This is a genomic window from Paraburkholderia sp. EG304 (assembly GCF_046543485.1).
Taxonomy (GTDB): domain Bacteria; phylum Pseudomonadota; class Gammaproteobacteria; order Burkholderiales; family Burkholderiaceae; genus Paraburkholderia; species Paraburkholderia youngii.
The window spans coordinates 1-110,243 of sequence record NZ_JBKGUA010000024.1 but is presented as its reverse complement, the minus strand read 5'-3'; the positions used below and the strand labels follow the sequence as shown (position 1 = coordinate 110,243).

The 110,243-nt window shown below is 62.3% G+C and carries 88 protein-coding genes and 2 pseudogenes; 47 read left to right on the top strand and 43 right to left on the bottom strand.

The window, feature by feature from the left end:
* The 5 genes from ACLFKU_RS25985 to ACLFKU_RS25965 all read right to left on the bottom strand — a co-directional run.
* Nucleotides 1-268: Wzz/FepE/Etk N-terminal domain-containing protein (locus ACLFKU_RS25985; protein ID WP_410850985.1), on the bottom strand; the 268-nt coding region annotated here is incomplete at its 3' end.
* A 323-nt stretch (nt 269-591) separates the two neighbouring features.
* The gene (locus ACLFKU_RS25980; protein ID WP_410850984.1) at nt 592-1,029 is read right to left on the bottom strand and encodes a hypothetical protein; all 438 of its coding nucleotides are present in this window, start codon (nt 1,027-1,029) and stop codon (nt 592-594) included.
* The gene (locus tag ACLFKU_RS25975; RefSeq protein WP_410850983.1) at nt 1,029-2,987 is read right to left on the bottom strand and encodes an RICIN domain-containing protein; all 1,959 of its coding nucleotides are present in this window, start codon (nt 2,985-2,987) and stop codon (nt 1,029-1,031) included. Before ACLFKU_RS25975 ends, ACLFKU_RS25980 begins: the two co-directional genes overlap by 1 nt.
* A 17-nt stretch (nt 2,988-3,004) precedes the next feature.
* Complete coding sequence (locus tag ACLFKU_RS25970) at nt 3,005-3,649, bottom strand: SCO family protein (RefSeq protein WP_368587903.1); 645 nt, start codon at nt 3,647-3,649, stop codon at nt 3,005-3,007.
* Between the two features lie 1,549 nt (nt 3,650-5,198).
* Nucleotides 5,199-5,435: a hypothetical protein gene (locus tag ACLFKU_RS25965; RefSeq protein ID WP_410850982.1), complete on the bottom strand. Its 237-nt coding sequence runs from the start codon at nt 5,433-5,435 to the stop codon at nt 5,199-5,201.
* 43 nt (nt 5,436-5,478) lie between these two features.
* On the opposite strand from ACLFKU_RS25965, the gene ACLFKU_RS25960 reads away from it, so the two are divergent.
* Nucleotides 5,479-6,564 (top strand): glycosyl hydrolase, encoded by a 1,086-nt coding sequence (locus ACLFKU_RS25960; protein WP_410850981.1) that lies wholly within the window; start codon nt 5,479-5,481, stop codon nt 6,562-6,564.
* 338 nt (nt 6,565-6,902) lie between these two features.
* Here the strand turns inward: ACLFKU_RS25960 and ACLFKU_RS25955 are convergent, their stop codons facing one another.
* Complete coding sequence (locus ACLFKU_RS25955) at nt 6,903-7,688, bottom strand: hypothetical protein (RefSeq protein WP_410850980.1); 786 nt, start codon at nt 7,686-7,688, stop codon at nt 6,903-6,905.
* A gap of 89 nt (nt 7,689-7,777) precedes the next feature.
* Nucleotides 7,778-8,650, bottom strand: coding sequence for an endonuclease/exonuclease/phosphatase family protein (locus ACLFKU_RS25950; RefSeq protein WP_410850979.1), 873 nt, complete (start codon nt 8,648-8,650; stop codon nt 7,778-7,780).
* A gap of 194 nt (nt 8,651-8,844) precedes the next feature.
* Here ACLFKU_RS25950 and ACLFKU_RS25945 point away from each other — a divergent pair, with 194 nt between their 5' ends.
* Entirely contained in the window at nt 8,845-9,537 is a 693-nt protein-coding gene (locus ACLFKU_RS25945; RefSeq protein ID WP_368584191.1) for a phosphatase PAP2 family protein, read from the top strand.
* Here the strand turns inward: ACLFKU_RS25945 and ACLFKU_RS25940 are convergent.
* Nucleotides 9,532-10,425 carry an SDR family oxidoreductase gene (locus tag ACLFKU_RS25940; protein ID WP_410850978.1) on the bottom strand — a complete coding sequence of 298 codons (894 nt, stop codon included), beginning with the start codon at nt 10,423-10,425 and terminating at the stop codon, nt 9,532-9,534. The genes ACLFKU_RS25945 and ACLFKU_RS25940 overlap by 6 nt on opposite strands.
* Before the next feature lie 103 nt (nt 10,426-10,528).
* Here ACLFKU_RS25940 and ACLFKU_RS25935 point away from each other — a divergent pair, with 103 nt between their 5' ends.
* Both ACLFKU_RS25935 and ACLFKU_RS25930 read left to right on the top strand, forming a co-directional pair.
* A complete protein-coding gene (locus ACLFKU_RS25935) occupies nt 10,529-11,386 on the top strand; it encodes a helix-turn-helix transcriptional regulator (protein ID WP_368584193.1) in 858 nt (285 codons plus the stop codon).
* Nucleotides 11,387-11,473: 87 nt separating this feature from the next.
* Complete coding sequence (locus tag ACLFKU_RS25930; protein ID WP_410850977.1) at nt 11,474-13,390, top strand: potassium transporter Kup; 1,917 nt, start codon at nt 11,474-11,476, stop codon at nt 13,388-13,390.
* Nucleotides 13,391-13,410: 20 nt separating this feature from the next.
* On the opposite strand, the gene ACLFKU_RS25925 is transcribed toward ACLFKU_RS25930, so the two are convergent.
* Nucleotides 13,411-14,997, bottom strand: a complete 1,587-nt coding sequence (locus ACLFKU_RS25925) for an alpha-amylase family glycosyl hydrolase (RefSeq protein ID WP_410850976.1) — start codon at nt 14,995-14,997, stop codon at nt 13,411-13,413.
* A gap of 48 nt (nt 14,998-15,045) precedes the next feature.
* Here ACLFKU_RS25925 and ACLFKU_RS25920 point away from each other — a divergent pair, with 48 nt between their 5' ends.
* Entirely contained in the window at nt 15,046-16,710 is a 1,665-nt protein-coding gene (locus ACLFKU_RS25920) for an alpha-amylase family protein (protein ID WP_368584196.1), read from the top strand.
* 65 nt (nt 16,711-16,775) lie between these two features.
* A complete protein-coding gene (locus ACLFKU_RS25915; RefSeq protein ID WP_410850975.1) occupies nt 16,776-17,855 on the top strand; it encodes a Gfo/Idh/MocA family protein in 1,080 nt (359 codons plus the stop codon).
* Nucleotides 17,856-17,918: 63 nt separating this feature from the next.
* Here the strand turns inward: ACLFKU_RS25915 and ACLFKU_RS25910 are convergent, their stop codons facing one another.
* The 3 genes from ACLFKU_RS25910 to ACLFKU_RS25900 form a co-directional block, all read right to left on the bottom strand.
* Nucleotides 17,919-18,266 carry a hypothetical protein gene (locus ACLFKU_RS25910; RefSeq protein ID WP_176123610.1) on the bottom strand — a complete coding sequence of 116 codons (348 nt, stop codon included), beginning with the start codon at nt 18,264-18,266 and terminating at the stop codon, nt 17,919-17,921.
* Between the two features lie 133 nt (nt 18,267-18,399).
* Nucleotides 18,400-18,657: a hypothetical protein gene (locus ACLFKU_RS25905; RefSeq protein ID WP_176366812.1), complete on the bottom strand. Its 258-nt coding sequence runs from the start codon at nt 18,655-18,657 to the stop codon at nt 18,400-18,402.
* Nucleotides 18,658-18,782: 125 nt separating this feature from the next.
* Nucleotides 18,783-19,556: a helix-turn-helix transcriptional regulator gene (locus ACLFKU_RS25900; protein ID WP_410850974.1), complete on the bottom strand. Its 774-nt coding sequence runs from the start codon at nt 19,554-19,556 to the stop codon at nt 18,783-18,785.
* Between the two features lie 111 nt (nt 19,557-19,667).
* Here ACLFKU_RS25900 and ACLFKU_RS25895 point away from each other — a divergent pair, with 111 nt between their 5' ends.
* Nucleotides 19,668-20,747, top strand: coding sequence for an alcohol dehydrogenase catalytic domain-containing protein (locus ACLFKU_RS25895; RefSeq protein ID WP_410850973.1), 1,080 nt, complete (start codon nt 19,668-19,670; stop codon nt 20,745-20,747).
* A 19-nt stretch (nt 20,748-20,766) separates the two neighbouring features.
* On the opposite strand, the gene ACLFKU_RS25890 is transcribed toward ACLFKU_RS25895, so the two are convergent.
* Complete coding sequence (locus ACLFKU_RS25890) at nt 20,767-21,471, bottom strand: GntR family transcriptional regulator (RefSeq protein ID WP_410850972.1); 705 nt, start codon at nt 21,469-21,471, stop codon at nt 20,767-20,769.
* Nucleotides 21,472-21,674: 203 nt separating this feature from the next.
* Here ACLFKU_RS25890 and ACLFKU_RS25885 point away from each other — a divergent pair, with 203 nt between their 5' ends.
* The 3 genes from ACLFKU_RS25885 (at nt 21,675) to ACLFKU_RS25875 (ending at nt 25,691) form a co-directional block, all read left to right on the top strand.
* Nucleotides 21,675-22,949 carry a glucarate dehydratase family protein gene (locus ACLFKU_RS25885; RefSeq protein ID WP_410850971.1) on the top strand — a complete coding sequence of 425 codons (1,275 nt, stop codon included), beginning with the start codon at nt 21,675-21,677 and terminating at the stop codon, nt 22,947-22,949.
* A 71-nt stretch (nt 22,950-23,020) separates the two neighbouring features.
* Nucleotides 23,021-24,349 carry an MFS transporter gene (locus ACLFKU_RS25880; protein WP_410850970.1) on the top strand — a complete coding sequence of 443 codons (1,329 nt, stop codon included), beginning with the start codon at nt 23,021-23,023 and terminating at the stop codon, nt 24,347-24,349.
* A 52-nt stretch (nt 24,350-24,401) separates the two neighbouring features.
* Nucleotides 24,402-25,691: an MFS transporter gene (locus ACLFKU_RS25875; RefSeq protein ID WP_410850969.1), complete on the top strand. Its 1,290-nt coding sequence runs from the start codon at nt 24,402-24,404 to the stop codon at nt 25,689-25,691.
* A gap of 119 nt (nt 25,692-25,810) precedes the next feature.
* On the opposite strand, the gene ACLFKU_RS25870 is transcribed toward ACLFKU_RS25875, so the two are convergent.
* The 10 genes from ACLFKU_RS25870 to ACLFKU_RS25825 form a co-directional block, all read right to left on the bottom strand.
* On the bottom strand, nt 25,811-26,032 hold the full coding sequence (locus ACLFKU_RS25870) for a lysozyme inhibitor LprI family protein (protein WP_410850968.1): 222 nt from the start codon (nt 26,030-26,032) through the stop codon (nt 25,811-25,813).
* Between the two features lie 381 nt (nt 26,033-26,413).
* Nucleotides 26,414-27,394 (bottom strand): glycosyltransferase family 2 protein, encoded by a 981-nt coding sequence (locus ACLFKU_RS25865; RefSeq protein ID WP_410850967.1) that lies wholly within the window; start codon nt 27,392-27,394, stop codon nt 26,414-26,416.
* 462 nt (nt 27,395-27,856) lie between these two features.
* Nucleotides 27,857-28,702, bottom strand: a complete 846-nt coding sequence (locus ACLFKU_RS25860; RefSeq protein WP_410850966.1) for a hypothetical protein — start codon at nt 28,700-28,702, stop codon at nt 27,857-27,859.
* Between the two features lie 369 nt (nt 28,703-29,071).
* A complete protein-coding gene (locus ACLFKU_RS25855) occupies nt 29,072-29,968 on the bottom strand; it encodes a DUF707 domain-containing protein (RefSeq protein ID WP_410850965.1) in 897 nt (298 codons plus the stop codon).
* 135 nt (nt 29,969-30,103) lie between these two features.
* Nucleotides 30,104-31,198, bottom strand: coding sequence for a hypothetical protein (locus tag ACLFKU_RS25850; RefSeq protein WP_410850964.1), 1,095 nt, complete (start codon nt 31,196-31,198; stop codon nt 30,104-30,106).
* 370 nt (nt 31,199-31,568) lie between these two features.
* Nucleotides 31,569-32,657 carry a UDP-galactopyranose mutase gene (glf, locus tag ACLFKU_RS25845; protein WP_410850963.1) on the bottom strand — a complete coding sequence of 363 codons (1,089 nt, stop codon included), beginning with the start codon at nt 32,655-32,657 and terminating at the stop codon, nt 31,569-31,571.
* Nucleotides 32,647-33,912, bottom strand: a complete 1,266-nt coding sequence (locus tag ACLFKU_RS25840; protein WP_368584211.1) for a flippase — start codon at nt 33,910-33,912, stop codon at nt 32,647-32,649. The genes glf and ACLFKU_RS25840 overlap by 11 nt, the downstream gene beginning before the upstream one ends.
* A gap of 909 nt (nt 33,913-34,821) precedes the next feature.
* The gene (locus ACLFKU_RS25835) at nt 34,822-35,673 is read right to left on the bottom strand and encodes a hypothetical protein (protein WP_410850962.1); all 852 of its coding nucleotides are present in this window, start codon (nt 35,671-35,673) and stop codon (nt 34,822-34,824) included.
* A gap of 977 nt (nt 35,674-36,650) precedes the next feature.
* Nucleotides 36,651-38,444, bottom strand: a complete 1,794-nt coding sequence (locus ACLFKU_RS25830) for a PQQ-binding-like beta-propeller repeat protein (RefSeq protein ID WP_410850961.1) — start codon at nt 38,442-38,444, stop codon at nt 36,651-36,653.
* A 216-nt stretch (nt 38,445-38,660) separates the two neighbouring features.
* A complete protein-coding gene (locus ACLFKU_RS25825) occupies nt 38,661-38,816 on the bottom strand; it encodes a hypothetical protein (protein ID WP_368584299.1) in 156 nt (51 codons plus the stop codon).
* Between ACLFKU_RS25825 and ACLFKU_RS25820 the strand changes: the two are divergent.
* Both ACLFKU_RS25820 and ACLFKU_RS25815 read left to right on the top strand, forming a co-directional pair.
* Nucleotides 38,786-39,628 (top strand): annotated as a pseudogene (locus tag ACLFKU_RS25820) (GntR family transcriptional regulator); the annotation flags it as partial. The gene ACLFKU_RS25825 and the pseudogene ACLFKU_RS25820 sit on opposite strands and share 31 nt — an antisense overlap.
* 41 nt (nt 39,629-39,669) lie before the next feature.
* Nucleotides 39,670-40,404 carry an ABC transporter substrate-binding protein gene (locus ACLFKU_RS25815; RefSeq protein WP_410850960.1) on the top strand — a complete coding sequence of 245 codons (735 nt, stop codon included), beginning with the start codon at nt 39,670-39,672 and terminating at the stop codon, nt 40,402-40,404.
* A 75-nt stretch (nt 40,405-40,479) separates the two neighbouring features.
* Here the strand turns inward: ACLFKU_RS25815 and ACLFKU_RS25810 are convergent, their stop codons facing one another.
* From ACLFKU_RS25810 to ACLFKU_RS25795, 4 genes are all read right to left on the bottom strand, one after another.
* Nucleotides 40,480-40,896, bottom strand: coding sequence for an organic hydroperoxide resistance protein (locus ACLFKU_RS25810; RefSeq protein ID WP_368584214.1), 417 nt, complete (start codon nt 40,894-40,896; stop codon nt 40,480-40,482).
* Between the two features lie 210 nt (nt 40,897-41,106).
* Nucleotides 41,107-42,411: a cation:proton antiporter gene (locus ACLFKU_RS25805; RefSeq protein ID WP_410850959.1), complete on the bottom strand. Its 1,305-nt coding sequence runs from the start codon at nt 42,409-42,411 to the stop codon at nt 41,107-41,109.
* Nucleotides 42,412-42,462: 51 nt separating this feature from the next.
* Entirely contained in the window at nt 42,463-42,783 is a 321-nt protein-coding gene (locus tag ACLFKU_RS25800; protein ID WP_410850958.1) for a hypothetical protein, read from the bottom strand.
* A 68-nt stretch (nt 42,784-42,851) separates the two neighbouring features.
* Nucleotides 42,852-44,966 carry a protein-L-isoaspartate(D-aspartate) O-methyltransferase gene (locus ACLFKU_RS25795; protein ID WP_410850957.1) on the bottom strand — a complete coding sequence of 705 codons (2,115 nt, stop codon included), beginning with the start codon at nt 44,964-44,966 and terminating at the stop codon, nt 42,852-42,854.
* 218 nt (nt 44,967-45,184) lie between these two features.
* Here ACLFKU_RS25795 and ACLFKU_RS25790 point away from each other — a divergent pair, with 218 nt between their 5' ends.
* Nucleotides 45,185-45,709 (top strand): CinA family protein, encoded by a 525-nt coding sequence (locus ACLFKU_RS25790; protein ID WP_368584218.1) that lies wholly within the window; start codon nt 45,185-45,187, stop codon nt 45,707-45,709.
* A 14-nt stretch (nt 45,710-45,723) separates the two neighbouring features.
* Entirely contained in the window at nt 45,724-46,578 is an 855-nt protein-coding gene (gene nadE, locus ACLFKU_RS25785; protein WP_410850956.1) for an ammonia-dependent NAD(+) synthetase, read from the top strand.
* Nucleotides 46,579-46,592: 14 nt separating this feature from the next.
* Here the strand turns inward: nadE and ACLFKU_RS25780 are convergent, their stop codons facing one another.
* From ACLFKU_RS25780 to ACLFKU_RS25770, 3 genes are all read right to left on the bottom strand, one after another.
* Nucleotides 46,593-46,859: a DUF2934 domain-containing protein gene (locus ACLFKU_RS25780; protein WP_368584220.1), complete on the bottom strand. Its 267-nt coding sequence runs from the start codon at nt 46,857-46,859 to the stop codon at nt 46,593-46,595.
* Nucleotides 46,860-47,100: 241 nt separating this feature from the next.
* On the bottom strand, nt 47,101-47,373 hold the full coding sequence (locus ACLFKU_RS25775; RefSeq protein WP_368584221.1) for a DUF6723 family protein: 273 nt from the start codon (nt 47,371-47,373) through the stop codon (nt 47,101-47,103).
* A gap of 135 nt (nt 47,374-47,508) precedes the next feature.
* Nucleotides 47,509-48,072: a hemerythrin domain-containing protein gene (locus tag ACLFKU_RS25770; RefSeq protein ID WP_368584222.1), complete on the bottom strand. Its 564-nt coding sequence runs from the start codon at nt 48,070-48,072 to the stop codon at nt 47,509-47,511.
* 142 nt (nt 48,073-48,214) lie between these two features.
* On the opposite strand from ACLFKU_RS25770, the gene ACLFKU_RS25765 reads away from it, so the two are divergent.
* Complete coding sequence (locus ACLFKU_RS25765; RefSeq protein ID WP_410850955.1) at nt 48,215-49,294, top strand: glycosyltransferase family 4 protein; 1,080 nt, start codon at nt 48,215-48,217, stop codon at nt 49,292-49,294.
* 7 nt (nt 49,295-49,301) lie between these two features.
* Here the strand turns inward: ACLFKU_RS25765 and ACLFKU_RS25760 are convergent, their stop codons facing one another.
* Nucleotides 49,302-52,424: a CheR family methyltransferase gene (locus ACLFKU_RS25760; RefSeq protein ID WP_410850954.1), complete on the bottom strand. Its 3,123-nt coding sequence runs from the start codon at nt 52,422-52,424 to the stop codon at nt 49,302-49,304.
* Between the two features lie 269 nt (nt 52,425-52,693).
* Between ACLFKU_RS25760 and ACLFKU_RS25755 the strand changes: the two genes are divergently transcribed.
* Nucleotides 52,694-53,683 (top strand): chemotaxis protein CheB, encoded by a 990-nt coding sequence (locus ACLFKU_RS25755; RefSeq protein WP_410850953.1) that lies wholly within the window; start codon nt 52,694-52,696, stop codon nt 53,681-53,683.
* Nucleotides 53,684-53,789: 106 nt separating this feature from the next.
* Nucleotides 53,790-57,872 (top strand): CheR family methyltransferase, encoded by a 4,083-nt coding sequence (locus ACLFKU_RS25750; RefSeq protein ID WP_410850952.1) that lies wholly within the window; start codon nt 53,790-53,792, stop codon nt 57,870-57,872.
* A gap of 29 nt (nt 57,873-57,901) precedes the next feature.
* On the opposite strand, the gene ACLFKU_RS25745 is transcribed toward ACLFKU_RS25750, so the two are convergent.
* Together ACLFKU_RS25745 and ACLFKU_RS25740 are read right to left on the bottom strand one after the other, a co-directional pair.
* Nucleotides 57,902-59,188 carry a phosphatidylserine decarboxylase family protein gene (locus tag ACLFKU_RS25745; RefSeq protein ID WP_410850951.1) on the bottom strand — a complete coding sequence of 429 codons (1,287 nt, stop codon included), beginning with the start codon at nt 59,186-59,188 and terminating at the stop codon, nt 57,902-57,904.
* A 28-nt stretch (nt 59,189-59,216) separates the two neighbouring features.
* On the bottom strand, nt 59,217-60,248 hold the full coding sequence (locus ACLFKU_RS25740) for a flavodoxin family protein (RefSeq protein WP_368584296.1): 1,032 nt from the start codon (nt 60,246-60,248) through the stop codon (nt 59,217-59,219).
* A 176-nt stretch (nt 60,249-60,424) separates the two neighbouring features.
* Between ACLFKU_RS25740 and ACLFKU_RS25735 the strand changes: the two genes are divergently transcribed.
* Together ACLFKU_RS25735 and ACLFKU_RS25730 are read left to right on the top strand one after the other, a co-directional pair.
* Nucleotides 60,425-61,132: a PIG-L deacetylase family protein gene (locus ACLFKU_RS25735; protein WP_410850986.1), complete on the top strand. Its 708-nt coding sequence runs from the start codon at nt 60,425-60,427 to the stop codon at nt 61,130-61,132.
* A 58-nt stretch (nt 61,133-61,190) separates the two neighbouring features.
* A complete protein-coding gene (locus ACLFKU_RS25730) occupies nt 61,191-62,129 on the top strand; it encodes a glycosyltransferase family 2 protein (RefSeq protein WP_410850950.1) in 939 nt (312 codons plus the stop codon).
* 14 nt (nt 62,130-62,143) lie between these two features.
* Here ACLFKU_RS25730 and ACLFKU_RS25725 read toward each other — a convergent pair whose 3' ends face one another.
* Nucleotides 62,144-64,843 (bottom strand): ATP-binding cassette domain-containing protein, encoded by a 2,700-nt coding sequence (locus ACLFKU_RS25725; protein WP_368584229.1) that lies wholly within the window; start codon nt 64,841-64,843, stop codon nt 62,144-62,146.
* 390 nt (nt 64,844-65,233) lie between these two features.
* On the opposite strand from ACLFKU_RS25725, the gene ACLFKU_RS25720 reads away from it, so the two are divergent.
* The 8 genes from ACLFKU_RS25720 (at nt 65,234) to ACLFKU_RS25685 (ending at nt 74,487) form a co-directional block, all read left to right on the top strand.
* Nucleotides 65,234-66,541, top strand: coding sequence for a glycosyltransferase family 4 protein (locus ACLFKU_RS25720; RefSeq protein ID WP_410850949.1), 1,308 nt, complete (start codon nt 65,234-65,236; stop codon nt 66,539-66,541).
* Nucleotides 66,542-66,664: 123 nt separating this feature from the next.
* Nucleotides 66,665-67,267, top strand: coding sequence for a D-glycero-alpha-D-manno-heptose-1,7-bisphosphate 7-phosphatase (locus ACLFKU_RS25715; protein ID WP_368584231.1), 603 nt, complete (start codon nt 66,665-66,667; stop codon nt 67,265-67,267).
* Complete coding sequence (gene waaF, locus ACLFKU_RS25710) at nt 67,264-68,505, top strand: lipopolysaccharide heptosyltransferase II (RefSeq protein ID WP_410850948.1); 1,242 nt, start codon at nt 67,264-67,266, stop codon at nt 68,503-68,505. The genes ACLFKU_RS25715 and waaF overlap by 4 nt, the downstream gene beginning before the upstream one ends.
* Before the next feature lie 22 nt (nt 68,506-68,527).
* Nucleotides 68,528-70,273, top strand: a complete 1,746-nt coding sequence (locus ACLFKU_RS25705; protein WP_410850947.1) for a carbamoyltransferase — start codon at nt 68,528-68,530, stop codon at nt 70,271-70,273.
* Entirely contained in the window at nt 70,270-71,358 is a 1,089-nt protein-coding gene (locus ACLFKU_RS25700; RefSeq protein WP_368624147.1) for a glycosyltransferase family 2 protein, read from the top strand. The genes ACLFKU_RS25705 and ACLFKU_RS25700 overlap by 4 nt, the downstream gene beginning before the upstream one ends.
* Complete coding sequence (locus ACLFKU_RS25695; RefSeq protein ID WP_410850946.1) at nt 71,355-72,494, top strand: glycosyltransferase family 9 protein; 1,140 nt, start codon at nt 71,355-71,357, stop codon at nt 72,492-72,494. Before ACLFKU_RS25700 ends, ACLFKU_RS25695 begins: the two co-directional genes overlap by 4 nt.
* The gene (locus tag ACLFKU_RS25690; RefSeq protein WP_410850945.1) at nt 72,484-73,440 is read left to right on the top strand and encodes a glycosyltransferase family 4 protein; all 957 of its coding nucleotides are present in this window, start codon (nt 72,484-72,486) and stop codon (nt 73,438-73,440) included. The genes ACLFKU_RS25695 and ACLFKU_RS25690 overlap by 11 nt, the downstream gene beginning before the upstream one ends.
* A 51-nt stretch (nt 73,441-73,491) precedes the next feature.
* Entirely contained in the window at nt 73,492-74,487 is a 996-nt protein-coding gene (locus tag ACLFKU_RS25685; protein ID WP_410850944.1) for a UDP-glucuronic acid decarboxylase family protein, read from the top strand.
* 103 nt (nt 74,488-74,590) lie between these two features.
* On the opposite strand, the gene ACLFKU_RS25680 is transcribed toward ACLFKU_RS25685, so the two are convergent.
* The 6 genes from ACLFKU_RS25680 to ACLFKU_RS25655 form a co-directional block, all read right to left on the bottom strand.
* Nucleotides 74,591-74,857 carry a hypothetical protein gene (locus ACLFKU_RS25680; protein ID WP_368584238.1) on the bottom strand — a complete coding sequence of 89 codons (267 nt, stop codon included), beginning with the start codon at nt 74,855-74,857 and terminating at the stop codon, nt 74,591-74,593.
* Nucleotides 74,858-75,109: 252 nt separating this feature from the next.
* A complete protein-coding gene (locus tag ACLFKU_RS25675) occupies nt 75,110-75,721 on the bottom strand; it encodes a recombinase family protein (protein ID WP_410842502.1) in 612 nt (203 codons plus the stop codon).
* 581 nt (nt 75,722-76,302) lie between these two features.
* Nucleotides 76,303-78,597, bottom strand: a complete 2,295-nt coding sequence (gene metE / locus ACLFKU_RS25670; RefSeq protein WP_410850943.1) for a 5-methyltetrahydropteroyltriglutamate--homocysteine S-methyltransferase — start codon at nt 78,595-78,597, stop codon at nt 76,303-76,305.
* Between the two features lie 176 nt (nt 78,598-78,773).
* Nucleotides 78,774-79,127 (bottom strand): DUF1428 domain-containing protein, encoded by a 354-nt coding sequence (locus ACLFKU_RS25665; protein ID WP_008920469.1) that lies wholly within the window; start codon nt 79,125-79,127, stop codon nt 78,774-78,776.
* A 298-nt stretch (nt 79,128-79,425) separates the two neighbouring features.
* On the bottom strand, nt 79,426-81,840 hold the full coding sequence (locus ACLFKU_RS25660) for a filamentous hemagglutinin N-terminal domain-containing protein (protein WP_410850942.1): 2,415 nt from the start codon (nt 81,838-81,840) through the stop codon (nt 79,426-79,428).
* 213 nt (nt 81,841-82,053) lie between these two features.
* The gene (locus tag ACLFKU_RS25655; RefSeq protein WP_368584298.1) at nt 82,054-82,671 is read right to left on the bottom strand and encodes a LysE family translocator; all 618 of its coding nucleotides are present in this window, start codon (nt 82,669-82,671) and stop codon (nt 82,054-82,056) included.
* A gap of 442 nt (nt 82,672-83,113) precedes the next feature.
* Here ACLFKU_RS25655 and ACLFKU_RS25650 point away from each other — a divergent pair, with 442 nt between their 5' ends.
* On the top strand, nt 83,114-84,169 hold the full coding sequence (locus ACLFKU_RS25650) for a hypothetical protein (RefSeq protein ID WP_410850941.1): 1,056 nt from the start codon (nt 83,114-83,116) through the stop codon (nt 84,167-84,169).
* A gap of 284 nt (nt 84,170-84,453) precedes the next feature.
* Here the strand turns inward: ACLFKU_RS25650 and tnpB are convergent, their stop codons facing one another.
* Together tnpB and ACLFKU_RS25640 are read right to left on the bottom strand one after the other, a co-directional pair.
* Complete coding sequence (gene tnpB / locus ACLFKU_RS25645; protein WP_410850940.1) at nt 84,454-84,645, bottom strand: IS66 family insertion sequence element accessory protein TnpB; 192 nt, start codon at nt 84,643-84,645, stop codon at nt 84,454-84,456.
* Between the two features lie 644 nt (nt 84,646-85,289).
* Nucleotides 85,290-85,859 carry a hypothetical protein gene (locus ACLFKU_RS25640; protein WP_410850939.1) on the bottom strand — a complete coding sequence of 190 codons (570 nt, stop codon included), beginning with the start codon at nt 85,857-85,859 and terminating at the stop codon, nt 85,290-85,292.
* Nucleotides 85,860-86,902: 1,043 nt separating this feature from the next.
* Between ACLFKU_RS25640 and ACLFKU_RS25635 the strand changes: the two genes are divergently transcribed.
* The 18 genes and pseudogenes from ACLFKU_RS25635 (at nt 86,903) to ACLFKU_RS25550 (ending at nt 107,309) form a co-directional block, all read left to right on the top strand.
* Nucleotides 86,903-88,075 carry a tetratricopeptide repeat protein gene (locus ACLFKU_RS25635; protein ID WP_410850938.1) on the top strand — a complete coding sequence of 391 codons (1,173 nt, stop codon included), beginning with the start codon at nt 86,903-86,905 and terminating at the stop codon, nt 88,073-88,075.
* The gene (locus ACLFKU_RS25630) at nt 88,012-89,211 is read left to right on the top strand and encodes a HupE/UreJ family protein (RefSeq protein WP_368584246.1); all 1,200 of its coding nucleotides are present in this window, start codon (nt 88,012-88,014) and stop codon (nt 89,209-89,211) included. The genes ACLFKU_RS25635 and ACLFKU_RS25630 overlap by 64 nt, the downstream gene beginning before the upstream one ends.
* A gap of 17 nt (nt 89,212-89,228) precedes the next feature.
* A complete protein-coding gene (locus ACLFKU_RS25625; protein WP_410850937.1) occupies nt 89,229-90,695 on the top strand; it encodes a DUF4331 domain-containing protein in 1,467 nt (488 codons plus the stop codon).
* Between the two features lie 539 nt (nt 90,696-91,234).
* Nucleotides 91,235-92,506 carry an ABC transporter substrate-binding protein gene (locus ACLFKU_RS25620; protein WP_410850936.1) on the top strand — a complete coding sequence of 424 codons (1,272 nt, stop codon included), beginning with the start codon at nt 91,235-91,237 and terminating at the stop codon, nt 92,504-92,506.
* A gap of 95 nt (nt 92,507-92,601) precedes the next feature.
* Nucleotides 92,602-93,480, top strand: a complete 879-nt coding sequence (locus tag ACLFKU_RS25615) for a carbohydrate ABC transporter permease (protein WP_184129560.1) — start codon at nt 92,602-92,604, stop codon at nt 93,478-93,480.
* Complete coding sequence (locus ACLFKU_RS25610) at nt 93,468-94,280, top strand: carbohydrate ABC transporter permease (protein ID WP_410850935.1); 813 nt, start codon at nt 93,468-93,470, stop codon at nt 94,278-94,280. Before ACLFKU_RS25615 ends, ACLFKU_RS25610 begins: the two co-directional genes overlap by 13 nt.
* 10 nt (nt 94,281-94,290) lie before the next feature.
* Nucleotides 94,291-95,325 (top strand): NAD(P)-dependent alcohol dehydrogenase, encoded by a 1,035-nt coding sequence (locus ACLFKU_RS25605; RefSeq protein WP_410850934.1) that lies wholly within the window; start codon nt 94,291-94,293, stop codon nt 95,323-95,325.
* Between the two features lie 3 nt (nt 95,326-95,328).
* Nucleotides 95,329-96,498, top strand: a complete 1,170-nt coding sequence (locus ACLFKU_RS25600) for an ABC transporter ATP-binding protein (RefSeq protein ID WP_410850933.1) — start codon at nt 95,329-95,331, stop codon at nt 96,496-96,498.
* A gap of 54 nt (nt 96,499-96,552) precedes the next feature.
* The gene (locus tag ACLFKU_RS25595; protein WP_410850932.1) at nt 96,553-97,446 is read left to right on the top strand and encodes an AraC family transcriptional regulator; all 894 of its coding nucleotides are present in this window, start codon (nt 96,553-96,555) and stop codon (nt 97,444-97,446) included.
* A 47-nt stretch (nt 97,447-97,493) separates the two neighbouring features.
* Nucleotides 97,494-98,954, top strand: a complete 1,461-nt coding sequence (xylB, locus tag ACLFKU_RS25590) for a xylulokinase (protein WP_410850931.1) — start codon at nt 97,494-97,496, stop codon at nt 98,952-98,954.
* Between the two features lie 459 nt (nt 98,955-99,413).
* On the top strand, nt 99,414-100,448 hold the full coding sequence (locus tag ACLFKU_RS25585; protein WP_368584253.1) for an ABC transporter substrate-binding protein: 1,035 nt from the start codon (nt 99,414-99,416) through the stop codon (nt 100,446-100,448).
* Between the two features lie 70 nt (nt 100,449-100,518).
* Nucleotides 100,519-102,000 (top strand): sugar ABC transporter ATP-binding protein, encoded by a 1,482-nt coding sequence (locus ACLFKU_RS25580; protein WP_410850930.1) that lies wholly within the window; start codon nt 100,519-100,521, stop codon nt 101,998-102,000.
* Nucleotides 101,997-102,962: an ABC transporter permease gene (locus ACLFKU_RS25575; RefSeq protein WP_152853071.1), complete on the top strand. Its 966-nt coding sequence runs from the start codon at nt 101,997-101,999 to the stop codon at nt 102,960-102,962. The genes ACLFKU_RS25580 and ACLFKU_RS25575 overlap by 4 nt, the downstream gene beginning before the upstream one ends.
* Nucleotides 102,959-103,945: an ABC transporter permease gene (locus ACLFKU_RS25570; RefSeq protein WP_410850929.1), complete on the top strand. Its 987-nt coding sequence runs from the start codon at nt 102,959-102,961 to the stop codon at nt 103,943-103,945. The genes ACLFKU_RS25575 and ACLFKU_RS25570 overlap by 4 nt, the downstream gene beginning before the upstream one ends.
* Before the next feature lie 57 nt (nt 103,946-104,002).
* Nucleotides 104,003-104,911 (top strand): SMP-30/gluconolactonase/LRE family protein, encoded by a 909-nt coding sequence (locus ACLFKU_RS25565; RefSeq protein WP_410850928.1) that lies wholly within the window; start codon nt 104,003-104,005, stop codon nt 104,909-104,911.
* A gap of 33 nt (nt 104,912-104,944) precedes the next feature.
* The gene (locus ACLFKU_RS25560; protein WP_410850927.1) at nt 104,945-105,964 is read left to right on the top strand and encodes an ABC transporter substrate-binding protein; all 1,020 of its coding nucleotides are present in this window, start codon (nt 104,945-104,947) and stop codon (nt 105,962-105,964) included.
* Between the two features lie 149 nt (nt 105,965-106,113).
* Nucleotides 106,114-106,200, top strand: a pseudogene (locus ACLFKU_RS25555) (IS5/IS1182 family transposase); the annotation flags it as partial.
* Between the two features lie 116 nt (nt 106,201-106,316).
* Nucleotides 106,317-107,309, top strand: coding sequence for a TRAP transporter substrate-binding protein (locus ACLFKU_RS25550; RefSeq protein ID WP_368584257.1), 993 nt, complete (start codon nt 106,317-106,319; stop codon nt 107,307-107,309).
* 604 nt (nt 107,310-107,913) lie between these two features.
* Here the strand turns inward: ACLFKU_RS25550 and ACLFKU_RS25545 are convergent.
* Nucleotides 107,914-108,483, bottom strand: coding sequence for a hypothetical protein (locus ACLFKU_RS25545; protein ID WP_410850926.1), 570 nt, complete (start codon nt 108,481-108,483; stop codon nt 107,914-107,916).
* A gap of 1,068 nt (nt 108,484-109,551) precedes the next feature.
* On the opposite strand from ACLFKU_RS25545, the gene ACLFKU_RS25540 reads away from it, so the two are divergent.
* The gene (locus ACLFKU_RS25540; protein ID WP_410850925.1) at nt 109,552-110,175 is read left to right on the top strand and encodes a hypothetical protein; all 624 of its coding nucleotides are present in this window, start codon (nt 109,552-109,554) and stop codon (nt 110,173-110,175) included.
* The last annotated feature ends 68 nt before the right edge of the window (nt 110,176-110,243 follow it).

The window sequence follows — 110,243 nt, the reverse complement described above, 5'->3', positions numbered from 1 at the left end:
CCTCTGTCTTGACGTCGAACATGCTCGAGACGTCGCCCAGAGGACTCTTTGAATTGTTGGTCGGGATGCTGTCTTCCACCTGCACGAGAATATCGGCCTGGTACACCGATGGCGCGATAAACGCGTAGGCCACGCCCAGGGCGAGCACGCCGCCGGCGATTCCACCGACCAGCCAGCGGTTGGCCATCAGTACGTCGAAATAACGTGAAAGACTGACATCGTTATTGCGGACCACGGCAGCATTCGTAAGGAGAGAGTTCTGATTCATCGAAACCCCAGGGCGGGTGTACGAAAACGGTGGAAGCTGGATTCAAGATGCAGGCGATGCGGACCCGCCGCCTGCTCGAATCAAATCGTCTTATCGTCTACACAGCTTCCGCCGGACCTGGCGCAGACTTCTAATTTTTCGGCATCGGATAGATTGCGCCGGCAGACAGACATCGAGTTATTCATATCAGACGCAACCGCAGCCTAACTGACGACTTGCCGCACCTCCGTACGCTGCCACACGTTGTCGCTTTTCGGCCCAACGTCACACTCGATTCAACCGCGAATAGTCGGATATGAGTCGCGCGACCGCACGCAAAGGTGCTACGGCTTGGTGACGAAATGCCAGAGCGCCGCACACTCGGTATCCGATATCCGGTAGTGAGGCATGGCTTTGCGCAACAAAACGTTGGCCGGGTCGATGCCTTCCCTCAGCGCCCTGCAGAACGTTGCCTGATCGTAACTGCTCGCCGGACCGTCCCTTCGACTCTTCGCAGGAAACAGGCTGCCGGCGGTCAACGGTGGCGCGAATGCGTCGGCCGCGCCGGTTTGCGAATGACAGTTCGCGCAACGGGTGGTCGAGCCGGGCAGCAGATGATCGTCGTCGCGCAATTGCGCCGCGACGGAATGCTGCCCATTAAAGATCGCGCACCCGAGATCCTTCGGCTCGCAAAGCGGCGCGGCGTGCGCAACATGCGTGATGCCCGCCAACCCCAGTATCAGCGCCACACGCGCCGCGGTCCGCCGTGACAGTGACGCCATCACTGAATCTGCACCGTGCGCGAAACGCTCGGCACGCCCTTCGCGTTCAGGCCAAACAGCATGTAGTAGCCAGGCACGACTACACCCGGATCGGAAGGAATATTGATCAGATATTCACCCGCCGTTCCTACCGTGAAACTCACGGGTACCCGCCGCTGCTCGTTGTTGACCGCGTGGGTCGACGAAGACATGCGCATCAACGCAAAGGCCGTGATGCCACTGCTGCCCGTCACCGCGATCGATGTCCCGAGCTGTGCGGTGGTCGGCGCGGCTGTGAGGGTCGGTCGGGTTGCCGCCGAGCCGTCCGCGTTCAGCAGGTACGGCGGGGTGAGTATTTCGAGGTTCGTGTGATTTGTCGAGCAACTTCCGCACAGTCCGCCGCCGCCACTCAGTACGCGACCGTCCGGCAACAGCAGTCCGATGCTGTGATAGTTACGCGGCACGGCTTGCGGCGGGAGCAGCGAGAAAGTCTTGGTGGTGGGGTCCCACAACTCGGGCGCCAGCACGGCGGTGTCGTCCGAAAACGTTACCGGGTACGCCTCTCCACCTAAGACTACCACCTGACCGTTCGGCAAGACCACGCTGGTGTGAAAGGCGCGGCGGTAATTCATCGGCGTAAGCGTTTGCGTCACCGCGGTGCCGCTACTGATGTCGATTAGCGTGGCGTTCGCAGTCGCGTTGGCGTACTCGTAGCTCGTCGCACCGCCAACAGCCAGGATCTTGCCAATATCGTACATAACGGCGTTGCCGTTCATCGCATCGGTATCGCTGCCCCGGTTGCCGGCAGGCGTCACGTTGCCCCCGCCGGCGGTATCGAACCAGTGCATCGCAACGCTCGGACCGGCGTGGAAGACTCGCCCATTTGCCACCGCAAACAGCCATGCATGATTGTCGGAGCGGAAAATGCCAGCCGCGTCATTCGTGAGGATGTAGTCGGCGAGAATGGCGCTGTTGACCTGCCAACCCGTACTCGGTGACCAGGTTTCGCCGGTCTTGCCGCCTTCGCCTCCGTTCCACGAACCACCCACCTGGAATACGTTGCCATTGCTCAACGTTACGCTGCCCTGATAGGCGCGCGCAATTTTCATTAAAGGACCTGACGACCATTTTCCAGTCGAAGGCGTGTAAAAGCTCGTCTCGTCACTGCTCGAGCCACCGGTGACGTAAATACGACCATCCGGAAGATTGACGATGCCCGGACAGAACATATCGTGGCCGGTATTCGTCACGTACACCTGTTTGCTGGTACCGGTAGTCGGGTTGAAGATTGCGGTGTACGTGTTGCCGGGGGTGACTTCGCCAGCCGTAAAGTCCAGCTTCTTGTCAGCGGACCACACTACCACCGTTCCATCGGGAAGATTCGCCGCAGCAGCCGGCACGATCGACAGGTTATAGGGTGTAGTCCACTTCGCCGGCAATGTTTTCGCGGTCATGCCGCTGATCTGCCACGTCTGCAGCGGGGCGCCGCTGCAGGGCTGCTGCGTGATCTGCGAGCCCTGTGCCGTGAGACTCGCAACCGCCAGACACAAGTTGCTCTGCGACGCGACGATTGCAAAGCCGCCACCTTGCGGTATGAGTTGAAAGCTTTGATTCGGCTGGCCATTGCAGGTCCACTGGTCCGCTCCAGCGCCGGCGTCCGTGCTTACACCGTAGATGTCGAGGCACAGATTACTGTTGACGTTGACGAACTGATAAAGCCCGTTGTTCTGGGTCAATGTCCAAAGCTCGTTGTTCTGCCCATTGCAGGTCCACTGGATGACCGAGGCGCCAGGCGTTGTCGATTCGGCGTTCACATCGGCGCACAAGCTGGTGCCGTTAACGGTGATTGTGCTCGATGTCTGCGCGTGCGCAGTCGTGGAGAAGATTGAAAGCACCGGCAAGAATGCAATTAGCAGCAATGCTTTCACCCACCTGTCGAATAACTGCGACCTCAACCTAAGCGATTTTTTTTGTGACATGTTCTCAGTCCAATAGGTTACACACGCCCTAATGCGCCCAGTACCTCGCAAACTTGATCCGCGCGGGGCAGGTCATCGCTTCGCCAGCGCAACATTGCGTTAGCGTCGAAGCAGTAGATTTGGGTCGAGTGATCGGCAATGTTGCCGAGTGGCAAGGTGCTGCCCGAAAGCGCGGTGCGCATCCGGTCGACGTCCTGCAACGTCGGTGTGGCCGCCCACCATTCGGGTCCGGCCTGGAAGCGCTTGAGCCATGCGTGCAACGCAGGCGGCGAGTCGGAAAGCGGATCGATTCCGATCGACACCAACTGAACGGGATAGCGATGCTGCAACTGCGATATCCGTTGCTGAACGGTGCTGAACAGCGCACCCTGCAAAGGACAAACTGAACTGCATCCTGTGTAAATCGTCTGCAACGCAGTCACTTTCCGATGCAACAGGTCGGTCAGCAGCTGCTTCTGGCCGCTTTGATTGATCACCCAGTAGTCGTCGAGACGAATAGGCGGCGTGACGAGTCCCACGCTTGCGTGCTGCGCATATAGCGGAAAAGAAATGCCGGCTAACGCCGCCGCCGATACGCCACGCAGCAGCGCACGGCGACTCGGGTTTCCGAGCGGCGCGCACGCACGCAACGCCGCGCGACTCGGCGCGTGTTGATGAAACATGAATGTGATCTCCCGCAACGTGTAACTATCTTCAGTACTATTCGTCGCCATCTTTATTGCGTGTTACCCGCGCGGCAAATTCGCAGACGTCGCGCGACGGCTACGTTCGCTCTCTGGCGAATCAACGGCAATGGTGAGCGTAGCAGGGAACCTTCCGGAAAATGACAGCGTCTGGCCCGCGACTTGCCGCGTTTTGTGAGGTCGACCACATAACCATGAACCTCCAAAAAACTGGGCGCTGAGAAGGTCCAAGCAAAGCTCTTTTTTGACTTGCAAATCGCGAGTTGCGCACTGAATCATGAAGCGCGGTGGAAGTGAACAGGTGTTTCGCTGGCGATGATGTGTAAGTCTCCGCCCCTTGCTCGCGTTGATCTCTATATTTTCAAAGCTCAAAACCGAACCGTCGCGAAATCCGCATTTTGCGATTTATTTAATGCGCCCGGACAGTTCAAAAAAAATCCATCGCCCGTCACCTTCTCTTTCGAAAACCATACTAATGAATTCAGTTAGTTTTCAGTCATCGGCCAAGAACTATACGTTGGCGCAAAAGAGGTACCGGACCCCTGTCCCTAGCCGCCAAGTAACAATTTTGTAACGGTTCTTTTGTCGTTTTGTGAACTCAGCTGGAAAGCGTGGGAACGCCTCTGGATAAGCATGGGAGGGGACGCGGGGCACTTAGCGATCCGCTTCCATATCACACATCGCGTTGTTACGTTTGGTTACGACCGTCAGGGCAATTTTCGTTCCATTTCTGTATCATTCGTTTCGTCGGATCAGTCAGGGAAAACCTAGGTCGATTCTATCAGTAGAACTTCGCAATTTGCGACGAATCGCCAAATCGTCGATTTAAATGATGAAAGTGGTTTTCGGCGCATCGTATTAAATCCGAGGATTAAATTCGATTAATGCACCACGCGAGTCCGGCAACGGGCGCCCTTGACAAAAGCGGATCATTAATTAGTTGTACTCGTGTTGTTGCGTAATTATTCGTGGCGACGTCCTTATCACGCGAACGCTGTTCGTTTTAGCGGCCAAGGTTTATCGGCCTTGATAGACAGATGTCATCTTTCAGCAGACTCTCTCCAAGACTAAAACCATCATTTCGTCAAGTTCCTGAGATCGCAAAAACTGTTTCAGTGCTTGCACTTACCGCAGGAATCCTGAGCCTTGCAGGTTGCGGCGGTGAAACAAGCGATGATGGCAGCACCCAGTCCGTGACTGCCAACTCCTCCGTCTCTGCCAACGCAGTCGCGAACGCGACTACGAATGCGTACAGCAACGGCGTAGTGCCCACCGACAACGGTTCACCGCCGGTTCAGGCGAACGGTCAGCCTTATAACCGCGCCCAGGTGCAACGGGCGGGACAAGGCGATTGAGCCGTTTCGCGACGATCCATACGAAAGCCTCATATCCCGCGCAAGACCATTTGCAATCGTGACGTCAGCGACAGCTGACTCACGTATCGACGTGTTTGCGTTACGTGTGCCATCGCTTCAGGAGCTGATGGTCATCGGCAAACGTAACGCCAATGTTCTCGGTCCATTCTCCGTCAGTAGCAATCTATAGCCAATCCAATGAAATTAAGACTCTGCTCCTTATTCACCGTTTTAGCCCTGTTGTGCGGGCAATCGATGCCGGCATTCTCGAAGTCATTCTCCAGGGCACATTGGGGCAACACCAACACCACAGCGACAACCTCAACAGCCACCACATCCACGGCAGCCACCACGTCCACCACATCCACGGCAGCCACCACCGCAGCCACCACCGCAAACGCCACTGCCACGCTGCAACCGCCGCCCACCGGCAGCGGAAACGACCGCTTTGCAATGGACGTGAACTGCAATCTCTGGAGCGGAGATCAGACCGCGCTCAACGAATGCTCAAAAGACCTGGATCTGATTGCCGGATTGGGCGTCGGTACGGTTCGCCTCGGTGTTTCGTGGGACTTCATGACGCTGGCCGACGGCAGCACGCTGGACCCCAATAAGGTGGCCTTTCTGAAGGGGCTTCTGAACGCCGCACGGACGCGCGGCATGAAGATTCTTTTCGAGGTGGGCATGTACGCGCCGTCTAGCGCATACCAGTGCTCGGCCACCCAGAATCCGCCGAGCGGATCGTCGCCGCGACTCGACTTCTGCGACGCAGCGTTCACGAAGTATCTCGGCTCGCTGATGGACGTCGTTCTGCCCTTCACGGCTGACATCGAACTGTTCAATGAGACCAACTGGTCGTTCTCCGCTTCGGACCCGTCTTACGGCGATGCGAATGGTATTTCCGGCTACATTCTGAATCGCAGCAAGACGCTCTATTCGGAAGCCAAGCAGGTCCTGAACACGAAGAGCCAGTCGGGCTACAAAACGGTTCTGCACACTCAGGGCATCTCGTACTTCTACAACTCGGCGTATCCGAATAACGGCTGGCAACCGCCCGCAGGTAGCCAGCTGATCCAGGCGACCGACTACATCAATGCCATGGGCAACAACACCAAGAGTGCTTCCAGCCCGTTGAACACCACGATCGACGTCGTCGACGTTCACCCGTACTTCGGCAGCGCCGAGTACAACATGCTGGTGCAGGCATTCATGACCACCGTGTCGAACCTCGTCAGCAGCGGCGCGAAGCCGATCTGGCTGACCGAGACCAACAATGGCACCAACGGTACGGATGCTGGACAAACGGCCGCGTTTAATCAGTTGAAGACTCTGATGAACAACGGTTCGGTGGCGAAGGCGTTCTGGTATGTCGTGCGTAACGGCGATCCAAGCAATGGCGAAGGTGACGGCTATTCGATCTACGACTACAACCGCAACCTGATTCGCCCGCAGCTTGCAGCCGCGATTCAGGCCTACACGGCGACGATTCCGAGTTCGGAACGCTTCCTGTCGGGTTCATATCTGACGCCGATCCAGTAAGCCTGCACGCTGTAACCCATGAATGAAGGGAGCGCCGACTATGGCGCTCCCTTCTTTTTTGCCGGTTGGGTACACCCTGTGTGCGATCCCTCACGCCAGGCAGCAAACTCGTCCGACCGCGGACGAGTCAACTCAGCGCCGTGCCTTTCTTCTTTTCTTCGGCTTCGGTGGCGTGAGTGCGGCGCTCCAAAACGCGGAGGCCGCGCGTTTGGCCGCCGCCGTCGTTCTTACCCGCGCCGAGTTCGCGACGGTATTGGCGCCGCTTAGCCACATGCTCAGGAACGGGTTCTTCCTGGTCCAGGGATTTTTCATGTCGGCCTCAATTGAAAGGATGCCTACTACCGCGTCGCTCGCCCAGCAGGACGCTGCGGTAACAAAACCACACACAGGGCCATGAACGAAACCAGAATCACCGACGCATAGAGTCGGCTGATCTCGAGCCCACCTTGAGAAACGGGTTTGTCGAGCAGATCCCCCAAGGTCGCGCCGAGCGGACGCGTCAGGATGAACGCTGCCCAGAAGATGGCGGTCCGCGACAGCCGCGACCAGTAATACAGCGCGCCGACGATCAGCAGACCCGCACCGAAGATCAAAGCGCCGTTCTCATAGCCGAGCCCCAATCCGCCTTCGTCCGATCCCGCCACCCAATCGCCCAACGCCGTACCCAATGTCTGCGAAAAGAGGATCGTCACCCAATAGAACCACTCGGCTCTGGACGTGGTTACGCTCTGCACTGACACCGTACCTTCCGATTTGTACCAGACGCCCAGGCTCGCAAGCAGAAGCGCGAAGACGATCATGACACCGCCAGGATAGCCGACTCCCACGGATCGATCGAAGAAGTCGGCCAGCGTGGTACCGAGCGTGGTCGTTGCGACGATAGTCGCCCAATAAAGCGTGGCATTGAACCGCTCTGCCCTGATCTGCCCTGCGACCAGCGCAATAAAAATAACTGCAAAAATTGCGGTGCCGATCAGATAACCCAATTTGAGTGACATAGTCACCCAATCGCCGCCCGTTTCACCAAGTGTCGTGGCGGCGATTTTGATGATCCAGAAGCCCAGCGTGACCTGAGGGACTTTGCTGACTGCATGCGCGCGAATTTCCGCTTGGCTGCTATTCATGTGAGGTGCTCACTATTTCGTGGCTTGAACATAGGCTCAACCTTCGCAGAACAACGCTTAACAGACCCTTAAGCATTCCCGCAGAACTTTCAACGCAGTTCCAGCCACATCGGCTGATGATCGGACGAGCGGCTGTGCGGATCGACATCGCACGACGCAATGCGTGTGCCCAGGTCTTGCGTGACGAAAACGAAATCGCACGCGAAAGGTCCGTCGGGCCATTGCTCGCGATCGTACAGGCCGACCGTCGCGGCACGCGGCTCGCCAGGGTGCGCGCGGGCCCACGCATCGACGAAGCTCGGCGCGTCGGCGATCGGTTCGAGCATCCGGCAAAAGGCGCTGTCTTCGAATGCGCTGTTGAAGTCACCGCAGACAACCGCGCTGACCGGGCGCGCCGTATCGGCAAATGGGCTGTCCGGCTTTTCACCCCGCGCGGGAAAGTGCGCGTGATTGCACGCTTCCTGATGCAACTCGCGCAGTCTTGCGACTTGCGCGAGCCGCTGTTTCTCCGAATAGAACTCGAGGTGCGTGCTGATGACACGAAGCGGACCGACGTCGGCTTCGAGCACCGCTTCGAGCGCGACGCGCAGCATCGACGGCTTGGCGGGATCGGCAGGCCACGGCAGCGAATGGCGCAGCACTTGACGAACCGGTAAGCGGGTCACGATGGCATTACCGAACTGCCGCCGATGACGGCTCGCGCCCAGCGACGGAAGATCGGAGCCGATCGCATCGAGCACGGTCATCTCCGGCAGAAGAGCGGCAAGTTCGGCAAACTGATCGGACGATGGCGCGCCTTTCAGTCCACCTGCCGCCGGTGCTTCGTTGAAGCCGCGCGTGACTTCCTGCAGACACAGCACGTCGAAGTCGCATAATGCGCGTGCTTCCCGCACGATCCGGCCGAGGTCGACGCGGCCGTCGACGCCGCAACCCCACTGAATGTTCCAGTCGACCAGCTTCATGATGGCCTCCTTGAAAGCTCCGACTATAGGTCATCGCTGCGCTTGGCGCTGGCACGGGTCGCCGGGTCACTGAAAGTTAGCGATGAAATCGTGCAGTAAAAATTGTCAGTGAAAGTAAGCGCCAAAAAATGCCGTGCGCGCGATGAATTATGCTGACCTTCATCCCGCGACCGGCTCAATTTCCTTAGAAAATAATGAATAGCTTCGATTTATCCATCGAAACATATCTATCCAACATACATTTCAGTCATTTCGCGACGCTATCCATCCAAGCCATCGACAACCTGTACACCTTCAAAGGTCTCGTACTCGTTCCCGTACTGTGGTGGATGTGGTTTCAGCAAGACGAATGCCGCGAATGGCGGCGAGAAATGGTTCTCGCGACGGTTGTCAGCGGCCTCGCGGCACTCTTCGTCGGAAGAGTGCTGACTCACTGGTTGCCGTTCAGGGTGCGCCCCGTCTATAACCCCGAACTGCATCTGAGCTTTGCCAGCGGCGATATCAAGGACGCCGTGCTGACCAACTGGAGTTCCTTCCCGAGCGATCACGCGATGCTATGGATGGCGGTCGCTACCGGCATTTTCCTCGTGTGGCGGGGCATCGGCGTGCTGGCGCTTCTCTATACCGCGCTGTTCATTTGCCTTCCGCGCGCCTATCTCGGCTTTCACTACCCCACCGATTTGCTGGTGGGCGCCGCGGTGGGGATCACGATCACCTTGATCATGACGCGCGATGCGATACGCCCGCGCTACGCGACGCCGGTGCTGCGATGGATCGACCTCCACCCGGGGCCCGCGGCAGCGCTGGCCTTTGTGCTCTGCCTCCAACTCGTCACGCAGTTCGACGAACTGCGCAGGCTCGCAAGCGGCATATTGAAGCACCTATGATGGAACGTAGCGCGCTTCGTTCAGATCCGACAGCAGCGTGGGACCGGTCGGTCGCCAGCCTAAACGCGCCTGCGTCTGCGCGCTCGATGCCGGCATATCGAGCGCGGCGAACATCGCCATCCATCCGAAGTAAGCCTGCGCTTCGCCGCGTGCGATCGAGACGACCGGCAACTTCAGGCCGCGCCCCAGCGCCTCGGCGATCTCTCGTGCACTAACACCCTCTTCGCCGACCGCGTGATAGCGCGCACCGCGTTCGCCCTTCTCGATCGCAAGCCGGTACAGCCGCACGACATCCGACAGATGCCCCGCCGGCCAGCGATTACGTCCTTCCTCCACATATGCGCACACGCCTTTGTCCCGAGCGATCTGGATGAGCGGCGTGATGAGGCCCTGCCTGTATGGGTTGTGCACTTGCGGCAAGCGCATCACCGACACGTTGACGCCGTCCTCCAGCAGCGCATTGCCGGCGAGCTCGGAGCCGATGCGCGGGTTCGGGTGGCTGGTGTTGAACACGTCCTCGGCGGCCGGCTGCCCGTTATCCCGGCTGCCGACGCCCGTGCCTGATGTGATCAGAAGCGGCCGATCCGAGCCCGCCAGCGCCGCGCCAAGCGCTGCGATCGCACGCTTGTCCTTCTCGCAGTTCTCCACGAAGTGCGAGAAGTCGTGATCGAAAGCAAGGTGTATGACGGCGTCGGACTTCGCGGCGCCGCTGCGCAGGCTGTCGGTGTCTTCGAGCGTGCCGCGGTGCACCTCCGCGCCCGCTGCGACGAGCGCCTGCGCGCCCTGATCGGAGCGGGTCATGCCGATCACTTGATGCCCGGCTTCGATAAGTTCGGGCACCAAAGCCGAGCCGATAAACCCGGTTGCGCCTGTCAGAAAGATTCGCATGGTCAAGTCTCCAGAATAGCCACGGACGCACTATGCGATCATTCGCTATGCTATTGAAGTAGTGAGCTTATCCCGGTAAAGCGACTAACAGGTTAATCGTCCAGTGAACACCGCCCAATCCCTCGGAGACTTTCTGCGCAGCCGCCGCACGCGGCTCGATCCGGCCAGCTTCGGCTTCTCGGGCCGCCGGCGTACGCCCGGATTACGCCGGGAAGAAGTGGCGCAGCGCGCGAATATCAGTTCGACCTGGTACACCTGGCTCGAGCAGGGCCGCGGCGGCGCGCCGTCCGCCGCGGTGCTGGAGCGCATCTGCGCGGCGCTGATGCTGACCAACACGGAGCGCGAACATCTGTTCATGCTGGGTCTCGGGCGCCCCCCTGAAGTGCGCTACCGCTCCACCGACGCAGTGGATCCGCGCTTGCAGCGCGTGCTCGATTCGCTCGAAGCCAGCCCGTCGATCATCAAGACGGCGACGTGGGACGTGGTCGCGTGGAATCGTGCGGCGGCGGTCGTGCTGACCGACTACAGCGCGCTGCCGCCGGGCCAGCGCAACATCCTGCGCTTCCTGTTCGGCGACCCCGACGCCCGCGCAAAACAGCATGACTGGGAGAGCGTCGCCCGCTCCGTCGTGGGGACGTTCCGCGCGGACGTGGCACGCGCGGGGCTCGCCTCCGAGGTCGGCGATCTGGTCGACGATCTGTGTCGCGAGAGCCCCGACTTCGAGCGCATGTGGCGCGAAAACCAGGTATTCGGCCACAGCGAAGGCCAGCACGTTAAGCGCCTGCTGCATCCTGCGTTCGGGACCATCGAAATGGAATATTCACTGTTCGCCGTCGATGGCCGGCCAGATCTGAGCATGCTCGTCTACACCCCGCTCGACGCGCGAATCGCCAGGCGCATCCGTAGCGCCGTTTCATCGATGGACGAGACTGACAGCGCCGCGCCTCTGACCACCGCGTGATCGGCTTCGACGGTCTGGCGCGACCGACGGATCGCACTTCGGCCCACAAATTGCTTGTACGGCATCGCACAACCTTCGCGTAAAAAAATGCCTGAGCAAAACAGGGAGCAAAGCGACGATTCGTCGTCTCGCCGCCAGCGCAGCGGCGGCACGCTCGTGCTTGGCGCATTGGGTGTCGTATTCGGCGACATCGGCACGAGTCCCATCTATGCACTGCGTCAAGCCGCCATCGAAACCGGTTCGATCGACGTGCAGGTCATCATGGGTACGCTTTCGATGATCGTATGGGCCGTCGTCATCGTCGTCATGCTCAAGTACGCGTGGTACGTGATGCGCGCCGACAATGAAGGCGAAGGCGGCATCATCGCACTGACGGCGCTGGTCCGATCGGGCTATGAGGACGAAGGGCGGCGGGTGCCGCGTGCGCTTCTGCTGGCGGGACTCTTTGGCGCCGCGATGTTCTATGGCGATTCGATGGTAACGCCGGCCGTATCCGTGCTGTCGGCCGTCGAGGGACTGAGCGAGATCAGTCCCTCGTTCGATCCATGGGTCCTGCCGATCGCGGCAGCCATCCTGATCGCGCTCTTTTCGTTTCAGCGACGCGGCAGCTCGGTGGTCGGGCGCGCATTCGGTCCCGTGATGGCCGTGTGGTTTCTGTCTCTTGCCGCTGTGGGGTTGTATCGGATCGCGCAACATCCCGTCGTGTTGCATGCGCTATCGCCGCGATGGGCCATATCGCTGATGATCGGCCATCCCCGCATGGCGTTCGCGATTCTCGCCGCCGTGATTCTCGCGCTGACCGGAGCGGAAGCCTTGTATGCCGACATCGGTCACTTCGGACGCCGCGCGATCCGCATTGCGCTCTTCGCCATCGTGTTTCCGTCGATCATCATCGGCTACTTCGGGCAGGCAGCGACCTTGCTGTTCGTGCCCGGCTCTTTTCAGCAGCCGTTCTTCCACGCCGCGCCGTCGTGGGCGCTCGTGCCAAGCGTCATCATCGCGATGCTCGCGACGATCATCGCTTCGCAAGCGGTGATTTCAGGCGCATTTTCAATGACGAGTCAGGCGATCGAATTGGGCTTTCTGCCGCGCCTGCGGGTCGTCGAAACATCGACGGAGCAGCGCGGACAGGTCTATGCGCCCGCCGTCAACCTGATCCTGTTCGTGGCGGTGATGTTTCTCGTGCTGGCGTTTCGAAGCTCGTCGAACCTGACTTCGGCGTACGGCATCGCGGTCGCACTGACGATGCTGATCACCACGATCCAGATGATCAGCGTGTCGCGCAACGTCTGGCATTGGCCCGTCTACGGCGTGGCGCTCGTGAGCGCGCCGTTGCTCGTCGTCGACGTGACGCTGGTGTCCGCGAACGTGCCGAAAATCGCTTCCGGCGGCTGGTTTCCTGTCGCCGTCGGGCTGATTCTTTTCGTGCTGATGTCGACATGGAATCGCGGTCGCGAGATTGCCGCAACCCATGCGAACGAAGCCGATGCGCTCGACGCATTCCTGCGCGACGCGCTAGCCGGTCCCGTACCTCCGGCGCGCGTGCCAGGCACGGCGGTTTATCCGGGCAACGCATCGGGCAAGACACCGGCGACATTCAGGAGCAACATCCGCCACAATCGCGTGCTGCACGAGACGACGATTTTCTTCGCCAACATATCGGAGTCAGCGCCGCGTATCGATGACGAAACGCGCATCGACGTGCGAGACCTCGGCCACGGATGCTTCGAGATCATTGCGCATCATGGATTCGTCGAGCGCCCTAACCTGCCGCGGCTGCTCGAATCGCTGGCGGGCCGGTTCGATGGCTGGCACTACGATCCCAGGCACACCACGTTTTTCCTGCCGCGCGATGAAGTCATCAAGGGACGTTCGCACGGCAGCATGACGCGCTGGCGCGAGGCGCTGTTCGGACAGATGGCGTTTCATTCCACGCCCAGCGCGGAATACTATGGGCTTCGAGCGGAAGACGTCGTTGAACTGGGCATTCAGGTGGCGCTTTGAACCGGTGAGTCAGCTACCGTTCACGATGGAGAGTCGACGATCACGATGACCGCCTCGCTGGCGGCAAGCAAATTGGCGCCCTGGACGAAGGCGTCACCGATGCGCGTGGTCACCGTCGATAGCAGCACCATGCCCGCGCGCGATTGCACGGTGGCAGCTTCGGCGCCCATGTTCAGCGCGATGAACAGACATTGATTGCCGTAGCGCCGCTCATAGGTCAGCACGTCGCCGTCGGCAACGACATTCTCTATCGCGCCCCGCACGAGCGCGGCGCTGCTGCGGCGCAGGCTCAGCAAACGCCGATACAGCGACAACATGCTCGACATGTCGCCGTCCTGTTCGCGCACGCTCGTCGCGGTCGCAATCGGCAACCACGGTCTGCCGTCCGTGAAGCCCGCATTCGGCAGCGAGCCATCCCATTGCATAGGCGTGCGCTCGGGATCGCGTCCCTGGCAAATGCCCGGTTGCCGCAACTCCGCCGGGTCCTGAATCTCATCGGACGCGATATAGCCGTCCATCATGCCGATTTCATCGCCGTAGTAGAGCGTCGGCGTGCCTCGTAGCGTCAACAACAGCACAGCTGCTACCCGTGCCTGTGCCGCGCCGACGCGCGACGCAATGCGCGGATTGTCGTGGTTTCCCAGCACCCAGTTCGGCCACGCGTATTCGGGCAACGCAACGTCGTAATCGCGGATCATGCGGGCGATGTTTTCCGCATTCCATCTCGCGCTGAGCAACTGAAAATTGAACGGCATATGCGCTCCTTCGCCGTTCACGCCGTAATACTTCACCAGTTGCGGGACAGTCAGATAGATTTCGCCGATCAGCACGCGCTCGCCGTACTCGTCCAGCGTGGCTCGCATAGAGCGCACGAGTTCATGTACTTCCGGCTGATCCTCGGTGTAAGTTTGCAACAGTCGATGATGGTCCGGCTCGCCGGGCAGATAGCCTGGATTGGGGGGATTGTCGCGAAACTGCGCGTCCTTGATCAACAGCCACAGCACGTCCACGCGGAAGCCGTCCACGCCGAGATCGAGCCAGAAACGCAGCACCTGATCCATCGCGCGGCGCACTTCGGGGTTGCGCCAGTTCAGGTCAGGCTGCTCGCGCAGAAACGCGTGATAGTAGTACTGCCCCGTCAGCTCCTCCCACTCCCACGCCGAGCCGCCCATGCGGCTCAACCAGTTGTTCGGCGGCCCGCCATCGGGCGACGGATCGCGCCACAGATACCAGTCCCGTTTCGGATTGTCTCGCGACGAGCGGCTTTCTTCGAACCACGGATGCCGGTTCGACGAATGATTCGGCACGAAATCGAGCAGCACCTTGAGCCCGAGCCGATGCGCGTGGCCCATCAATTGCTTGAACCCGTCCAGAGTGCCGAACATCGGATCGATGTTGCAGTAGTCCGCGACGTCATAGCCAAAGTCGGCCATCGGCGACGGGTAGATCGGGGAGATCCACACCGCATCGACGCCTAGCGCCGCGACATATTCAAGGCGCGCGCTGAGGCCGGACAGATCGCCGATGCCATCGCCGTTGCTGTCCTGAAACGAGCGCGGATAGATCTGATAGATGACACCGCGTTGCCACCACGCCAGCTCCGACATTGCAATTCCTCTCCACGATCGATCGTTTAGGCGCCACGCGCGGAACCTATGCTAAATGACCTCTGGTACAAGAACACGATCATTTATTGCCTCTCGGTAGGCACCTTCATGGACGCGAATGGCGACGGCGTCGGCGACTTCCAAGGCCTGATGCGCAGACTCGATTACCTGCAAGGGCTCGGCATGACGACGATCTGGCTGATGCCCTTTCACCCATCGCCAGGACGCGATAACGGTTACGACATTTGCGACTATTACAACGTCGATCCGAAGTACGGCACGCTCGGCGATTTCGCCGAGTTCACGCATGCGTGCGCCCAGCGGGGCTTGCGGGTGATCATCGATCTCGTCGTCAATCACACGTCCGACCAGCATCCATGGTTCCTGGAAGCACGCAGCGATCCTGCCTCGAAATATCGCGACTGGTATGTCTGGTCGGACGACAAACCGCCCGATGCGCAACGCGGCGTGGCGTTTCCGGGCGTGCAGAAGTCGACCTGGAGTTTCGACAAGCGGGCAAGACGCTGGTACTTCCATCGCTTTTACGATTTTCAGCCGGACCTGAATACCTCGAATCCGCATGTGCAGGCGGAGTTGCTGAAGATCATGGGCTTCTGGATTCAGCTTGGCGTGTCCGGATTCCGCATGGACGCGGTGCCCTTCGTCATCGCGACGAAGGGCCCGAAGGTGCGCCGCCCTGCCGAGCAATACGACATGTTGCGGACGTTTCGCGAGTTTCTGCAGTGGCGCGAAGGCGACGCGATCATTCTGGCCGAAGCCAACGTGCTGCCCAAATCGGATCTCCAGTACTTCGGCGACGAGGGCGAGCGCTTGCCGATGATGTTCAACTTCCGCGTCAATCAAAACACCTTCTACACGCTCGCGACGGGCAACACGAAGCCGTTGAAGGACGCGCTGCTTGCGACGAAGCCACGGCCGCCGACTGCGCAATGGGGGGTGTTTCTGCGCAATCACGACGAACTCGATCTGGGCCGGCTGACGCCCGCTCAGCGCGAGGCAGTGTTCGCCGCGTTCGCCCCGGACCCCGACATGCAGCTGTATGGGCGCGGCATCCGCCGCAGACTTGCGCCGATGCTGTCGGGCGACAGACGCCGCCTTGAACTCGCCTACAGCCTGATGCTGAGTTTGCCGGGCACGCCCGTGTTCCGGTACGGCGATGAAATCGGCATGGGCGACGATCTGCGCCGGCCCGAACGCCAATGCGCGCGCACGCCGATGCAATGGTCGGGCGAGCCGCAAGGCGGCTTCACCAACCATTCGAACCCGCCTGTGCCGGCGATCTCCGGCGGGGCTTATGGCTTCGAGCGGGTCAACGTGGCGCAGCAGCGGCGCGATCCCGATTCGTTTCTCAACTGGACCGAGCGGATGATTCGCATGCGCCGCGAAGTGCCGGAAGTCAGCTGGGGGGACTTCGAAGTGCTGCCCACCTCGCGAAACGACGTGCTCGCGCTCGGTTATCAGTGGCGCAACAACTCCGTGCTGTTTCTGCATAACTTCCGCGCCGAAGCGTGTACCGTCGAATTCCGCCTGAGCTCCAACGAACCTGGCCGCGATTCGCTGATCAATCTTCTGTCCGACGACCACAGCCGCGCTGACGATGACGGCTGTCACACGGTGCTGCTCGAGCCGTTCGGATATCGATGGTATCGGGTGGGCGGCCTCGACTATCTGCTCAAGCGGAGCGAGGTCTAACAACGACGAGCCACGGCTAAACTGATACGATCGCATGCTCCTGGTCGTTCGCGGACTCACGCGACTTGCCGACTCACGCGAATGCTCAGCCTGCTCGACTCATCGGATACGCAATCGGAAAAAGGGATGTCATGGCAAAGGATCAAATAGTCTGGGGAATTTTGGGCGCCGCAAAGATCAACGACAAGGTGGTCGTGCCCATGCACAACGCGCCGAAGTGCCGGGTGAAAGGCATCGCGTCGCGCTCTCTGGAGAAGGCGCGGGAAGCCGCGGCCAAATATGGTCTGGCTGTCGCATACGACGGTTACGAGGCGCTGCTCGCGGACCCGGAAATCGACGCGGTCTATATTCCATTGCCCAATCATCTCCACGTGGAATGGACGATCAAAGCGGTCGAGGCGGGCAAGCACGTGCTGTGTGAGAAGCCGATCAGCCTGGACGCGCAACAGGTCGAACGACTGCTCGCAGCGCGCGACAAGAGCGGCCGATACATCCAGGAAGCCTTCATGGTTCGCACGCACCCGCAATGGTTGAAGGTGCGGACCTTGATCGACGAAGGCGCGATCGGCGAATTGCGGGCAGTGACCGGCGGCTTCACCTATTACAACACCAACGAAGAGAATATCCGCAACAAGAGCGAGCTAGGCGGCGGCGGGCTGCTCGATATTGGTTGCTATCCGATCACGACGTCGCGCTTCACGATCGGGCGTGAGCCACGGCGCGTAGTAGCGCTGGTCGAGCAGGATCCTGCCTTCAAGGTAGACCGGCTCGGCTCCGTGATGATGGACTTCGATGGCGTGCAGGCGAGTTTCTTTTACTCGACTCAAACCTATCCGTACCAGCGGATGCAATTTCACGGTACCAAGGGGCGAATCGAAGTCGAAATTCCATTCAATGCACCAAACGATCGACCGACGCGGCTGCTAATCAGTGAGCACAATAGCGACGGTGTCGCGACTGATCGCTGGCTGGAACTTCCGGTGTGCGATCAGTACGGCGTAGCCGCCACCACATTCGCGGAAGCGATCCTGAGCGGAGGCCCGCAAGCTATTGCGCTGGAAGATGCGCGCGCGAATATGCGGGTGATCGATGCCGTGTTCCGCTCGGCTCAGTCAGGCGCGTGGGAAAAAATCGCACAAGGTTGAAGTGCAATGCTCGGGGGCACTTGCGCGGGTCAACGCGCGGGAAGTGCCCCTGCTGTCTGATCTCTACTTGGCTGGCGCAGTCACATCGCAATCGCCGCCATGGGTGCCGCTGCCAGTGTTTTTCAGCGTCAGCACGAGTCTGCTGCCCCGGTTTGCCGTCATGATCTGACCGTAGCTAACGGTCGGAATGAACTGGATATCCGGCGCGACCGCCACTGGCGGATTTCTCGCCCCGTCGACGGTCAGGTCGAGCTCCACGGTGATCGAGTCGATTGCGGCGCCCAGGTCCTGCTTGCGGCCGGCCTGATCTTTGCGGAAATTGCACAGGCCCTGGAGAACCTGCTCGAGGGCAGTCGGGATATCGACCGGCTTGCCCGGTGCGATCGGAGGCGTGTTGCAGCCAACGATCATGAACGGCAAAGTGCAAAGCGCTACATATCGCCAGGCTCGCATCGGCTCCCCCGCTCGATCTGGTGGACGTGGTGTCTGCCTTCCCATGCTGTCGCTGGTTCAGTGCCCAGCCGGCGCACGCGAACGCAAACGCTCAATACTTGATATTCCTGGCCGCCTGACGGCCGCCCTGCTTGGTTTGCCGCTTGTCCTGCCGGCACTGCGAATTGCTCTTCTGATCCGCGGCTCTGCACTCCTGCTTCGTATGACGGGCACCCTGGCGTGTCTCCTGGCGCACGTCGCGTCCAGCACGACGTTGCTGAGCCTGTTCGGTTGCCCAGGCGCTTCCCGCGCAAGCCATCGCGGACACGGCCATGACCGCGAGCGCGAACTGCCGGCTCCATGAAAACATGGCAGCCTCCCTGTCAGGTTGACGATGATTATTCCGGCTTTGTACAAGGGTGCCACGCGTGAATGTCGCGTCAATCGGACCAAGGTCCTAGGGCCGTCGCGATGGCTTTGCCAGCTGGGCGGCGCTCAAACGGGGGTGTAGATCGAGAGTTTCAGCGACGGGTCGTCGTTCGCCTGAAACGTAGCGTATTGGTAACGTTGGTTTCCACGCTGAGGATGCGCGAGCACCTTCTCGCCAGATGCGCCGCCACGGACGTCATGCGCGATCCACCAGCCGGCGAACTCCGCACTCGACGAACGCAGGCGCTCCACTAGCTGGACGAACGATGGATCGGTGGCAAACAGATCGTGCGTTGCGCGAAAGAGCGCGATCATGCGGCGCGCTTCGTCTTCCCACGCGGGTCCGAATAGCCGCCGAGCTTCCGGTTCGATGAACATGAAAACGAGGATATTGCGGTCCGCCTCGTTCAGGCGATCGAAGCCGAGCAGATCGGCGGCCGCCCGGTTCCACGCCAGGATGTCCCACCGCCTGCCGGTCACGTATGCCGGCAGACCCAGGTCTGAAACGATGCGCGCGATTGCCGGCGGCACTTTCTCGGCAGCAAGCGTCCGCCGATCGTTGCTGCGCGCGAGCGCCCGCAGATGCGCGGCTTCCGCTTTGCCAAGCCGCAGCGCGCGAGCAAGCGCGTCGAGAGTGGCATCGGACGGGCTGACCGTTCGCCCCTGCTCCAGCCGCACATACCAGTCCACACCGATGCCCGCCAGTTCGGCAACTTCTTCGCGCCGCAACCCCGGCGTACGACGGCGCCGGCCGCTGCCGAGCCGCGCCGATGCCGGGCTCAGCTTCTCGCGGCGCGAACGCAGAAAATCGCCAAATTCACTCCGTCTCGATGCCGGCATGTTCGTCCTTGCAAGGAGGTATCGATGAATCCTGGGATAGTACCAGGCCTTGTTGCCTATTCTAGGTTCGCCAGAATGGGCTCGTCAGACCATCCTTGACGGAGAACGACGATGAAAGCTGCAATCCTGAATTCACTTGACCGGCCCCTCGCGATTACGCAGATGCCAGATCCGGAAATCGGCACGGGCGAAGTGATCGTGGATGTCGCCGCCGCGCCAGTGTTGTCGTACGCGAATGAAGTGTTCAATGGTCAGCGTCGCTATCCGCTCGAGTTGCCCATCGTGCCCGGCTGCGGCGCGATCGGTCGTGTAAGAGCGAGCGGTCCCGATGCGACTCATCTGAAGGTGGGCGACTGGGTGTTCTGCGATCCGACCGTGCGCTCGCGCGACGACGCGTTGATGCCCGATATAACGCTGCAGGGCTGGAGTTCTCGCGGAGACGGCGGCTTGCAACTGCAGCGGTACTTTCACGACGGCCCGTTCGCCGAACAGGTGCGCGTGCCGACCGAGAACGCGGTTCGTATCGCCGACATCGAGCGTGGCGAGGCGGCGCGATGGTGTGCGCTCAACGTGATGCTCGTGCCTTATGGCGGCCTGCTTGCGGCCGCGCTGCGGGCGGGCGAAACACTGCTCGTGAGCGGTGCTACGGGCAACTTCGGCAGCGCATGTGTAGCTGTCGCCCTTGCGATGGGAGCGCGCTGTGTGGTCGCGCCGGGACGCAATGCGCAAGCACTCGACGATCTGACACAGCGCTTCGGCGAGCGCGTGCGCCCAGTCAGACTTTCAGGCGATGAACAGGCGGATCGCGAACGGATGCAACAGGCGGCTCCTTGTCCGATCGATTGTGTCATCGATCTGCTGCCGCCCTCGGCGCCGGTCACGGCCGTGCGCGCCGCGATGATGGCCGTGCGGCCGTACGGCCGCGTCATCTTGATGGGTGGCGTGGGCATGCTGGGCGGCGCCGGTCTCGAGCTGCCGTATCCGTGGCTCATGCGCAACGACATCACCGTGCGCGGCAAATGGATGTATCCGACGGAAGCGGTGACGCTGATGACCGGCCTGATTCGCTCGGGATTGCTCGATCTCCGTCATTTCGACGTCAAGACATTCCCGCTCGATCATGCCAACGAAGCGGTGTCCCACGCGGCCGCGAACGGCGGTCCATTCAGAATGACCGTGATCCAGCCATAGCCAGCGATTCAGCGAGCCCTCACTCGTCCGCCAAAAAATTCGGATGACTCGTGCGAATCTGATCGATCTGGCTCAGCGTCCCCGACAGATGTTTGCGCAACGCCGCCTGCGCGGCCTCGACATCGCCCTTGTCGATCGCATCGACGATCTCCGTATGATCGCGCACGACCGCCATCGTCTTGCCCTCCACCGGCAGATTCAGGCGCCGCAGCCGGTCGATATGGCCGCTCAGCCTGCGCACCAGATCCCATAGCTGCGGCACGCCCGCCGCCTCGTACATCTGCCGATGAAACGCCTGATCGAGCAGCGAGAACTGCTCGTAGTTCTTCAGGTCGAGCAATTCCGTTTGCCGCGCGATCGTGACGCGCAGTTCCGCGATCAGCGTGGCGTTGCGCTGCTCCGCGAGCGTACGCACCACTTCGAGTTCGATCGAGCGGCGCAGGAAATGCGCCTGCAGCGCGGACGTCACCTTGATCTGGCTCACGACCGTCGCGTGCTGCGGATAGATATCGACGAGACCTTCCTCGCCGAGCTTCATCAGCGCGTCGCGCACCGGCGTCTGGCTGAGCCCGTAGCGGTTCGCGAGCTCGGTGCGCGACAGCACCGTGCCCGGCGTCAATTCGAGCGAAAGGATCATTTCGCGCAGTCGTTCGAAGACTTGCGGCGCGGCGTGGCGGGAGCGGTCGAGCCGGGTGACCGTCGCCGAGTGAGCGTGGTTTTTCATGGCAGAAATTGAAGCTTGGAAGCAGGCGGACCGACGGGGGGGTCCGCTGAGGCACTAGTACTATAGCCGACGCCTGCCGCTTCCAGCGGCCTTGCGAGCGGAATTAGCGACGAAGTCGACATGAGAGTTTACCCCACTAACGCACTAATATATTAGTGCTTTACGATTCGGCCCATCAAACTCCACTTATGCCGATTGCCATCATGACTCGCGACATCACCATCACGCAGGTGCGCATCACCCCGATCGCGTTCCGCGACGGTCCCCTGCTCAACGCCGCCGGAATCCACGAACCCTGGGCGCTGCGCGCCATCGTCGAACTGGAGACGAGCGACGGCCGCGTCGGCATCTCCGAAACTTACGGCGACGAACCGATGCTGCGTGTGCTCGAACAGGCGAAGTCACTGGTGATCGGCTTGTCGCCGTTCGACCTCAACCGCATGGAAGAACGCGTGCGGGGCACGATCAAGGCGACCCCGGGCGCGGTCGAATTCGAACTCGCGCCCGGCTCGCACGCGGCGAAGAACGCGCCCAAAGTCATCAGCACGCTCGAAGTCGCGATGCTCGACCTGCAAGGGCAAATCGTCGGCGCGCCGATCGTCGATCTGCTTGGCGGCAAGGTGCGCGACGCCGTGCCGTACAGCGCCTATCTGTTCTTCAAGTATGCCGAGCACATCGACAAGCCCTATGCGCCCGATGCCTGGGGCGAAGGCCTGAGCCCGGAGCAGATCGTCGCGCAGGCGCGCCGGATGATCGAGCTGTATGGCTTCCAGAGCATCAAGCTGAAGGGCGGCGTGTTCGAGCCGGCACACGAAATCGCGTGCATGCGCGCGCTGCATCAGGCGTTCCCCGGCGTGCCGCTGCGCCTTGACCCGAACGCGAACTGGACGCTCGAAACGAGCATCGCCGCCGCCCCTGAACTCGACGAACTGCTCGAGTACTACGAAGACCCGTGCCCGAGCCTCGAAGGCATGGCCGAACTGGCGAAGCACACGCGCCTGCCGCTCGCGACCAACATGGTCATCACGACGATGGGAGATTTCCGCCGCGGCGCCGAGATGGGTTCGGTCAAGGTCTTGCTGTCGGATCACCACTACTGGGGCGGCCTGCGCGCGACGCAGACGCTTGCACGCATGTGCAAGCTGTGGGATCTGGGCATGTCGATGCACTCGAACTCGCACCTCGGCATCAGCCTGATGGCGATGACGCACGTCGCGGCCAGCATCCCGAACCTGACCTATGCGTGCGACACGCACTACCCGTGGCAGGAGGAAGAAGTCATCAAGGGCGGCCGTGTGACGTTCGACAACGGCTCGGTGCGCGTGCCCACCACGCCGGGCCTCGGCGTCGAGCTCGACCGCGAGCGGCTCGCCGAACTGCATGCGCAGTATCGGTCGTGCGGCGTGCGCAATCGCGATGACCTCTCGCAGATGCGCAAGTACGAACCGGGCTTCACCGGCAAGAATCCGCGCTTTTAATTCTCGCTTCCAATCCGCGCCTACGAGGCTCGCGACGCGCAATGCGCGTCGCCATCGAAGGAGACAACCCCATGAGTAGCCCGATTGCCGACACGGCGCGGCCCGCGCTCGCCGGCGCGCTGGCGAGCGCGGTGCACAAGATCAAATGGCGCGTGCTGCCGCTGTTCGTCGTGATGTTCATCGTCAATTACATCGACCGCGTGAACATCGGCTTCGTGCGCCAGCATCTGAGCGCCGATCTGGGCATCGGCGCGGCGGCCTATGGGCTCGGTGCGGGGCTCTTCTTCATCAGCTACGCGATTTTCGAAGTGCCGTCGAACATCCTGCTGCAGCGCTACGGCGCGAAGCTGTGGCTCGCGCGTATCATGCTGACCTGGGGACTGGCCGCGGCCGGCATGGCATTCGTGCGCGGCGAGACGTCGTTCTACGCGATGCGGCTGCTGCTCGGCGCGGCCGAAGCGGGCTTCTTTCCCGGCGTCATCTACTACTTCACGCAATGGCTGCCGAGCAACGAGCGCGGCAAGGCAATGGCGATCTTCCTGAGCGGCTCGGCGCTCGCGTCGGTACTGTCCGGGCCGATCTCCGGCGGGCTGATGCTGATCGAAGGCGCGGGGTTGCGCGGCTGGCAGTGGATGTTCATCATCGAAGGCATGTTCTCGGTCGTGCTCGCGGGCTTCATCCTGCTGTGGCTCGACTCGAAGCCGCGCGACGCCGCGTGGCTCACCCGCGCCGAGCAGGACGCAGTGCTGGATGCGATCGACGAAGAGCAAAGCCAGCGCGCCGCCGCGCACCCGGTCAAGCCGTCGCTCGGAACCCTGCTGCGCGATCCGCAAATACTGATCTTCTGCCTGATCTACTTCGCGGTGTCGCTGACCATTTACGGCGCGACTTTCTGGCTGCCCAGCATCATCCACAAGATGGGCCATTTCAACGACTTCCAGGTCGGCCTGTTCAACTCCATCCCGTGGCTGATCTCGATCGCGGCGATGTATATGTTCGCGATGCTCGCGGCGCGCTTCAAGTTCCAGCAGGCGTGGGTGGCGTGCGTGCTGCTGATCGCCGCGCTCGGCATGTATGCGGCCGGCCAGGGCGGCCCGGTGTTCTCATTCGTCGCGATCTGCTTTGCCGCGATCGGCTTCAAGGCGGCCTCGTCGCTGTTCTGGGTGATCCCGCAGGGCTATCTCGACGCGCGGATTTCCGCCGCGGTGCTGGCGCTGATCAACTCGATCGGCAACCTCGGCGGCTTCGTCGCGCCGGCCGCCTTCGGCTTCCTCGAACAGAAAACCGGCTCGATCGAGGGCGGCCTCACTGGACTCGCGGTGATGTCGGTGATTGCCGCCGGGGTCGTGTTCTTCTCGCGCATGAGCCCGCGCGAAGGATTGCCCGCCTCAGCGCATTGACCGTATCGAACAACCGCATAGACACCATTTTCAGGAACCTTCAGGAGACACGATGAAAACACTAGAAGCAACGACGGCTGCCGCACGGACGGCCGTCGGACGATACCGATGGACCATCTGCGCGATGATCTTCGCGGCGACGACGATCAACTACATGGATCGTCAGATGCTTGGGCTGCTCGCGCCGCTGCTGCAAAAAGATATCGGTTGGAACCAGGTGCAGTATGCGCAGACCGTGATGGTGTTTACGGTCGCCTATGCGGTGGGTCTCGCGATCTTCGGCCGCATCGCCGATCGCGTCAGCACGAAGAAGGTCTACGGCAGCGCGATGGCGCTGTGGAGTCTCGCGGCGATGCTGCACGCGGTAGCATCGACCGTGCCGGGTTTCGCGGCCGTACGCGGTCTGCTCGGCTTCGGCGAAGCGGCCAATTTCCCGGTCGCGATCCGCACTACCGCCACGTGGTTTCCGAAGAAGGAACGCGCGCTTGCGACGGGCTTCTGGAACATGGGCGCGACGATCGGCGGCATCGTGGCGCCGGCCTTCGTGCCGATCGCCGCGGTGATGTGGGGTTGGCGCGCGACGTTCATCGCGGGCGGCGCGACCGGTTTCGTCTGGCTGGCGGTGTGGTGGCTGGTTTATCGGCAGCCTTCGGAGCATCCGTCGGTGTCGAAGGAAGAACTCGCCTACATCAATGCGGATCGCGAGGAAGTCGCCGAGCAGAAAGTCAGCTGGTTGTCGGTGCTCAAGTACCGCGAAACGTGGGCGTTCGTCTTCGGCAAGCTGCTGACCGATCCGGTGTGGTGGTTCTATCTGTTCTGGCTGCCCAAGTGGCTCAATGAGTCGCGCCATATCGATATCGCCCACATGGGCCTGCCGCTGATCGCAATCTATACGATGTCGTCGGTCGGCAGCGTGGCGGGTGGCTGGCTGTCGTCGCATCTGATGGCGCGCACCAACCGGCCGAATTTCGCACGCAAGCTCACGATGCTCATCTGTGCATTGTGCGTGGTGCCGATCGCAACGTTGTCTGCATTCCAGAGCCTGTGGTGGGCGGTGCTCGCCGTTGGTCTCGCGGCAGCGGCGCACCAGGGCTGGTCAGCGAATCTGGTCACGACGGTCGGCGACGTGTTTCCGAAGCGGGTGGTCGGCACGGTGGTCGGTATCGGCGGCGTGGCGGGGATGGTCGGTTCGTTCTTCTTCTCCGGCGTGATCGGCGAGACCTTGCAGCGCACCGGGAATTATTGGGCACTCTTTGCGGTCGGCGCATCGGCGTATCTGATTGCGCTGGGCATCATTCACCTGTTGATGCCGCGGATGACGGCGGTGAAGTTGCGCGATTGATGTAACGGTTGTCGGTGACATAACCGAAGGGCGGGGGACGCATCAGTGGCGTCCCCCGCCCTTTTTTGTCTGGACGGGGATGCAGCCGAGTTGATCCGGTGAGTGATTAGCACTCGCGCTTACTGATTGATTGGCTTTGTCAGTTCATCGAGCCGATGCGTGGTAATTCTCGTCATGCAGTCCCAAAACTCGACGAATCGCAACGATGCCTGTCCAGCCTCATACACTTCCGCATAACACTCGTTGTCGCGATAGAGGTTCCAGCTCTCCTGTCCTCTCCGGAAATATGGAAGTGCCTCGGGTTCGCCATTCGCTCGTAGCTCCTGGTCGCCGTCAACCATGATCCGCTCTATTGCAGATATCTTCTTCTCGAGCGTCTCCGAAATGCGTTCGAAATTGTGCTAAACGCAAGCCGAAACGTCCATTGTCGCTAAGGCGTCATTCTTGCAAAATCTGTCAATTTGCTCCTGAGTTTTCCGGTGAAATATTGGCTAGCCGGCGCAGCTTTCGTGTAGTCGAGCGCAGAGTCATAGATAGAGCTTGACGAATATGTATGTAGTCGGCGATGCATAAGCGGCAAGCGACACAATTAACTACAAGTTCCAGTACTCTCGGCGTACCTGTTGAGGGAAACAAGAGTGCGTTCGATTCGGTCACGCGATCTCGTGCACCTCCAACGCGCTCGGCGTCAAATGATGTGCCGGATGGCGCATTCTGCTGTGTCAGCGGCGGTTGAAGCGTCTTACGACGCAATAAAAGATCCACGGATGGATCTTGAGCATGGTCATAGTGATGGAAAGCTTCAGATGCCGATCGGCAAACAGGCCAAGCAGGTGCTTCACGCGCAGCTTCTCCGATACGCTTTGCAGAATAGGGCTCGCGAGGCGGTAAGTCGGCGCGGTGATTGCGGTCTGAAACGCGATCGCGCGGAATGCCCAGCTGTATTTGAGCCGGAAGAAGAGGCGCTTGTAGTCGGTAATCGGGAGGGACGCGGTATTTTTTTCCACGCGGTCCATGATGGCAAAAAGGTCGACGACCTGCGGGTTGAAGCGTCTCGAAATTCCTGATTCACGGATCATGTACGAATAGAGGTTGTCCGGGATGAGGCGCACCACTTTCGAGTTGGCGAGCGTTTGCACCGACACGCAAACGTCTTCGAAGATGAGACCGCACGGATGTTCGGCTGCAACGAAAATGGAGCGGCGCACAAGCTTGTTCCAGCAAAAGGCTTGCAGCTTGAGTTCGAGAATTTTCTGGACGGCTTCCACGCCAGTGATAATGCCGTCGCCGGAATCGATCCGAGCGTTGACGGCGCCATCGGGACTGATGCGCTCGGCGGCGAAAATGACGACATCGGCGTCGTGCTGGTCGGCTTCGCGCAGCACGGTGGAAATGAGATCGCGATGGACGTGGTCGTCGCTGTCAACGCAAAGCACATAGTCGCCCCGCGCTTCCGATGCTGCGATTTTTCGCGTTTCAGCGAGCCCTTTGTTGTCGATGTTTCTGATCAACTTCCACGAAATGCGATCCTGTTGCGCGAGAACCCGGGCGGCGATTTCACCGGAGCGATCGGGGCTGCAGTCGTCGACGGCGATGATTTCGAAATCGGTGCTGGATTGTGACAGCAGTGAGTCGAGACAGTCCTCGATATAGTCCTCGACCTTGTAGATAGGCAGCAGAACGCTGATTCTCGGTGCGGACATAGACAATGCTCCTGGAGGTAAACGAGGCGTGAACTACCCGTTCTATATCGCAAAATCCCGGCTTCGCGACGAAATCAACCAATCACGAATCATGTTGTGGGAGCAAATCGGGCCGACCTGAAGTGCCGGCAGTCTGGGTCTACCAAGATCGCCAGCAACTGAAATAAGCAGACAATAAATTGGGTAAAACGGGACTATGGTCGCGGCGCAATCACAGGACAAAGTCGACCAGCATGCGACCGGGAACGAAGTACACTACAGACTAGCTGTAAACGCATCGCTGCACCAATATCTTGTAGGAATCGGCACAAATTGGTGAGGTATTGGCGTATTCCACCACTGCGGCAGTGGATCAGGCAAGTATGTCAGATAGGAACTTTTAATGAAATCGTTTTTGCGATAATGAGACGAATATGCCAATAGTTATCAATTAAATCCGGTGTGTAAATACGTGTCGTCAAATTAGCTGGATAAACCGCGCCCCAATGCTATTCGCATGAGTTTGCGAACGCCTTCATCGCGGCCGACTCTCTCTTCGGCGTTACTGATCAACCTCTGCATCACATCCGCGGGATAGATCTCGTCGAAAAGCTGATCGGATCCAGTACTGGCAAACACGTGATGCAGGAATGACCCCTTCGGTGGACAGACCCGTTTGAACACCCCAAGCTTAACCACACGATTATTCCAAAATTTAAGCGTATATGCATTGGTGCAAAGCGCAGCGCACTCTTCGAAATAGTGGGGCAAAAAGACCTTATAATAGGAATCGGCATGCACCGGATAAAACACTTTTTCAGCCAAGCCGGCCTTTGCACCATAGACCTCCGTCAAAATATGGGAGCCAGTCGCACGCCATTTTATATCCGTGTTCTCCATCGCTTCTACCCGCTGAATTACATCATGCAGCCGTGGATTCCCCGGGTCGAGGCGCAGGAGTGCGTTGCAAAGCAGATCCGGCTCTCCCCGCCCGACCAAGTCGCCCGCAATGTTCAGGTCAAATCGTCTCAGGAGAAGAATATCTGTGTCCGCCCAGATTTCATCCGTTTTGGTAAGCATTATTAACCGGAAATAATCTGTGAAATGCGCCAATGAAGGAACGCCATTAACGGGAAAAGCGCTCAGCGAGTCGGCCGAAAGGATCGACTGGGCGTCCTTTTCGATCACGCCTTTTGGCAAGTTGCTGATGGGTTTATAACTATACACAGCGATTTCGCTGCCATTAGCAATGAACGTATTCAAACAAGCGATTTCATAAGGAGACAATTCCGGACCATTCCAGAACGTTGCAAATTTTGCATCGCTCATAATTCAGCCTCCTCGATTTGCTTCGTTGAGAGCATCGCCGCGTTGCTGCATACCATTGGAGACTCGGCAGTGCCGTACGCGAGAAGGTGGTTGCAACGGACTACACGATACGAGAGTTTATACAGAACTAAATGCGATCCATGGAGCATGTCTCTTTTCGCCCGACTAATGTCGCCAATGGTTGAGTGTGACTAATTAATCATTTATCGAAAATCTGCGCCGTCGACAAGTCGATCCTGACCTTCCTGCCGCTTTTACGACGAGTCTCGATAAGTTGACAATGCCCCCGCGACAGGTTTGCTGCTTCGAAAACGGTCTATGCCCACGGCAGCGAAACGGTATTTGCATCAATCACACGCGTTATCATTCTCAACGGCTTGAGCGCCTTTCCGGAGCCCGATGTATTGGCCACGTTGTGCGCTTGATATGATGAAGCCACGGGAGATACTCTTTCAGCAGCCTCATAAAACTGACGATATCTTTCCGTCGCACCGGATTGCTGCCCTTTACCGCATGAATGAACAACATTGGATTGCCCAGTCGTCCGCTCGCATATGATTTGCCTACATCGCTTCTTTTGCCACGAATGACCTTTATCGGAGTGCCCAGCATCCCGTATTGCGCGAGCGTCTGATTCAATTCAAAATTTGGGCTCGTAGTTGAATCGTCTCCCATGCCGCTCCCAGCCGAGCCGACCGGGCGTGTATGGAACACGGAAAAACGATCAATAATGCCAACCTTTCCAAAAGAAGCGACCCACTTGGGCCACAAGAAATCGAGGCCCCAGCCTGATTTGTTCATCCCGAAGCTGTGTTTTATCGCTTGCAAAGCATTCGAAGATAAACATGGCATCATCAACTCCACGAAATTTGTTTCGCGAAATTCAAACTCGCTGTTTTGCAACGTCGTTTGGTGACCGAAATAGCTTCTCTCGTCGAGAGACGGTTGCGCGAGTGCGAAATTCTCTCGTTCTACATACTCGAAGAAGTCGTTCAGGGTTTGAACATCCGTCAGGATGTCGTCGTCCGGGAGCCAGATGTAACGATATTGCAGAATCAATTGGGCATTTTGCAACATGAAGTCGTTAAGACCTTCCCATTTTGATCCTTTGAATCGATGTATGGCTTTGGCATAGATGTCTGCATAATCTTGGTTCTTCCCGTAGTAACTCAGGATCAAATCAAAGTTTGGGGCCTGTCCGCCGCTGAACCATTGCGGATGCAAGGAACTGTCTCCACACCTCAGAACGACCAGGTACTTGTTCATCTTTCAATTTCCCTATTCATAGAAGCAGATTGCGCGGCACGTAAAGACAGTCACTGGCGAAGAATCGCATTTGACTGACACCAACCGCGCGAAATCATGAAACGACACACTCCGCTCGGCGACGCGCGCCCTTGCTCATTTCCATAGCGTGCGCACTCGCCGATAGATCGCGCGACTGACACGCTTCGACGCTTCAAGCGTCCCCTTGGTGGCCTGCGGCGGGTGTTCTTCGAGCCAGCGCAACCGCGCTTCGATATCGCGTTCACGGTCCGCGTAGAGTGAGATCGGAAAGGGATGGCCGAGCCTCGCGTCGTATAGCGCGCGAGCGGCATCGACGATGTCGCGGTTCTCCTCACGCTGGGTAAAGTACGCGATGTGAACGAACGGCACGCTGCGCGTACAAACGATTCGCAGCTGCTGTCGCGCGCAGTACATATGCATCATGTGCTCGTCGTCCTGCCCACCGTCGTCGATCATGTCCCATAACCGCTTGCGAAAAAGAATGCAGCCGATCGAATAGCGCGATTCTGAGGGCACTTCGCAAGGTTCGAGCGCCCGAGTGGCAGCGATGAAAGCATCAGGTTGCAGCGTGGTCCGTTCATGTAGCCAGCGCGCGATGTGCGGATAGCCCCATATCGTGCCATTGGTGCCGATCTCGATCTGCTCCGCAGGGATGATTCGCATCGGACAGCGACCGTCCCCGGCGGCACCGACGAAATGCGGATGCGCCTGGTTCGTGAAGTACTCGCGTTCCAGACTCATCGCACGCATCACTTCAGGGAAGCCCCAGTTGTTGTTGTTGATGAGCGGGGTGACGTAGGCAAGCCCGTCCCCGCTTTCCTTTTCCGCCGCGTCGTACGTGGCCAGCATCTTGTCGAGCCACCCGCCGGCGATCGGAAACGCGTCGTCGTCCACCTTGCAGATCAGGTCGATTTCGGCGAACGCCGGCTGCGAGAGTAGTTTTTTGATCGTGCGATAAGGTGGACCAGGCGGAATATCGTCGACGACCCGAACGACGCCCGGAAAAAGCCTTGCATAGCGCCGCGCGACGGCAAGCGTGCGTTCCGCGTCATAGCCGCCCCTGCAGTTCTGAAGCAGGATGAACTCGACGCCTGTCGGCCGGTACGCCATGTGACTGGCAAGGGTCAGTTCAAGCGCTGCGTAGTCGCGACAGAGCAGGACCAGAATAGCGACTCGCCTCGACGCCGAGTTAGAACGGGATGCAGTCATGCTACTCCTTCGTAGGACGAGTACATTAGTACAAGCAAAGATCAAGTGTGCAGTCGTATTCCGCAGTGCGTCGCTGGTCTGATTTGCAGTGAGAAGCAGCAGCGATCACCATTGAACAATCGCCGGGGGCATCAATTGGAGCACGACAGACCATGGGTCGATAGTTGCCCCGTCTCCAATGCTGCGCCCAGCCGAACCACCAGCTCAGAACGACCAGGTACTTTTTCATCTCTCAATTTCTCTATGCGTAGAAAGCATGTTTCGGGACACGGAAAGACAGAGTTAGCGGCGAAGTACACGCTCCAAATCTTTCAGGCAATCCAGGCAAGCTCTCGGTTGCCACGAGTCACAGCTTTCTTACTACTGCTCCTTAGACGAGTCCCTCTACTGCTTTGAGCGCCGCACCAACGACCTGGTCCATGTTGTAATAGCGATACTGCGCCAGCCTGCCCACAAAAGTCACATCGGTAACTGTCTCCGCGAGCGCGTTGTAACGCATGAACAATGCCTCGTTTTCCTTGCGCGGAATCGGGTAGTACGGCTCGCCTTCGGCTCGCGGATACTCCTTTACAATCGAAGTCCCCTGATGCTGTTGCCCGGTGAGGTGCTTGAACTCAGTAATCCTCGTATATTCGTGATCGTTCGGATAGTTGATGGTACCCGTCGTCTGAAAACGCTCCACGTCGTTCAGATGCTGGTGTTGAAAGTGGAGGCTGCGGTACGGAAGCTTGCCAAACCGATACCCGAAATACGCGTCGATCGGTCCAGTGTACACAAGGTGTCCACATTCGATATTCGCTTTCACCACGTCATAGTCGGTCGACAGACGCACGTCGATATTTGGACTGTCAAGCATCTTTTCGAACATCGCGGTGTAGCCGTGCGCCGGCATAAATTGAAAAGTATCGGTGAAGTACCGGTCGTCGTCGTTCGAACGCGTTGGTATTCGCGCAGCGACACCCGCAGACAATTCAGACAGATCGAGTCCCCATTGCTTGCGCGTATAGCCACGGAAAAACTTGTCGCACAGATCCGGGCCAACGCTGCTCAGCACCACGTCCTCGCTGGTCGTATTGACCTCTCGCGCTTCACGTACCGACTCAAGGAACGCTATCGTGTCCTGCTCGCTCAGATCGAGGCCATATAGCTTGTTGATCGTCGTGCGATTGATCGGTATCGGATACAGATCCCCGTCTACATAAGCCTTTACGCGATGCTCGTAGAAGCGCCAATCGGTAAAACCCGACAGGTACTCGAATATCCGCTTACTGTTCGTATGAAAGATGTGCGGACCATACGGATGGATCAGCACACCGTTCTCATCCTCGCGGTCATATGCATTGCCGCCAATATGATTTCTCTTGTCTACGACAAGCACACGCTTGCCGCTTGCCGCCAGACGTTCGGCACAGACCGCGCCCGCAAAGCCGGCGCCTACGATAAGGAAGTCATAATTCATCTCTGCGCATCCTCGTATAAAAAGCTGGAATCTTGCATTTGATCAGGTGGAGAGCCATTAAGGCCGTAACCAGAAATTCGGTGGCAAGCACTGACATTGCCGCACCCTGAGCGCCATAAGCCGATGCAAGAGGCACGAGCAGGGCAAGGTTGATCAGGCCGCAGACGACCAGTATCTCGCTGACTCTCTTCTTCATGCCGAGCGGCAGCATCACCTGAACGCCCAGTACATTGTTTAGACAGATGAGCAGCGGCAGGAGGGCCATCCACTTAAGAACGATGACCGCTGGTTCGTACCCAGGGCCCACGGCGATGCGAATGATCAAATCGGCGCCGGCCCAGAGCGCGACCGAAGCCAGCAACATGGCCGAGCCCCCCAGGTAGAGCATCTTGCGCACCAGCCCAAACGCCTTTTCGGAGTCTTCGGAAAAGAGCGCCGTCACGCGCGGGTAAATTGCGTTGGCGAACGGTACGAGCGGCGCCTGGGCGACGTTCCGAATCTTGTCGGCTACGCCAAAGTAGCCAACAGCGACGTCTCCCGCAATAAATCCAAGCAACACGCTATTAGTGGTTGTGTACAGACTGATCGCTGCCGTGGAAATGAACATGTGCCAGCCTTCACGAAGCGCTTCGATGACGTCCGCCATGCTCGGCATCAAGGGGATGATCAGTCGGTTTTTTGCGATCAGGATCGATGCGACGACTCCGGCAGCAATCACGCTCATCGAACTGATGAGCGACGCGATCCACGTGTCGGCCGGCGAGTGCACCAGGAAGAACGTTAGCGGAAGCAGCAACACCCGCGCGCTCAACGTGGAGACCGTAGTAAACGTCATCTGCTCCAGGCCCTGGAAAAGCCACTGTGGAAACAGGACCGTTCCGATAACGACCGGATAGGTAGCCAGCAGAACAGGCAGCAGTTCGCGCAATCTTGCTACGAAGAAAGCCGCTACCAGCAGGATGGCGAGGCAGACCACAGCGATAAGCGCCTTTGCGCCTTGCGTCGCCCAAAAGATCTTCGATACCGCGTGCCGATCTTTTTGGACCCGTGCGACGTGAGCAGTCGCTGACCAGTTAAAACCGTAGTCCGTCAGCAGCACGAGATAACCAACTAAGGCTTGCGCGAAGACGTACGCACCAAAGTGTTCCGGGCGCAGAACACGCAACAGGTAGGGAAATGTTGCAAGCGGCAGCAGCATGTTGGCTGCTTGCAGAACTGACAGCGCAACGATGTTGTGTCGGAGGGGACTCGTCATGAGTTAGCCGTTGTCAATACATCGATGAAGGATCGCTTGGAGACATATCTTTATATCCCCCGGGCGGAGTGCGAGTAAGGTCTCCGCGGAAGCGAATACCTGATCAGGCCGACGCCGGTTGGGCCTTGCTACCGGCTCCCAAACTCTTCGTCCGAGGAAGCCACCGCTACCGGCAGTAAGCCGCACGACTCGTTGACGGTGCGCCACGAATTTCATCAGAGTCGTACAACAGTGACGCATCCGCGCCGGACCAGTGCTGACTTTGGCGCACCTCGAGTACCCAAAATAGATTTCAAATTCCTGGCGAGCTCCGGTATGAAGCAACCAGTTCGCCAGCCTGCTCTTGCGATCGCGCGGCTCATCAGTAAACGCCACCTTTGCTGTCGATGTTTCTGACGAGCTTCCAGGGAATGCGATTCCGTTTGCGCGAGAACCTCCGGCGGCGCTTTCACCGGAGCGATCGGGGCTGCTGTCGTCGCCCTTGTTTCGCGAAAAACCTTGTGGGAGCAAACCGGGCCCACCTGAAATGCCGGTCGTCTGGGTCCACCAGAATCGGCAGGAACTGAAATAAGCAGACAATTGATTAAGGTAGAACGGGTTTGTGCCGTTGCGGCGCAATCACAGGAAAGGCCGACCGGTGCGGCCAGGAAACGAAGTACTCTATGAATTTGTATATGCTTCGCTGCACCAATGTCAGGAACCGGCACAAATTGGTGAGGTATTGGCGCATTCCCCACTTCGATAGTGGACAGGCCAAGTATGCCAGTAGATATCTACAAACCGGTGTGAGAGCGTCGCCGCGGCGATCCTGACGTTCTCACAACAGCCGACGAGTCTGCTTTTCACGCCGCAAACGGTCTGCTCGCCGGTGTCCTGGGCGACGGCTTGGTACGGTCGCAATAGAAGACGTCATGGTGACGGAGAGCTCCGGCCGCTCGTCGCATTGCGCTTGCCAGTCACGACAGACCATGCTCGGCGACCGTTTTTCCACAGCGTGCGCACTCGCCGATAGATCGCGCGACTGACACGCTTCGACGCTTTAAGCGTCCCCTTGGTGGCCTGCGGCGGGTGGTCTTCGAGCCAGCGCAACCGCGCTTCGATATCGCGTTCACGGTCCGCGTAGAGTGAAATCGGGAAGGGATGGCCAAGCCTCCCGTCGTAAAGCGCGCGAGCGGCATCGACGATGTCGCGGTTCTCCTCACGCTGGGTAAAGTACGCGATGTGAACGAACGGCACGCTGCGCGCACAGACGATTCTCAGCCGGTGCCGCTCACAGTAGACATGCATCATGTGCTCGTCATCTTGCCCACCGTCGTCGATCATGTCCCATAACCGCTTGCGAAAAAGAATGCAGCCGATCGAATAGCGCAATGCTGCCGGCACTTCGCAAGGTTCGAGGTCCTGAGTCGCAGCGATGAAAGCATCAGGCTGAAGCGTGGTCCGTTCATGTAGCCAGCGCGCGATGTGCGGATAGCCCCATATCGTGCCATTGGTGCCGATCTCGATCTGCTCCGCAGGGATGATTCGCAGCGGAAAGCGCTTGTCCCCGTCGGCCCCGACGAAATGCGGATGCGCCTGGCTCGTAAAGTACTCGCGCTCCAGGTTCATCACGCGCATCACCTCAGGGAAGCCCCAGTTGTTGTTGTTGATGAGGGGAGTGACGTACGCAAGCTCGTTGCCGCTTTCCTTTTCCGCCGCGTCGTACGTGGCCAGCATCTTGTCGAGCCACCCGCCGGCGATCGGAAACGCGTCGTCGTCCACCTTGCAGATCAGGTCGATTTCGGCGAATGCCGGCTGCGAGAGTAGTTTCTTGATCGTGCGATAAGGTGGACCAGGCGGAATGTCGTCGACGACCCGAACGACGCCCGGAAAAAGCCTTGCGTAGCGCCGCGCGACGGCAAGCGTGCGTTCCGCGTCATAGCCGCCCCGACAGTTCTGAAGCAGGATGAACTCGACGCCTGTCGGCCGGTACGCCATGTGACTGGCGAGGGTTAGTTCGAGCGCTGCGTAGTCGCGACAGAGCAGGACCAGAATAGCGACTCGCCTCGATGCCGAGTTAGAACGGGATGCAGTCATGCTACTCCTTCGTAGGTGCCGACGAGCACATTGTCTAAGGAACATACATGCGAGTATCGGGACACACTGAATTCGGCGTCGTCTACATCACGAATTTACGAACACCAAGAGTGCCGATGCTAATAACCGCGCCTCAGGGTGCAGCACCGATCGCGGCTACTAAAGAGACAAGACGGGGACACGCCGGTTCATCATAGTACAAGCAACGATGAAATGAAGTCGCATTCCATAGCGCGTCGCCCCACTTCTCGGCGGCGAACGGTTACTTTAAGTATTGAGGCAAACAACTGCCGACCGGCCACGATCTTGCGCACACAGCGCGCAAAGCGCTCTGTTCGAGCGCCAACGCCTGTAGCGCATCAGGCTCGATCGGCAATTCCGCGACAGGGATGGCGGTGGGCGGCATGGCCATCATGATGCCCAACTCGCGCTACGTTTAGAAGCCCGGGGAGCCTTGTATTTGCGTGCGAGAGCAACGTCGACTCGCGCGCGTCACCGCGACGGCGCGATGCGGCGCGCGCGCCGGGAACGCCTCGACGTCATCGAATTGCGACGGGTCAGCAGGACGCGCGCAGCGGCGCGATACTGCGAATCACTGCGCGCAATCAGAGCAGAGTGGCTATGCTTGCGAAAAAGTTACGTTTCGCTAACGGGTTTAGCAGTCAGAGGCCATAGGCATGAACCACGTGGTCGCCACCAGCGACGAAGACTTGCCCGTTCACGACCATCGGCGACGCGAAGTTGCCCTCGCCGTTTTGAGCTGGCGTGTATTTGTCGTGGAAGAGTATGGTCCCGTCCGCGGCATCCAATGCATAAAAGTCGTTGCCCAAACCGTCTGCGTAATACACCACACCATTTGCGGCGACGGGCGGGATAGCCGGGTTGAACGCGACTTGGTTCAAGCCGACTTGCGCCGTCCACACGGGTTTGGGGTTCACAGTACAGTTGCTGTCGATCGACAGTGCAATCACCCCGTGTTGGTATAAGTTGTTGCTCCCCGAACCGCCAGGGGACACGACGTAAAGCCGATTCAGCACCGGGTCGAATGCAGGAAGGCCTATGTTGCTGCCGTCGGCTGAAGTTTGGGAAATCGTCAACTTTTCAATGGGGCCCTGCTGCTGAATAGTGGCTCGGTTATAAATGAACAGGTTGCCGGACTTGTTGTAGGCCGCGAGCATCGTCGGGCAGGTGGGACGCTGAAAGAGCAATGCTGTAGCGCCGAAGTCGACGTCCGTGAGGGGCGGAGAAAGCGGCGAGTTCGACGCCGCTACCGCCAGGGTCGGCGTGAGCTTCACGACGTGCTCCGCGAACGCGGCATTTTCCGGCTGGGCGAATGCGTTGCCCGTGAGTGCATAGACGACCGTCCCATCCGGCGGAATCGATACGCCGCCCATACCCCATACACCGCCCCCATCTGGCCCGGTTGCGCCGGTTGGATACCAGCGTTGCAGAATCGCAGCTGGGTTGGTGGTGGACGCGCGGACGACCTGTCCATGGTACGGCTCCGTATCGCAGGGGTCACCGGCTGTCGCCACGTATATCGACGAACCATCGGGACTGAGCGTCAAGCCGCCATAGACCATCGTTATTGGAGTAGCGTTGTTTGGGTCGAGAAGTAGCAGGTTGAAGCCCGGGAGATCCACGCCGGTCTGCAGGTTGTACGCATGCAGGTAGCCTCGCCCGCTCACAACGAAAATCCGGTTGTTGGCATGGTCGATGACGGGCGTGCCCTGCACCCCGATCTTGCCTTGGAACAGCCCCTGGCAGGCCGACGTCAAGATAGCTTGAGGGATTTGGGCGCTTTTCCAAATGATATTCCCTGTCGCGGCATTCAGTGCATATGTACTGTTCCCCTCTGTCGCAACATAGACGATATCGGTTGGCACCCCGTTGATCATCACCCCAGCAGCCAGTACCGGCTGAGTCAGGATGGCACCGTCCAGGACTTTTGAGTCCCAGTGCTTTACCATCGTCCTCACGTTGGTCTGGGTGAGCACCGTCTCGACTGAGTTATACCCAGTCCGCTGCCTGTTCATACCATACGTCGGCCAGTCGGTCGTCGTAAAGGTTGGCGCGGCGACGGCCCCTGGTGTCCGGCTCAATGTAGCGGCAGTCGCTGCTTCGGGAGCCTGGTACGGCGTATCCACCGCCGGCCCGCGATCGTCGCGGAAATTATTCGGATTGATCTTGTCTCCGCCGTTCTGTTTGTCTACGTCCGATCCGTCGAGGGCGGCGGCTGGCGGCACTTTCGGTCCGACGCCATGCGGGTGCGGGCCATGAGGGAATGGGTTCAGTGCGTTTGACGACGCCTGAGCGGCTACTGCAAGACCCGGGGCAGATGCCGCAGCCGGTGCCGCGTTCGAACTTTGCGCTTGTGCGCCCGAGCCCGCCGCGCAGGCGAGGATCAAAGCTGCAACGAGCCGAGAAGCGTCGATAACGTTGTGTGCGCTTTTCATGTAGCCACCTCTTGCAAATATTGCTGTTAGCAATGGGTAGACGGCGCACCGCGACTTCTCGCCTCGACCTACTAATTGATACGCGCTTTGCTAACGTGAGGTCAATCGTACGCCATCTAAAACCAACCGCAAGAGATGGCCGCGATGGACTACCGTCTGGCGGACGGGGAATTGTCCCTATTGAGTGATTCAAGGCTCACACACCGTTCGGCTGCTTCATCCGAATGGCCGCGCGCGCAGTTCGGCGAGCGTACTGTCCGGAAAGCGCGACTCGGCGGACATCTTGCCGAGCTGCATCGCGCGCGGATAGAACGAGCCGGGGAAGTGCGCGGTCTGGAACGGGACTCGACGCCGGCGCGCACCTGCCCGCACGGATGCTCGCCGACCGTCTGCGCGTCTCACGTTCCCCCGTGAACGAAGCGCTCGCGTAGCTACACGACAAAGGCATCTTGACGCGGGAAAAGAATCGCGGCTTCTTCGTCGCGAAGCCGCTCTCCGAATCTCTTGCGGACGTAGTCGACGAACTGCATCTTGCCGAGGCCGGCGTCGTCACGCGTGCTTATTTCCAGATCGCCGACGACCGCCTGAAAAGCGAACTGCCCGATGAATTCTCCGAGCAGCTGATCCGCACCCGCTACGGACTGACGAGCGCGCAACTGACCGCTGTGCTCGGCCGCATCGCGCGGGAAAGATGGGCTGAACGCAAACCGGGTTATGGCTGGCAGTTCTCGCCAAGGTTGACCACGCGCGACGGCCTGCTAAAGTCGTACCGGCTGCGGCTCGCGCTCGAACCGGCGGCATCGCTGGAGCCCGGCTGCCGGCTCGAGCGCAAGGTGCTGGAGCGGTGTCGTGAGGTCGAGATGCATCTGCTCGCGGGCGGCATCGAAACGGATACCGCCGACCAGTTGCACGATCGCGGCGTGCGCTTTCACGAGTCGCTCGCCGAGGCTTCGGCCAACAGCTTTTTCATCAACACGATCCGGCGGGTGAACCGCCTGCGCCGCTTGCTGTCGTATCGCTCGATGCAGCATCGCGAGCGCTATGTCGAACACGCGAAGCACCATTTGCATCTGCTCGAACTGTCGGAGCGGGAGCGCAACGAAGAAGCGTCGGAAGCGATGCGCGAGCATCTGCTGCAGACGCTCGACGCGCTGTCCCGCAGCAGCGAAATCCTTGAACCCTGAGACCGCCCTTCGCCCTGAACGCGGTCGCCACGAGAACCTCTATGACTATCGATCCCACCGTCGTCGCCGCCTTCTCGCCCACGGGCAAGCTGCGCGCGTCGATCAATCTCGGCAATCCGATCCTCGCCAATCGCGATGCCCAGTCCGGCGAGCCGTTCGGCGTTTCGATCGATCTCGCGCGCGCGTTCGCCGCGAAACTTGGCGTCGAACTGGAACTGGTGGTGTTCGATACGGCCGCCAAATCGGTGCAGGCCGTCAGCGAGGAACGCGCGGATTTCGGCTTCTTCGCGATCGATCCATCGCGCGGCGCAACGATTGAATTCACGGCGCCGTATGTACTGATCGAAGGCTTCTATCTGGTGCGCGACGACTCGCCGGTGCGGTCGAATCAGGATGTGGATCAGGCGCACAACCGGGTCGTCGTCGGCAAAGGCAGTGCGTACGATCTGTTCCTCACGCGCGAGTTGAAAGCCGCGCAGATCGTGCGCGCGCCGAGCTCGCCGAGTGTCGTGCCGACATTTATCGAGCAGCAACTGGAAGTGGCGGCAGGCGTGAAGCAGCAACTCGAAGCCGATGCGAAGCAAACGGCCGGGCTGCGGCTGCTCGACGAGCGCTTCATGGTGATCCGGCAGGCAATGGGTGTTCCGAAGAGCCGCGGCGAAGCGGCGGCTCAGGCGCTGCGGTCGTTTGTCGAGGAGGTGAAGGCGTCGGGCTTCGTGGCGGAATCGCTCGCGCGGCATGGAATCGCCGGGGCGTTCGTGGCGCCTGCCGCGTAGCGGTCGGTTCCGAGCCGACACCGCGTGGGGAGCGGGACGGGCGCCGCCCCGCCACGAACCACCCCGACTAACCTCTCAAACGAGCGTAGTCTGCACATCCACGTTACCGCGCAACGCCTTCGAATACGGGCAGGTCTGATGCGCGCGCTCGATCAACGCGCGCGCCACGTCACGCTCGACACCGGGAATACTGACGAACAGACGCGCCTGAAGGAAATAGGCGCCATCGGTGGTGCCGAGATCGATTTCCGCATCGACGCTCGTATCGGCAGGCAACGAAAGGTGCAGCGCGCGCGCCGCCAAACCGAGCGCGCCGATGTAACACGCCGACCAGCCGGCGGCCAGCAACTGCTCGGGGTTCGTTCCAACGCCCGCGGTGCCGGGCGACGACAGCTTGATGTCGAGGCGACCGTCCGAGCTGCGCGCGGCGCCTTCGCGGCCGCCGGTCGTGTGGGTTTTACCGGTGTACAGCACGTTTTCGATGCGGGTCATGGTCGCTTACTCCTGTTGATCCAGTATTGTTGAGATCTGCAAATCCAGGCTCGAACTTGCGTTGGACGTATTTGAACGCGCCGACGTATCGCGCGTGTGTCTGGATCAGCGGGTTTGGTATGCGCACGTATCCGTGGTCCGCGCAGATACATTGCGATACAAGGGGCGGCGCGCGGCAACTAGCGCGCGCCATCGCGCCCGTCGCTTCATTCAGCGACGCCGGTCGAAATACCGCCGCAACAGATAGTTGGCGGTCGAGCCATGCAAAAGCACCGACAACACGATCGCATCGAGCACCGCGGGCAGCAGCGGCGTCATCGCGCCGCGCGCGTATTCAAGGCCGAACATCAGGTAGTAAAACGCGCCGACTCCGCGGATGCCCATCCATGCCATCAGATACCGCTGGCTGCTGTCGATGCGCGCACCGATCATCGCGACGACGACGGACAGCGGTCGCGCGACGAAAAACAGAAACACCGCGGGCAACACGGCGCGCACGTCGAGCATCTCGCGCCAATGCGCGGACACGACGCAGCCGATGATCAGCATGAGCGACAACTCCGCGAGCCGCTCCATTTCGCGCGTGAAGCCCATCATCGATTCGGCGAGGATCGCATGCGCCTTTTCCGGATCTTTCGCGACATCGGCCTGTTCGCCGTGCTGCACCTCGTCGAGCACTTCGGACGGATTCTTGTCGCCGGTCGAGCGCAATTCCTCGTGACGCACGGCGACGCCCGCCACGAATACCGCGACGAACGCATACGCGTGCACCAGCAGCGCCGCGCCGTATGACGTCGCCATCAGCCCTAGCGCGAGAAAGCCGTCGAGACCGATCGCTTCGCCGTAGCGGGTGCGCAGAAAGAAGATCGCGCGCGCGAACACGATCGCGAATACGCAGCCGACCACGAGCGCGCTGACGATCCCCCACAGCACCGAGCCGGCGAAATGCACGCCGCTGCCGGAGCCGAACAGGCTCGCGCCGGCAAGCGTCAGACCCAGCACCGCAAACGGATAGGCGGCGCCGTCGTTGAGGCCGCCCTCACCCGACAAAGCGAAGCGCACGGGTTCGTCGTCGCCGGCCTGCGTCACGCGCAGTTCGTTGGCGAGCACCGGGTCGGTCGGTGCGAGCGCTGCCGCGAGGAACAACGCCGCGCCGTCCGCGCGTCCGGTCAGCAAAGCGGTAAAGCCGAACATCAAGGCAACGGTGACGATCATCGCGGGCCCGCCGAGCCGCAGCGGCAACCACCACAACGGATTGCGCAGCCGCACGCGCAGATGCATGCCGATCGAGAACAGCGACACGACGAGCCCGACTTCGGCGAGCGTCGCGAGCAGCACGGTATTGCGGAGTAAATCGACACCGACGAGCCCGAACACGGCCGGCCCGACCGCCGCGCCGACCAGCAGATAGATCATCGCGCCGGTCAGCGGCAAGCGGCGGATCGGCCCGCGCGCAACCGCCATGAACGTGAGCAGTGCGCCGATCAGCAGGAACCAGACCGGTTCGTCTCTCATGGCGGAATCGCGAGCACGGGCGGCGACGGCGGCAGCCGGGCCGCGTCGCCGCTAGCGCGCGCTGCTGGCACCGTGGGGCGCGCTCGCGCCCTGCTGACTGCGCTGGCCGTGCTGAGCCGCCGCCTGGCTCGCGCGCCCCGCCTGCTTGCGGTTCGTCTGGTCGCGGCTCAACTCGCCGGGTGGCGTGCCCGACTGGGCTGCCGCGCCCGCCCCGCCTTCGGTGCCCGCGTCTTTGCCGGCCTGCGCGAATAGCAACGCTCGCGCGGCGACGGCCGGCTGAGTCCCGGCCCACTCGACCGCTTGCGCGCAGACGAAGTCACTCGCAACGCTGAACATCGCGGCGACGGCAAAGCGCTGTATGACCTTCTTCATGAGCGGCTCCCCCGGTTCGGACAGGCTGGATATGCACTGTCCGTTGCGTTGCAAGCCGCGTTCCTCGCTCACACACCGAATGGAAACGTCTCCGACGCGTGGCATTTTTCATCGGCGGAAACGGGCAGCGCGGTCACCGCGCTGGTGCGATCGAACCACACGAACGCATCGAACTGCTCGGCCAGCGACGCTTCCGCGTAGTGGCTATACCGCTCGGTCTCCGGACGATAAATGACGCCGATGAAGCGCTCCAGCAGCGGCGCGCGCAGCCGTTCGCACAGCGCGTCGTGCACGCCGGGCCGCAGGTCGAGCAGAAAGCGCGCGAGGCCCATGGCGTGCATGCTGTATTCGACGCTGCCATCGAGCGATGGCCGCACGTTCTTCACTTCCATCGGCCCTCCCCAGTCGCTGGCCGCGGCGACCGTGCCGCTGTGCGTGCCGAAGCCGATCAGCGCCGCCGCGTCGCCGAACTGCGCGCGGCACAGCTGGCCCAGATTGATCTCGTCCTGCACGCGGCCCATCTGCGTGGCGCTCGCGTCGCCGATATGCGAGTTGTGCGCCCACACGACCACACGCGCCTGCGGGCCGCGACTGTCGAGCGCATGCCGCAGCGTGTCGAACATATGCGTGTCGCGCAGATTCCAGCTTTGCGGTCCGCCGTAATACATCGCGCGATAGTAGTGTTCGGCGACCGCCACGAGCCGCGCGTTCTGCGCCGCGTCGAGGAAGCGTTCGCCGTCTTCCCGTGCATAGTCGAGCCGGCTTTTCAGCAGATCGCCGAGCTGGGCGATCACGTGCTCTTCGCACTGCGCGTAGCCGCCGCTCAGCGCGGCGCGCCCATAGACGGCGGGATCTTTCTGCCACGGACTGAGGCACCCATAACGCTCGCGCGCGATGCGCGCCGCGGCCGGGTCGACGCTGTCCAGATAGCGCAGCACCGCGTCGATCGATTCCGACAGGCTGTAAATATCCAGCCCGTAAAAGCGCGTCTCGCTGTCGCGATGCAGGGCATTGTGCGAGCGCAGCCACGCGACGAAGCTCATGAAATCGGTGTTGCGCCACATCCAGGTCGGAAAGCGGCGAAACGGTCGAGACCGTTCGCCGGGCATCGGCCTGTCGCGCACATGCCGGTCGATGATCGCGGCATCGGGCCAGTCGGCCTCGACCGCGATCATCGAAAAGCCGTGCCGCTCGACGAGGTGTCGCGTGATCGCCGCCCGCGCGCGATAGAACTCCGACGTGCCGTGACTGGCCTCGCCGAGCAGCACGACGCGTCGCCCGGCGAAGCGGTCGAAAAACGCCGCGAATTCCGCGGAATCGATGTCGGGTAACGGTTCGGCCGCGTCGCGAAGCGCGAGTTCGAGCGCGGCCGGCTTAGGCGCGGCCGGCTTAGGCGCGGCCGGCTTAGGCGCGGCCGGCTTAGGCGCGACCGGCTGAGGTGCGGCCGGCTTAGGCGTGGCCCGCTCAGGCGCGACCGGCTCAGGTTCGAGCGGCGTAGGCGTGGGCCGCGAATCCGCATGCGCCACGCCGCCTGGCGCCGGCCAGCCGTCGTCGCCGACGAGCGGCACGAAGCGCACGTCCGCGAACGCATGTTCGTCGTAATCGTGTTCGTCACGCCGCACGATCTTGACGAGCCGCTGACGGCTCGGACTGCTGCCGACCGGCATCACGAGCCGTCCGCCGACCGCGAGCTGCACGCGCAGCGCCTGCGGCACACGCGGCCCGCCTGCCGCCGCGATGATCGCGTTATACGGCGCATGCGCGGCAAGACCCGCGGTGCCGTCGCCGACATGCACTTCGACGTTCTCGTAGCCGAGCCGCTGCAAGCGCTCGCGCGCGCGCTCGGCGAGGCTCGCGTCGCGCTCGATGGAATCCACCCGGCCCGCGATCTCCGCGGCGATCGCGGCCGCATAGCCGGAGCCCGTACCGATGTCGAGCACACGGTCGCCGGGCTGCAATTCGGCGGCCGCAAGCATCTTCGCGACGATGTACGGCTGCGAGATCGACTGTTCGCCGCCGATCGGCAGCGGCGTATCGTCATACGCGAATTCGCGCAGATCGGACGGCACGAACGCTTCGCGTGGCACGCGCCGCATCGCCTCGATCACGAAGTCGTCGCGCACGCCGCGTTGCACGATTTGCCGCTCGACCATCCATGCGCGCGCTTCGTCGAAATCGCCCATCGCCGCCTCCTCGCGAATGCGCAGCGCTGCGCGCCCCCCCGCATCGCGGCGGGGCCACGCGCGGGTCCGCTGCTCTTCCACGCTTCAGCAATGAGCATACCGCCGGCTTGAACCGATGGCGATGCGCGAAACGTGAAGCGCGCGCGGACCGATCCTTGCTGAGCTTTTGCACCAACGAAACGCCGGTCCGAATCCGTCGCACAACAAAGGCTCAAATTATGAACATTCCCATGCAAGTCGTGTCTTTCCTCAGCTCGCGAGGTCTGAAGCTCGCCACCGCCGAATCCTGCACCGGCGGCCAGATCGCGTCTTATCTAGCCAGCGTGCCGGGTAGCGGCGCGTGTCTCGACGTCGGCTTCGTCAGCTACTCGCCATCAGGCAAAGCAGGCTTTCTCGGCGTGCGGGAAAGCACGATGAAGCAATACGGGCTCACCAGCGAAGCGGTCGCGCGCGAAATGGCCGAAGGTGCGCTAAGTCAGGAAGGCTGCTGCGCCGACATCGCGGTATCGAACACGGGGCTTGCCGATGGCGGCGCACATGGCAGCTCCGCTGACGGCCCGCCACCAGGCACGCAATGCTTCGCATGGTCGTTCCGACGGCCCGGCGATCGGTTCGTCACGTTCGCCGAGACGCGGCGCTTTTCGGGCGACCGCAACGACGTGCGTTCGTCCGCCGCGCTGTATGCGTTGTCGCGCGTCGAGCATTACTTCGATCAACTTCCGCGCATCGAGCGGGACCACTGAAGAGAGACCGAACGATGAATCTGCACCCTTCCTTCGACACCGACGCGTGGCAGCAGGCAGTGATCGACGAACTCGGCGTCGAGCGCGATTTCGACGTGGCCCGCGAGCGCGAGCGGCGTGTTGCGTTCCTGAGTGACTACCTGGCGTCGCAAGGCTTGCACACCTATGTGCTTGGCATCAGCGGCGGCGTCGATTCGTCGACTGCCGGACGCCTCGCGCAGCTTGCCGTCGAACGTCTGCGTGCCACCGGCTATGAAGCGCATTTCGTCGCGGTGCGTCTACCGTACGGCAGCCAACGCGACGAAGAAGACGCCGCGGCCGCCCTCGCGTTCATCCGCCCCGACGAAACGCTGACGGTCAACATCAAGGAGCCCGCCGACGCGATGCTGTCTTCGCTCAAGCGCGGCAACGTGCAGTACGTCGACGACTTTCATGAAGACTTCGTGCTCGGCAACATCAAGGCGCGGCAACGTATGGTCGCGCAATACGCGATTGCGGGCGCGCGGGTCGGCGTGGTGATCGGCACCGACCACGCGGCCGAATCGCTGATGGGCTTCTTCACGAAGTTCGGCGACGGCGGCGCCGATATCCTGCCGCTGGCGGGTCTGACGAAGCGCCGCGTGCGCGCACTCGCGCATGCGCTCGGCGCATCGGAGCGGCTCGTCGACAAGGTGCCGACCGCGGACCTCGAATCGCTGACGCCGCAGAAACCGGACGAGGACAGCTACGGCATCAGCTACCAGGACATCGACGACTTCCTCGAAGGCAAGCCGGTCAGCGACGAAGTATTGACGACGATTCGCCGCTTTTACATGGCGACGCGCCACAAACGCGCGCTGCCGGTGGCGCCGGCGCGATCGTCGGCGTAGAGCGCGGCGCCCGCTTATCCGGCGCGCGGGCGTTTGGCGCGCTTCGGCGCTTCGATGTCCTCGCCCGGCGTTTCCTGCAGTTGCTCTTCGGGCGCGATGCGCGAGCCCCGATCGCGATCGGCGGACTGATCGGTCGGCTCCTGCGGCGCGCCAGCGCCTTCCGCCTCGATCTGCCGGCGCGCTTCCTCCCAATGGTCGTCGGCCCGCCCTTCCGGCGACGGATCGTTTTCCCAGATCTGGTACGCCCGCGTGCGGATGCGGGCTTCGAGTTCCTTGTCCATATGTGTCTCTCCGTGAACGTGAGCAATGCCGCGGCACGGCGCCACGCGCGCCGGGTCCGAATGACGGCGAGCGACAAGCGAGCAAGGGTTGTTCCGCGCGGCGCGTTGGATCGATGGCACCATCGCAAGCGAGCGGCGGGCGCACAACTCCACCGTGTGCCGGTCGTAAACCGGGACAAGCGTTTGATGGGGATGCCGTCGTCAGCGCGGCGGGGCGCCGCGCGCTACCCGGGCCGCGCGCTCACGCCTCGGGACAGGCAAGGTCGGCCGCGACGATCCGCGCGCCGTACTCCTCGGCGGCGAGCCGCGCTTCCTCTATGCTGTTGAACGGACCGACTTCGGGGGCGCCATCGAACGGGAAAAGACGGCGGCCATCCACTTTACGGCTCACCAGCAGATCGGCATAGAATCGTCCATCGGCGCTGCGTCGAGCGGTGACGTAGATCGAAAAGTCGTCGCGCGAGGCGACTCCTGCCGCCGGATACTGCGTGAGTTTCAGCTTTCTCCTTGACATGGCTCTCCCTGCCTGCATCAGGCGATCCAGTTATGCCCTCCTGAAATCGATGTTAATGGACATGCAAACGGGTGCGTTCGTCCGTAAGCGTCGACTTGTGAACACGACTGTCGCGGCGACGCTTAAAGGCTCCAATCAGGTCTTGTCGCCGACCGCACGACTGCCCGCCTGATCCAGCCTCGCTTGCAGCGCTTCCTTGCGCGCCGCGATCTTCTTACCGAGCGCAGCGAGATCGCAGCCGGTGCGGCGCAAGGCCGGAAAGAGCTCGCCCTCCTCTTCCTCGACGTGATGCCGCACCAGTTCGGCCATGACCTTGAACGTCGCGTCGAAGCCTTTGTCGCCGGGCTTCAGCGTCGTGAACTTCGCGATTAGCGTCTTCACCAGAAAATGCTCGACATAGGCTTCATCGACATCGAGCTTGTCGTCGTCGGGCAGTGCTTGCTGCGCGGCCGGATACAACAGCTCTTCCTCGATGATCGTATGCATCGTCAGCTCTTCGCATGCACGCTGCGCCAGCGCGGCTTTGGCTTCGAGCGCGTCGCGCTCGTCACCGCGCGATTTGCCGAACGCATCGAACAGCTTTTCGACGGCGCGGTGATCGGCTTCGAGCAGCGCGAGCGCGTCGGGGGTGCTGGCGGTTTCGCGTGCAGCGGTGGGTTTCGTGTCCTTGGAAGCGGATTGCGTTGCGCGGTCGTTCATGGCGGCTCCTTTGATCGGTCAAGTGCCCGCATCGAGCAAACGCCATACCGCATCACCAGTCGCGCGGCGGTACGGCGATTGCTGCTGGTGGTCCGGCGCGGCGTGTTGCGAGCCAACCTCCCTATCCTCTTTTCAACGCCCGATGAGAATCGCCCAGATCGCTCCGCTTTACGAAAGCGTGCCCCCGTTCGCATACGGCGCGACCGAACGCGTCGTGTCGTATCTGACCGAGGAACTGGTCGCCCGCGGCCACGAGGTGACGCTCTATGCGAGCGCCGATTCGACGAGCGCCGCGCGACTCGTGCCGATCTGCCCGCGCGGTCTTTGGCGCGACGCGAACGTGTGGGACACGCAAACGCATCACGTCAGGCAATTCGCGCGCGTGATCCGCGACGCGGATCAATTCGACGTCGTTCATTTTCACGGCGAGCCATTGCATTTCGCGTGGGCCGAGCGCTTGCCGTGCCGGACGCTGACGACGCTGCACGGCCGTCTGCTGCTGCACGATCATGGGCCGCTGTTCCGCGAATTCGGCGGCGTGCCGGTGGTGTCGATTTCCGCGAGTCAGCGCCGGCCGGTGCCGTGGGCGAACTGGCAGGGCACGGTACATCACGGCTTGCCGCTCGACGAGTTCTCGTTTCAACCGGTAGCCGGTTCATATCTGCTATTTCTCGGCCGCATGATGCCGGAGAAACGTCCCGATCTCGCGATCGAAATTGCCCGGCGCAGCGGCCTCTCGTTGAAGATCGCCGCGAAGATCCATCCCGGCGAGCGCGACTATTTCCGCGAGCGCATCGATCCGCTGTTGCGGCGCTCGACAGCGTTCACCGAATACCTCGGCGAAGTCGGCGGCCTCGCGCGCCGGCGGTTGATCGAGAACGCACGCGCGTTGCTACTGCCGATCGAATGGGACGAGCCGTTCGGCATGGTGATGATCGAGGCGATGGCGTGCGGTACGCCGGTGATCGCGTTTCGCCGCGGCGCGGTGCCGGAGCTGATCGAAGACGGCGTGAGCGGCCTGATCGTCGATAACGTGGACGCGGCGGTGCAAGCGGTTGCGCGCATCGACAGCATCGAGCGCGACGCGTGCCGCCGCTCGTTCGAGCGCCGCTTCACGGCCGCGCGCATGACCGACGACTACCTGACGATCTACGACGCGCTGCTCGCACGCGACACCCGAGACCACCCGCGCGCGACGGGCAGTCAGCCCGCGCCGGTGTAATCGCGATTCAGGTGCGTTCGGGCGCCTCGGTGCGACCGTCATGATCGTCGGACTCCGTCGCATAGCGACGCGATTGGCCGAGTTGCCGGCGCAATTCGTTAACCTCGTTCTTCAGATCGATCATGCGCAGTTCGCGGCCGATCGCCACCTTGTTGAACCGCTCGAGTTCCTCGTTGCGCGCGCGCAGGTCTTCCTCTGCGCGCGCACGTCCGACCACAGCCCAAGTACGCTCGGCCATCAGTTCGAGAAACATCAGTTCCTCGGGCGCCCACGTGTGCGCGGTGTCGAAGTGCATCGTCAGCGCGCCGAGCACGCGGCCCGACTGCACGAACGACATGTTGGCCCACGCGCCGATGCCGAGCGCGTGGCACGCGCGCCGCTCGGCCGCGCTTGCGGCGGGATCGGCCATCACGTCGTTGCTCCAGCCGCTGCGGCCGGTGAACAGCGCGGCGGTGAGCGCAGGCCCGGCGTCGTTGATCGCGCAGCGGCGGCCCAGCATATCGGCCGTGCCTGCGAGCGCGTCGGTCGCGACGATTTCGAGTTCGTCGGGGCCACGCGCTTCCGAGTAGTTGACGCGCGCGGCGCCGAACTGCTGACGCAGCATCCGGATCGCCGTCGAGCGGGTATTGCGGTATCCGGACAGCCCGCGCAGCGCGTTGGCGAAGCGCACCATGAAATCGTGCATCGCGCTTTCGCGCAGCACCCTTTCCGCGTGCTTCAGGTCCGAGATGTCGGTTACCGTGACGGCCACGCCGCTCGTGCCGGTCTGCGACAGAAACGGGCGAATGCGCCGCAGGAACCATCCGCCGCAGGCATTGCGCACCTCGGCTTCGCGCGGTGTCCCGCTCTGCATCACCGCGAGCACGTCGCGCAGGAAATTCACGTCGTCGACCTTCGGCGAAATATCGGCGATGCCGCGACCGACGTCGCCCGTTTTCAGCGGAAATATCTCGCAGATCGAAGGCGTGAACCAGCGCACGCGCAGCGTCTCGTCGAGAAACATCGCCATCACTGCGCCGGCGCTCAGCACGCCGCTTTGCATCTCCAGTTCCGCAATCTTGCCGGTGAGCCGCGCATTGGCCTGGTTCAGATCGTCGTTGACGAGATTGAGCTGCTCGTTCGCGGCTTTCAGTTCCTCGTTGAGCACCTGCAACTCTTCGCGCGACGCCTCCAGTTCCTCGCGCGAGATGCGGATCGCTTCGCTCCACTCGCTGGAAGCCGCGACATCCGCAGCGTGGCTCGGCAGCGCAACGGGTTCGGTGGCACCGGGCCGAATCTCGCGCGCGCGGGAAATGAACGCTGCGAGCAGCCGCGGCGCGGCGCCGTTTTGCGCGCCTCGAATCGGTGTGAGCCGGATTTGAAACGCGTGCGTGATGTTCCCTTCGTCACGCAGGCCGTTGACGATCGTCGGCTGACCGTCTTCGAGCGCCATCTTCGCGGCCGCCTTCAGGCTCGACGCCAGTTCGCGCTGCGTCAGTTCGAGCAGATTGTCGGTGGGCTGGCCGGCTGGGACGCGCAGGAATTTTTCCGTATCGCCATACACACGCAGCACGCGGAATTCGTCGTCGATCAGCACCGAAGGGAAATCCCGCTGCGAATGCGCGCTCGAATGACCGATGAAAGGCACGGCGCTCGCGCGCAAGCTTGTCGCGACACGCAACGGGAAGCGGACCTCGACGTCGCTCGCCGGGCCTGTCTTGCGGTAAATATGCCAGCGGCTCGACACGACGTTGAAACCGCCTTGCCGCGACAACAGCGGCTCGCCCTTGCCGAGAAACAGATAGCCGCCCACCTTCAGCGAACTGTGCAGCAGGAACACGACGCGCTTGACCGCTTCGGGGTCGAGATAAATCAGCAGGTTGCGACAAGTGACCAGATCGAGGTTCTTGAACGGCGGATCGAGCAGCAGGTCCTGCGGCGCGAATACCATCTTTTCGCGCAGGTGGCGTTTGACGCGCCAGTTGCCGTCGGTGGAATAGAAGAACTTCTGTTGACGTGCCGTGGAGACGTTCTTCAGCGCGTCGCCCGAAAACGCGCCGCGGCTCGCGCGCGCGACGATTTCCGGCGACGCATCGGTCGCGAACACCTGGAAATCGAATGGACGGCCGCTGTTTTCAGCATGCTCTTGCAGAAGCATCGCGACCGAATACGCTTCTTCGCCGGTCGCGCAGGCTGGTGTCCAGGCCCGCACGACATCGCCCGCGCGGCGCTCGCTCAGCATCGGCTCGATGACCTCATGCCGCAGCACGTCCCAGGCGGGCGCATCGCGGAAGAACTCGGTCACGTGAATCGGGATGCCGCGAATCAGCGCTTCGAGTTCCGCGGGGTCGTCGCGCAACAGCGACTCGTAGTCGCCGAACGATTCGGCGCGCCGTAGATCCATGCGCTGCTGGATGCGCCATAGCAGCGGGGTCGCCTTGTAACCACCCAGATCGAAGCCCGCCTGCTTGCGGATCATCCCGACGATCTCGTCGAGCGTTCGCGTGATCTCGCCGGTCCACGCGACTTCATTGGCCGGCCGCACATAGGCGGGTGACGCGCAGCGCAGCAGCTGTTTCGCGATCTCGCCGACCGGCAGGATATAGTCGGCGGCGCCGCGCGAAATCACCGCTCTCGGCATGCTGTCGTTCATCGTGGTGACCGGGTCCTGCACGAGCACCACGCCGCCGGCACGCTTCACGCAGATCGCGCCGGCCGCGCCATCGGTGCCGGTGCCGCACAGGATCGCGGCGAGCGCATGGGAGCCGCGATCTTGCGCGAGGCTTTCAAGGAATGCGTCGATGGTGTCGATGCCGGGGCGGCGGCTGCCGCCGTCGACCGGCCGCGTGCGAAAGAGGCCGCCTTCGAGAGTCAGCACGTCGTCGGAACCCGCGACGTACACGTGGTTCGGCTCGGGACGCTCGCCGTTGTTCGCGGCACGGACCGGCAGCAACGTCCACTTGCTGACCAGATTCACGAGCTCGTTCGATCCACCCGGCAGCTGGTGTTGCACGACGACGAGCGCAAGCGCAGGTTCGGCGGGCAAAGCCTGAAGCAGGCAATGCATCGCCTCGATGCCGCCGGCGGATGCGCCAATGCCAACGACGTGGCAGCTTTCCGCTGGCGCGGAAGCTTGAATCGGAGTCGCCATGAGTGTGAGCTTGCGCAGGAACGTCGTATCGTGCCGGCCATGTCCGGCACGCCTGTCCTAGATGTTCATCATATGCCTGTGCGTGGTTCGCGGCGCTTTCGTCCCGCGTGGCTGATTTGTGGCGGAGGCTGAAGACCGGTGTCGGCGCAAAGGACGTTTTCACCGGCGACGGCGCAATAAAAATGCCCGGACGGCATATCGCTTGCTCATTAAGTTGACTGACACGAAAGGCCCGCTTTCCCGTCCTGCTTCCACGTCCCGGAGTCCACTTGACCCACCGTGATTTCATCGTAATCGGCACGTCCTCGGGAGGGGTCGACGCGCTGCGTGCGCTTGCGTCGCAGCTTCCCGTCGATATGCCCGCCAGCATCGCCGTCGTGCTGCACATCGGCGCGCACGGCAGCATGCTGCCCACGCTTCTGAACCAGGCCGGCCCGCTACCCGCCAAGCACGCGCAGGATGGCGAACATTACGCCCCCGGCAGAATTTACGTGGCGCCGCCCGATCGGCACCTCGTGGTGGAGGACGGCCAGTTGCGGCTGCTGCATGGCGCGAAAGAAAACTTCGCGCGCCCCGCGATCGACCCGCTATTTCGCAGCGCGGCCGCGCAGATGGGACCACGCGCGATCGGCGTGATCCTGACCGGCCTGCTCGACGATGGCGCGGCGGGCCTCGAAGCGATCCAGGCGTGCGGCGGCACGACGGTCGTGCAGGACCCCGATGACGCGTTCGCGAGCGAGATGCCACGGCACGCAACGCCGTTCGCCGACCACGTGCTGCCGCTTCAGCAACTGGGCCCATGTTTGGCAAAACTGACCGGCGGCATTGCCAATCCGCCGGTAAATCTCGGCCCGGCGCAGCGCGAGGCCTCCGACCGCGTCGTCCTCGAACAGCGCGCGTGGCTGTCCGGCACCGCGCCGTTCGACGCGATCGAGGGACTGGCGGCGCCGTCGACTTTTACATGCCCCGAATGCAACGGCACGCTGTGGCGCATCACCGCTTCGCGCGTGCTGCGTTACCGCTGCCATACCGGCCATGCATACTCGGCCGCATCGCTCGACGACGGCCGCATGACCGATGCGGAGATGTCGCTGCGCAATGCGCTGCGGGCGCTGCGCGAGCGCGAAATGTTCAGCCGCGAGCTCGGCGCACACTTCGCGGCGATAGGAGACACCGCCGCACAACAACGCGAGGAGGACAACGCCCGGCGCGCGGGCCACGCGGCCGAACTCTTGCAGTCGATGCTGCTGGAAAAATGAGTGCAATGCGGGATAATAGCGATCCGGGCCGAGCAAGAAATGGGCTCGTTGCCCTATAAAAATCCACCGCTGAACACTATCCTTTTCCAAGAAGGGACACGCAGCCATGTCAAAGAAGCGAGGGCAAACTCTGCCTAGCCAGGCACTCTATCCGATCGTCGGTATCGGCGCATCGGCGGGGGGGCTTAACGCGCTGACGGAATTCTTCGAGGCGCTGCCCGCGCATACGTCGATGGCCTTCGTCGTGGTCGTTCACCTGTCGCCGGACCACGAAAGCAATCTGGCCTCGCTGCTGCAGAAGGTCACCAGCATGCCGGTGCAGCAGGTCACGGGCCCCACGCAAATCGAATCGGACCACGTTTATCTGGTCGCGCCCTCGTTCGAAATGATCATGGTGGACGGCTACCTGCGCGTCACGCAGAAGCAGTCCGAAGAAGGACGCCGCGCGAGCATCGATCTGTTCTTCCGCACGCTCGCCGAGGCGCACCGCGAACGCGCGATCGGCATCGTGATGTCGGGCGCGGGCTCGGACGGCTCGGTCGGCCTGTCGCGCATCAAGGAAATGGGCGGCATCACGCTCGTGCAGGACCCTTCCGAAGCCGAATACGACAGCATGCCGCGCAGCGCGATCGCGACCGGCATGGCCGACTTCGTGATGACCGCGGCCGAGATGCCGCAGCGCCTGCTCGATCTGTGGTCCACCGCGCGGGAAATCCACCTGCCGGCCGTGCAGCCGGACGAGCCCGAGGAAGATACGGTCAACGAGTCGGCCGAGCGCGCGCTGCGCGAGATCATGGTGATCCTGCGCACCCGCACCGCGCACGACTTCCGGCATTACAAACGGGCTACGGTTCTGCGCCGTATCGAACGCCGGCTGCAGGTCAACGGCATTACGGATTTGCAGGCGTATCGCGATTATCTGCATCTGCACCCTGAAGAAACGCAGGCGCTGCTGCAGGACATGCTGATCAGCGTCACCAATTTCTTCCGCGACAAGGAAGCGTTCGACGTGCTCGAGCGCGAGGTGTTGCCGCCGCTCTTCGAAAACCGCGGCGAACAGGACCGCATCCGCGTCTGGTCGGTGGGCTGCGCGACCGGCGAGGAAGCGTATTCGCTGGCAATGCTGCTGCAGGAGCGCTCGCTTAAGTCGCCCGAGGGCGTGTCGTTCCAGGTATTCGCAACCGACATCGACGAGCGCGCCATTTCTTTCGCGCGCACCGGTCTGTATCCGGACTCGATCTCGGCCGACCTGACGCCGGCGCGCATCCGCCAGTTTTTCACGAAAGACGCCGCGCACTTCCGGATCAAGAAGGAACTGCGCGAACACATGCTGTTCGCGCACCATAACGTGCTCAGCGACCCGCCGTTCTCGCGGCTCGACATGATCTGCTGCCGCAATCTGCTGATCTATCTGGACCGCGAAGCGCAGATCGAAATTCTGAAGATGTTCCACTTCGCGCTGCGGCCGGGCGGCGTGCTGTTCCTCGGCAGTTCGGAATCGGCCGACAGCGTGAGCTCGATGTTCACCGTGGTCGACAAGCGCAACCGCATCTATCGCGCGAACATGGCCGTGCGCGGCGACACGCCAGTGCCGATCGCGATTTCGGGCACGATGAGTTCGCGCCCCCTCGTCACCACGGTGCAGCCGCCGGGGCGCCGGCGCTTTTCGTTCGGCGATCTGCATCAGCGGCTCGTCGAGCAATATGCGCCGCCCAGCGTGCTGGTGAGCCGCGAATCCGAAATCGTTCATCTGTCCGACCGCGCCGGGCGTTTTCTGCAATATTCGGGCGGCGAGCCGTCGCATAACATCGTGGCCGTCGTGCGTCCGGAACTGCGGCTCGAACTGCGCACCGCGATCTATCAGGCCTTGCATACGAACCGCAGCGTCGAAGCGCGCCGCGTGCGCATCGAGCGCGATGGCCGTTCGTACTTCGTCAACATGACCGCGCGGCCGGTGCACGACCCGGAAGCGAACGCCGACTTCGTGCTGGTGCTGTTCGACGAGGTCGAAGACAGCATGGCCAACGCCGAAACGGCGTCGGTCGACGTGCAGAAAGACCCGATCATCAGCCAGCTCGAACGCGAGCTGCAACGCACGAAGGAGCAGCTGCAGTCCACCATCGAGCAGTCGGAGACCTCGACCGAGGAGCTGAAGGCGTCGAACGAGGAATTGCAGGCGATCAACGAGGAACTGCGCTCGGCGACCGAGGAGCTCGAAACCAGCAAGGAAGAGCTGCAATCGATCAACGAAGAGCTGACCACGGTCAACGCGGAGCTGAAGTCGAAGGTCGAGGAAACCGGCAAGATCAACGACGACCTGCACAACCTGATCGCCGCGAACGACATCGGCACGATCTTCGTCGATCGCAACATTTGCATCAAGCGCTATACGCCGCGGGCCACCGACGTGTTCAGCATCATTCCGTCGGACATCGGGCGCTCGCTGCTCGACATCACGCACCGCCTCGAATACGACAAGCTGGCCGACGACGCGGCCGAAGCATTCGACTCGCTGCGCCTGATCGAACGCGAGCTGAAGAGCAACGACGGGCGCTGGTATCTCGCGCGCTTCGTGCCCTACCGCACCACCGAGGACCGCATCGACGGCGCGGTGCTGTCGTTCATCGACATCACCGGCCGGCGTCAGGCGGAAGACCGGTTGCGCGAAGGCGAGCGGCGCATGCGCATTGTCGCCGAGGGCACCAAGGACTACGCGATCATCACGTTCGACGAAAACGGCGTGATCAATAGCTGGAACGCCGGCGCGGAACGGATTTTCGGCTATTCGGAAGCCGAGATGATCGGCCAGTCCGCCGACATCCTGTACACCGACGAAGACCGCGCCGCGAACGTCGCGCAACGCGAGTTCGCCGAAGCGCGTTTGAACGGCCGCGCCGAAGAGGAGCGCTGGCATCTGCGCAAGGACGGCACGCGCTTTTTCGCGAGCGGTGTGCTGTCCCGTCTCGACGAGCCGGGCATCAGCGGTTTTGCCAAGATCACGCGCGATCTCGGCGAGTTCGCCAGCGACCCGACCTCGGGACGCGGCACCCACGTCGAAACGCTGCGCGCGGCGAGCGAGCGCGAAGCGCAGCGGCGCCGCGACGAATTCCTGGCGGTCGTCTCGCACGAGCTCAAGCATCCGCTGAACCTGATATCAGCGAGCGCCGAACTGATCGCGCGCGCGCCGGAAACGCGCCAGAACCTGAACGTGTCGCGCGCGACCGATACGATCCGCCGCACCGTGATCGGCCAGGCGCAAATCATCGACGATCTGCTCGATATTTCGCGCGTGCGCACCGGCAAGCTTTCGGTCGTGCGCACCGTGGTCGACATGCGCGAGATCGTGCAGCGCGTGTGCAGCGCGGTGCAGGACGATGCCGCGCAGCGCGGCATCGCGTTGAGCGTCGAAGTGACCGATGCGCCCGTGATCATTCATGCGGATCTGACGCGTATCGAGCAGATCGTGTGGAATCTGATCAGTAACGCGCTGAAGTTCACGCAGCGCGGGTCGATCCAGGTGTCGTTGCAGGTCAATGACCACGCCGAGGCCGTGCTGCGCGTCAGCGATACCGGCACCGGCATCGAGGCCTCGCTGCTGCCGCATATCTTCGAGATGTTCCAGCAGAGCCGCGATCCGGCCTCGCGCCGCCGGGGCCTCGGCATCGGCCTTGCGTTGGTGCGCGATCTGGTCAACCTGCACGGCGGCGCGGTGCGCGCGGAGTCGGACGGCGTCGGCCGCGGTGCAACGTTCACGGTGACGCTGCCTACCCACCGGCTCGCCACCCGCACGAGCGCGGGGATCGAAATCACCGGCGAGCCGCTGAAAGGCACGCGCATCCTGATGGTCGACGACGACGCCGCGACCGTCGAAACCTTCAAGCTGCTGCTGGAAAGCGAGGGCGCCGAAGTGCGCACCGCGACGAGCGGCGAGGAAGCGCTGACGATCATCAACGGTAACGCGCCCGATATCATCCTGTCCGACATCGGCATGCCGGGCATGGACGGTATGGAGTTCATCGGCAAGCTGCGCGGCATGCCGGCGATGAAGTCCGTGATCTGTATCGCGGTCAGCGGCTTCGGCCAGCAGGCGGACGTCAGCGCGGCCGAAGATGCGGGCTTCGACGCGCACCTGAAAAAGCCGGTGGTGCTCGAAGACCTGCTGAGCATTTTCGCGCGGTTGCGCAGTTGAATCCGCCGCCCCGGCGGTGCGCAGCGCGTCTAGCCGTTGCTTTGCGACGGCGATGCGTTGCGTGACCCGGCCCTTGCAACGGCCGCGTTGACCTTGATCGGCGGCTGCTTGTCGCCGAACGGCGGCTCGACGACGAAGCGCTCTATCACGCCCGGCTCGAACACCAGGCAGCAAGTCGATCCGCCGTACTGGAAGAACCCCAACTCATCGCCCTTTCGGACGCGTTGCCCCGGCAACGCCTCGATGATGCACGACGACACGTCCGCCATGCCGACGAACACGCACGCCACCTGCCCCACCGCCGGATCGTCGCATTCGATCACGATCACCGCGCGCGCCGCGAGCGCCGTGATGTAGCCCTGCGAATCGTTGAGCCCGCTCGGGTCTTCGCCTTCGCTATCGGCGGTCGAATAGTAGCTGCCGTCCGCCGCATATGCGCGCGAGATCACGCCACTGACCGGCGCATGCCAGCGGTGATAGTTGAACGCGCTCAAAAACGCCTGATACACCGAGCCGCCCTCGAAGCGCCGCGCCAGTTCGCGTTCGCGCGAGCTCAGCATGTCTTCGAGCGAATACGGCTGCGACTTGATCCAGAACGTGTCGCGCAGCTGCACACCGTGCTGCACGTTGTACGGCGTCGCCTCGCACGCGCTGACGATCAGCCTGTCGTTGTCCGGCTCCTCGACCGGCCGCATGCCGGGACGAAAGCGCCGGGTGAAGAAATCGTTCCACGACGTAAAGCCCCAATACGGTTGCTCGGGATCGCAAACGAATTGGGCGAGGCCGATCCGTTGGTCGGCCTCGGAACTGAACCAGCCGTCGGGCGAGGACGGATTCAAATGTTCGCGTGAATGCGGACCGCTCAGAAAACCGCACCAGCAGTTCAGCACGTGTTTGAGTTGCGCGTTGAGCGCCGGGTCGCGAAACAGCGCATAGCCGGACGGCATGCACATCGGCCAGTCGAGCACCGCGTTCAGCGGACAATGAATCAGATTGGATTCGCTGAACGGCGGCGCGTACGTCATCAGGTAATCGACGACCGTCATCAGCTCGTCGATCGTTGCATAGCCGAGCACGTAGCCCGCTTGCTGCGCCTGCATGATGGCCCGCGTCATATCCATGCGCAGCACCGGGTCGCCTTCGATCAACGCCGCGAGTTCCGCGACGGCGCGGGTGCGTGGCGCGGTGCGCGCACGTTCGCGCGCTTTCGCAGCCAGCGCGGTCCGGTAGCGCGCGAGATGCGCTTCCTCGCTCGGCAGCCATCCTCCGAGCCGGCGCCGTTGCGTGCGCGGGCTCGCCACTTCGTCGTTCGTCATGCTTGGCCTTTCTGGTCTGAGTTGGGGGTCATTTGGCGCGCGGCGTGCCGAGGCTGTCGTCCGGTTCCTTGCGCCCGCCACGGATCTGCTCCACGCAGGTCGCGACCGCCTCGGCCACGTTGGCCACTTCCTGCTGCATGTCCTCGTCGCGATCGAGCGCTTCATGGCTGGTCGCGTAAGGCTCGTAATAGCCGATAAAGCGATCGAGCCGCGACTTCGCGCCCGCTTCGACGAAGCCCATCCAGTCGAGCCAGTCGGCGAGCGCCCTGCGCGAGTCCTCGATGCCGGCGACGTCGCCATGCACGACGACGCCATAGGCCCGGCCCGCCAGATGTTTCGGATAGTCCCAGCCGGCCAGTTCGAGACGCTTCGCTTCGTCGGGTTTCTTGCCGTGCGTCGAGGTGGGATCGGGATTGCCGCCGTCGGCGCAAACAAGGCGATCCATCATCAGCTTCAGCGGCGCGGACACCTGATACCAGTAGACCGGCGTCACTATCAGCACGCCATGGCAGGCGGCAAAGCGCTCGTAGATCTCGTTCATCCAGTCGTTGACGAGCCCGAGCGAATGGTTCGGATAACAGCTGCATGGCCAGTGACACAGCGGCATCGCGGTCGACACACAGCCTTTGCACGGGTGAATATGCAAGTCGCGATCGGAGTTCAGCTGCGACAGGTCGAGGAAATCGACGTCGAAGGTCCGGCGTTCGAGCGCCTGTTGCGCGATCTTCGCGAGCCGGAAGCTCTTCGACATCTCGCCGGGGCACGTGTAGTCGTTGCGCGAGGACGCGTTGATCACGAGCACGCGCGAGCGCGTCGCCGGATCGCGCTGTAGCGCCTGCGCCGCCTTCACGCGCTCGCTCGCCGCGCGCCATTCGACCGACAGGTCGTAGTCCGGGTCGGCGAATTCCGGGCCGGCTTTTTCGGTGACCGGCGCCTTGCGGCCGTGTGAGTAAGCATCCCACGCGATCGCTTCGAGCCGCGCGAGCGATGCGTCTTCCGCACGGAACGCCGGGTCGTAGAAGCGGGCCATGAAACGCTCGCGAAACGCTTCGCGAGACATTGCTTCGGTTACCTGACCTTTGCGGACTTCGACGGTATGGATGTGATCGGGTGGTTTTGCAGGCGGGCTCATGGCTGAATTTGTAAGCAGTAGTAGAAACGCAGGTCAGCAAGGGCTATTCCAGCGCCGCCCCGTCGCGCGCCGCGACGGCGGAACGGAGCTTGCTATCCGCCGGTATGGAATCGAACCAGCGCCTGCTCGTCATCTCACCGCATCTGGACGATGCGGTCCTCAGTTGCGGACTTCTGCTCGCCGCGCATCCCGGCACGGTCGTTTGCACGGTTTTCACCGCGCCGCCCGCCGAGAAGATCACGACCGACTGGGACCGCGCGGCCGGTTTCGCCGACGCATTCGAAGCGATGCGCACGCGTCAGGCGGAGGACCGGGAGGCGCTGGGATTGCTGTCGGCGATGCCCGTGCATTTGCTGTTCCGCGACGCGCAATACCATGCGTCGCCCGGCGCGGACGAGCTGATTACGGCGTTGAGCCAGACCGTTGCTCATGCGAAACCCACGCGTGTCCTGATGCCGTTGGGTCTGTTCCACTCGGATCACGTTATGGTGGCCGATGCCTGTCTGGCACTGATGCGGCGCCAGCCTGCGATGCGCTTCATCGCCTATGAGGACGTGCCCTATCGGCGCATACCCGGCGTCGTGCAAGCGCGCCTATGCGACCTCGCGACCCGCGGCTATGCCGCTGACGCGCCGCACGCGCTGGACGTGCCCGGCACGACGCAACACGAGCGTATGAAGCGCGCGGCACTCGACGCCTATCGCAGCCAATTGCGCGCGTTCGGTCCCGAAGGACAGGCGAGCCTCTTTTCGGCCGAACGCTATTGGCAGCTCGGGCACGGTGAATCCAGTCGACACCCGCAAAACGCGTGACGCACGGCACGGGGTTTGCTTCGCCGTCGCTGTCCAACCGTCGAAGCGATTGCACAGCATGCGAACAAAAACCGCCCACCCGCGCATTTCGATTGTCGTTCTCACGTATAACCGTGCGGGCGAATTGCTCACCACCCTGGAACGTCTGCTCGCATTACCCGAAAGCCCGCCGATCATCGTCGCCGACAACGGCTCCACCGACAACACGGTCGCACTCGTCGAAGCCCGCTATCCGAGCGTTCGCATCGTCGAATGCAACGGCAATCTCGGCGCGGCGGGCCGCAACCATGCGGTCGCGTGCGTCGAGACCGACTATGTCGCGTTCTGCGATGACGACACCTGGTGGGAGCCCGGCTCGCTCGAACGCGCGGTGCAATTGCTCGACGCCTGGCCCCGCGTCGGCGTGCTCAATGCGCGCGTGGCCGTCGGCGCTGACCACGCGACCGATCCGACCTGTGCGTTGATGCGCGCGAGCCCGCTGGGACGTGTCGGCCTGCCCGGGCCTGCTTTGATCGGCTATATGGCGGGCGCGTGCGTGTTTCGTACCGCGCTGTTTCGGGAGGTCGGCGGCTATGAGCCGCGCCTTTTCATCGGCGGCGAGGAAACGCTCGTTTCACTCGACGTGCTCGCGTCGGGACATGCGATCGCCTACTGCGAGCAGTTGACGCTCCAGCATCGTCCGTCGGCGGTGCGCGACAGCGCGTTGCGGCGACGCATGCTCCCGCGCAATGCCGCGTGGGTGGCATGGCTGCGTCTGCCGTTGGGCGAAGCGTTGAGCGCGACGTTGCGCGCCCTCGACGTATTCGCGCGAGAAGGCACGCTCGTGCGCGACGGCATCGAATTGCTGGCTGGGCTTGCGTGGACCGTGCGAGAACGCCGGGTGGTCCCGCAGTCGATCCTCGCGATGCGCGACCGCGTGCGCGCGGCCGAGCGCAATCTCGACGCGTCCGCAACGACGTCCGTGGTAGGAAGCCCGACGCGCCGACCTGAGACCTGAATCACGCGCTATCCTTATCCTGGCAACGTCGAGTCAGCGCTCGACGGCACAGGCGCGAGCCGACGGATCGCGGCGATCAGTTCTTCAGGCGGCACGGGCTTGTTCAAATGTGCGTCGAAGCCCACGCCGCGCGCGTGCTGTTCGTCGAGTGCGTCCGTGTAGCCGGTCAACGCAATCGCGGGCAGTGGCAGTGGCCTGCCCGGCAAGGACGGCCGCTCGCCTTCCAGTTCGCGCAAGCGGCGCAGCACGTCGTAGCCATCTTCGCCGGCCAGCACCAGATCGCAGAGCAGCACCTGCGGCCATTGCGTCGGGTCCGTCGCGCGCAGCCAATCCAGCGCTTCGCGGCCGGATGCGAACAGCCGCACACGTGCGCCGCTCGTGCTCAGCACCGCTTCGAGCGCGTCACGCGCTTCTTCCTGATCGTCGATCGCGAGCACGAAGAGGCCGTCGAGCGAAGCTGGCTCGGCCGAATCCGCGCCGGTGGACTCCGAAGCCAATGGCGGCTGCGCATCCGCGACCGGCCGCAGCGGCAGCATCGCCACATACGCGAGCCGCCCATTCAGCGGGGTCAGCGTGAAGCTGCCGCCCGCAGCCGCCAGCGCGCTTTCCAAATGCCGCGCCGTCGCCTGCGATAGCTCGGCCGGTTTGTCGCCCATGCCAAGCACGCTAAACCATACGTGATTGCCGTGACGCTCAGCGCGCAATGCGATGCGCTGTCCCGGCTGCGCCTGCGCGATCTCGTTGCGGCACAACTCGGCGATCAGCGGCTGCAGCACGCTCGGATCGCCGGTCACGCGCAGTTCGTTGTCGGTCGGCTCTGCGTAGACGACCACGCGCTGCGCGGCGATCTCGTCGTGCAACGCATCGATCACACCCGCCGTCAATGCGCTGACGCTGACCGACCGAGCAGTCAGCCGGCGCTGCGCGTGTTCGAGTTCGCCCTGCTGCCATTGCAGCGACCACATCTTCGCGTACACAGCCTCGCGCGCGAGCAGCTCCCGATGCGTGCCCTGCTCTACCACCTGGCCATGCTCCATCACCAGAATCCAGTCCGCGTCGACGACAGTAGAGAGCCGATGCGCGATCACGATCGACGTACGGCCTTGCGCGAGACGCGTCAGCTCGGTCTGGATAGCGCGCTCGGAGCGCGTGTCGAGCGCCGAGGTCGCTTCGTCGAACACGATGATGCGCGGGTCCTTCAGGATCGCGCGCGCAATCGCGATACGCTGCCGCTCGCCGCCCGACAGCCGCACGCCGCGCTCGCCAACGCGCGTGTCGTAGTGATCGGGCAAGCGCTCGATGAATTCGTCGAGCTGCGCGGCACGCGCGGCGCGCACCACGTCCGCACGTGTCGCCGACGGACGTCCATACGCAATGTTGTAGGCGATCGTTTCATTGAACAGCACGGTGTCCTGCGGCACGATGCCGATCGCCTCGCGCAGACTGCGCTGCGTGACCTGGCTGATGTCTTGCCCGTCGATGCGGATCATGCCGCGCTCGGGCCGATAGAGCCGGAACAACAGCTTCACGAGCGTCGATTTGCCCGAGCCGCTGCCGCCGACCACCGCGAGCGTCTTGCCCGGATACGCATGGAAGTCGACATCGCGCAGCACCTGACGCGCGGTGTCGTAGCCAAAATCGACGTGCTCGAACTCGATCAGCCCCGCGCCGACCTTCAGCGGCTGCGCGTCGCGGGCATCGATATCCTCGCCGACGCGGCCGCGCGCGGCCAGAATCACGAACATGCGCTCGACGTTGACGAGCGCGTCGTTGGTCTCACGAAACACGAAGCCGAGCGTGTTCAACGGCATGCAGACCTGAATCAGGTAGGCGTTGACCAGAATCAGATCGCCGACGCTCATGCTGCCGGCCACCACGTGCTGCGCGGCGAGCAGCATGACCCCCGCCACCCCGAGCGCGATCACCGCGCTCTGTCCCACGTGCAACGCGGTCAACGCGTTCTGGTTCGCGATGCGCGCGTGGACCCACTTTTCCAGCACGTCGCCGAGCCGCCGAGTTTCGCTGTCTTCGGTCGCGAAGTACTTGACCGTGTCGTAGTTCAGCAGACTGTCGACGAGCCGGCCGTCCGATTGCGCTTCGAGCAGATTGACCGCGCGCTGGAACGCGACGCGTCGCCGCGTGAACACGAACGTATAACCCGCATACAGCACGAAGGTCGCGACGATCACGAGCATGAATTCGCGCGCGTAGGCGTGCACCATGATCGCGACGATCACCGCGATCTCGAAGAAGGTCGGCACGATCGTAAACAGCGCGGTGCCGAGCAAAAATCCGATACCGTCGGCGCCTTTCTGCACGTCGCGCACGATCGCGCCCGTCTCGCGCCGCGCATGAAAGCGCGCGCTCAACCGATGCAGATGCGCGAAGGTCCGCTCGGTCAGCGCCGCGACCGTGCGCTGCACGACGATGCTGAACACGACGTCGCGCGCCTCGTTCAGCGCGTCGCCGAGAAAGCGCAGCAGCGCATAGGCGAGCACGAGGAACACCGGAAACGCCGCATGCGCGAGCGGATGGCCGAGCTCATCGACGATGTGCTTCAGCGTGAGCGGCATCAGCACGGTCGCGAGCCGGGCCGTGATCATCAGCGCGAGCGCCCCGCTGGTCTGCCAGCGATAACGCCATACCGCATGCGCGAGATCGCCGACGATTCGGCGCGTCAGTTCGGAGCGAGGCGGCGGGACGGAATTCGGCATGGGATCCTGGTCGGGGGGCGCGCCCGGATAAAAACGTCGCACAAATGGGGCGTCCAGCAAGTCACGCGCCCGGCGGCGAGCGAAAAATGACCGGTGTACGGCAACTCTCGCCGCGCAACTCTTACCTGTTCATTGCGCGCAATCCTCCGCCCATCCTAGTACCGCCGCGCCGTCAGCGGTGCGAAGTTACATGATCGTATGTAGAAAAAGGGAACGCCACAGCGCTTCCCTGTCTGCACGAAAAAGGGCACGCCACAGCGCTTCGTCCGTCCGCACCAACGTCTACCGTCGTTTCCCGGCACCGCAGGATCCGAATGGCACAGCGAATGCTCGGGGCCGGTGAAACGATTCCTCAATATCGAAGAACGCGCATCTCAGGAAGGAGTGCAAATGAAGATCGCCCTGATCAGTGAACATGCGTCGCCACTTGCTGTCGCCGGTGGCGTCGATAGCGGCGGCCAGAATATCTACGTCGCGAACGTCGCGCGTCAGCTGGTGGAAATGGGCCATCAGGTCGACGTGTTCACGCGTCGCGATCGCGCACTCGTGCCCGAGCGCGTCGACATGGACGGCGTACGCGTGATTCATGTGCCTGCCGGACCGCCGCGACAATTGCCGAAGGAACAATTACTGCCGTTCATGGACGAGTTCGCCGCGTTTCTGATCGGGTTCTTTCGGCGTGAACCTCAGCCGTACGACGTGATGCACGCGAACTTCTTCATGTCCGGTCTCGCCGCGCTGAAGGTCAAGGCTGCGCTCGGCGTGCCGCTGATCACGACCTTTCATGCGCTCGGCCGCGTGCGGCGCATCCATCAAGGCGCGAATGACGGCTTCCCCGACGAGCGCTTCGCGATCGAAGACGAACTGGTCGCACGCTCGGACGTCGTCGTCGCCGAATGTCCGCAGGACCAGGCCGATCTGCTCGAACACTATCGCGCCGATCCCGCGCGCATCCAGATCGTGCCGTGCGGTTTCGACGATGAGGAGTTCCGGCCCGTCGAGCGCGAAGCCGCCCGCCATGCGCTCGGCTGGAGCCCGCACGACTTCATTGTGCTGCAGCTAGGCCGGCTCGTGCAGCGCAAAGGCATCGACAACGTGGTACGCGGCGTGGGCGTGCTGAAGCACAGCTTCAACGCGGCAGCGCGGCTGTACGTGGTCGGTGGCAATTCGGACGCGCCCAACGAAATCGCGACACCGGAGATCGCGCGCCTGCGCGAGATCGCACGCGAATGCGGTGTCGCGGACGAGACGTGCTTCGTCGGCCGGCGTGGTCGCGCGCGGCTGCGCTACTTCTATAGCGCCGCCGACGTGTTCGTGACGACGCCCTGGTACGAGCCGTTCGGCATCACGCCGGTCGAGGCGATGGCCTGCGCGACGCCGGTGATCGGCGCAGATGTCGGCGGCATCCGCTATTCGGTGGTCGATGGCGTGACCGGCTTTCTGGTGCCGCCGCGCGATCCGCACGCGCTCGCGGCGCGTCTCGACCACTTGCGGCGCGACCCCGCGCTCGCGCGCCGGATGGGCGAAGCGGGCCTCGAACGGGCGCGGACCGGCTTTACCTGGCGCGGCGTCAGCGAAGCGCTCGCGCAAATCTATGCACGCGCGGCAAGGCTCGCGCCGAGCAAAACATCGCTCGACGTCGGCTCGGAGCCGGCGCAGCTACCGCTGCGAGCAGCAGCCGGAGCGTCGTTCCGTTGACGACGGCGCACGCCGCGCGAACGCGCACGGCGTGCGCATTTGGAACGCGCCGCGGCCGGTCCAGCGGCTACGGCGCGCCTTTTTCCGACTTTCGGCCCACGCTCGCAAATACCACCAACCATCATGACGGTACCCGCTGTGTTCATCGACAAGGACGGCACGCTGCTCGAAGACGTGCCCTACAACGCCGATCCCGCGCTGATGCGTTTCGCGCCCGGCGCGCGCGAGGCGCTCGCGCTGCTCGCCGCCTACCCTTATGCGTTGTTCATGATCAGCAATCAGTCCGGCATCGCGCTCGGCAAGTTCGAAGACAAAGCGCTGTTCGCGGTCGAACACCGGCTGCGGCAGATGTTCGCCGAGTGCGGCGCCACGCTCGCCGGCGCGTACTGGTGTCCGCATCATCCCGAGGGCAGCGTCGAGCGTTACGCGATCGTCTGCGACTGCCGCAAGCCCGCGCCCGGCATGCTGCTGCGCGCGGCCAAAGAGCATGAACTCGATCTCGCCCAAAGCTGGTTCGTCGGCGACATTCTCGACGACGTCGAAGCAGGCAATCGCGCCGGCTGTCGCACGATCCTGCTCGACAACGGCCACGAGACCGAATGGCGGGCCGGCCCGCAGCGCACACCGAATGCGCGCGCGGCCGATCTGCACGAGGCCGCGCAACGCGTCGTGTTGAGCGGCTTGCCGCCGGGCAGCGCGGCACGCCGCAAGGAGGCGCCGCGGTGAACGCACCTCTGCCACTTGCGCCGCCCACGCTCGCTCATGCGCGCGTGCCCGATACGTCGCAGCCGGTGTGCTGGGGCGACGAGGTCAAACGGATTCTGTGCGTGCGCCTCGACAATCTCGGCGACGTGCTGATGACGACGCCCGCGCTGCACGCGCTGCGCGAGTCCGGCCGAGATCGCCATCTCACGCTGCTCGCGTCGCGCAGCGGCGTCGCGCTCGCGCCGTTTCTCGACGACGTCGACGACGTGATCGAATACGACGCGCCGTGGGTCGCGCCCGCGTCGAACGTGACGCGCGATCTGCTCGACGATCATCGGATGCAGCGGCGGCTGAAGCGCGGCTGCTTCGACGCGGCGGTGATTTTCACCGTGTATAGCCAGAGCCCGTTGCCGGCCGCGATGCTGTGCTATCTCGCGGGGATTCCGCGCCGCCTCGCGCATTGCCGCGAGAATCCGTACTCGCTGTTGACCGACTGGCTGCACGAACCGGAGCCGCAGCAGCGCACGCGGCACGAGGTGCAACGCCAGCTCGATCTGGTGCGTCACGTCGGCGCGCAGTCGAACGACACCGCGATGCGTTTTCGCGTGCCGCCCGCCGCGCGCCGGTCGCTCGACGCGAAACTGACGACCCTCGGCATCTCCCGCCACGACGAGTGCATCGTGCTGCATCCAGGGGCGACCGCCGCATCGCGCCGCTATCCGCCCGAGCGCTTCGGTGAAGTCGCCACACGGCTCGCGCGCGAAACCGGCGTCCCCGTGCTGTTGACCGGCGGCGCGAGCGAGCGAGCGCTCGTCGAGGCCGTGATGCGCGCCGCTGCTCCAGGCGTGTGCCCGCAGCTACACGACCTGAGCGGAGCACTGACGCTCGCCGAGCTCGCCGCGCTGCTCGAACGCGCAAGCGTGCTCGTCTCCAACAACAGCGGCCCCGTGCATGTCGCGTCCGCCCTCGGCACGCCGGTCGTCGATCTTTACGCGCTGACCAACCCGCAGCACACGCCGTGGCAAACGCCGCAACGCGTGCTGTACCGCGACGTCGAATGCCGCTGGTGCTATCGCAGCGTGTGTCCGCACGGGCATCACGCTTGCCTGCTCGGTGTGCCGATCGAAGAAGTCGTGCACGCGGCACTCGAATTGCGGCGCGCGCATGCGAACGCGCCGCGTCGAGGCGCAGCCGGGCGCACCGGCCGCGCCGATGACACGAGCACGCCGTCGCTGACGGATCAGCCAACCATTCCCTGAACTCACTCCCACTGCTAACGCCATGTACACACTCGGAATCAATGCGGTCTATCACGACAGCGCGGCCGCGCTGCTGCGTGACGGCGTGGTGCTCGCCGCCGCCGAAGACGAACGTTTCACGCACGTCAAGCACGCCAAACGTCCGGTGCCGTTCTCGACCTGGCAGCTGCCATTCGACGCGATCGACTACTGCCTGAAAGCCGCCGGCATCACGCTCGCCGACATCGACCACGTCGCTTACTCGTACGACCCCGCGCTGTTCGGCGGCATGCCGAACAAGCCGGGCGCGACGATCGAGCTGCCGTTCGATCCGGCCGGCACGCGTCCGGACAATCCGTCCGCGTCGTCGTGGGATCCGCTCTTTCTCAGCTATATCGCGAACGCGAAGGGGCAGTTGCTCGACGGCGCGCCGCATCATCTGCGCAAGCGCTTCCAGGGTGTGGATCGCGAGCACGGCTTTGCGTGGCACTTCGTCGAGCACCATCTCGCGCACGAAGCGAGCGCGTTTCTCGCGGCGCCGTTCGACGACACCGCCGTGCTGACGATGGACGGCCGCGGCGAAGGCGTGACGACCAGCATGGGGCAATTCGTCGGCGGTGAGTACACGCGTCTGAAACAGGTCGAGTTGCCGCACTCGCTCGGCTTGCTGTACGAAGCGGTGACCGACTGGCTCGGCTTCCTCCACTCGTCGGACGAGTACAAGGTGATGGCGCTCGCGTCGTACGGCAAGCCGGCCTATGTCGACGTGTTTCGAGAGATCGTCAAGTACCGCCAGGACGGCAGCTATACCGTCGATGCGCCGCGTCTGACCGAGCGCTTCGGTCCCGCGCGCGAACGCGGCGGTCCTCTTGAGCAACGCCACTTCGATATCGCCAATTCGTTGCAGCGCGTGCTCGAGGAGACCGTGCTGGAACTCGCGCACTGGCTGCATCGGCAGACCGGTTTGAGCCGGCTCTCGATGGCGGGCGGCGTCGCATTGAACTGCGTGATGAACTCGAAGGTGCGCGATGCCGGGCCGTTCAGCGAAGTGTGGGTGCAGCCGGCGGCCGGCGACGCCGGCACCGCGCTCGGCGCGGCGCTGTGGACCGACTATCGCGAGCGTGCCGCGCGCGGCGAGCGCGAGCGTCGCTGGAAAATGGATCACGCGTATCTCGGGCCTGAATACAGCGAAGCGGAAATCGAGCAGTTCCTGCGCTGGTCGAAAGTGCCGTACCGGCGCCTCGACGATATCGCCGGCGAGACCGCCGATCTGCTCGCGCAAGGCAAGGTGATCGGCTGGTATCAGGGCCGCACCGAATTCGGGCCGCGCGCTCTCGGGGCGCGCTCGATCCTCGCGTCGCCGATCGATCCGCACATGCAGGCGAAACTCAACGAGATCAAGGATCGCGAAGACTTCCGCCCGGTCGCGCCGGTCGTGATCGAAGAGGAAGCAAACGACTGGTTCGTGAACGGTCAAACCGCGCCGTTCATGCTGTTCATCTTCGACGTGCGCGCCGACAAGGCCGCGCGCATTCCCGCCGTGCGGCATGTGGACGGCACCGCGCGCGTGCAGACCATCAACCGCGCGCAGCACCCGCTGTACTACGACCTGCTGGCCGCGTTCAAGCAGCGCACGGGCGTGCCGATCCTCGTCAATACGTCGTTCAACACGCGCGGCGAGCCGATGGTGAATTCGCCGCGCGACGCGGTCGAGTCGTTCTGGACTTCGCCGCTCGACGCGCTCGTGATCGGCCCGTTCCTCGTCGATAAGGCGGGGGGCCGCGTATGAACGCGTCGGTCATGTGTCCGGCGCCACTGCATGGCGGCGTGGCCGCGCGCTACAGCAGTGAGGATGCCGAGGAAACCGGCCGCACGCTGCGCACGCCGTCGTGCCCCGACGTGTCGGTGGTGGTGCCCACCTATCGCCGTCCCCAGATGCTCGCGAACTGCCTCGACGCGCTGTGCGCGCAGCAGTTCGCGCCACATCGCTACGAGATCGTGGTCTGCGACGACGGTCCCGACGACGCCACGCGCGCCTGCGTCGAACGGTTCGCGCGCGAACAGGCGCCGCGTGGATTGGAGGTGCACTACCTGCCGGTCACGCGCACCCAGGGTCCCGCCGGCGCGCGCAACGCGGGCTGGCAGTATGCGCGCGCGTCGCTGATCGCCTTCACCGACGACGACACGCTGCCCGATCCGCACTGGCTGACGGCCGGCGTCGCGGCGCTCGCGTCCGGCGCCACGGCGGCCGCCGGCAGGATCGTCGTGCCGCTGCCCGAGCTACCCGAGCTGCCGACCGATTACGAAGCGGACGCGAGCGGCCTCGCGCGCGCCGAGTTCGCGACCGCGAACGTGTTCGTCACGCGCGCGGCGCTCGTCGCGACGGGCGGCTTCGACGAACGGTTCACGTCGGCATGGCGCGAGGATTCGGATCTGCAATTCACGCTGCTTACCGCCGGCGGCCAGATCGTGCGCGCCCGCGACGCGGTGGTCGTGCATCCGGTGCGGCCCGCGCGTTGGGGCGTCAGCATCGCGCAGCAGAAAAAGAGCCAATTCGATGCGCTGCTTTACCGCAAGCATCCCGAACTGTTTCGAACGCGCATCGGCTCGCGGCCGCCGCTGCTGTATTACGCGATTCTCGCCGCCGCGTTGCTCGCGATCGGCGCTGGGTTCGCGGATCTGCCGATTCTCGCGGGCGCGGGTGTGATCGCGTGGTGCTGGTTGACCGGCTATTTCTGCGCGCGTCGGCTGCGCGGGCGCGATCACGGCTGGCGCCATGTCGCCGAAATGATCTGGACGTCCATTCTGATTCCGTTCCTGTCGATCTACTGGCGACTCTATGGCGCCATCCGTTTCAAGGTGTTCTTTCCATGACCGTACCCTCGCTGCTGGCGGCGCTCGCGCCGCGCCGTATCGTCGTGTTTCGCGCGCTGCAGCTCGGCGACATGCTGTGCGCGGTGCCCGCGCTGCGCGCGCTGCGCGCCGCCGCCCCCGATGCGCAGATCGCACTGATCGGACTGCCGTGGGCGCGCGCGTTCGTCGAGCGCTATGCGGCGCTCGTCGACGAGCTGATCGTGTTTCCGGGCGCCGTCGGTTTTCCCGAGCAGCCCGAAACGGACGATGGCTTGCCCGCGTTCTTCGCGCGAATGCGCGACCGGCATTTCGATCTGGCGATCCAATTGCACGGCAGCGGCGGCGTCGCCAACGACCTGCTGCATCGACTCGGCGCGCGTGCCGATGCCGGCTTCGTGCAGCCCGACGAGGCCACGCGCGAAGGCTGCTTCATCGATTGGCCGGATGCGCAGCCGGAGCCGGAGCGCTATCTCGCGCTGATGAGCGCACTCGGCGCGCCGGTACACGACCGGCGCCTGGCGTTCCCGCTCACCGCGCCCGACCTCGATGAGTTTGCCGCGCTGCGCGCGTATCACGGCATCGAAGACGAGCGGCTCGTGCTGATCCACCCCGGCTCGCAATTGCCGTCGCGGCGCTGGCCCGCCGAGCGCTTCGCGGCCGTCGCCGACCACCTCGCCGCCGACGGCTGGCAAATCGCGATCACCGGCACGGCCGCCGAAGCGCCGCTGACCTGCGCGGTGCTCGGCGCGATGAGCGCGCCCGCGCTGCATCTGGCCGGTGCGACGTCGCTCGGCGGGCTCGCGGCACTGACGGCGCATGCGCGGCTCGTGGTCTGTAACGACACCGGCATCTCGCACATCGCCGCGGCGATGGCGACTGCGTCGGTCGTGATCGCCTGCGGCAGCGACACGCGCCGGTGGGCGCCGCTCGATCATGCGCGGCATCGCGTGCTGGCCGACTATCCGGCGTGCCGGCCGTGCATGTTTCGCGAGTGCCCGTACGGCCATCCATGCGCGCTGAACATCGGCGTCGATGAGGTGGTCGAGACCGCCCGCGAGCAGCTTGCGCGCGCACCCGGCGCGCAGCCGGGCGCGCCCGGCAGTCTGCATGAGGGACCCGTTTCGTTGTTTTACGAGGAACTGCACCATGCTGCGTAATTGCCGCCGACTGCGCGTGCTGACCTGGCACGTGCACGGCAACTACATGTACTACTTGAGCCAGACGCCGCACGATTTCTATCTGGTGACGAAACCGGGTCATCCGCCCGGTTACGCCGGCAAGGTCGGCGTCTTGCCGTGGGGCAACAACGTGCACGAGATCGCGATCGACGACGTCGCCAATCACGAGTTCGACGTGGTGCTGTACCAGCATCGCACGCACTGGGAATACGACCGCGAGCACGTGCTGAGCGCCGCGCAGCGGGTCCTGCCGCGCGTCTACGTCGAGCACGATCCGCCGCAGGAAAACGCGTTCGCGCAATGGCATTGGGTGGACGATCCCGGCACGCTGCTCGTTCACGTCACGCACTTCAACCGGCTGATGTGGGATAGCGGCGTCACGCCGACGCGCGTGATCGAACACGGCGTCGTGGTGCCCGACGGCGTGCGTTACAGCGGCGAGCTGCAGCGCGGCATCGTGGTCGTCAATCATCTCGCGCAGCGCGGCCGGCGGCTCGGCGCGGACGTCTTCAGCGAAACCCGCACGCGCGTGCCGCTCGATCTCGTCGGCATGGACGCGCAGCGGCTCGACGGCATCGGCGAAATCGGCAATCTCGATCTGGCCGCGTTCAGCGCGCGCTACCGCTTCTTTTTCAATCCGATCCGCTGGACCAGTCTCGGTCTCGCGATCGTCGAGGCGATGACGATCGGCATGCCGATCGTCGGTCTCGCGACCACCGAGCTCGCCACCGTGATCCGCAACGGCGAAAACGGCTTCGTGCATACCGACGTCGACGCGCTCGTCGACGCGATGCTCGGGTTGCTGCGCGATCCTGGCGAAGCGCGGCGGCTCGGCGAGGGCGCACGGCGCACCGCGCTGGAGCGTTTTCACATCGACCGTTTCGCGCAGGACTGGCACGACGCGCTGCTGCACGTCACCGCGTGACGCCACGCCGCTTTTCAACGCCAATGCGCTCCAACCACAGGATCACGCACCATGAAAGAACTCACGCGCAAGCGCATTCTGGTTACCGGCGGCGCCGGCTTTCTCGGCTCGCATCTGTGCGAACGGCTCGTCGCGCAAGGGCACGACGTGCTGTGCGTCGACAACTTCTACACCGGCACGAAGGACAACATCGCGCATCTGCTCGACTGTGCGAACTTCGAGCTGATGCGTCACGACGTAACGTTCCCGCTATATGTGGAAGTCGACGAAATCTATAACCTCGCGTGCCCCGCTTCGCCGATTCACTACCAGTACGATCCGGTGCAGACCACGAAGACCAGCGTGCATGGCGCGATCAATATGCTTGGGCTCGCCAAGCGCGTGAAGGCGCGGATTTTCCAGGCCTCGACCAGCGAAGTGTATGGCGACGCGCTCGTGCATCCGCAGAAGGAAAATTACTGGGGCCACGTGAATCCGATCGGCCCGCGCTCGTGCTACGACGAAGGCAAGCGCTGCGCGGAAACGCTGTTCATGGACTATCGCCGCCAGCATGGTCTGTCAATCCGCATCGCGCGCATCTTCAACACCTACGGTCCGCGCATGCACCCGTCCGACGGCCGCGTGGTGTCGAACTTCATGATGCAGGCGCTGCGAGGCGAACCGCTGACCGTCTATGGCGACGGTACGCAGACGCGTTCGTTCTGCTACGTCGACGACATGATCGATGCCTTCATCCTGCTGATGAATAGCGCCAACGATCCGGGCGGCCCGGTCAACCTCGGCAACCCGCACGAAGTGTCGATGCACGAGATCGCGCAACGCATCGTCGCGGTGACCGGCTCCGCTTCGCCGCTGGAAACGCAGCCGCTGCCGGCAGACGATCCGTGGCATCGGCAGCCGGACATCTCGCTGGCCACCAAACTGCTCGGCTGGCAGCCGGGCATGTCGCTCGATGAAGGGCTGCTGCGCACCGCGCATTATTTCCGCGCGCGCATCGAGGCGAGTCGGCCGACCCCGCCGCAGCAGGTGGGCGAACGAATCTCGTGACGCGCAACAAAAAGAAGCGACCGCGAAGGTCGCTCGGGGAGCAGTGCCACGGAGGCCGCTCAAAAGCCATGCCGCGAAGGGCGTGCGGGCTATGGCATTGGGTTCATGAGGAACGGATGGTCGACTCGGCGTCGCTCGTCAGCACCGTCATCGGTCCCGCGCTCAACGCGGCCGAGATGATCGCGAGGCGATCGGCCGGGCAATCGACCAGATCGACGCTCAGCGACTCGCGTCCGCCCGCGGTGCTCACGTGCGCGGACCAGCCGCACACTTGCGCATGATGTTCGATCAGGCTCTTCCAGACTGCGACGACTCGTAGTGATCCCGGGCTTGCATAAACAGTCAGACGTTTCACGTTCATGGCTTTCATACGGCATCGCGCCGCGCCTCGGGTCCGGATCTCAACGTTTGATAATGCTATGTAGGTTGAGGTTAGACGTGTGAACTTTCAAAGCAAAGCACATGCCCCTGTCCGTAACCGGTCTGTTACGGACAGGGGCATGTGCGCGCACGTCAGGGCTATCTGGCGCTTTCCACACAATCGGCCGTGCGAAACGCGCCGTGCGGAATGCCCGAACGGCGATGCGGTAAGAACGGTACGAAACAGATCGGCAGGTATTTTCTACATCGCGGGCGTGTCCGCGCGAATGCGCATCACGGTCTGGCGCGAAGTGCCGAAGCGTCGCGCGACTTCGCTGACCGACTGTCCTCTGCCGAGGGATTGCAGCACGCGTTGGCGCTGTTGTTCGGACAGCGACGGCGGCCTGCCTGTGTGTTTGCCGCTAGCGCGAACGGCCGCGAGACTATCGCGGCTGCGCAGGCTGCGGCACGCGGCATCGAGCCGTACCAGCGCGCGCAGCGCCTTCACCGCGGACGGCTCGGGACGTCCGGCCAGATCGGTATGGCCGACTTCGACGCAACGCAGCGCCGCGCCGGCCTTCCGGCACTGCATCACGGTGGCGAGAATGTCGCGCGCATTGCAGCCGAGCGCAGCCAGCTCGAGCACGACGAGCGTGTCGCGCGGCGCGATGCGCCGGATCAGACTCTGCAGTTCGGGGCGTTCGCGTCCCTGCGTGTAGGTCGGCAGATCCTCGACCACGAGCCGCGCGAGCGTGACCATGTAGCCCGCCTTGTCGAGCCGGATCAGCGCCTGCTCATGGCGAAGCGCATCGTGCGCGCCGAACAGATAGATGTGTAGTTTTTCCACGTCGCCTTCGTAGTCACGATCCGCCATTCGCGGCGTTGTTTCACCAGGAATTCCGTTAGTTCGAGCGACGACGCTTGCACGCGTCGTCACTCATCGCGCTCAGGGCTGCCGCTGGCCGCCCTGATGCGTCGGAGGAGTCTGGTTCTGTTGCTGCTGTCCGCTGTCTCGGCCGGGTTGCGCCGGGTTCGACGGCTGTCGATTGGAATTCTTGTCCGAGGTCATGAGGTTCTCCTGTGTGAGATTGCGGGTGACCGTGGCTAACCACGGCCATCGTGACTAACTCGCAATCAGCGTTCCCGGTCGCTGCGCCGCCGCGTGAGACCGTTCGGCGCGGGCATGCAGGTGCCTCGCAATGAGGCTTCTGCTGTCGACGCAAGCGACCCGGAGAAGGAATTTTGGAAGTGTATCAATCGCGTTGAGCGTCCAATACGGTTGGCGTGGGTATTGGCGCGATTGAACTGTGATTGTGTGTGAGCAATGGACGCGCGGCATGTAGCGGCCGCGGAATCCGGCTGGCGGAAAGGAATGTAGCGCCTTGCTCAATGCCCGGCGCAAAGAGGCCGTCCGGAGACGAGCCGCCGCGAAGAAAGCGACGGCTCGCTCGCCCTTTACTGAACCTGGCTGCGCAGCGTCTTCGCGGCGGCAACCATGTTCGTCAGCGCAGGAATCACTTCAGCCCACTGGCGTGTCTTCAGGCCACAGTCCGGGTTCACCCATAGACGCTGGGCTGGAATGCGCTCGGCCGCCTTTTTCATCAATTGCACGATGTGCTGCTGCGTGGGGATGTTCGGCGAGTGAATGTCATAGACGCCAGGACCGATCTCGTTCGGGTAGTTGAAGTCGTCGAATGCGGCGAGCAGCTCCATGTCCGAACGCGAGGTCTCGATCGTGATGACGTCCGCATCCATACCGGCGATCGACGCGATGATGTCGTTGAACTCCGAATAGCACATATGCGTGTGGATCTGCGTTTCGTCACGCACGCCGTTCGCGGTGATCCGGAACGACTCGACCGCCCAGCGCAATAACTCACCCCATTGCGCGCGACGCAGCGGCAGGCCCTCGCGCAGCGCGGCTTCGTCGATCTGCACGACGCGTACGCCGGCCTTTTCCAGGTCGAGCACTTCTTCGCGGATCGCCAGTGCGAGCTGGTAGCACGACACCGAACGCGGCTGGTCGTCGCGCACGAACGACCAGTTGAGAATCGTCACCGGGCCGGTCAGCATCCCCTTCATCGGCTTGTTCGTCAGCGACTGCGCGTAGCTGATCCATTCGACCGTCATCGCCCGCGGTCGGCTGATGTCGCCGAACAGGATAGGCGGCTTCACGCAGCGCGAACCATACGACTGCACCCAGCCGAACTGGCTGAACGCGTAGCCGTCGAGTTGCTCGCCGAAGTATTCGACCATGTCGTTGCGTTCGGCTTCGCCATGCACGAGCACGTCGAGACCCAGCGCTTCCTGTTCACGCACGCTGCGCTCGATTTCCCGCCGCATCGCGTTCCGATAGCCTTCCCGATCGAGCGCGCCGCTCCTGAATTGGCTGCGAGCGTGGCGGATTTCCGCCGTTTGCGGAAACGAGCCGATCGTCGTGGTCGGGTATGCGGGTAGTTCGAGCAGCGCGGCCTGCTTCGCCGCGCGCTCGGCATAGGCATGCTGGCGATTGCCGAGATTCGCATCGATGCGCGCGAGCGCGGCCTTCACCGCCGGGTTGTTCACGCGCGGCGACTCGCGACGCGCGGCAATCGCGGCCGCATTGGCGGCGAGCTCATTGGCGACCATGTCGCGTCCGCCGTTCAGCGCGGTGGCGAGCACCTTCAGCTCGTCGAGTTTTTGCAGCGCGAACGCGAGCCAGGAGCGGATTTCCGCATCGAGCTTCTCTTCGCTCGCGAGATCGACCGGCACGTGCAGCAGCGAGCACGACGGCGCGAGCCACAAGCGATCGCCGAGTTGGCGCGCGAGCGGCGTGATCCAATCGAGCGCGGCGTTCAGGTCGGTCTTCCAGATGTTGCGGCCATTGATCGCGCCGACCGACAGCACACTGTCCGGGGGCAGCTTGCGCGCGGCGAGCGCGACTTCGTCGCGTGCGTTGATTGCGTCGATGTGCAAACCGTCGACGGGCAAGCCGCACGCGAGTTCGAGGTTCTCTTTCAGCTGGCCGAAATAGGTAGCGAGCAGCAGCTTGACGCCCCGTTCCTCGAAGCCTTGATACGCGGTCACGAACGCGTCGCGCCATGCCGGATCGAGTTCGGTGACGAGCACCGGCTCGTCGATCTGCACCCACTCGACATCCATCACCTTGAAATAGTCGAGCAACGCGCGATAGACGGGCATGATGCGAGCCAACAGCGCGAGTTTGTCGGAGTCGTCCTTCGCCTTGCCCAGCCATAGATAGGTGATCGGGCCAATGATCACCGGCTTCGCCTTGACGCCCTGCTCACGCGCTTCACGCAACTGTTCGAGGAAGCCGGACGTGTCGAGGTTGAACGTCGTATCGGCGGTGAATTCGGGGACGATGTAGTGGTAGTTGGTATCGAACCACTTCGTCATTTCGCCGGCCGCGACGCCGCCGCAGCAGGCGGCGTGCTCTTCGGCACCCTGCGCCGAACGGCCGCGCGCGACGCGGAAGTAGTTGTCGAGCTTGTCGCCATGAAAGCCCTGCACGCGTGCCGGCAGATTGCCGAGCGTGAAGCTCATGTCCAGCACATGGTCGTAGAACGCGAAATCGCCGACCGGTGCGAGATCGAGTTCTTTCTGGTCGTTCCAGTGACGCGCGCGCAGTTGGGCGCCTAGTGCTTTCAGTTCGTCGCGCGACGACTCGCCCTTCCAGTAGCGTTCGAGGCCGAACTTCAGTTCGCGTTTTGCGCCGATGCGCGGGAAGCCGAGATTATGTGTCGTGACCATGGAGGCTGCCTTCCGATGAAAAAATGCAAGGAACGAGGTAAGGACTGGCAGCCATGATAGGGGCATCGTTCCATGAAGAAAAATGGCATTATTTCATTTATTCATTAGTTTTGTTCATTCGAGGTGACGAGTCGCGCGTTGCATCGCGGATGTGCAATGCCATGTTTTTTCGGCCATCACGCGTCGACAATCACTTCGAAACCGCCATAGATTAGCCGCTGGCCATCAAAAGGCATCGGGTCTTTATCTGGTTGCAGCCGCGGATCGGCCATTACCGCTTTCATTCCTTCGTCTCGCGACTGATGCGACGGCCAGACGACCCAGGAGAACACCACCGTCTCATCATCCTTGCGCTTGATCGCCATTGGAAACGACGTCACCTTGCCCTCCGGCACGTCATCTCCCCAGCATTCGACCACCTTCAATGCGCCGTGCTCCTTGAAGACGGCCGCCGCTCTTTCGGCGAACTGTCTGTAAACTTCGCGGTTGGCTGTAGGCACGGGGACAACAAATCCATCGACGTAAGTCATTCGCAAACTCCTTTTTCCCATACGGACTATAGGTGCCGGTCGGCAACGCATCGCGACGTGACCGCCCATACGCACGACGAGCGGGGAGTCAAGAAATCGACAATAGATACCGATTGCCGGCAATACTGCCTACCGTGTCGAATGTCTCAAGGTGGCCGTTCCCGGCTTCCTTCCGGGTTTTTGCCCTCCTTTAACGAGATGCCGGGGTGCTGGGCGAAAAACAGACCAGGTGAATGGAGGCAATCGCTGGCTGTCCCGCCACTGGGCGGGCGGTAACTAGCAGCTAGCAGTCAATGGGTTAATGGCTCACCTGCCAGCGTAGGACCGGGTGACTCGTGCCGGCCGGAATGACCCACGCGCCGGTCGGTCCAAAGTCCCAGCCGACGAAGCTGGCCGGATCGCTCATCTGCGCGGTAGTGAGACCGTTGGATGCCGGCAGTTGCGGACCGGTGCCCGCGCTGACGCTGCGTGTCGTGGTCTGTTTGTCCCAGTAGACGTTGGACGCGAGCGGCACTCCAGCCGGTAAGCCCTGGACGGCGACGATGCCGCCATAAGTGCCATAATCTGGGCCCTGGAAGCTTGGTCCTAAGACTGCGCCCGACGCAAACGACTGCTCGATGAGGCCGTTATTTGAAAGAGCCAGTCCCCCAGCGCTGAATGGGCCGTACACTTGCCCCGTTGCATACGACTGCGAAATCGTTCCGTCGTTAGCGCCGACCAGACCGCCACCGGAGCCATGATTGCCGCCGCTCACCGGCCCTGTCGCATAAGATTGCACGATCGTACCGCCGTTGCCGCCGACGAGGCCGCCGAGGAGGCCGGCAGAACCGACGAACGCGCTGCTCCACGAGCGCTCGATCAGGCCGTCGTTGCGTCCCACCAGGCCGCCGAGCAACGCACCTTCGAACGCGCCGGAGCCGCGGCGGCCGGTAGTATAGGCGTAGGTAATCAAGCCCTGATTCTCGCCGGCCAAAATGCCAAGCGGGATCCCGCCCGGGAAATAGATATTGGTCGCGACCGTGGCGTTGGTCATCCCGACATTCCGCACGACACCGGTCGGCCCGATCGCGCCGAACAGTCCCATCGCCGGCTGCTCGGTGGAGCTCTGATCGAGCTGCATGAACCTGTCGATCACGTGGCCCATCCCGTCGAACTGGCCGGAAAACGGCGTGGTCGCATTGCCGAGCGAAGAGAAAGCGAAAGACGTATCGGTCGCACTGGCGTCGAGGTCTTTGCCGAGCGCATATGCGCCCCCGAGATCGAGCGCGATGTTCTGTAAATCGCCAACCGAATTGACCAGCCTGTAGCCGGTCACCTGGGTGATGAGACCGCTATACGGAGCTGCTGTCCATGCGCTGTTCGCCACGATCGTGCCGGGGCTGTAACTCCCGTTCATGTCATAGAGCGCGCTGACGATGCCGGTACTTTTCGACCAGTCGATGGTCCCATCGCTGGTCATGCTGCCGCCGTTGTCGATGCCTGACGCGTCGGCCCGTAAGGTCAGGTTGCCCGTACCGTTGTTCGCGATGGTCGTACCCGACGTCACCGAGACGTGGCGGTACGCCGCGAGCGCGAGCGAAGCCGGACCTGACCAGCGCAGGCTCGACGCGACGCCCAGGTCGCCCGTCGCGCCGTTGGCGCCCGTCGTGGTGATATTGACCGAGGTGCCGTCGTTCAGGCTGCGGCGCAACGCGTGCGCGGCGGCATCATCGATCGTGAAGGCGGGGATCGAGACATTCCATTGGCCTGCATCGACCACTGTGTGCTTGCCGAACGTCAGTTGTGCCGCCTGTGTATCGACCGTTCCGCCGCTGCCGTCCGCGTTGCTTGCGGCGATCCTGCCGAGTTGGTCCACGCGGCCGCTGTCGGCCACCAGCCACACATGGCCATCGCGGCTGGCCGTGCCCGTCGCGCGGATGCGCGTGCCGCTGCCTGCGAGCGCATAGACGTTGCCGTCGGCGGCCTGCAGGCTGACCTGCGCGGCGGTTATCCGCCCGTTGTTGACGACCGTGCCCTGACTGCCCGTCTGAACGAACACCTGCCGGCTGCCCGCGGAGTCCTGCAACAGCAACTGGCCCCCTGTTGCCAGCTCCGCCGTGCCGTTGGGCGCTGCCACGGTGCCGGCGTTGATGACTGCGTGTCGCGCAATCAGGAACACATCGCCGCCGCTCGAACTGATCCTCCCAAGGTTGATCACGCCTGCATCGGAGTCGCCCGCAAGTGTGAGCGTGCTGCTGGCGCTCATGAATGCACTGTTGCAGACATCGAGGGTGGACGCGACGAAGCGGCCACCCGTGCTGATCACACCCGACGGACCCACGACGATGCCTTGCGGATTGATCAGATACAGGCTGCCTGTTGCACTGAGCATGCCGAGAATGGCCGAGGGCGAGCCACCCGTCACGCGGTTCAGGGTTGCGCCCGTGCCGTTGTCGAACGTCACGCTGTTGTGCCTGCCGATCGAGAAACTGTTCCAGTCGATCACGCCGCGCGTCGAACCCGGCTGCGTGATCAAAAGACCGTTGCCCTGGCTAGCTATCGTGCCCGTACCGGCGGTATATGTGCCGCCTTGCGGAAGGCGACCCGCGCCGAACGCAACAGGTGTCAGGGACAGTCCAGTCAGCGCAATGCCGACGGCAAGCCAGATGTGTCCGCGCGAGTGCTGTCGACACAGCGCGCGTCGCGGGGGCCAAGGTAGTTTCGAATGTGACATACAGCCCCCTTTCCGCTGCGTGCGGAATGGCTGCCGACAACCCGCAGAGCCGACCGGAAACGCATGAGTCGCCGTGTCTGAAGAATAGCAATCGGCGTCGCGAATGCATGCCGATATCTCAACGTTTTGCGCCGTCCAGTGCGGACTTTTGCCATCTCCTGGTGACGCCCACACGCAAAGCGGCCGTTCAGCCAGGCTCCGCCGGGCGCTTTGTTATCGAAATGCCTGCCGGATCCCCAGCGCAATCATGAGCCCTCCACATGTGAGGTCGATCCATGCCTTCGCGCGACGATACGCCGTCGCAATCACCGTGTGCGATAGAACGAGCGCGACTGCTCCGTACCAGCATGTCGCTGATGCACCGACAGTAGCAAGCATCGCGAAGAACGTCGGCATGGAAACGTGGGTGGGCACCGCTGAGGAAAACACCGCCGCATAAAAGGCGATGGACTTCGGGTTCGCGATATTTGTCGCGATACCTTGCAGGAACGCGGCACGAAACAGAGGCGCCTTCGTTGGGTGGCGTGCTCCTGATGGGGTTGCCCGTGCCGACACAACGAGCCGCAGCCCGAACCAGATCAGATAGGCCGCGCCAGCAAGCCTAACGCCGACGGCGAGCCACGGGAAAATAGCGAACACCATTCCGATGCCAAGGATGGCGCAAGTCGCCCAGAACAGATTCACCGTCACGATTCCGGCGACAAGCGCGAGCGCATCGGAGCGTCTGCCGGCGACCGCCTTGTGAGTGACTGCGACGAAGTTCGGCCCGGGTATGACGACACCCGCCGCATACACAGAAAAGACTATCGCGATAGCAGACCAATCAACCATTGGCAGCCTCAGTGAAAAGTGGCTGTACACAACGTGGGGTTGCTTCATCGGCTAGTATTCTGAAGCAATTCACGACTGCCCGCTGCTGGCCGACTCCGGAAGCAGCAGACCAAACGCTCAATCGCTGGACGTGCGATTCGTACGCTCGCAAACATGGCGTCACTGAACTCCAACCTTGTTCGCACCCAACCCCACGCGATGCAAGGCTCCGCCCAGATCCAACATCTCAAGGCAAACACAGCCGCGGATGCAAAGTTGAGCGCTTTCTAGTCCTGGTGAGGGTGGAAGGAACCGAAGGCCGGTGAGGCCGCAATCTCTTGCTTGCGATATGCGCTTCCGAGTCCCGAGTGCAAAGTGCCGGAGTTCCTTAAATCAGCTCGCCCCCCGTTGCCAAGGGGCACGGGCTCTGCGATATTGAGCACCATTTCAATCCGAGGGAAGCATGGTCACTGTCAAGACAAAAGACTGGGGATTGCAGTTCAAGCACCTGGAGGCGCACATTGGTAACGTCGCCGCAGCCGTGAAGCAGCATGAGGCTGACCTCAAGGATGAATTGTCCAAAGTGGCGGCAGGAGGCGGGCAGCATGCCTATGCACGGCACGGCTGGCAGACGGGCTGGCAGGCGCAGATGGTGCGCGCGGTTGCGGGAAAAACACCAGATCAAGCCTTTGATCCCTATGGCTGCAATCCCGAGATTCGTACCTGGGGTCGAGTCATGATCGCAGACCCCGCTGGTCTGGTGATCGGATACTACGGACTCGGTGCCGATGGTCGTCGCGTAGTGGCACCGGTTCAACCCACCTTCACGCCCCTGCCTGATACGGCAGCTCCCCCGAAGGGAGCATCCGCAGGCCACTTCATTTCGCCCATGGCCCAGCACCTGGCGATGACCTCCAGCAAGACCAAACTGAAGGCCTGGGGAGTTTGGACACGTGCGCAGCGGAAAAAGGGTGCTTTGACAGCATTCCACGGCGTTCGGCGTGTTGCCTTGACAGTGAAAGGCCCCGGTCCCCTGCTTGGCTTGGGCTTCAATCTCCCGAAAACGGCAACGCCCCGATCCGAAGAAGAGGCCCGCTGGCTGCTGGAGGCATTCGAGCGACGCGCAACCTTCAAACAGGTGATGGATGGTTGTCCATTCAGCTCGGCGCAAGCGCGCAAATCTCTCCAGATTGCCCTGGAAACGCTGCACCACGGCTCTACGCTAGCGCTGCGATCGTTGAACCCCATCGCATTTCCCCAGCTATCCAGCTTTTTCGACGCTCTGGAACTCGAAGTCCAAGGCAGCTACGGTGTGCTCAGCGTCTGGGATCGCGTGGCACCTCCCACTGGCTGGAGCCTCGTGACAGCTTATGCCACGGGCGGCCCAACGCTTACGGAACAGATTGAACTCAGCGTGGACGGGAGCAGCAAGCCTGACGGGACCCTCACCGGCATGGTTTCCGACGGAGTGAAGACGAAAACCGGCACCGTTAAAGACGGCAAAGTTATCTTGACCTGACTGCCCCCCCGATGGTTTGAAGAGTGCCTTACCTACATGTCGGCGGATTCAGGCAAGTGCGTCCGGATCTCGCGTGACAGATGTTCAGGCAGTGGCTTGCGCGGTGCCTGTTCCGCGGCTGTGCGCGGCGTTGCGAATCGACCGTTTCCTGCAGTGTGAGCACTGCGCGTCACGCTCACGCAGCGCCCTCTCCTGGCTGAGCAGCATGGCCTTCAGCGTTTCGACATCGGCGGGAAGTGGGTTCGCGCGCGTCATGCGGGCAGTTTACGCACCGGCAACGGCGTTTACAACGCTAAGGTCGGTCGAGCCGTTCTCGTCAGTTGCCGCCAGTCGATGCCTTCCAGCAGCATTGATAGTTGCGCCGGGCTCAGGCTAATGACGCCGCCATCGGCTTGAGGCCATACGAAGCGCCCCTTCTCGAGTCGCTTCATCAGCAGGCACATCCCATCGCCGCTCCACCACAGCACTTTCAGCACATCGCCGCGTTTGCCACGAAACACGAAGACCTGCGCTCAGAATGGATCCCGTTCAAGCACCGTTTGCACCTTGGCGGCGAGACTGTTGAATCATGCCCGCATGCCTTCACGCCCGCATCAAGCCACACACGCGTGCCGACAGGAAGACCGATCACGCATCAGTCTCCGCCGCGGCGCGCAACGTACGCAACACAACACGCAGCGTGGCTGCGTCGGGTGTGCCCTCGATACGCACGCGTGTAATACAGGCCGCAGGCCCGCTACTTCGAACAACGTAGTCATTGCTCGCAGGTGAAATCGCCGAACCGGAAACCGAAACATGAGGGTCTGCTTTCGGGTCTGTTGCGGGTCTGAGCCGATCGCGTCAGGCAGTGTCGGTCAGGTAGGGTCATTCGCTCGTACCGCCGGTCGGACATTCGGACAGCGGCTCAGAATCTGCAAACGGTCACTCGTCGCACTCGGAGGCGACTGTCCGAACGACATGGAACCCGGCGCCCTAATGGGAGGCCCCCCGCTGACGCCACTACAACAGCAACGATGCTGGAGCACGTGGCCGGGAACGCCGGCACGAAGTTTTGGTGATCAATGTTGATGCAGAGGGTCTGGGCAAGAAACTACCCTACAGAATTGCCGTGCGGGTCGGGCTAGCGCCGTCGCATGCCACCGAAGCCGCGCATGCCGCTGGGCGCTTGCATGCCGCCGAAGCCACGCATGCCGCCGGACGCTTGCATGCCGCCGAAGCCGCGCATGCCACTGGACGCTCGAACGCCGCCGAAGCCACGAATGCCGCCGCTCGGGAAAGGTCCGCGGTGAAAGCCCGCGCCCACCGGGTTGCCGAAGTGGTTGTGATCCAGTTGATGGAAATGACGGAAGTGGTGTAAGTGATGGAAACGATCGACGAAGATGAAGCTCACACCCGCGCCGATGAAAATCGGCGGCCCCCACCACCACGGGTCAGGATATGGGTAGGCGGCAACCGAATACCACAACACCCCGCCATCGGGACTCTGCTCGAACTGCCATGTCCCGTCACTTTGCAGGCACGCGCGCCCGATGATCTGTTGCATCGAACCGTCGATGTTCGCCTGCCCGGCGACCGCGCGGCAATTGGTGCTGTTGGCCTGTATGGGTGAGCCGTCATATGCTTGCGCGAACGCGGGGGCGGAAAAGCTGACGTAGACGAGTAACGCCCCAAAGCCAAGTATCTTGTCCATGATGGACTCTTGCATGTATCGCCGACGTTTCGACGCGCGAAGTCGTCGGCGTCGCCCGGCACATCGGCGTGCTTCACAAATTCAAACCGCCACGAAAAAACGCGCGGCCGAGGACGTGTTGCCTCACGATTAAACGATGCAGCAAGCCGGGTTATTCCGGAACGAAAGTCTGTCCGGCAGGGTCAGTTTATCCAGGTGATTCAATAGTTGAAGCCATCAAGCGAACTTCCGCACCGACCCGCTCGGAACATTCGACCCGGAAGGCCGACTACCGCCGATGGCACGAATCAGGCGGGACATCGATCGGGCCTGCGGTCTGTGAACGTCCTTTTTTCTCGTTGGGCTAAGAGCTAAGGCCCCCCGCCGTACGCGGGTCGCCGAGCAACGACAGGGCATCGTCGGTCGGAGTGCCGCGAACTCCGGTCGTCGCTGCAAATATGATGGCGACGGTGCGAGTTAACACAGAGATGAGTCTGTACGTACTTGCCTCCAGCATGAAGCGCGTTATTAAGCTCCTTGTTCACAACGGCTGATTGAGACGTAGCAAGGTAACGCCGCCAATTTGACGGCGCTGCCCCCACGCTGTGGCTTAGGACATCGTTGTATTGACGGTTCATGACAGATCTTAAGCGTTGAATGTGATTGAGAAGTCGCCTACAAATCGAACCGGAAAGCCAAAAATGCAACTCGAACCCCGAAAAGGCTCATTCGCGCGTGCGCTATGTGCAGAGCGTTACAGACGAATCTAATTGAAGGTAGAGCGGCTGTATAGCGCAGACATCCTCACGCGATCGACATTAATTATTTCGCTCTTCACTCTCCCGCGCAGGCGGCGTAGCAGGCTGTGATTGACCCGGCGCGACCAACATCGACGTCAAGCGAAACCGGCTTTACTTCTGGCTAACCCGTCATGCTGAACCACGCTGACGTGGCGGACGCCCAAATTGCGCAGCCAAAAGCAAGACGCTGGAAGAAACAGTGACCGCAGACTGCATCCGGATCGGGACCTTTCGCGTATATCCCAATGCAGAAGGGGAAGGTCGATGTCGGGTTGGCGATTCGTACCGTTGGTAGCCGCGCTTGTCCTCCTCTCAGGCGAGAGTTGGGCGAAACCGTATGTACCCGAAAGCGACGGCGTGGTGCTCGAACACCTTCCAGAGAAAAACGATCCGGCGCTTGCGCAACTGAAGCGCATGCGCGCGACGCTGATGATGAACCCGCGCGATCTCAACCTCGCAGTGTCCGTCGTGCGTCGCGCTCTCGAAGCGGGGCGCAGGCTGGGCGATCCGCGCTTCTTCGGCCAGGCGCAGGCCGCGCTGGCGCCGTGGTGGGACGCGGAGGATGTGCCGCCGACCGCGTTATTGCTGCGCGCGACGCTCAAGCAAAGCCAGCATGATTTCGAAGGCTCGCTTGCCGATCTGGATAGGTTGCTGGCCGCGCATCCAGCGCTCGCGCAGGCGCGACTGACGCGCGCCACAGTGCTCAGCGTGCGCGGGCGCTACGCGGACGCGCGGCACGATTGCGAGCAACTGAGGGGACTCGTTGCACCCATCGTCGTCATGGGGTGCGATGCGACACCGGCGAGCCTGACCGGCAACGCAGCGAGCGCCTACGGCGCGCTCGTGCAGGTGCTTGCGCAAGGTGCCGGCAGTCTCGATCTGCGCGAGTGGGCGTTGACGCTCGCCGCGGAAATTGCCGCTCGCCGCGGCGACTTCGATGCAGCCGAGCGACATTTCCGCGACGCACTTGCGCTCGACCCGCATGACGCTTATCTGCAGGGGGCATACGCCGATTTTCTGCTAGATCGCGGTCGTCCGCGGGAGTTGTTGCCACTTTTGCGTGATGCTGCAAAAAACGACATGCTGCTGCTTCGTTTAGTGCTGGCCGAGCAACAACTGCCGGAATTGCGCGAGTCATTCGCTGCGCACCGTGAGGATCTTTCGGCGCGCCTTGACGCTGCGCGTCGCCGCGGGGATAGCGTGCATCGCAGGGAGGAGGCGCGGTTTCGTCTCACAGTGGAACATGACGCCAAAGCGGCACTCATTCTCGCGCGCGAAAACTGGTTGGTCCAACGCGAGCCGTCCGACCTGCGGATTCTGATCGAAGCCGCGCGCGCGGCCGGCGATGCTGATGCCCTAAAGAACGCATCCGATTGGGTCGCCGCAATGCATCTCGAAGATGTGGCGATCGCCACGCTGCTGCAGGTACGGCAATGAAACGGGTCCTCCTCGCCTTAATGCTCGCATTGCTGATAGCGCCCGCGTTTGCGCATAAGGCAAGCGACGCCTACCTCACGCTTGAGCGCAGCGGGCAAGCGCTGCGCGGTCAGTGGGATATCGCGCTACGCGATCTCGACAACGCGCTTGGGCTCGATGAGAACGGCGACGGGGACATCACGTGGGGAGAAGTACGTGCGCGAAAGCGCGATATCGCGGCATATGCGCTTGCACACCTCAAGGTGTCCTCTGCTGGCAAACTTTGTGCGCTCGAACCGGCTGGGCAACTGATCGACTCGCACACTGATGGCACCTACGCAGTGCTGACGTTCACAGGACAATGTCCGCGGGCGAGCCCAACGCTTTCTATTGATTACCGGCTGTTCGAAGGCCTTGATCCCCAGCATCGGGGACTTCTCAACTTCGTCGAGAATGGCCAGAGCCGAAGCGTCATATTTAGCGCTGACGCGCCGCACCGCATTGTCGGTACCGATACCGGCGGGCCGTTGACGCAGTTCGCGATATATCTGAACGAAGGCGTATGGCACATCTGGACCGGATACGACCACATCCTGTTCCTGCTCTCGCTGCTGCTGCCTGCGGTGCTGATTCGTGAGGGGCGTGCATGGCAGCCGGGCGCATCGTTTCGCCAGGCACTCGTCGATGTCACCAAGGTTGTGACCGCATTTACGGTGGCGCACTCGATCACACTCACGCTGGCGGCGCTATCGATCGTCGTGCTGCCTTCGCGGCTCGTTGAATCGGGCATCGCCTTGTCGGTAGTGCTGGCGGCGCTAAATAACCTGTTTCCGCACGTGACGAACGGACGCTGGATGGCGGCGTTCGGTTTCGGCCTGCTGCACGGATTGGGTTTTGCAGGCGCGTTGCACGACCTCGGCTTGCCGGCAGGTTCGCTTGCGTTGTCGCTCGCGGGATTCAATCTTGGCGTCGAAGCAGGACAACTCGCCATCGTATTCGCTTATCTGCCACTGGCGTTCTCGTTGCGGGCAACCTGGACATACCGGCGCGTGGTACTTGCCGGCGGCTCAGCGGTGACCGCGACCATCGCCATGATCTGGCTAGTCGAGCGCGCACTTAACGTTGCCATATTTGGCTCGTTGGCCGCCACGTTATAACCTTGAAGGAGAACACCATGAGATCTGTTGCCCGCATCATGGCAGCCGTCGCGCTTTGCGCCGCGGCGCTTTGGAGCAGTGGAACACTCGCTGCCAGTCACCGCGAGGCCCCCCTGATTGCGAACGACCCGACCGCCGACAACACCGACTTTTACATGTTCCGGAGTTGGACGAACCCTAACAACGTCGTTTTCATTTTGAACGTGATTCCCATGCAGGACCCTGACGCCGGGCCGAACTATTTCAATTTCGGCGATGACGTGATTTATCGCATCAACGTCGACACCAATGGCAACGGCAGGGCCGACGACCTCGTCTATGAAATCCGCTTCAAGACCGAATTGCGCGGGGATCTGGCGAACCAACAGCTGCCGCTGTCATATGCCGCGCTACCGCCGATCACTGCGCTCGACGGCCCGGGCTCGGACGGTCTGATCCTGCGCCAGAGCTACACGGTGACGCAAGTGCGTCACGGCGAGCGCACCAATCTGGGTACCCAGACGATGTTCGCGGTCCCGTCCAACGTGGGACCGCTAACGATGCCCAATTACGAAGCTCTGGCCGCACAGGGTATCTACTTGCTGGCGAACGGCGGCAAGGTCTTTGCCGGCCAGCGCGGTGAGACGTTCTACATCGACCTGGGGGCAGTGTTCGACACTGTCAATCTGCGCCGCACGCCACCCGTGTTGACACCGGCGGAGGATGCCAACGATCACGTGAATCCTTTTGGCAATGACACGTTCTCCGGCTTCAACATCAGCTCCATTGCGATCGAAGTGCCAATCAGCACGGTGACGTCCAAACCCAATGCCGTAATCGGCGCGTACGTGTCCACATTGCGTCGGGAAGGCCGCGGAATGGACCGCGATGACGACAGAGCCGGACGTTGGGTGCAGGTGTCCCGCATGGGCAATCCACTCGTCAACGAATTGATCATTGGGACCGACACGAAAGACAAATGGAATGCGACCGATCCGGACGACGAAGCGCACTTCCTGGGTTTCTATCTCAACTCAAGGCTGGCGACTGCACTCAACCTGCGGTTCGGCTTGACGATTCCCACGACTAACCGGACCGATTTGGTCAACGTGCTTCTCAAGTATCCGTCCCAACCGCAGACTGGGACGTGCGGCGCACGCGATTGCTCGGAACTTCTGCGGCTCAATCTGGGTGTTTCTCCGACACCACCTGCGCAGCAGCGTCGCCTCTCAGTTCTTGCTGGGGACAACGCCGGCTGGCCCAATGGGCGGCGCCCGAATGACGACGTGACCGATATCGCACTGAGGGTCGTTGCGGGCCGCCTGACAGGCGCGCCGACGGGCAATCTGTTGCTGGGTGATGGCGTGAACTTCAACATCGGTGCCGAAGGCAGCAACTTGACCGCGAACGGCATCTATACGATCTTCCCCTACCTGCCGACACCGCACGCAGGGAGAAATCGCCGCCACATCGACTGCGGTGAAGCGGCTGCCAATCCCTGCTGAATGGTGATTGAGGTCCGCCGCGATCCGGCATAAGGTGTTCGCGGCGGTCGACAATTGCACAAAACATCACCAATGCTTAAGCAGAGAGATCTGGCAGGCACTGTGATCTGGAAGATCGTGCGCGCGACGAGTTCGCGCTGGCCCACAATTGACCGCGGCCGGGCAAGGCCACACCGGCCGTTCCAACGAGCGCGGTGACGGTCGGCGAAAAGTTCCTCCAGGCTCTTCGGCTTACTCATCGCCGACTCTTTTATTCGTTCAGCTCAAAACGCTAACCGATTCGCTGGCGCGATTTGCAGCAGACGCGTCAGATCGGCCTCTCGGCAGTTCAGGACGCATACAAGCGGGTTTTCCGCTGAACGGACCGACACAAAATTTTGCGCTGCACACAAAAACTGAGCAAAAAGTACAGACAAACTGCCCCGTTTTGGTGTGGATGGCACTCCGGCCAGGTGCTAACTTGTGCTCGCTATCTGCCGGCAGGCAAAACTCGCCGCCCGATAACGCGGATTCGAACGAAAACCTACAAGGAGACAGCGGTGAAAAGGTTCCCCTATTGCACACTGTGTGCACTGCTGAGCGCGAGCGTGCCGATCGTGTCGGTCGCGCAAACGTGCGACGTCCCAGTCCTCAAAGTGCTTGCGCAGAAGAGTCTCGGCCTGACCGTGATGGAAAAGTCCTTGCCGGACTACCAGAAGAAGACCGGCACGAAGATCGAAATCAGCTATTTCGGAGAGAACGACCGCCGCGCGAAATCACGGCTCGACGCATCGACCGGCGCTGGGTCCTACCAGGTCTATTACGTGGATGAAGCAAACGTCTCCGAGTTCGCGACAGCGGGCTGGATCGTGCCCTTGCTGAAGTACTACCCCAAGGATGCCGATTACAACGATTTCCTCCCCGGACGCCGCGCCGTAGCGAGCTACAAGGGCGTCGCGTATTTCGCGCCCCTGATTGGCGGTTCCGATTTCCTCTTTTATCGCCGGGATATTCTCGACAAGGCACACATGCCCGTGCCGCGCACGCTCGACGAACTGGTTGCCGACATCAAGAAGCTGAACGCGCCGCCGAACCTCTACGGTTGGGTTGCGCGAGGCCAGCGCGGCTCTGGCATGAACGTCTGGCGCTGGGCGCCGTTCATGCTGGCTGAAGGCGGAAAATGGACCGACAAGGAGCAGCAACCCGCGTTCAATTCGCCGTCCGCCGTCAAGGCCACGCAGCTTTACACGGACCTCTTCAAGTACGCACCGCCCGGCTCGACCACCTACGACTGGAGCAACGCACTCGAGGCATTCCGCTCCGGCAAGGTGGCGTTCATGATCGAGTCAACTCCGTTCGCCGACTGGATGGAAGACCCCACCAAGTCGAGTGTCGCTGACAAGGTCGGCTACGTCCGGCCGCCGGCACCTCTGCCCTCCGCCGCTTACGGGCATGGCCTGGCCATTTCCGCGGTTGGCGCGAAGGACGAATGCAGCCGGCAGGCCGCAGGCAAGTTCATCGCGTGGGCAACGAGCAAGGAACAGGAGCAGGCGCGTTTGCGCGAGAACGTGTTCAGCGACTACAACCGCACCAGCACGATCGAAAGCGACTACTTCCAGAAGCACGTCAAGCCGCAGATCCTCGCCGGATTGAAGGATACGACGCCGGTGTCGAAGGTCACGTTCTGGCCAAGCCCGCAATGGCCGGATATCGGCGACAACCTCGGCGTGGCGCTCGAGGAGATCTTTACGGGCACCCAAAAGGACATTCAGGGTGCGCTGAACGATTCGACCCAGTACGCGCAGGATGCCATGGAGCATGCGCGCAAGTGAGCAGCAGCACGGGGATGAACGCGAGGCGCGCGAATCCCCTCTGCGAACGGGAGCGGCAGCAGACGCTCCTGAGTGGTTCGATGCTGGAGATCTGAATGTTCAATCGCGGAAAGACTAGCCTTCCGTTCGTGTTTCTTGTACCGCCTCTCGTTGCGATGGCGGTGCTGGGATTCGTCCCGACCGTCGCGGCAATCAACCTCGCGCTCAGGAATCGCGTGCTGCGCTACCCGGATAGCGAACTGGTGTGGTTTCGCAATTTCGTGCGCCTTGCCGCCGACCGGCGCTTTATCAACTCCATTGAAGTTTCAGTGATCTGGGAGATTGTCACGGTGCTCGGTGCGGTCGCGCTCGGCATCGTCGTTGCAATTTATCTGTTCGAGCACGTGCACGGCCGGTTGCGCAATGCCATCAGTGTTTTGTTGATCATTCCCGTGCTGTTGCCACGCGTTTCCGCGGCGTTTATCTGGAAGTTCATGTACTCGCCGCTCAACGGCATCCTCAGCTGGCTGGTCGGTCTGTTCGGTTTTACGAACACGGCCTTTCTCTCCGATCCGGGGCTCGCGCTCTATGCGGTCGCGCTGGTCGATGTCTGGCAATGGGGGCTGTTCTTCTCGGTGGTCGTGCTAAAGCTGCTCGAAACGCTGCCGCCCGAGCCGCTCGAAGCGGCACGGCTCGACTATGCGAGCACCTGGCAGGTCTACGCCTACATCGCGCTGCCGATGCTCAAGGCGCCGATCATGAGTCTCGTGTTCATCAAGATGGTGGAATCGCTGCGCTCGTTCGACCTGATTTACGTAATGACCAAAGGCGGCCCGGGCGTCTCCACCGAAACGCTGGACCTGTATGCGTACTCCCAGGGGATCGGTCTCGCGGGAAAGGTGTCGTACGCATCGAGCATGGCGGTGTTGATGATGGCCGCAACAACCTTGATTTTCACGCTTATCTGGAAGCGGGTGAACAAATGGGAAGACTGATCTCCCGCAGTACGATCCTGTTGTTTGGCGTGGCGCTCGCCGTGGTGGCGGTGTTTCCCGTCCTTTGGGCAGTACTCAATTCGCTGAAAAACCTGCTCGATATCGTCACACCCACGCCGCGTTTCATCTTTACGCCGACTCTGGACAATTACCGGCAGGTCATTTCAAGCCCGGAGGTGCTGATCGCGCTGGAGAACAGTTCCGTGATCGTGGGCACCGCGGTCGTGCTGGGCACGCTGCTCGGCGTGCCGGCGGCCTATGTGATCGCGCGTTTTCACGTTCCCGCAAAACGCGACATCCAGTTCTTTCTGTTGTCGCTGCGTTTCCTGCCGCCCGTGGCAATCGCGATTCCACTCATTGCGATCTGGGTAGACCTGGGTCTGTATGACACGCGTTTCTCGATGATAGTCACCTATCTGCTGACGACGTTGTCCACCATCACATGGCTGTCGATACCCGTATTCCAGCGTATGCCGCGCGAGATCGAAGAGGCCGCCACGCTCGACGGCTATGGACCTTACGCGGTGTTCTGGCGCATTGCGTTGCCGACCTGTGGCAACACGCTGCTGGGCGGCATCATATTCAGTTTCGTGCTGGTCTGGAACGAACTGATGATAGGCCTCGCATTGACGTCCTCGCGCAGCGCCACCCTGCCCGTCGTGGCGTCTGCCTTTACGTCGCTCGGACAGGAAGTGCCGTGGGGCGTGATCAATGCGTCGACGGTCCTGCTCGCGCTGCCACCGATCATCTTCGTGGGCGTGCTGATCCGCTTGCTGAACTCAATGCTCAAAGGAAAATGAGGAGAATGTCGTGAAGGCACTTGTACTGGAAGAAGCTCGACGCCTGAGCCTGCGGGACATCGATTTGCCGCTCGCCGTCGGGCCGCGCGACGTCAAGGTCCGCATTCATACCGTTGGCGTGTGCGGGAGTGACGTGCACTACTTCACGCACGGCCGGATTGGGCCGTTCAAGGTCGAGCAACCTATGGTGCTCGGTCATGAAGCATCGGGCACGATCGTAGAGGTGGGTAGCGAGGTGGGCCACCTGAAGGTAGGCGACCGGGTTTGCATGGAACCCGGCGTGCCGCAGTTCGACTCGCGTGCGACCATGCGCGGACTCTATAACCTGGACCCTGCTGTGCGATTCTGGGCCACTCCGCCGGTGCATGGCTGCCTGACACCCTACGTGGTTCACCCAGCCGCGTTCACCTACCGCCTGCCCGACAATGTTTCGTTCGCGCAAGGGGCGATCGTCGAGCCGCTGTCGATCGGACTGCAAGCGGCCACGAAGGCCGCCATGAAGCCCGGCGACGTGGCGGTCGTGATCGGCGCCGGCACCATCGGCGCAATGACGGCACTGGCGGCGCTCGCGGGCGGCGCGTCGCGCGTGATCCTGGCAGACGTCGTGAAAGAGAAATTGCGCCATTTCGCCGGCAATCCCGCGGTGACCACCGCGAATGCCGCCGAGCAATCGCTCGTCGACGTGGTGCGTCGGGTGACCGAAGACTGGGGCGCCGATGTCGTGTTCGAAGCGTCGGGCAACGCGAAGGTCTTCGAAACACTGCTGGATCTGGTGTGTCCGGGCGGTTGCGCGGTGCTGGTGGGCATGCCGCCAGGCCCGGTCGCGCTGGACGTGGTAGCCATGCAAGCGAAGGAAATCCGGCTCGAATCCGTGTTCCGCTACGCGAATATTTTCCCGCGGGCGCTGGCCCTGATCAGTTCGGGAATGATCGACGTCGATCCATTCATCTCCCGCAAATTCGCCTTTTCAGAAGGCATCAAGGCGTTCGAGGAAGCCGCAGCCGGTCGGCCCGAGGACGTGAAGATCCAGATCGAAATGGACTGAATCATGGCGAATATTGTCTGCGAAGGACTGACGAAGCAGTACGACGGGGGGCAGCCGGTGTTGCATCCTCTCGACCTGCACATCGACGAAGGCGAGTTCGTCGTGCTGCTGGGGCCGTCGGGATGCGGCAAATCGACGATGCTGCGCATGATCGCGGGGCTGGAGGAAATCTCCGGAGGCAGCCTGTCGATTGGCGGCCGGGTAGTGAACGATGTGCCTGCACGCGAGCGCAATGTTGCAATGGTGTTTCAGAACTATGCTCTGTATCCGCACATGAGCGTGTACGAGAACATTGCCTTCGGCCTGCGGCGCCTCAAAACGCCCAAGGCGGAGATCGACCGCCGCGTGCGCGAAGTGGCGGCCCTGCTGAATCTGGACGCCCTGCTCGAACGCAAGCCGCGCGCGATGTCGGGTGGCCAGCAGCAGCGCGCCGCCATCGCCCGGGCGATGATCAAGACGCCCTCTGTCTTCCTGTTCGACGAGCCGTTGTCGAACCTCGACGCCAAGCTGCGGGCACAGTTGCGCACTGACATCAAGCGCTTGCATCAGCGCCTCAAAACGACCACCGTCTACGTGACGCACGACCAACTCGAGGCGATGACGCTAGCCGACCGCGTCATTCTGATGCGAGGCGGTCACATCGAGCAGGAAGGCACGCCGACCGAGCTTTACCGGTATCCGCGCACGATTTTTGGCGCGGGTTTTATCGGCACGCCCGCGATGAACTTTCTCGATGGCTCCGTGCAATGCACAGGCGAGCGAGTGACTGTCTCGTCTGCCGCCGGTCACTGGCAGCTACGCGCGAACCGTTTTCGGCGCTTGCAGGACGGGCAGACGATCAAACTGGCAGTCCGGCCTAATTTCGTACGGATTCCAGAATCCGGGACAACGGACGGAGATCTCGTGCTCAACGGTGCGGCGGAGCTCGTTGAAGTGTTGGGCGCGGAAGCGCTCATTACCGTTGACTGCTCGGGTGAACGTGTAACCGCACTGGTTCCGGCGAGTGCCGCGCCTCATACCGGAGATCACGTCAAGCTCGCGTTCCACGAACGCGATCTGCATGTTTTCGACGTCGCGACCGGAGAAAATGTTTCGCTCGAGCCGGCAGATGAGGCGGCGGCGCCCCTACCCGCCGCGCGCCTGCACGCGGCGTCCGGCCTCGGAGTACATTAGCGTGCAAGCGCGCGCATGTCACGCGAAGTGAGAGTTGCTGTGGAGGCGAGAACAATGAATCCGGATCTCGAGTTGGTCCATACCCGTCAGGACGAGTCCTTTCGGGCTTGGGTGCACGACTATCCGCATACGGTCGCGAAATGGCACTTCCACCCGGAATACGAAGTGCACGTGATCCGTGCTTCCTCGGGGAAGTTCTTTGTGGGGGACCACATAGGCGACTTCCAACCCGGCAATATCGTGTTGACTGGCCCGAATCTGCCGCATAACTGGGTGACGGACAGCGACGGCGGTGCCAGCGTGCCGTCCCGCGACCTCGTGCTGCAGTTCTCACGCGATGCTGTCGACAGGATGGTCGCGGCGTTTGCCGAACTCAGTCCTGTGATGGCGCTGATTGACCAGGCGTCGCAAGGCATGCAGTTTCCGGACGCACTCGGCCTCGCCATCGCCCCTGTCATGCAGGAACTCTCCGGTGCGCACGGTGCGCGACGCGTCATGCTGCTGATGTCGATCTTCGATCAGTTAATCGCCTGCAGCAGCAGGAAGCTGCTCGCCGGACCGGCGTACAACGTCAGTGCGCAGCGCTATATGTCGTCGACCATCAACCAGGTACTGTCTTATATCCAGCAGAATCTCGCCGGAAACCTGCGCGAAGTCGACGTCGCAGAAATGGCGGGCATGAGCGTCAGCAGTTTTACGCGTTTCTTCAAACGTCACACCGGCTGCACGTTCATCCAGTATCAGAATCGGCTGCGCCTGAATGAAGCCTGTGAGCTGCTCATGTGTTCGGATCTCGGAGTGACCGAGATCTGCTACCGCGTTGGGTTCAATAACGTATCAAACTTCAACCGGCAGTTTCTCACGCAAAAAGGGATTCCGCCTTCGAGGTTTCGCGCGTTGCACCGACTCAACGACGCTCCGTCACGCGAACACAAGGCTGCGGCCTGAGACCATGCCAGGCGGCGCGGCCGCCTACTCACCGTTGGGAATACACCTTGAGTTATCTGGGAATCGACCTCGGTACGTCCGAGGTGAAGGTAGTGCTCACCGATGCCGACTCGAACGTCATCGCCAGCAGCCGGGCTGGACTGCGTGTCGACAATCCTCACCCCCTCTGGTCGGAGCAAAGCCCTCAGGACTGGTGGAACGCCACGCTCGACGCCATAGCGGCAATCCGCGCCGAGCACCCTCGCGTGTTCGGGGCGCTGCGCGGCATCGGCCTCTCCGGCCAGATGCACGGTGCAACGCTAGTCGATCGCAGTGGCAATGTTCTGCGTCCGGCGATCCTCTGGAATGACACACGCGCATACGCCGAGTGCGTGGAGCTCGAGGCGCTCGTGCCCGATTCCCGCAGTATCACCGGGAATCAGGCCATGCCGGGCTTCACGGCGCCCAAGCTGCTTTGGCTCTCGAAGTACGAGCCCGCTGTCTTTCGTGCCGTGCACAAGGTGCTGCTTCCGAAGGACTACATTGCATGGCGCCTGACTGGCGAGTTTACCTCCGACATGTCCGACGCCTCGGGAACCCTCTGGCTCGACGTCGCGAAACGGGACTGGTCGGACCGCATGCTCTCCGCGATCGGTATGTCGAGAGAGAACATGCCTCGGCTGGTTGAAGGCAGCGAGCCTGCAGCCCAACTGCGGGGAGAACTTCAGCGCGAGTGGGGCCTCGACGGCAGCGTGACGGTTTGTGGCGGCGCAGGTGACAACGCCGCGAGCGCAATTGGCATTGGTGTTGCCCGGCCGGGCGATGCGTTTCTGTCGCTGGGGACATCAGGCGTGCTTTTCGCCGCGACCGACGGCTATGCACCGAACCCGGGGCAGGCGGTCCATGCGTTTTGCCATTGCGTGCCGCAGCAATGGCATCAGATGAGCGTGATCCTCAGCGCAGCGGCGAGCCTGCACTGGCTGTCCGGTTTGCTTAAGAGCAGCGTTGCCGAACTGATCGAGATCGCACCTTCGGGACAAAGCGCCACAGCGCCTATTTTTCTGCCCTATTTGAACGGAGAACGCACGCCGCACAACGATGCCACTGCAAAGGGCATCTTCTATGGCATGACGTCAGCGCACGGTGCTCAGCATCTCGCCTACAGCGTGATGGAAGGTGTCGCGTTCGCGATGGCGGATGGATACGCCGCGTTGCAGGCTGCGGGAACGACGCTGAGCGCCGCCTCGTTTGTGGGCGGTGGCTCGCGCAGCGCGTTCTGGGGGAAACTCTGTGCTTCCGCACTCGGCTTCGAACTCAATCGGAATGAAGGCAGCGAACTCGGCGCGGCACTTGGAGCAGGTCGCCTCGCTCGTCTTGCATGTGAACGGGAAACGCTTGCTGCCGTGGTCAAAGCGCCGGCCGTCGTTGAAAGATATGAACCCGACCCGGCGCTTCGGAGCGTGCTGGGAGACCGGTTCGCACGGTATCGGCGGCTTTATCAGGCATTGAAATCCGAGTTTCGTACCTGACCGGCTCGAGGACATCAGGCGCGAAGCATGCGCCTGGCCATCCGCTGCCGCTTCACGAAACGCTTGCTGACCACCTGGTTGACAGCCGACTCGACGTAGCTCGAGAGGATCGGCTGGCCATGGACCGGTGTCTTGTCCTTCCAAGCCCAGCAGCGCGGGACTCCGACAGCAATTCGGCTATGTCGACGACGTTCGCGGTTTGCCTTTCATGGTGCAATTTCTCTTTTCCGCTTCAAAGCGATGGCTCTTTATCGTCTCCGCGCTGATTCGGTCCTAAATTCGTTACCGGTAACCAACCGCATTGCACGCGCCAAAACCAGTCGCTATACTGGCTCCGCGATCAATTGGCCTGACCAGAATAATTGGCCTGACCGCGGCAGCGATCAATACAGACCGATAGCGGCGCACTGCCAGTGAAGCCGCGTCATGTCGCGAAGAAAAACCATAGGAGACGACAGAATGTTCCGTAGAGGAATCGATGTCAGGGCCGCGCTAGTGCTCGCAGCGTGCATGGTCGGCAGCGCGGCGCACGCACAGGTCGCCCCCGGCGATACGTCGCAAAAGAAAATCGCGCTATCCAACAGCTTCGCGGGCAACGCGTGGCGCCAGTCGATGCTCAAGAGCTGGAACACGGTCGCGCAACAGGCGGTGAGCGACAAGAAGATCGCCGCCGCGCCCGCGTTCACGACCGCTGAAAACCAGGTGACCGAGCAGGCGCAGCAGGTGCAAAACCTGGTCCTGCAAGGCTACAACGCGATCGTGATCGACGCCGTGTCGCCCACCGCACTCAACGGTACGATCAAGAAGGCATGCGCGGCGGGCATCGTCGTCGTGTCGTTCGACGGTGTGGTCGACGAGCCGTGCGCGTATCGCGTCAATTTTGATTTCAAGGGCTGGGCCGAACAGGGCGTCGACTACCTGGCGACCCGCTTGAACGGCAAAGGCAACGTCCTGGAAGTGCGGGGCGTGGCCGGCATCTCCGTCGACAACCTGATGCATGAAGGCGTGCTCGAAGGGCTGAAGAAGCATCCGGGCCTGAAGCTCGTCGGCTCGGTGAACGGCGACTGGACGCAGTCGGTCGCGCAGAAGGCCGTCGCGGGCATTCTTCCGACGCTGCCGCAAGTCGATGGTGTTGCGACCGAAGGCGAGATGTCGTTCGGCATCGCGCAGGCGTTCAAGGCAGCCAATCGACCCACGCCGCCGATGATCATCGGCAGCACCTACCCGGAACTCCAGTGGTGGAACGAGCAGGCGAAGACCGGTTACCAGTCGCGCTCGCTGTCGAACCCGCCGGGCGCTGTGTCGTTCGCGTTCTGGGTCGCGCAGCAGGTGCTCGCCGGCAAGCACATTCCGAAGGACGTAACGATCAACGTGCCGCTGCTCGCAATCTCCGAACAGGAATTGCCGGCGAAGCTCGCAGCGACGCCGCCCGGCGGCCTCGCCGACGTGACCTACACATTACCGCAGACCGTGGCCTTGCTCGACAAGAAGTAAGCGCGTCCGGTCACATCCCAGCAAGCAATTCGAGCAGGCAGTTCGCGTCGCCAGGCATGGAGGCATGTGAATGGGAGCAACATCAAGCATCGAGCAGCAGCGCGCGCTGATTCGCTTCGAAGGCATCGGCAAGGTCTTCGGCCGGGTACGCGCGCTCGCCGACATCGACTTCGCGTTCCAGCGCGGAGAATGCGTCGGGATCGCGGGACACAACGGCGCCGGCAAGTCCACGCTGATGGCGGTGCTGGCCGGCGTCTATCCGCCGACGCAGGGGCGCATCGTCGTCGACGGCCAGCCCGCGCCGCATTACGACGCGAACGCCGCGCGCGATGCGGGCGTGCGCTGCGTGTTCCAGGAGTTGTCGCTGTGCGCGAACCTGACGGTCGCCGAGAACATGACGATCGTGCATCCGCAATTGCGCGGGCGCGGCTGGCGCCGCGAGGCGACCGCGCTGATGCGCGAGAAACTCGATGAAATCTTCCCCGGCAATGGGCTCAAGGGCAACGAGCTGGTTTCCGACCTGACGCTCACGCAACAGCAGATGGTGGAGATCGCGCGCGGCTTCACGGTGACAGACACACCGGTGCGGCTCGTGATTCTCGACGAGCCGACCTCATCGCTCGACGCGCATACCGCCGATCAATTGCTCGCGTTCGTGCGACGCGCCGCGCAACGCGGTATCACGTGCGTACTGATCACGCACATGCTCGGCGAGATCGAGCGTGTCGCGGATCGCGTGGCCGTGATGCGCGACGGCGGCATCGTCGGCGTGTTGCCGCGCGAGGCGTCGAGCCGTGCGGCGATCATCCAGGCGATGGGCCAGCAGCTCGAAGCGGACAAGACCCCCACGGCCGCGCGCTCGAGCAACGCGCGCGGCGGCGAACGCGCGTTCCGCTGGAACGTCGGCGCACATAAGCGCACGTCGATAGAGGCATCGCGCGGCGAGATCGTCGGCTTTGCGGGACTCGCCGGACAAGGGCAGACGGAGGCGCTGCTCGCGATCTACGAGGCCGCGACGCGTCACGGCGCCGCCCGCGTGAAGGCCGCGTTCGTCGCGGGCGACCGCGGCCGCGACGGCGTGTTTCCGGTCTGGTCGATTGCGCAGAATCTGGATCTGCGGTGGCTACTCGGCGGCGCGAAAGCGCGGCGAGGTCTGGTTGATCGCACCGCGGCGCGCGCGCTCGTCGAAGCGTGGCGCACGAAGATCGGCATACGCGGCGCGCCGATGAACGCGGGCATTCTGTCGCTGTCCGGCGGCAATCAGCAGAAGGTGCTGTTCGCGCGCGCGCTCGCGTCGGACGCGGAGTTGATCCTGATGGACGATCCCACGCGCGGCGTCGACGTCGGCACGAAGCGCGATATCTATCAGCTCGTGCACGACGAAGCGCACAAGGGCCGCACCTTCATCTGGTACACGACCGAAAACGAAGAGCTGTCGCATTGCGACCGCACGTATGTCTTCCGCTCCGCCGCGGTCACGCGTGTGCTCTCTGCCGACCAATGCACGGAAGAAGCGCTGCTTGCGGCGAGCTTCGAGGAGCAGGCCGCATGACGCCCGCGCGCTTTACAGTCGAACGCTTCACTGTCCAAAACACTCAGGCGCGCCTGCGCGCACTGCTTCCGGCGATCTCGCTGATCGCGGTGCTGGTGCCGATCGTGATCATGCAGCCTGCGGTGATGAGCTACTTCGGCAGCAGCCTGCTGCTCAATCTCGCGGTGCCGATCGTGCTCGCGACGCTCGCGCAGCTCGCGATCATCACCGTCAACGATCTCGACCTGTCGATCGGTTCGTTCGTGAGCCTGGTCGCGTGCATCGGCGCGACGCTGCTCGCGAAAGAGCCCTGGCTCGGCGTGCTCGCGCTGGTCGGCTGCGTGCTGGCGTATGCGGCCGTCGGCGCGCTGATCGAGCTGCGGCAAATCCCGTCGATCGTCGTGACGCTCGGGCTTTCGTTCGTGTGGAGCGGCCTCGCGATCGTGCTGCTGCCTTCGCCTGGCGGCACGAGCCCCGGCTGGCTCGGCACCGCGATGAACTACCAGACGCCGTTGATCGCGGCGCCGATCGTGTGGTCGGTGGTGATCGCGATCATCGGCCATGTGCTGCTTATGCGCACCTCGGCCGGCGTGCGGATTCGCGGCGCCGGCGGCAATCCCCGCGCGATGCGTCGCTTCGGCTGGTCGCTCGTGCGCAGCAAGGCGACGCTGTACGGGATCGCGGGCATCTTCGGCGTGCTGTCTGGGCTGTCGTTGCTCGGCCTCACGACCTCCGCCGACGCAAATCTCGCGCTGCGCTACACGCTGCTGTCGATCGCGGCGGTGATCCTGGGCGGCGGCGAATTCATCGGCGGACGCGTGTCGGTGATCGGTGCCGTGCTCGGCGCGATAACGCTGACGCTTGCGGCATCGTTCCTCGCCTTCCTCAACATTTCGGCTGACTGGCAGGTCGGCATGCAAGGAGCGATTCTGATCATCGTGCTGTCGCTGCGCGTGCTGCTTCAACGCGGGGAGCGTCAATGAAATCGCAGACTTCGGACAGCGCGATCGGTGCCGGCGACGGCGTCTTCACGCGCTTGAGGGAACTTCAGGCGCCGTGGGCGTGGTCGTTCGTCGGCGCGGTGCTGGTGTGGTTCGGCATCGTCGGCGTGTTCGGCTTCGGCATCGCCAGCAACGTCGCGCAAACGGCGCTCACGTACGGCGTGTTCATGGTGTTGGTCGGTCTCGGACAGATGCTCGTGATCACGTCGGGTGTCGGCAACATCGACCTCTCGGTGCCGTCGACGATCGCCCTCGCCGGCGTGATCGGCATGCACGTGATGGGCGGATCGGACGCGCGCGTCGCCCTCGGCGTCGCAGCCGCGCTCGGCGTCGGCGTCGCGGTGGGCCTCGCGAATTATTTGCTGATCCGGTTGCTGCGCATTCCGCCGATCATCGCGACGCTGTCGTCGAGCTTCATCATCCAGTCGATCGCGATCACGCAAGGCCGGCAGCTGCCGCCGCCGCCGCCCGCGCTCGGCGCGTTCGCGACCGGCCGGTTCGTCGGCGTGCCGTACATCGCGCTTTTTGCGCTCGCGTTGTCGGCGGCGCTCGCGGTGCTGTTGCATCGCGCGGTGTATGGCCGCAGGCTTTCGGCGATCGGGCAGAACGCGCGGGCCGCGTGGCTCGCCGGTGTCGACGTGCACCGCACGCGCTGCGTCGCGTACGTGTTGTGCTCGATGATCGCCGCGCTCACCGCGCTGCTGCTCGCGGCGACTTCGGGCGGCGCGTCGCTCGACATGGGTGTCGAGTACATGCTGATCTCGATCGCCGTGGTCGTGATCGGCGGCACGCTGGTCGCCGGAGGCAAGGCGACGATCGTCGGCGTGTGGGGCGCGTCGATGTTCCTGTACCTCACCAACGCCGCGCTCAATACGCTCGGCGCCGACGCGGGTGTGCGCGCGATCGTCTACGGCGTGCTGATCGTCGCGGTGACGGTCGCGGCCGGCGGAAAGACCGTGCGGTGAAGCCGCGCGAACCCGCATGAACTGCTTTTCGAATCTCCACAAAAAACGAGAGGGGACATGAAATCCAGCGACTACGAAGTGCATGACCCGCGTTTCAGGCGGCTGCTTCAGCCCAACGCGTTCCTGACGCGCGTCACCGATCAGAGCCTGTGGGCCGAAGGACCGGTGTATTTCCCGGCGACCGACCTGCTCGTCTGGAGCGACATACCGAACAACCGGATGCTGCGCTGGGCGCCGGGCATGGGCGTCGGCGTGTTTCGCGCGCCGTCGAACTACAGCAATGGCAACACGCGCGACCGCGAAGGCCGGCTCGTCACCTGCGAGCACGGCACGCGGCGCGTGACGCGCACCGAACACGACGGCAGCGTGACCGTGCTCGCGTCGCACTACGAAGGCAAGCGGCTCAATTCACCGAACGATGTCGTCGTCGATTCGAGCGGCAACATCTGGTTCACAGACCCGGACTACGGAATCCTCAGCGACTACGAAGGGTATCGCGCTGAGAGCGAGATCGGCCGGTGCAACGTTTATCGTGTGTCGGCGGACAGCGCACGAGTGGAACTCGTCAGCGACGAGTTCGTGAAGCCGAACGGTCTCGCATTCTCGCCGGAAGAATCGCGGCTCTATATCGCGGATTCCGCCGCGTCGCACGACGACGACGCGCCGCGTCATATCCGTGTGTTCGACGTGGCGGGCGACGGACGTTTGCGCAATGGACGGGTGCTGGTTGGGATGAAAAGCGGCGTCCCGGACGGCATGCGCGTCGACGAGCACGGCAACGTGTGGACCAGCGCGGAAGACGGCGTGCACTGCTATGCGCCGGACGGCACGCTGCTCGGTAAGATCCTCATTCCCGAGGTAGTCGCAAACCTCACGTTCGGCGGGATCAACCGCAATTGCTTGTTCATCGCGGCGACCTCGTCGATTTATTCGCTTTACGTCGGGGTGCGCGGCGCGGAGCGTTGAAGCGTTACACCATCAAAACAACCGGAGACAAAGATGAAGATGACAACAATCGCCGTAGCGCTGTGCATCGCCGCCGCATCGGCAAGTGCCTCGGCTCAGGTCGCGACGGGCGACACCTCGTCGCAGAAGCTCGCGCTGTCGAACAACTACGCGGGCAACAGCTGGCGCCAGCAGATGCTCAAGAGCTGGGCTAACGTCGCGGACCCCGCGGTCAAGCAAAAGATCGTCGCGGCCGCGCCGAGCTTCACGACTCCCGAAAGCCAGGCGACCGAGCAGGTCCAGCAGATCCAGAACCTTGTTCTGCAGGGCTACAAGGCGATCGTCGTCGACGCCGTTTCGCCGACCGCACTCAATGGCGTGATCAAGCAGGCTTGCGGAGCGGGCGTGACGGTCGTGTCGTTCGACGGAATCGCGACCGAGCCCTGCGCGTACCGAATCGCGGTCGACTTCCAGGGCATGGGCCGCATGCAGGTCGATTACCTTGCGAAGCGTTTGAACGGCAAGGGCAATCTGCTGGAGATCCGCGGACTCGCGGGCGTGTCGGTGGACGACGAGATCCACCAGGGCGTCGTCGAGCAGTTGAAGAAGTATCCCGGGCTGAAGATCGTCGGCTCGGTCCACGGCGACTGGACACAGACGGTCGCGCAAAAGCAGGTCGCGGGCATTCTGCCGACCTTGCCGCAGATCGACGGCGTCGTGACCCAAGGCGGCGACGGCTTCGGCGCCGCGCAGGCGATCAAGACGGCGGGACGGCCGACGCCGATCATCATCCTCGGCAACCGTCAGGAAGAACTCGCGTGGTGGGCCGATCAGAAGAAGAGCGGCTACGAGACGATGTCGGTGACGATTCCGCCCGGCGCGTCGACGTTCGCGTTCTGGGTGACGCAGCAGATTCTGGCCGGCGAGAAGGTGCCGCACGATATCCGGATGCCGGTGCTCGAAGTGAAGCCGGAAGAACTCGATGCGGTGCTCGCGAAGACGCCGGCCGGTGCGCTGGCGAACAAGGAATACACGCGCGGCGAGGTGGTCGCAGTGATTGATGGGAAGAAGTAAGCTGGAGGCGCCTCGAGCACCCACACGGCCATCGCTCTGAGCCACAGACGACGCCCGGATCGTAGGAGCCGCACCGGTGTCTTTGACGGCTACCGGCTATGCGAGCATCGTTTTGGGCAACGCTTCAGCCGCGCGACGGCGCGGCTGGGCGTCGTGCTGACATTCACGAAGCTTTCCTCAAACTCGGCTGTTGCCTGATCTGCTGGAACACTCTGCAGCGCGTGCAGCAGTCTTGATGAAACTGTCTCTTAGGCCGGAGAGACTCTGCTTCGCGGCGTGGCGGGTTACACAGAGTCGACGAATGGAAAATACCCGATAAATTACAAACCCCCAACCGGAGAAGTTTCGCACGATGAACAATAAGTTTGCCTTTCCCCGTGTTTCGATGATCGTCGCAGCTGCGGCGCTGGCCTTCAGCGCGATGTCGGCTGAAGCGCGCGTGTTCCGCGTTGCCGAGGTGCACGGCGACACCTTCCCCACCAATGTGGCGGTGAAGCATATGGGCGAAGAAATCAGCAAGGCGACCAACGGCAAGGACACCGTGAAGGTGTTCGGCAACAGCGCACTCGGCTCGGAGAAAGACACGATCGACCAGGTCCGCATTGGCGCACTCGACATGACGCGTGCCAACGGTGCTTCATTCACCGAGATCGTGCCGGAAATCATGATCCCGTCGCTGCCGTTCCTGTTCCGTGACATCGATCATTTCCGCAAGGTCATGTACGGCCCGGAAGGCCAGAAGATCCTCGACGCGTTCACGGCGAAGGGCATGATCGCTTTGACGTTCTACGAGAGCGGCGCGCGCTCGATGTACGCGAAGAAGGCGATCAAGTCGCCGGCGGACATGAAGGGCCTGAAGGTCCGCGTCCAGCCGTCCGAGCTGGTTGTCGACGAAATCAAGGCGATGGGTGGCATCCCGACGCCGATGCCGACCGCGGAGGTGTACACGGGCCTGAAAACCGGCATCGTGGACAGCGCAGAAAACAACTTCCCGACTTATGAAGAAGGCAAGCACTTCGAAGTCGCCACGGTCTACTCGGAAACCCAGCATACGATGACGCCGGAAGTTCTGGTGTTCTCGAAGAAGGTGTGGGACACGCTGTCGCCGCAGGAGCAGCAGATCATCAAGAAGGCCGCGGCCGACTCGGTGCCGGTGTATCAGCAGTTGTGGACCGCACGTGAAGCCGAAGCGCAGAAGACCGTCACCGCAGGTGGCGCAACGATCATCCCGGCAGCGCAGATCGACCGTGCAGCGTTCGTTAAGGCGACCCAGCCGGTGTGGGCGAAGTACGAAAAGACCCCCGAAATGAAGCAGATCGTCGACGAGATCCAGGCGATCAAGTAAGTCTCGCTCCCTGGCGGCAATGGTCCCGCGAGATTCTTCGCGGGACCTGTAGCGCAACAATAGAAACGGGTGCCAATCGTAACGACTTCCAGCTGCCGCATAACAGCTTTTCTCGGAAACATCTCATTGAGGATAGAACCACCGACCAGTGATTAAATTAATGAGAGTGTATGGGCATGGGATGTGTTCAGCGAGATCCATTCAGACGCCATTCGCAGACTGCATCGTCCAGCGATGGCTCCCAGCGCTGCCAGACCTGCAACATGAGATCGATGCTCCATTTGCAAACTTTCTGGAATCGTGAGATCTGCCAGGAGTATTCCCCTCTTCCGGTTTTTTCCGACGCACTGACCCTTCCTACGCAAGCCTCCGTCAAATCCGATTTGCCAGGTGAGCGCAATTCCAGAGCGAGCACAACCCACTGCTGCCCTCGCCCCCCGACCGGCCTTTTAGGGCAGCAACCAGCGGGCTGAGATGGGCCATCTCGACTACCCATAAGACGACCATTCAATGTGGGCAACGCACCGAGCATGCACCACTGCACGCGTCACTCACACTTGCGAATGCCGGGGGGCAAGCTGTGACGGCCAGGTGTAAAACGACTTCAGCGCTGGTTCGCCTGGCTGACCTTGACGAAATGAGTGCTTACCTGAATGGCGACTTCGCATCCCATGTCACATTTTGTTCCGTCAAGCGCGGGCGCGCCGCTAGCTATATGCTGAGCGCTCGTGACACCAAAGATCTCATTGCCGTTGTCGACAACGACCATTTTTTGCGTAAGCGTGCTCCCATTGTGAAAGTCGAGTCGCAGGTCGCCAGTACAATCCGCATTCACGGTGTATGTGAGCGTTTCGTTGTCCTGGAATGAATCGGGCGGCGAGCCCGGCCTGACTGTGCCGTTGAGCATGGCATAGTCAATCTGTGTGCCGGCTCCGGCACCATCAAATTTCGCAAGGGCAACGCCGTCGATAACAGTGGGAGTGGCGTACCGGTGGAGCATCTGACTCGGTGCGGTCCCCGTGAGGATGCCGAGCGCCTCTCCGTGGACTTTGACGCCGTATGCGCCCCTCAGGCTCGCGGTTGTGCATGCGTGATTCTGCGCCTGGACCACACCGCTCAGTGACGCCAAGATAATCGAGGCGGTTGCGGCTTCTTTCAGTAGCCTGCCAGTCATCTTCGCCTCCTGTCTTTTGCCGATTCAGTCACAAAATAAGTATCTAGTGACCACTGTCGGCGTTGCATTTCGGTAGATGACCGCAGGTAGCCGACACCGAGCGATCCATATTGCCGCTTGCACTTGTGCTCCCTGAAACCCCGCCATATCCGGAGTTACTGCTAGCATTGGTCGATGCCGGTTGCTCATCTTGTTGCGTGGATGCATCCTGAGCTTGGGCCAAGCTCGCAAGCGAGAGAACGCCCAAGAGCGCTGCAGACGCGAAAATTGTCGTCTTCATGGCTTACCTCCTTCAGTAGGAAATCAGGTTCAGTTACGGCGGCTGCTTTGGCCTAGCCGGAGGACGTAGCAGCCGACATCAGTTGCCGATGCACGGATGATCCGTATATGCGTATTCGCGATGCTGTCGGTTCGAGCATGCGTTGGATATGGGGTGGGTTCACTTTAATCTCGGCATCAGGATTAAAACGAGGTCGGTAACGACACTTGAGCTGGAAAGATCGGCACATGGTGTCTACAAGGGGGCGCCCCGATTAACCCAACGATAGTTCGGAAAACCGACGGTGCGCGTGTATGCACTGCGTGTCCCCACCGTTCGATAACAGTGCGGTTTTCGCAATATGCGTGCGAAAAGAGAAGAATTTGAAATATCGCGCGGTGAATTACACCCCCCCTTGTGTCGAATTATGCTGCATTATTTTGCGGAGCAATCCCATCAGTTGTAGTGAGATCGGTTATTTGATGTTCGGCATCAAATGTTCCTTAGTGAGCGAACAAATGCTCGGTGTCGCTTTGCGACTACTCGTTACAGTGACTTCTTAAGAGTACACGCACACGCTGGGAATGGATGCAGGTCGACGCGTTAAACGCGCTGCCAGTGCCGAACGTCGCGTTGGGCGGGCGGTGCTCCAGGCCCCCGGCGCCGCGGGCACAAATCTCCCGCGGGCTTCCGCCACGTGGACCATACATTTGTTCGGCATGTAACAGAACACTTGTTCCCATCGACGTGCTCGTGGACCGCTAACACAATGGGCGTATGCTGAGCGTGACCCTCCGAGGAGGCCTTCGATGGCGTCCAGTACGCAAACTCGATGTGATTCTGATGTGGGCGAAAAACCCGGGGCCAGAATGTCACTGAGCGCAAGCAAAACAGCTCACAAAATCGCGTGCCGCAGATTCGGTGAACTTGTTGATCTTGTCCGAGGGCCGATTGCGGCACTCAGTGCCGAGCAGAATCTCCGCGTCAAACGCGATTTATTGGAATCACTGTCTCGTCGAGCGGTATATTGGATGGCGTTGGCGCTGTTAGGAAGCTTGTTCGAGCTCAAATCTGGCTATTGGATAATACCCGACTATTGGATCAAGGCGTCGGATATTTATCGTTTGTTCCGTGTGGCCTGGATCTTCGGACTGTGGGGGATGGCCGCTCCCATGGCAATATATTTACTGAAAAGGACCATGGCGCTTCCAAAGCACGCGGACGTCAACGCGGTCGAGCAGATGCACGGGGCATGGGCTGCATTGGTCATACTGACATCGGTGTGGTGGGCGGCGGGTAGCTTTGGGTTAATCCCCCTCCAATTCCAGTTTCATGGTACTGGTTCCGGCAGGATTGGCTTCCTGGAGCTGACGCTGTCACTGACCGGCATATTCGAGCCATTCCGGGATCGGCGTAATCGAGCCACCGGATGATCGCCGCAATCGAGCCAGTGCATGATCGGCGCAATCGGGCCACTCGATGATCGGCGTATTGGAGCCAC

What these genes read in the sequence shown, in the direction of transcription:
- ACLFKU_RS25730 (WP_410850950.1), top strand. Translation starts at nt 61,191, where the DNA reads ATGCGAACAAAAACCGCCCACCCGCGCATTTCGATTGTCGTTCTCACG.
- ACLFKU_RS25585 (WP_368584253.1), top strand. Translation starts at nt 99,414, where the DNA reads ATGTTCCGTAGAGGAATCGATGTCAGGGCCGCGCTAGTGCTCGCAGCG.
- ACLFKU_RS25880 (WP_410850970.1), top strand. Translation starts at nt 23,021, where the DNA reads ATGAGTAGCCCGATTGCCGACACGGCGCGGCCCGCGCTCGCCGGCGCG.
- ACLFKU_RS25625 (WP_410850937.1), top strand. Translation starts at nt 89,229, where the DNA reads ATGAGATCTGTTGCCCGCATCATGGCAGCCGTCGCGCTTTGCGCCGCG.
- ACLFKU_RS25720 (WP_410850949.1), top strand. Translation starts at nt 65,234, where the DNA reads ATGAAGATCGCCCTGATCAGTGAACATGCGTCGCCACTTGCTGTCGCC.
- ACLFKU_RS25540 (WP_410850925.1), top strand. Translation starts at nt 109,552, where the DNA reads ATGGCGTCCAGTACGCAAACTCGATGTGATTCTGATGTGGGCGAAAAA.
- ACLFKU_RS25775 (WP_368584221.1), bottom strand. Translation starts at nt 47,373, where the DNA reads ATGTCAAGGAGAAAGCTGAAACTCACGCAGTATCCGGCGGCAGGAGTC.
- ACLFKU_RS25700 (WP_368624147.1), top strand. Translation starts at nt 70,270, where the DNA reads ATGAACGCGTCGGTCATGTGTCCGGCGCCACTGCATGGCGGCGTGGCC.
- ACLFKU_RS25665 (WP_008920469.1), bottom strand. Translation starts at nt 79,127, where the DNA reads ATGACTTACGTCGATGGATTTGTTGTCCCCGTGCCTACAGCCAACCGC.
- ACLFKU_RS25765 (WP_410850955.1), top strand. Translation starts at nt 48,215, where the DNA reads ATGAGAATCGCCCAGATCGCTCCGCTTTACGAAAGCGTGCCCCCGTTC.
- metE (WP_410850943.1), bottom strand. Translation starts at nt 78,597, where the DNA reads ATGGTCACGACACATAATCTCGGCTTCCCGCGCATCGGCGCAAAACGC.
- ACLFKU_RS25715 (WP_368584231.1), top strand. Translation starts at nt 66,665, where the DNA reads ATGACGGTACCCGCTGTGTTCATCGACAAGGACGGCACGCTGCTCGAA.
- ACLFKU_RS25750 (WP_410850952.1), top strand. Translation starts at nt 53,790, where the DNA reads ATGTCAAAGAAGCGAGGGCAAACTCTGCCTAGCCAGGCACTCTATCCG.
- ACLFKU_RS25635 (WP_410850938.1), top strand. Translation starts at nt 86,903, where the DNA reads ATGTCGGGTTGGCGATTCGTACCGTTGGTAGCCGCGCTTGTCCTCCTC.
- ACLFKU_RS25910 (WP_176123610.1), bottom strand. Translation starts at nt 18,266, where the DNA reads ATGATCGTTGGCTGCAACACGCCTCCGATCGCACCGGGCAAGCCGGTC.
- ACLFKU_RS25860 (WP_410850966.1), bottom strand. Translation starts at nt 28,702, where the DNA reads ATGAGCGATGCAAAATTTGCAACGTTCTGGAATGGTCCGGAATTGTCT.
- ACLFKU_RS25545 (WP_410850926.1), bottom strand. Translation starts at nt 108,483, where the DNA reads ATGACTGGCAGGCTACTGAAAGAAGCCGCAACCGCCTCGATTATCTTG.
- ACLFKU_RS25950 (WP_410850979.1), bottom strand. Translation starts at nt 8,650, where the DNA reads ATGAAGCTGGTCGACTGGAACATTCAGTGGGGTTGCGGCGTCGACGGC.
- ACLFKU_RS25560 (WP_410850927.1), top strand. Translation starts at nt 104,945, where the DNA reads ATGAAGATGACAACAATCGCCGTAGCGCTGTGCATCGCCGCCGCATCG.
- ACLFKU_RS25790 (WP_368584218.1), top strand. Translation starts at nt 45,185, where the DNA reads ATGAACATTCCCATGCAAGTCGTGTCTTTCCTCAGCTCGCGAGGTCTG.
- ACLFKU_RS25705 (WP_410850947.1), top strand. Translation starts at nt 68,528, where the DNA reads ATGTACACACTCGGAATCAATGCGGTCTATCACGACAGCGCGGCCGCG.
- ACLFKU_RS25815 (WP_410850960.1), top strand. Translation starts at nt 39,670, where the DNA reads ATGACTATCGATCCCACCGTCGTCGCCGCCTTCTCGCCCACGGGCAAG.
- ACLFKU_RS25610 (WP_410850935.1), top strand. Translation starts at nt 93,468, where the DNA reads ATGGGAAGACTGATCTCCCGCAGTACGATCCTGTTGTTTGGCGTGGCG.
- ACLFKU_RS25925 (WP_410850976.1), bottom strand. Translation starts at nt 14,997, where the DNA reads ATGTCGGAGCTGGCGTGGTGGCAACGCGGTGTCATCTATCAGATCTAT.
- nadE (WP_410850956.1), top strand. Translation starts at nt 45,724, where the DNA reads ATGAATCTGCACCCTTCCTTCGACACCGACGCGTGGCAGCAGGCAGTG.
- ACLFKU_RS25850 (WP_410850964.1), bottom strand. Translation starts at nt 31,198, where the DNA reads ATGACTGCATCCCGTTCTAACTCGGCGTCGAGGCGAGTCGCTATTCTG.
- ACLFKU_RS25770 (WP_368584222.1), bottom strand. Translation starts at nt 48,072, where the DNA reads ATGAACGACCGCGCAACGCAATCCGCTTCCAAGGACACGAAACCCACC.
- ACLFKU_RS25955 (WP_410850980.1), bottom strand. Translation starts at nt 7,688, where the DNA reads ATGAATAGCAGCCAAGCGGAAATTCGCGCGCATGCAGTCAGCAAAGTC.
- ACLFKU_RS25940 (WP_410850978.1), bottom strand. Translation starts at nt 10,425, where the DNA reads ATGCGAATCTTTCTGACAGGCGCAACCGGGTTTATCGGCTCGGCTTTG.
- ACLFKU_RS25745 (WP_410850951.1), bottom strand. Translation starts at nt 59,188, where the DNA reads ATGACGAACGACGAAGTGGCGAGCCCGCGCACGCAACGGCGCCGGCTC.
- ACLFKU_RS25655 (WP_368584298.1), bottom strand. Translation starts at nt 82,671, where the DNA reads ATGGTTGATTGGTCTGCTATCGCGATAGTCTTTTCTGTGTATGCGGCG.
- ACLFKU_RS25890 (WP_410850972.1), bottom strand. Translation starts at nt 21,471, where the DNA reads ATGAAAAACCACGCTCACTCGGCGACGGTCACCCGGCTCGACCGCTCC.
- ACLFKU_RS25575 (WP_152853071.1), top strand. Translation starts at nt 101,997, where the DNA reads ATGACGCCCGCGCGCTTTACAGTCGAACGCTTCACTGTCCAAAACACT.
- ACLFKU_RS25870 (WP_410850968.1), bottom strand. Translation starts at nt 26,032, where the DNA reads ATGGTTGACGGCGACCAGGAGCTACGAGCGAATGGCGAACCCGAGGCA.
- ACLFKU_RS25780 (WP_368584220.1), bottom strand. Translation starts at nt 46,859, where the DNA reads ATGGACAAGGAACTCGAAGCCCGCATCCGCACGCGGGCGTACCAGATC.
- glf (WP_410850963.1), bottom strand. Translation starts at nt 32,657, where the DNA reads ATGAATTATGACTTCCTTATCGTAGGCGCCGGCTTTGCGGGCGCGGTC.
- ACLFKU_RS25660 (WP_410850942.1), bottom strand. Translation starts at nt 81,840, where the DNA reads ATGTCACATTCGAAACTACCTTGGCCCCCGCGACGCGCGCTGTGTCGA.
- ACLFKU_RS25855 (WP_410850965.1), bottom strand. Translation starts at nt 29,968, where the DNA reads ATGAACAAGTACCTGGTCGTTCTGAGGTGTGGAGACAGTTCCTTGCAT.
- ACLFKU_RS25960 (WP_410850981.1), top strand. Translation starts at nt 5,479, where the DNA reads ATGGACGTGAACTGCAATCTCTGGAGCGGAGATCAGACCGCGCTCAAC.
- ACLFKU_RS25690 (WP_410850945.1), top strand. Translation starts at nt 72,484, where the DNA reads ATGCTGCGTAATTGCCGCCGACTGCGCGTGCTGACCTGGCACGTGCAC.
- ACLFKU_RS25595 (WP_410850932.1), top strand. Translation starts at nt 96,553, where the DNA reads ATGAATCCGGATCTCGAGTTGGTCCATACCCGTCAGGACGAGTCCTTT.
- ACLFKU_RS25805 (WP_410850959.1), bottom strand. Translation starts at nt 42,411, where the DNA reads ATGAGAGACGAACCGGTCTGGTTCCTGCTGATCGGCGCACTGCTCACG.
- ACLFKU_RS25895 (WP_410850973.1), top strand. Translation starts at nt 19,668, where the DNA reads ATGAAAGCTGCAATCCTGAATTCACTTGACCGGCCCCTCGCGATTACG.
- ACLFKU_RS25735 (WP_410850986.1), top strand. Translation starts at nt 60,425, where the DNA reads ATGGAATCGAACCAGCGCCTGCTCGTCATCTCACCGCATCTGGACGAT.
- ACLFKU_RS25945 (WP_368584191.1), top strand. Translation starts at nt 8,845, where the DNA reads ATGAATAGCTTCGATTTATCCATCGAAACATATCTATCCAACATACAT.
- ACLFKU_RS25580 (WP_410850930.1), top strand. Translation starts at nt 100,519, where the DNA reads ATGGGAGCAACATCAAGCATCGAGCAGCAGCGCGCGCTGATTCGCTTC.
- ACLFKU_RS25810 (WP_368584214.1), bottom strand. Translation starts at nt 40,896, where the DNA reads ATGACCCGCATCGAAAACGTGCTGTACACCGGTAAAACCCACACGACC.
- ACLFKU_RS25685 (WP_410850944.1), top strand. Translation starts at nt 73,492, where the DNA reads ATGAAAGAACTCACGCGCAAGCGCATTCTGGTTACCGGCGGCGCCGGC.
- ACLFKU_RS25570 (WP_410850929.1), top strand. Translation starts at nt 102,959, where the DNA reads ATGAAATCGCAGACTTCGGACAGCGCGATCGGTGCCGGCGACGGCGTC.
- ACLFKU_RS25615 (WP_184129560.1), top strand. Translation starts at nt 92,602, where the DNA reads ATGTTCAATCGCGGAAAGACTAGCCTTCCGTTCGTGTTTCTTGTACCG.
- ACLFKU_RS25905 (WP_176366812.1), bottom strand. Translation starts at nt 18,657, where the DNA reads ATGTTTTCATGGAGCCGGCAGTTCGCGCTCGCGGTCATGGCCGTGTCC.
- ACLFKU_RS25930 (WP_410850977.1), top strand. Translation starts at nt 11,474, where the DNA reads ATGCCTGAGCAAAACAGGGAGCAAAGCGACGATTCGTCGTCTCGCCGC.
- ACLFKU_RS25695 (WP_410850946.1), top strand. Translation starts at nt 71,355, where the DNA reads ATGACCGTACCCTCGCTGCTGGCGGCGCTCGCGCCGCGCCGTATCGTC.
- ACLFKU_RS25675 (WP_410842502.1), bottom strand. Translation starts at nt 75,721, where the DNA reads ATGGCGGATCGTGACTACGAAGGCGACGTGGAAAAACTACACATCTAT.
- ACLFKU_RS25865 (WP_410850967.1), bottom strand. Translation starts at nt 27,394, where the DNA reads ATGTCCGCACCGAGAATCAGCGTTCTGCTGCCTATCTACAAGGTCGAG.
- ACLFKU_RS25840 (WP_368584211.1), bottom strand. Translation starts at nt 33,912, where the DNA reads ATGACGAGTCCCCTCCGACACAACATCGTTGCGCTGTCAGTTCTGCAA.
- ACLFKU_RS25760 (WP_410850954.1), bottom strand. Translation starts at nt 52,424, where the DNA reads ATGGCGACTCCGATTCAAGCTTCCGCGCCAGCGGAAAGCTGCCACGTC.
- ACLFKU_RS25800 (WP_410850958.1), bottom strand. Translation starts at nt 42,783, where the DNA reads ATGAAGAAGGTCATACAGCGCTTTGCCGTCGCCGCGATGTTCAGCGTT.
- ACLFKU_RS25920 (WP_368584196.1), top strand. Translation starts at nt 15,046, where the DNA reads ATGCTAAATGACCTCTGGTACAAGAACACGATCATTTATTGCCTCTCG.
- ACLFKU_RS25900 (WP_410850974.1), bottom strand. Translation starts at nt 19,556, where the DNA reads ATGCCGGCATCGAGACGGAGTGAATTTGGCGATTTTCTGCGTTCGCGC.
- ACLFKU_RS25740 (WP_368584296.1), bottom strand. Translation starts at nt 60,248, where the DNA reads ATGTCTCGCGAAGCGTTTCGCGAGCGTTTCATGGCCCGCTTCTACGAC.
- ACLFKU_RS25650 (WP_410850941.1), top strand. Translation starts at nt 83,114, where the DNA reads ATGGTCACTGTCAAGACAAAAGACTGGGGATTGCAGTTCAAGCACCTG.
- ACLFKU_RS25795 (WP_410850957.1), bottom strand. Translation starts at nt 44,966, where the DNA reads ATGGGCGATTTCGACGAAGCGCGCGCATGGATGGTCGAGCGGCAAATC.
- ACLFKU_RS25875 (WP_410850969.1), top strand. Translation starts at nt 24,402, where the DNA reads ATGAAAACACTAGAAGCAACGACGGCTGCCGCACGGACGGCCGTCGGA.
- ACLFKU_RS25980 (WP_410850984.1), bottom strand. Translation starts at nt 1,029, where the DNA reads ATGGCGTCACTGTCACGGCGGACCGCGGCGCGTGTGGCGCTGATACTG.
- ACLFKU_RS25600 (WP_410850933.1), top strand. Translation starts at nt 95,329, where the DNA reads ATGGCGAATATTGTCTGCGAAGGACTGACGAAGCAGTACGACGGGGGG.
- ACLFKU_RS25975 (WP_410850983.1), bottom strand. Translation starts at nt 2,987, where the DNA reads ATGTCACAAAAAAAATCGCTTAGGTTGAGGTCGCAGTTATTCGACAGG.
- ACLFKU_RS25885 (WP_410850971.1), top strand. Translation starts at nt 21,675, where the DNA reads ATGACTCGCGACATCACCATCACGCAGGTGCGCATCACCCCGATCGCG.
- ACLFKU_RS25550 (WP_368584257.1), top strand. Translation starts at nt 106,317, where the DNA reads ATGAACAATAAGTTTGCCTTTCCCCGTGTTTCGATGATCGTCGCAGCT.
- ACLFKU_RS25830 (WP_410850961.1), bottom strand. Translation starts at nt 38,444, where the DNA reads ATGAAAAGCGCACACAACGTTATCGACGCTTCTCGGCTCGTTGCAGCT.
- ACLFKU_RS25640 (WP_410850939.1), bottom strand. Translation starts at nt 85,859, where the DNA reads ATGGACAAGATACTTGGCTTTGGGGCGTTACTCGTCTACGTCAGCTTT.
- ACLFKU_RS25565 (WP_410850928.1), top strand. Translation starts at nt 104,003, where the DNA reads ATGAAATCCAGCGACTACGAAGTGCATGACCCGCGTTTCAGGCGGCTG.
- ACLFKU_RS25970 (WP_368587903.1), bottom strand. Translation starts at nt 3,649, where the DNA reads ATGTTTCATCAACACGCGCCGAGTCGCGCGGCGTTGCGTGCGTGCGCG.
- ACLFKU_RS25725 (WP_368584229.1), bottom strand. Translation starts at nt 64,843, where the DNA reads ATGCCGAATTCCGTCCCGCCGCCTCGCTCCGAACTGACGCGCCGAATC.
- ACLFKU_RS25680 (WP_368584238.1), bottom strand. Translation starts at nt 74,857, where the DNA reads ATGAAAGCCATGAACGTGAAACGTCTGACTGTTTATGCAAGCCCGGGA.